We start from the raw sequence: 111,350 nt of genomic DNA on the forward strand, positions 1-111,350 counted from the left end.
CGCCTCCGGGCTCTGGCTGTGCGTCTGCCCGCCGTAGATGCCGCCGCCGCAGGGCATGCGCACCACCATGGGCACGACGAAGTCGCCCACCGAGCGGTAGCGGATGCGCGCGGCCTCGGACACCAACTGGTCGGTGGCCGGGTAGACGTAGTCGGCGAACTGGATTTCCACCACCGGGCGCAGGCCATAGGCGCACATGCCCACGGCGGCGCCGATGATACCGCTCTCGGAGATCGGCGCGTCGAACACCCGCGAGGTGCCGTACTTCTTCTGCAGGCCTTCGGTGCAGCGGAACACGCCGCCGAAGTAGCCCACGTCCTGGCCGAACACCACGACGTTGTCGTCGCGTTCGAGCATCACGTCCATCGCCGAGCGCAGCGCCTGGATCATGGTCATGCTGGTGACCGCCTGGGCGTTCCCGTGTTGCGGATTCATGGCGTTCATACCCCGAGCTCCTGGCGCTGCCGGCGCAGGTGTTCCGGCAGGTCCTTGTAGACGTCGTCGAACAGGTTGGCGGCGCTGAACACGTGGCCATCCACCAGCGAACCATGGCGTTCGGCTTCCTTCTGCGCGGCTATCACTTCGGCTTCCAGCTCCTTGTGCAGCGCCTCGTGCTGCTCGTCGGACCAGATGCCCAGGGCCAGCAGGTGCTGCTTCAGGCGGCCGATGGGGTCGCCGAGGGGGAAGTTGGTCCAGTCGTCGGCCGGGCGGTACTTGGACGGGTCGTCCGAGGTGGAGTGCGGGCCGGCGCGGTAGGTGACCCACTCGATCAGGCTCGGCCCATGGCCGCGGCGGGCGCGCTCGGCGGCCCACTGCGAGGCGGCGTAGACGGCCAGGAAGTCGTTGCCGTCGACCCGCAGCGAGGCGATGCCGCAACCCACGCCGCGGTTGGCGAAGGTGGTGCCTTCGCCGCCGGCGATGGCCTGGAAGGTGGAGATCGCCCACTGGTTGTTGACCACGTTGAGGATCACCGGGGCGCGGTAGACGTGGGCGAAGGTCAGCGCGGTGTGGAAGTCCGACTCGGCGGTGGCGCCGTCGCCGATCCAGGCCGAGGCGATCTTGGTATCGCCCTTGATCGCCGAGGCCATGCCCCAGCCGACCGCCTGGATGAATTGGGTGGCAAGGTTGCCGGAGATGGAGAAGAAGCCCTTCTCGCGGCTGGAGTACATGATCGGCAGCTGGCGGCCCTTGAGCGGGTCCTGCTCGTTGGAGAGCAGCTGGCAGATCATGTCCTTGAGCGGGTAGTCGCGGGTGATCAGGATGCCCTGCTGGCGATAGGTGGGGAAGCACATGTCGCCATCGCGCAGGGCCATGGTGTGGGCGGTGGCGATGGCTTCCTCGCCCAGGCACTGCATGTAGAAGGACATCTTCTTCTGGCGCTGCGCGGTGAGCATGCGGGCGTCGAAGATGCGCGTCTTGAGCATCAGCCGCAGGCCGCGCAGCAGCTGTTCGTGGCTGAGCTGCGGGTCCCAGGGGCCGAGGGCGTTGCCCTGGTCGTCGAGCACGCGCACCAGGCTGTAGGCCAGGTCGGCGGTCTGCGCCGGTTCGACGTCGACGGCGGGCTTGCGCACTTCCCCGGCGGGGGACAGGTGCAGGTAGGAGAAATCGGTCTTGCAGCCCGGGCGCCCGGTGGGCTCGGGGACGTGCAGGCGGAGGGGGGCGTAGTCGGTCATGGTGGGTCTCCAGTTGTGATCGGGGGTGGGGATCAGCAGACGGAAGACGCCGTGCCCGGCGGGTGCGGCTGGCCTGGTTGGGCGACGGTGCGGGTGCCGCGCGCGGTAGCGCGGCGGGTGCTGACATCACTCATGGTGAGGTCCTCGTTCGTTGTTCTTGTGATTTCAGTATAGGTGTGACCGGCTGGTTTTTTGCTCCAATTTGACTAGCTTGAGACAGAAGATTTAGTGTCTTTGAACTACAAAAACCCTTCTCCGTAGAAGTGAGCGCCATGGCCGACATCGACCGCACCGACCTCAAGATCCTCCGCGCCCTGGCCGACGACGGCCGCCTGAGCTGGCGCGACCTGGCGCAGAAGATCGGCCTGTCGCTGACGCCGACGCTGCGCCGGGTGCGGCGCCTGGAGGAGGAGCAGTACATCCAGGGCTACTTCGCGCGGCTGGACGAGGAGCGCCTGTCCGGGGCCATGAGCGTGTTCGTTTCGGTGACCCTGGAAAAACAGACCGGCGACTACCTGGCGCGGTTCGAGGAAAACATCGTCCAGGCCCCGCAGGTGATGAGCTGCTTCCAGATGACCGGCGACGCCGACTACATGCTGCGCGTGGTGGTCAAGGACCTGGCGGCCTACCAGGCCTTCCTCACCACCACCCTGACGCAGATACCCGGGGTGGCCGGGATCAAGTCGGCGTTCGCGCTGAAGTCGGTGCTCAAGCGGGCGGCGCCGCCGATTTGAGGGGGTAGGAGCGGATTTATCCGCGATTGCGCCGGCAGGGCCGGCGCCCATGCCATCGCGAGCGTTACGAGCCAACCTGTAGGAGCGGGCCCTGCCCGCGATTCGCGCAGGGGAATGGCGTGGGTGGGGCAGCGTAGGAGCGGATCTCATCCGCGAAGCGCGCCGGTGGTTCCGGTTATCGCGGACAAGGTCCGCTCCTACGGGATCGGTATGGCGCGCGCCAGCGGCGGATAACCGCGAACGGTTATGCGCCCTACGGTTTCGGGGGGGCGCACGGCTGTGGGGAATGGCCTTACTGCTCGTCGAGGGCGAAGGCGGTGAGGCTGTAGGTGGGGATGCCGGCATCGGCCAGCTTGGCCGAGCCGCCGAGTTCCGGCAGGTCGATGATGGAGGCGGCCTCGAGGACCTTAGCGCCCATGCGCCGTACCAGTTGGGCCGCGGCCAGCAGGGTGCCGCCGGTGGCGATCAGGTCGTCGAAGATCAGCACGCTGTCGCCTTCGCACAGGCTGTCGGCATGCACTTCCAGCAGGGCTTCGCCGTACTCGGTCTGGTAGGCCTGGGCCAGCACGTCGGTCGGCAGCTTGCCCTGCTTGCGGAACAGCACCAGCGGCTTGTTCAGTTCGTAGGCGATGATCGAGCCGATCAGGAAGCCGCGCGCGTCCATGGCGCCGATGTGGCTGAAATCCGCTTCGACGTAGCGCTGGATAAAGCTGTCGGCGACGAAGCGCAGCGCGCGCGGCGACTGGAACAGCGGGGTGATGTCGCGGAACACCACGCCCGCCTTGGGGAAGTCGGGGACCGCGCGGATCACGGATTTCAGGTCGAGCTGGTTGAGGATCATGCTGGCAGGGCACCTGGTGACTGCTTTCGAAGCCCCAAAGTATAACGGGCCCGCCACAAGGCGAGCCCGTTTTACGCGATGACCGGAGGGTCGTGCCTTCAGCTTTCCATCTGGCCGCCGGCGAGGGCGCACAGCTCGATGGAGTCGATGATGCGCACTTCCTTGCCTTCGGCGGCGATCAGGCCGTTCTGCTGGAAGCGGGTGAACACCCGCGACACGGTTTCCACCGCCAGGCCCAGGTAGTTGCCGATCTCGTTGCGCGACATCGCCAGGCGGAACTGCTGGGCGGAGAAGCCGCGGGCGCGGAAGCGCGCCGAGAGGTTGACCAGGAAGGTGGCGATGCGCTCGTCTGCGGTCTTCTTCGACAGCAGCATCATCATCTGCTGGTCGTCGCGGATTTCCCGGCTCATCACCCGCATCAGCTGGCGGCGCAGCTGCGGCAGTTGCTCGGACAGCTCGTCCAGGCGCTCGAAGGGGATCTCGCACACCGAGGTGGTTTCCAGGGCCTGGGCCGACACCGGGTAGGCCTCGGTGTCCATGCCGGACAGGCCGACCAGCTCGCTGGGCAGGTGGAAGCCGGTGATCTGCTCCTCGCCGCCGTCGGTGATGCTGAAGGTCTTCAGCGCACCGGAGCGCACCGCGAACACCGAACCGAAGGCGTCGCCCTGGCGGAACAGGAACTCGCCCTTCTTCAGTGGCCGGCCGCGCTTGACGATTTCGTCGAGGGCGTCCATGTCGTCGTTGTTCAGCGACAGGGGCAGACACAGGGGCGCCAGGCTGCAGTCCTTGCAATGCGCTTGGGGCAGGGCGCGCACCTTGATGGTTTCGGCCATGGGGAATCCTTGGGTGGAAAGGCACAAGAACCGCAAGGGTAACGCACCCGAGGGGGCGGCTGCCAGCATACCGGGGGGATTTCGGAATTTTCCGGTGTTTATTCCGAAACCTTATGTAAAAAAGGCCAGATTCGTACTTATTCGCTAGGTTGTTTCCTTCAGATAACCCGCGAGAACCGCTGCAGGTTCTGGTGCGGCAGGTAGTGGTCGAAGAGCATGCACAGGCTGCGCACCAGCAGCCGGCCGGCGGCGGTGACGTCGATGCCGCGGGGGTTCAGTTCGATGAGGCCGTCACGGGCGAAGCGCTCCAGCTCGTTCCAGATGTCGGCGAAGTAGCCGTGGAATTCGATGTTGAAGCGTTCCTCGATGTCCTCGAAGTCCAGCTGGAAGTGGCAGATCAGCTGCTGGATCACTGCGCGCCGCACGCGGTCGTCGGCGCTGCAGTAGAGGCCGCGGCGGGTGGCCAACTGGCCGTTGTCCAGGCAGTTCTGGTAGGTGTTGATGTCGGTGCTGTTCTGGCAGTAGAGGTCGCCGATCTGGCTGATCGCCGACACGCCCAGGCCCACCAGGTCGCAATGGCCGTGGGTGGTGTAGCCCTGGAAGTTGCGCTGCAGGGTGCCGTCCTCCTGGGCGCTGGCCAGTTCGTCGTCGGGCAGGGCGAAGTGGTCCATGCCGATGTAGCGGTAGCCGGCGGCGCTGAGCTGTTCGATGGTGCGCTGGAGCATGTCCAGTTTCTGCGCGGGGGAGGGCAGGTCCTGGGCGTTGATGCGCCGCTGCGGCATGAAGCGCTCGGGCAGGTGCGCGTAGTTGAACACCGAGAGGCGGTTGGGCTGCAGGCCGATGACCTGCTCGACGGTGCGGGCGAAGCTGTCGGGGTTCTGCTTGGGCAGGCCGTAGATCAGGTCGATGTTGATCGAGCGGTACTGCAGGGTGCGCGCCGCGTCCATGATGGCGCGGGTCTCGTCGAAGCTCTGCAGGCGGTTCACCGCCTGCTGCACTTCCAGGTCGAAGTCCTGCACGCCGACGCTGACGCGATTGAAGCCCAGCTCGCGGAGCAGGCCCATGGTGGACCAGTCGGCCTCGCGCGGGTCGATCTCGATGCCGTAGTCGCCGGAGTCGTCTTCCACCAGGTTCAGGTGCTCGCGCAGCTGGCCCATGAGTTCGCGCAACTGGCCGGGGCTGAGGAAGGTGGGGGTGCCGCCGCCGAAGTGCAGCTGTTCCACGCACTGGTCCTTGCCCAGGTGGCGGCTGACGATCTCGATCTCGTGGATCAGCCGCGCGAGATAGGGCGCGCTGCGCCCACGGTCCTTGGTGATGACCTTGTTGCAGGCGCAGTAGTAGCAGATGTTGGCGCAGAACGGGATGTGCACGTACAGCGACAGCGGCCGGTCGGCCTTCTGGCTGTTGCGCAGGGCATGCAGCATGTCGAAGGGGCCCACGCCTTCGTGGAACTGCACGGCGGTGGGATAGGAGGTATAGCGCGGGCCGGACAGATCGTAGCGACGGATCAGATCTGTGTCCCAGCGGATATCGTCGAGCATGCCGCAGTCCCCGAATCAGGCGAGCTTTTCGGCGCAGTCTAGGGAGACTGTGGGAAAAGCCTCTTGACCTGCATCAAGCGGTCGCAGGGGGTACCTCGTTGGAGGGGGGGCTTGCAGTGGTGTTGGGGTTGGCTCTGGAGTTGGGGTGGAGTCCGTTGCCCTCTCCCCAGCCCTCGGCTGCGCGCCCCGCCCTGAAGGGAGAGGGGGCTTGTCCGTGCCGAGAACAGGCAGGCCTCAGCCGGAAACCACTGTGCCTGCCGGCTGACTCGGGAATACCCACGCGCTCCGAACGGTCCCCTCTCCCTTCAGGGAGAGGGTTAGGGAGAGGGAGCTCTTCGGGCCAGGCACCAGGCTGAAGCCTGTTCGCGAGCAAGCTCGCTCCTACGAAAAGCGGGGGCTTCAGTGCATCGCATGGCCCATCAGCCAGGCCTGGTGCGGGCCGGGCAGCGTCCACAGGCCGAAGAGGATCACCAGCAGGCCGCCGGCCATGCGCACGCTGCGTTTGCGCAGCAGCGCCGTGATCCGCTCGGCGGCGAGCCCGGTGGCCAGCAGCACCGGCCAGGTGCCCAGGCCGAAGGCGAGCATCAGCAGCGCGCTCTCCAGCGCCGAGCCCTGGCTGCTGGTCCATAGCAGGGTGCTGTAGACCAGGCCGCAGGGCAGCCAGCCCCAGAGCGCGCCGAGCAGCAGCGCGCGCGGCACGCTGGCCACCGGCAGCAGGCGGCTGGCGAAGGGCTGGATGTACTTCCACAGGCCGCGGCCCAGGGCTTCGATGCGTGTCAGGCCGCTCCACCAGCCGGCCAGGTACAGGCCCATGGCGATGAGCAGCAGGCCGGCGACCACGCGCAGCGCCGAGGCGAAGGGCGTGCTGGCGATCGCCCAGCCGGCCAGGCCCAGCAGCAGGCCGGCGGCGGCGTAGCTGAGGATGCGCCCGAGGTTGTAGGCCAGCAGCAGCTGCAGGCGGCGCCCGCGCTGCTCGGGGGAATGGCCAGGGTCAGCGCGCCCATCAGGCCGCCGCACATGCCCAGGCAGTGGCCGCCGCCGAGCAGGCCGAGGATCAGCGCGGACGCCAGCATGGGCGCCAGGTCAAGCATCGCGCGAATCCTTGTCCCGGGCTTCGCCCTGCGCGTCCCTGGTGCCTTCGGCCTCGTCGATGCCGGCCTGGTGCCTGGGGTCCTCGTCGTCGAACAGGATGCTGTGGGCCGGACCGTCCATGTCGTCGTACTGGCCGCTGTTCACCGCCCAGAAAAAGATCCAGACGGCGATGGCGACGATGATCAGCGCCACCGGGATCATCACGTAGAGAGCGGGCATATCGACTCCGTTGAAAAGGCCTGCGCCGCCTCAGTGGGCGGCGAGCGGGGCGGCCAGGGGCTGTGCCTCGGCGGCCGCCGGCAGGCCGCGCACGCGGGTCAGGCGCAGGGCGTTGAGCACCACGGTCAGCGAGCTGACCGACATGCCGATGGCCGCCCAGGCCGGGGTGATCCAGCCGAGGGCGGCGAAGGGCAGCATCAGCCCATTGTACAACCCCGCCCAGGCCAGGTTCTCGATGATCACCCGGCGCGTGCGGCGGGCCAGGGAGAAGGCCTGCACCAGGCTGTCCAGGCGGTTGGACAGCAGCACCGCGTCGGCGCTGGTCTTGGCCAGGTCGGTGGCGCTGCCCATGGCCACGCTGATGTCGGCGGCGGCCAGCACCGGCACGTCGTTGACGCCATCGCCCAGCATCAGCACGTGGCGGCCTTCGCCGTGCAACTGCTTGAGGATCGCCAGCTTGTCGTCCGGGCGCAGGCCGCCGTGGACTTCGTCGATGCCCAGTTCGGCGGCCACGCTCTGCACCATCGGCGAGCTGTCGCCGGACAGCAGCAGGGTGCGCCAGCCGCGCTCGCGGCAGGCCTGCAGCAGGGCCGGGGCGTCGTCGCGCAGGCGGTCGTCGAGCACCAGCCAGGCCAGCGGGCCATGTTCGTCGCCCAGCAGCAGCCACTGGCCGTGCTCGCGGGGCATGGCCGGTTCCGGCAGGCCGCTCAGGGCGCAGACGAAGGCCGCCTGGCCGATGCGCAGGCGCTGGCCGTCGACCACGCCTTCCAGGCCCAGGCCGGGGTGGCTCTCCACCGCCTCGGCGGGCTGCGGGGCGCGGCCGAAGGCGCGGGCGATGGGGTGTTCGGAGCGGTTTTCCAGGGCCGCGGCCAGGGCCAGGCAGCGCTCGCCGTCCAGCGCCCCCAGGGGCTGGATGGCGCGCAGGGTCAGGCGGCCTTCGGTGAGGGTGCCGGTCTTGTCGAAGATCACCGTGTCGATGCGTTTCAGGCCTTCCAGCACATGGCCGCGGGTGAGCAGCAGGCCGAGCTTGTGCAGGCTGCCGGTGGCCGCGGTGAGGGCGGTGGGCGTGGCCAGGGAGAGGGCGCAGGGGCAGGTGGCGACCAGCATGGCCAGCACCACCCAGAAGGCCCGCGAGGCGTCGTGCTGCCACCAGAACAGGCCGACCACCACGGCCAGCACCAGCAGTACCAGCAGGAACCATTGCGCGGCGCTGTCGGCGACCTGCGCCAGGCGCGGCTTGTCGGCCTGGGCGCGTTCCAGCAGGCGGACGATGGCCGACAGCCGGCTGTCGTCGCCCAGGGCCTGTACCTGCAGGGTCAGCGGGCCCTCGACGTTGAGGGTGCCGCCGGTGACGCTGTCACCGGCCTGGCGCGGCTGCGGCAGGTATTCGCCGGTGAGCAGGGATTCGTCGACGCTGGACTGCCCGGCGAGGATCAGGCCGTCGGCCGGCAGCACCGCGCCCGGCGGCACCAGCACCCGGTCGCCGACGCGCAGCTCGCTGAGCAGGATGCGCTGGCCGTTGCCGGCCTCGTCCAGGCGCAGGCAGGAGGCCGGCAGCAGGTTCACCAACTGCGCGGTGGCTGCCGCCGTGCGCTCGCGGGCGCGGCGTTCGAGGTAGCGGCCGGCGAGCAGGAACAGGGCGAACATGCCCACCGCGTCGAAGTACAGGTCGCCCTTGCCGGTGATGGCTGTCCAGATGCCGGCCAGGTAGGCGCCGCCGATGGCCAGGGACACCGAGACGTCCATGGTCAGGTGGCGCGTGCGCAGGTCGCGCAGGGCGCCGCGGAAGAACGGCTGGCAGGAGTAGAAGACGATGGGCGTGGTGAGGAACATCGCCACCCAGCGCAGGATTTCATGCATCTCGGCGCTGAGGTCGATGTTGAATTCCGGCCAGGTGGCCATGGTCGCCATCATCGCCTGGAACCACAGCAGGCCGGCCACGCCGAGCTGGCGCAGGGCGCGGCGGTTCTCTTCGGCGAGCTGTTCGGCGGCCTTGTCCGGGTGGTAGGGGTGGGCGGCGTAACCGATCTTGCGCAGCTCGGCGAGCAGGGCGCTGAGCGGCAGCTGGCTGTCGGCCCAGCGTACGTGCAGGCGGTGGTTGGACAGGTTGAGCCCGGCCTCGGCCACCGCCGGCAGGCGCCGCAGGTGCTTCTCGATCAGCCAGCCGCAGGCGGCGCAGCTGATGCCTTCGAGGATCAGGGTGGTCTCGGCCAGCTCGCCCTGGTGCTGGACGAAGGGCTGCTGCACGTCCGGGCGGTCGAGCAGGGCCAGTTCGTCGTTCAGCTGGGCCGGCAGCGCCTCGGGGTTGGTGGCCGTCTCGGTGCGGTGCCGGTAGTAGCCTTCCAGGCCGCCGGCGACGATGGCCTCGGCCACCGCCTGGCAGCCGGGGCAGCAGAATTCGCGGGTCTCGCCGAGGACCCGGGCGGTGAAGCGGCTGCCGGGCGGAACCGGCAGCGCGCAGTGGTAGCAGGGCAGGGGGGCGCTCATGGGCGCTGGACTTCATCCCCCTTGAGGGGTTCGTCGCCGAGGAGGATCTCGCCGTCGGCAACCAGCTTCTCTTCCTCGAACAGGCGCCAGGCGTGGCCGTCCTGTTCGCCGAGCAGCTCGACGAAGCGGCGCCCTTCGACGGCGCTGTCCAGGCGGCCGGTGTAGCGGCCCGGCTCGTTGGCCGGCAGCAGGTTGACGTGGCGGTCCTGGGATTCCAGGGTGGGGGAGATCAGGTTGAGGGTCAGCTGCGCCGGCTGGCTATTGCCTTTCAGGCGCACCTCGACCTCGCCGGTGAGCTTGTCCAGGCGTACCTGGGCCTGCATGTGCAGTTGCTGGGCCAGGTGTTCGCGGTCCAGCGAGCGGTTGATGCCCTTGCCGGCCTCGTAGTAGTTGTCGTTGACCAGGGTGTCCTGGTTCTCCACGGCGATGCGCACCATCGTCAGGCTGAGGAACACCGAGGTGGCGAGCATGCCGATGATGATCCAGGGCCAGAGGTGCTTGTACCAGGGTTGTACGGGCGCCGACTGCATGGGTTTTTCTCTCTCGTGGTCCGCGGGGCGGAAGCGGCCTGCCCGAGGGGTGGGCGGCTCGCCGGGGTGGGGCGGATTCTACGTGCTCCGGGCGCCGCTGGCATCCCGCCGCGGGGGCGGGATGCGTTGCGGTTCAGCCGGGGTTCAGCGTACGACCGGGCCGATGAAGCGGCTGTCGGCTTCCTTGCTGATGGACGGATCGTCCACCGACTGGATGGTGAAGGTGATCTTGTTGGTGCTGGACGGCAGCTTGTCCGGGTCCACCGCCAGTTCCACCGGCATGGCGAGGATGTCGCCGGCGGCCACCTGGACTTCCTTGCGGCCTTCCAGGGTCAGACCGTCCAGGCCCTTGGCGCCGAGCACGTAGGTGTGGTCGCGCTGGTCCTTGTTCATGATCTTCAGGCTGTAGACGTTCTCGATCCGGCCTTCGGCGTTCTCGCGGTAGAGCACGCGGTCCTTGCTGACGTCGAAGCCCACCAGCGGGCGGATCACCACGGCGGTCGCCAGCAGGCTCATCATCACGCACAGGGCGATGGCGTAGCCGATCAGGCGCGGGCGCACCAGGTGCGTCTTCTGCCCGGACAGGTTGTGCTCGGTGGTGTAGCTGATCAGCCCGCGCGGGTAGTTCATCTTGTCCATGATGCTGTCGCAGGCGTCGATGCAGGCGGCGCAGCCGATGCATTCGATCTGCAGGCCGTCGCGGATGTCGATGCCGGTGGGGCAGACCTGCACGCACATGGTGCAGTCGATGCAGTCGCCCAGGCCCTGGGCCTTGTAGTCCAGGGTCTTCTTGCGCGGGCCGCGCTTCTCGCCGCGGCGCGGGTCGTAGGAGACGATCAGGGTGTCCTTGTCGAACATCACGCTCTGGAAGCGCGCGTAGGGGCACATGTAGATGCACACCTGCTCGCGCAGCCAGCCGGCGTTGCCGTAGGTGGCCAGGGTGAAGAAGCCCACCCAGAAGTAGGCCCAGCCGTCGGCCTCGCCGGTGACCAGGTCGGCCAGCAGCTCGCGCATGGGGGCGAAGTAGCCGACGAAGGTCAGGCCGGTGACCAGGCCGATCAGCAGCCACAACGAGTGCTTGGCGGCCTTGCGCAGCAGCTTGTTGGCGCTCATCGGCGCCTTGTCCAGCTTCATGCGCTGGTTGCGGTCGCCTTCGGTGACCTTCTCGCACCACATGAAGATCCAGGTCCACACGCTCTGCGGGCAGGTGTAGCCGCACCACACGCGGCCGGCGAACACCGTGATGAAGAACAGCCCGAAGGCGCAGATGATCAGCAGGCCGGAGAGGAGGATGAAGTCCTGCGGCCAGAAGGTGGCGCCGAAGATGTAGAACTTGCGCTCGGGCAAGTCCCACCACACCGCCTGCCGACCGTTCCAGGTCAGCCACACGGTGCCGAAGTAGAGAAGGAACAGGAAAGCGCCGCCGACACGGCGCAGGTTGCGGAAGAACCCGGTGAAGGCCCGGGTGTAGATCTTCTCGCGGGAGGCATAGAGGTCGACGTTCTCTCCACCCTTCTTCGCGGGCGGTGTGACGTCTTGCACGGGAATCTGTTTGCTCATCAGTGCGTACCACGGCAGTGGGAGGGTGCCCCGTCGATACATGCCGAAAGGGTCAGGATATGGCTGCACGCCTAAACATGATACGACTTGGCTCTGCGTGCAACGGTGCGACCGTTGGTCGCGTCGGAAACGTCCTAAATTTTTTCGTCCCCCCGAAATAGAGCGGCGCCGGTGGTAGCCGGCGCCGCTGGGTGTTGCGAGGGGAGGGCGGAAGCGCTTATTCGCTCTTCTGCGCATCACCCTGGGACAGGCTGTACACGTAGGCGGCCAGCAGGTGCACCTGGTCGCCGCCGAGGCGCTCCTGCTGGGCCGGCATCTGGCCCTGGCGGCCGTAGCGGATGGTCTGCTGCAGCTGGGAGAAGCTCGAGCCGTAGATGAACGCGGCCGGGTGGGTCAGGTTGGGCGCGCCCATGGCGGCGGTGCCCTTGCCTTCGGGGCCGTGGCAGGCGACGCAGGTGGTGGCGAAGATCTTCTGGCCGTTGGCGACCTGTTCGTCGGTCACGCCTTCGGGCAGCTTGCGGCCGTCCAGCTTGCTGGTGACGAAGGCGGCCACGTCATGCACGCCCTGGTCGCCCAGTACCTCGCCCCAGGCCGGCATGGCGGCGTGGCGGCCACCCTTGATGGTGGTCTCGATGTCCGCGGTGCTGCCGCCCCAGCGCCAGTCCTGGTCGGTCAGGTTGGGGAAGCCGTAGGCGCCCTTGGCGTCGGAGCCGTGGCAGACCGAGCAGTTGGAGGCGAACAGGCGGCCGCCCATCTTCAGCGCCAGCGGGTCCTTGGCCACCTCTTCGATGGGCATGGCGGCGAATTTGGCGAAGATCGGCCCATATTTCTCGTCGGCCTTGGCCATTTCCTTCTCCCACTGGTGCACGCCGGTCCAACCCGGCTGGCCATTGGCGAAGGGCTTGCCGTCGCTGACTTCCTGGTAGCCCGGCAGCAGGCCTTTCCAGTTGCCCAGGCCCGGGTACAGGACCAGGTAGCCGAGGGCGAAGATGAAGGTGGCGACGAACAGCATGAACCACCACTTCGGCAGCGGGTTGTCGTACTCCTCGATGCCGTCGAAGGAGTGGCCGACGGTCTCGTCGGTGGCTTCGCTGCGCTGGCCGCGGCGGGTGGCGAACAGCAGCCAGGCCAGGGCGAAGATGGTGCCCAGGGTAAGTACGGTGACGTACAGACTCCAGAAGGTTGTCATTCTTTGTTGCTCCTAGAAGCTTGCTCTTGCTCGACGTGCTTCATGGCTGCCGGGTCGTCCGCGAAGGGCAGCAGGGCGTCCTGGTCGAAGCGCTGCTTGCGCTTGCCGCTATAGGCCCAGAGCAGTACGCCGACGAAGGCCACCATCACCACGACGGTGCCGAGGCCGCGAATCGTCCCGATATCCATCTGCTGTCACCGTTTGCTCTTGATGATGGTACCCAGGCCCTGCAGGTAGGCCACCAGGGCGTCCATCTCGGTCTTGCCCTTGACGGCATCGCGAGCACCGGCGACGTCTTCGTCGGTGTAGGGCACGCCGAGGGTGCGCATGGCCTGCATCTTGGTCTCGATGTCCTTGCCGTCGAGCTTGTTCTCGACCAGCCAGGGGTAGGCGGGCATCTTCGATTCCGGCACTACGTTGCGCGGGTTGTACAGGTGCGCGCGGTGCCAGTCGTCGGAGTAGCGGCCGCCGACGCGGGCCAGGTCCGGGCCGGTACGCTTGGAGCCCCACAGGAAGGGGTGGTCCCAGACGCTCTCGCCGGCCACGGAGTAGTGGCCGTAGCGCTCGGTCTCGGCGCGGAACGGGCGGATCATCTGCGAGTGGCAGCCGACGCAGCCTTCGCGGATATAGATGTCACGGCCTTCGAGCTCCAGCGCGGTGCGCGGCTTCATGCCTTCCACCGGCTTGTTGGTCACGTCCTGGAAGAACAGCGGGACGATCTGCGTCAGGCCGCCGATGCTGACGGCGATGACCATGAAGAAGGCCAGCAGGCCGATGTTCTTCTCGACTGCTTCGTGCTTCATCAATGAGCTCCTACAGCGGGAATACGGGCCGCGGCGTCGACTTCAGCCGCGTTGTAGCCGCGCACGGTACGGAAGGTGTTGTAGGCCATCAGCAGCATGCCGAAGGCGAAGAAGAAGCCGCCCAGCGCACGGACCATGAAGCCCGGGTGGCTGGCCTGCAGCGCTTCCACGAAGGAGTAGGTGAGGGTGCCGTCGGTGTTCACCGCGCGCCACATCAGGCCCTGGGTGATGCCGTTGACCCACATCGAGGCGATGTAGAGCACGGTGCCGATGGTGGCGAGCCAGAAGTGCGCGTTGATCAGGCCGGTGCTGTGCATCTGCTCGCGGCCGAAGACCTTCGGGATCATGTGGTACAGCGAGCCGATGGAGATCATCGCTACCCAGCCCAGGGCGCCGGCGTGCACGTGGCCGATGGTCCAGTCGGTGTAGTGGGACAGCGAGTTGACGGTCTTGATGGCCATCATCGGGCCTTCGAAGGTGGACATGCCGTAGAAGGCCAGGGACACCACCAGGAAGCGCAGGATGGGGTCGGTGCGCAGCTTATGCCAGGCGCCGGAGAGGGTCATCATGCCGTTGATCATGCCGCCCCAGGAGGGCGCCAGGAGGATCAGCGACATCACCATGCCCAGGGACTGCGCCCAGTCCGGCAGGGCGGTGTAGTGCAAGTGGTGCGGGCCGGCCCAGATGTACAGGGTGATCAGCGCCCAGAAGTGGACGATGGACAGGCGGTAGGAGTAGACCGGGCGCTCGGCCTGCTTGGGCACGAAGTAGTACATCATGCCGAGGAAGCCGGTGGTCAGGAAGAAGCCCACGGCGTTGTGGCCGTACCACCACTGGACCATGGCGTCGGTGGCGCCGGCATAGATGGAGTAGGACTTGAACCAGCCGACCGGGATCTCCAGGTTGTTGACGATGTGCAGCATCGCGGTAACCAGGATGAAGCCGCCGTAGAACCAGTTGCCCACGTAGATGTGCTTGGTCTGGCGCTTGACGATGGTGCCGAAGAACACCACGGCGTAGGTGACCCAGACGATGGCGATCAGGATGTCGATCGGCCATTCCAGCTCGGCGTACTCCTTGGAGGAGGTGTAGCCCAGCGGCAGGGTGATGCCGGCCAGCACGATCACCAGTTGCCAGCCCCAGAAGGTGAAGGCGGCCAGGCTATCGGAAATCAGGCGGGTCTGACAGGTGCGTTGCACCACGTAGTAGGAGGTTGCGAACAGAGCACAGCCGCCGAAGGCGAAGATCACCAGGTTGGTGTGCAGCGGGCGAAGTCGCCCGAAACTGGTCCACGGCAGCCCGAAGTTCAGCTCGGGCCATACCAACTGTGAGGCGATGAAAACACCCATCCCCATTCCTAGTATCCCCAGACCACCGTCATGATGGCGAACTGGCGGATTACCTTATAGTTATAAGCAGTCGGACTGATTGCTGTGCTCATTCTAAGGTTCCACGGTTTTTTTGCTATTTAGGGACAAAAAACGGCGGCAAGTATGTAGAAAGCCAGTAGGCAATGCAACGCGCCGGAATAGGCTCCGGAGCCGCTGCGCATGCCGCTTTGAGGGCATTTCTGCCAATGTTTTTCAGGCTCTCTGCCGGCGTTGAAACCCTGATAAGCGTAGGGTTTCCCCGAATTACCGGCGACTCACGGATGGAATGAGCTTAGTCTTGATCTAGAGCAGTGTGAAGGAATGGCGCGCGCCAGGTGCGACACTTGGTCGCGTAACTGCGCGGAAGTTGCTCGCGCCCGGGCGGGCGCGAGCGGCAGGGGGTCAGTTGGCGTTCTCCGGGCGGGAAATGTTGTAGATGTACGCGGCCAGGACGTGGACCTTGTCCTTGCCCAGGTAGGCTTCCTGGGCCGGCATCTGGCCCTGGCGGCCATGGCGGATGGTCTGCTGCAGCTGGGCGAAGCCCGAGCCGTAGATGAACGCACCCGGGTGGGTCAGGTCCGGCGCGCCCAGGGCGGCGGTGCCCTTGCCTTCGGGGCCGTGGCAGGCGATGCAGGTGGTGGCGAAGAGTTTCTCGCCATTGGCCACCTGGGCATCGGTCACGCCTTCGGGCAGCTTGCGGCCGTCCAGCTTGGTGGTGACGAATGCAGCCACGTCATGCACGCCCTGGTCGCCCAGCACCTCGCCCCAGGCCGGCATCACCGCGTGGCGGCCGCCCAGGATGGTGGTCTGGATGGTCTGCGCGTCGCCACCCCAGCGCCAGTCCTGGTCGGTCAGGTTGGGGAAGCCCATGGCGCCCTTGGCGTCGGAGCCGTGGCAGATCGAGCAGTAGGTGGCGAACAGGCGCTCGCCGGTCTTCAGCGCCGCCGGGTCCTTGGCCACTTCCTCGATGGACATGGCCGAGTACTTGGCGAAGATCGGCGCATATTTCTCGTCGGCCATGGCCTGCTCGCGTTCCAGCTGCTTCACCTGGGTCCAGCCGTCGGTGTAGCCCGGCAGGATGCCCTTCCAGTTGCCCAGGCCCGGGTACAGGGCCAGGTAGCCGACGGCGAAGACGATGGTGCCCACGAACAGCAGGAACCACCAGCGCGGCAGCGGGTTGTCGTATTCCTCGATACCGTCGAAGGAGTGCCCCATGGTCTGGTCGGTGGCGCCCTTGGTCTCGCCGCTGCGGGTGGCGAAGACCAGCCATAGCAGGGCGATCAGCGATCCGACGGTCAGTACGGTGATGTACAGACTCCAGAAGGTAGTCATGCTTTGTTGCTCCCAGAAGCTTGTTCATGCTCGGCGTGGCGCAGAGCCTGCGGGTCGTCGGCGAAGGGCAGCAGGGCGTCGGCGTCGAAGCGCTGCTTGCGCTTGCCGCTGTAGGCCCAGAGGGTGACGCCGATGAAGGCGAGCATCACCACGACGGTGCCGAGGCCGCGGATGGTTCCGATGTCCATGGCCATCACCGCTTGTTCTTGATCGCTGTGCCCAGGCCCTGCAGGTAGGCCACCAGGGCGTCCATCTCGCTCTTGCCCTGGACGCTGTCGCGGGCGCCGGCGATGTCCTCGTCGGTGTAGGGCACGCCGAGGGTGCGCATGGCCTTCAGCTTGCCCTCGATGTCCTTGCCGTCGAGCTTGTTCTCGACCAGCCAGGGGTAGGCGGGCATCTTCGATTCCGGCACCACGTTGCGCGGGTTGTACAGGTGCGCGCGGTGCCAGTCGTCGGAGTAGCGGCCGCCGACGCGGGCCAGGTCCGGGCCGGTACGCTTGGAGCCCCACAGGAAGGGGTGGTCCCAGACGCTCTCGCCAGCCACGGAGTAGTGGCCGTAGCGCTCGGTCTCGGCGCGGAACGGGCGGATCATCTGCGAGTGGCAGCCGACGCAGCCTTCGCGGATGTAGATGTCGCGCCCTTCCAGTTGCAGGGCGGTGTAGGGCTTCATGCCTTCCACCGGGGTGTTGGTGACGTCCTGGAAGAACAGCGGGACGATCTGCGTCAGGCCGCCGATGCTCACGGCCACGGCCATGCACAGGGCCAGCAGGCCGACGTTTTTCTCGAGTACTTCGTGTTTCATCAGTGGGCTCCTACGACGGCGGGAATCCGGGCGGCCGCTTCAGCGTCCTCCGCCTTGGAGGAGGCAATGGTGCGCCAGGTGTTGTAGGCCATGATCAGCATGCCGCTGAGGAACACGGCGCCACCGATCATGCGCACCACGAAGCCGGGGTGGCCGGCGGCGAGCGCTTCGACGAAGGAGTAGGTGAGGGTGCCGTCGGCGTTGACCGCACGCCACATCAGGCCCTGGGTGATGCCGTTGACCCACATCGAGGCGATGTAGAGCACGGTGCCGATGGTGGCCAGCCAGAAGTGCGCGTTGATCAGGCCCACGCTGTGCATCTGCTCGCGGCCGAAGACCTTCGGGATCATGTGGTACAGCGAGCCGATGGAGACCATGGCGACCCAGCCCAGGGCGCCGGCGTGCACGTGGCCGATGGTCCAGTCGGTGTAGTGGGAGAGGGCGTTGACGGTCTTGATGGCCATCATCGGGCCTTCGAAGGTGGACATGCCGTAGAAGGCCAGGGATACCACCAGGAAGCGCAGGATGGGGTCGCTGCGCAGCTTATGCCAGGCGCCCGAGAGGGTCATCATGCCGTTGATCATGCCGCCCCAGGACGGCGCCAGGAGGATCAGCGACATCACCATGCCCAGGGACTGCGCCCAGTCCGGCAGGGCGGTGTAGTGCAGGTGGTGCGGGCCGGCCCAGATGTACACGGCGATCAGTGCCCAGAAGTGCACGATCGACAGGCGATAGGAGTAGACCGGGCGTTCGGCCTGCTTGGGCACGAAGTAGTACATCATCCCCAGGAAGCCGGCGGTCAGGAAGAAGCCCACGGCGTTGTGGCCGTACCACCACTGGACCATGGCGTCGGTGGCGCCGGAGTAGATGGAGTACGACTTCATGAAGCCGACCGGCAGCTCCAGGTTGTTGACCACGTGCAGCAGCGCCACGGTCAGGATGAAGCCGCCGAAGAACCAGTTGCCCACGTAGATGTGCTTGGTCTTGCGCTTCACCAGGGTGCCGAAGAACACCACGGCGTAGGCGACCCAGACGATGGTGATGAGGATGTCGATCGGCCATTCCAGCTCGGCGTACTCCTTGGAGGAGGTGTAGCCCAGCGGCAGGCTGATGGCGGCCAGCAGGATCACCAGCTGCCAGCCCCAGAAGGTGAAGGAGGCCAGGGTGTCGGAGAACAGGCGGGTCTGGCAGGTACGCTGCACCGCATAGTAGCTGGTGGCGAACAGGGCGCAGCCACCGAAGGCGAAGATCACGGCATTGGTGTGCAGCGGGCGCAGGCGTCCGAAGCTCGTCCACGGCAAGCCGAGGTTGAGTTCCGGCCACACCAGCTGGGCGGCGATGACGACGCCGACCAGCATGCCGACGATTCCCCAGATCACCGTCATCACGGCGAACTGGCGGACCACCTTGTAGTTATAAGCGGTCTGATTGGTTGTGCTCATGGTATATGGGCTTCCATCCACGGTTATGGGCTAGCCCATCCCGGCGGGTTCCTTACGGCGAACGCCGCCCCTCCCCAGGGACAGGTACTAATTACGCAACTAGCGGAGCGAAGAATGGATAAACCCCGGAAACGGAATATTGATTCCGATCAATCGGCCTCCGAGGCGGTGCCAATACGTGACTGTGGCGCTTTGTCGCTGCTGTGGAACCGACCCGTCGGCGCGCTGTCGGCGACCCTCGTCCTGGCCCATGGCGCCGGCGCGCCCATGGACAGCCCGTTCATGGACGAGATCGCCCGGCGCCTGGCCGCCCGCGGCGTGGCGGTGGCGCGTTTCGAGTTCCCCTACATGGCCGCCCGCCGCGAGGACGGCCGCCGGCGCCCGCCGAACCCGCAGAAGCAGCTGCTGGAGTGCTGGCGCCAGGTATTCGCCGAAGTACGCGGGCAGGTGCAGGGGCCGCTGGCCATCGGCGGCAAGTCCATGGGCGGGCGCATGGCCAGCCTGCTGGCCGACGAACTCGGCGCCGACGTCCTGGTGTGCCTGGGCTACCCCTTCTACGCCGCGGGCAAGCCGGAGAAGCCGCGGGTGGCGCACCTGGCCGAGCTGCGCACGCCGACGCTGATCGTCCAGGGCGAACGCGACGCCCTGGGCGACCGCGCGCACGTGGCGCAGTACCTGCTGTCGCCGGCGATCCGCGTCCAGTGGCTGGCGGCGGCGGACCATGACCTGAAGCCGCTGAAGGCCTCGGGTTTGAGCCATGAGCAGCATCTGGACAGCACCGCCGACGCGGTGGCCGCCTTCCTCGCCCGTTGAACCGGCCTAGCGGCGTGCGGCCAGCAGGTCGAGCACGCCGCCGCCTTCCTTGATGGTCTGCAGGATGATTTCCGAGCGGATGTCGGTCACGCCGTTGGCGCGGTTCAGGCGATTGACGATGAAGTCGGAGAACTGCTTCAGGCTGCGCGCCTGCACCCGCAGCACGTAGTTGCTGTGCCCGGTGACGATATAGGCGCCGACCACCTCGGGCCAGCCTTGCACCCGCTCGACGAAGCGCTCGTGCCAGTCCGCCTCGTCCTGGCGCATGGACACATGCACCAGCGCCTCCAGCTCGATGCCCAGCCGCTCGGCGTCCAGCACCGGGCGATAGCCGCAGACGATGCCTTCCTCCTCCAGATTGCGCAGGCGCCGCAGGCAGGCCGACGGCGACAGCGCGACCTTCTCCGCCAGCTCCTGGTTGCTGATGCGGCCGTTGTGCTGCAGGCAGAGCAGGATGCGCAAGTCGGTGCTGTCGAGAGTCATCTGCAGGATCTTCTATGAAAGGCTTTGTTGGAGAAATTATCTGCGAATGAGCGGCGCATTCGCGACGAAGATAGCACGAAACTGCACGGGGCGTTGCAGCATCATCCTCCCACCTGCCGAGGAGACCGAGCATGCCCGACGACCGCACCCTGTGGGACATCAGCCCGCCGCTGGACACCAGCACCCCGACCTGGCCGGGCGACACGCCCTTCCAGGAGGAGCGCTGCTGGCGGATCGATGAGCAGTGCCCGGTCAACGTCGGGCGCATCACCCTGTCGCCGCACACCGGGGCGCACGCCGACGCCCCCTTGCACTACGACGCCGACGGCGCCGCCATAGGCGCGGTGGACCTGGCGCCCTACCTCGGCCCCTGCCGGGTGATCCACTGCCTGGATGCGCTGCCTTGCGTGCTCCCCGGGCACCTGCTCGGCCACCTGGCCGGGGTGCCGCCGCGGGTGCTGATCCGCACCTGGCGCAAGGCGCCGCTGGACGCCTGGCCGGAGCGCTTCGCCGCCGTCGATCCGGCCTGCATCGAGCTGCTCGCCGCCCATGGCGTGCGCCTGGTGGGGACCGACACCCCGTCGCTCGACCCGCAGGACAGCAAGCGCCTCGACGCGCACCGCGCCGTCGCCCGCCAGCGCATGGCCATCCTCGAAGGCCTGTTGCTCGACGAGGTGCCGCCCGGCGACTACGAGCTGATCGCCCTCCCGCTCAAGTTCACCCATCTCGATGCCAGCCCGGTGCGCGCCGTGCTGCGTCGTCTTTCGCACTAGGAACCGACATGACAACAAGAGAAGACTGCCTGGCCCTCGATGCCCGCGACCCCCTGGCCGCGCTGCGTGACGACTTCGCGCTGCCCGAAGGGGTGATCTACCTGGACGGCAACTCCCTCGGCGCCCGTCCCAGGGCGGCGCTGGAGCGCGCCCGCCAGGTGCTGGCGCAAGAGTGGGGCGAAGGCCTCATCGGTAGCTGGAACGGCGCCGGCTGGCGCGCCCTGCCGGAGCGCCTGGGCAACCAGCTGGCGCGCCTGATCGGTGCCGGCGAAGACGAGGTGGTGGTCACCGACACCACCTCGATCAACCTGTTCAAGGTGCTGGTGGCGGCCCTGCGCGTGCAGGCGGGCCGCGATCCCGCGCGCAAGGTGATCGTCACCGAGCGCAGCAACTTCCCCACCGACATCTACATGGTCGAGGGCCTGGCCGACATGCTCCGCCAGGGTTACCAGCTGCGCCTGGTGGATCGTCCGGAGGACGTGCCGGCTGCCGTCGGCGCCGATACCGCGGTGCTGCTGCTCACCCAGGTGAACTACAAGACCGGCCACCTGCACGACATGGCCGCGCTCACCGCGCTGGCCCATGAATGCGGCGCGCTGACCATCTGGGACCTGTGCCATTCGGTCGGCGCCGTGCCGGTCGACCTCACGGCGGCCGGTGCCGACTACGCCATCGGCTGCACCTACAAGTACCTCAACGGCGGCCCCGGTTCCCCGGCATTCGTCTGGGTGTCGCCGGCGCTGCGCGAGCAGGTCTGGCAACCGCTGTCCGGCTGGTGGGGCCATGCCCGCCAGTTCGGCATGGAACCGGCCTACGCGCCGGCGCCGGGCATCGGCCGCTACCTCTGCGGGACCCAGCCGATCACCTCCATGGCCCTGGTCGAATGCGGCCTGGACAGCTTCGCCAAGACCGACATGCAGGCCCTGCGCGCGAAGTCGCTGGCCCTGACCGACCTCTTCATCGAACGCGTCCAGGCCCGCTGCGCGGCCCACCCGCTGACCCTGGTGACGCCACTGGAGCACGCCCGCCGCGGCAGCCACGTCAGCTTCGAGCATCCCGAGGGCTACGCGGTGGTGCAGGCGCTGATCGACCGCGGGGTCATCGGCGACTACCGCGAGCCGCGGATCATGCGCTTCGGCTTCACCCCGCTGTACACCCGCTACAGCGATGTTTGGGACGCCGCGGAAATCCTCGGCGACGTGCTCGACAGCGGCGCCTGGCGCGCAGAGCGCTTCATGACCCGCAAGCAGGTGACCTGATCCGGCCCGCCAGGGCCTTCCCCGGGCGCCGGCTGGCGCCCGCCTTGACTGACAAGTACAACAAAAAGGTCGATCCCCTCCATGAAGCTGCATCCCTTGCCGATGTGTCCCTTGCTCGCGCTCGTCGCGCTGAGCGCGCCGGTGCTGGCGGACGAAGCCGACGGCGGATTCCTCGCCGGCAGCCAGCTGCTGCTGACCCAGCGCAACTTCTTCTTCCATCGCAACCTGCTGAACAACCCGGGCGGGCAGAACTATCGCCAGGAATGGGCCCACGGGATGATGCTGGACTACCGCTCCGGCTATACCCCGGGCACCGTCGGCGTCGGCGTGGACGCCTATGCCAACCTGGGCCTCAAGCTCGATAGCAGCCGCGCCCGCACGGGCACCGACCTGCTGCCGGTGGACTCCCGGGGCGAGCCGGAAGACGAGTATTCCGAAGCCGGCGCCGCGGTGAAGCTGCGGGTCTCCCGCAGCGAGCTGAAATATGGCAGCCAGGCACCGATGAACCCGGTGTTCGGCACCGGCAACGCGCGCCTGTTCACCCCGATGGCCATCGGCGTTTCGCTCAGCAGCCGCGAGCTGGACGGCCTGCTGTTCGACGCCGGGCACTTCACCGCCGGCAACGACGGCAACTCCAGCAACGCCGACGGCGCGCTCAAGGCGCTCTACGCCCAGGTGGAAACCCGCGCGGTCGACTATGCGGGCCTGGCCTGGACGCCGCGTGAAGGCACCCGCCTGTCCGCCTACAGCTCGCGCTTCGACGACATCTGGCGGCAGTACTACGCCAGCGCCGGCCAGCGCCTGGAGCTGGGCGACGGCCGAGCGCTGAACCTCGACTTCAACCTCTACCGCACCCTCGACGACGGCCGCCGGCTGGCCGGCGACATCGACAACACCACCTGGTCCGCCGCCGTGCGCTACAGCCAGGGCGCCCAGGCGCTGACCCTGGCCCACCAGCGCGTGCACGGCGACGAACCCTTCGACTACCTGGGCTTCGACCGCCAGAGCGGCACCTCGATCTACCTCGCCAACTCGGTGCAGGTGCTGGACTTCAACGGCCCCAACGAACGCTCCTGGCAACTGCGCTACGACCTCGACCTGGCCGGCTTCGGCGTACCCGGGCTGACCTTCATGAGCCGCTACGTCAGCGGCGACCACATCGACGACAGCCATTACCAGGGCGGCCCCAACGGCGCCTACGGACGCTATGGCGACGACGGCAGGCGCTGGGAGCGCGATATCGAGCTGGGCTACGTGGTGCAGTCCGGCGCGGCGAAGGACCTGTCGATCCGCGTGCGCCAGGCCAGCGTGCGCTCCAGCGCTCAGGTGGCCCGCGCCGACACCGCCGACAACGACGAAGTGCGGGTGATCGTCGAATACCCGCTGCAACTGCTCTGACGCCCGCCATAACGACAAGACCCCAGAGGCACAAGATGAACGACAAGACTGGATTCGCCGCCATCGCGGCACGCGAGCAGGGGCTCAAGCGCCAGCTCACCTCGGCGCAGATGAGCATGATCGCCATTGGCGGCGCCATCGGCACCGGGCTCTTCATGGGCAGCAGCTTCGCCATCGGCTTCGCCGGCCCCGGCGTGCTGCTCAGCTACGCCATAGGCGCGCTGATCGCGCTGTTGCTGATGGGCTGCCTGGCGGAGATGACCGTGGCCCATCCCACCTCCGGCTCCTTCGGCGCCTACGCCGAGTTCTACGTCGGCCCGCTGGCCGGCTTCCTGGTGCGTTACGCCTACTGGGCGGCCATCGTCCTGGCGGTGGGCACCGAGGTCACCGCCATCGCCCTGTACATGAAGTACTGGTTCCCCGGCGTGGCCAGCTGGGTGTGGATCCTGCTGTTCTCCTCGGCGCTGATCCTGACCAACGCCATCAGCGTCAAGGCCTTCGGCCACTTCGAGTACGCCTTCTCGGCGATCAAGATCAGCGCCATCCTCGCCTTCATCCTGCTCGGCGCCTGGCTGGTGTTCGGCGGCACGCACCCGGAGTACGGCTTCCATCACTACGTCGCGCACGGCGGCTTCCTGCCCCACGGGCTGTCCGGCATGTGGGTCGCGGTGATCATCGCCATCTTCAGCTACCTGAGCATCGAGATGATCGCGGTGGCCGCCGGCGAGGCCGAACAGCCCGAGCGCGCGGTGAAGCAGGCCTTCCGCGTGACCATGGTGCGCCTGCTGGTGTTCTACATCCTGACCCTGGCGCTGATCCTCGCCATGCTGCCCTGGGACCGGTCGGGGCAGGGCGCCGAGAGCCCCTTCGTCAGCGTCATGCAGCAGGTCGGGATTCCCGGCGCCACCGGGCTGATCAACTTCGTCATCCTGGTGGCGGCGCTGTCGGCGATGAACAGCCAGCTCTACACCACCACGCGGATGATGTTCAGCCTCTCGCGCGCCGGCTACGCGCCCCGCGCCATGGGCCGGCTGAGCGGCGCCGGGGTGCCGCTGAACGCGCTGGCGCTGTCCTGCACCGGCATCGCCCTGGCGACCCTGGTCAACGTGGCGTTTCCCGAGCAGTCGTTCATGCTGATGATGGCCATCTCGATCTTCGGCGCGCTCTTCGCCTGGATGATGATCTTCTTCACCCACTACCGCTTCCGCCGCTACCACCAGGCGCGCGGCGCCCTGCAGCTGTCCTTCCGCATGTGGGGGTTCCCCTGGGCGACGCTGCTGGGGCTGGGGCTCATGCTGGCGATCCTGCTGACCACCGCCTTCGTCGATGCCTTCCGCATGACCCTGGTCTTCGGCATCCCGTTCCTGGCGCTGCTGACGGCCGCCTACTGCCTGTTCGTACGCAAGGCCGCGGCGGTGGCGGCGGACCCGGCGCAGTCGCTGTAACGCAAGGCACCTCGGCTAGGTTCGGCTTCGGAGCTGCGTTGGCGTCCGTAACCCTCTCCCCAGCCCTCTCCCGCAAGCGGGAGAGGGAGCTTGTCCGTGCCGAGAGAAGGAATGCTTTCACCGGAAACCGTCGAGGCTGTCGGCTAACTGCATAACCTCCTGTTCTGCCCAACGGTCCCCTCTCCCTTCAGGGAGAGGGTTAGGGAGAGGGAGCGGAGTCAAGCCATGCACCGAAACCGCCGGGAGCGTAGGGCGAATAACCGTTCGCGGTTATCCGCCGCCTGACCTTGGTCACCAGGCACTGCGGCCCCGAGCCCGAAGCCCCGTTCAAGGGCGCTCCGAACCGACCACGAAGCGGGCAACGGACGAAGGAACGGCGTACAACCGCGAACGCTTGTACGCCCGACGCCCGGACGAGCCCCGGTGCTCAGCGGTTGAACCGCTCCACCAGCGAATACTGGCTCTGCGCCGTGCCGGTCAGCTCCTCGCTCAACTGCGCGGTGCGCTGGGCCTCGTCGGAGGTCTGGTCGGCGAGCTGGGCGATGGTGGCGATGTTGCGGTTGATCTCCTCGGCCACCGCGCTCTGTTCCTCGGCCGCCGCGGCGATCTGGTTGGCCATGTCGGCGATGTTGGCCACCGAGTCGCTGATGCCGGACAGCGCCTGGTCGGCCTCCAGCACCCGCTCGACGCCTTCGTCGGCCTGGCGGCGGCCGACCTCCATGGCGCTCACCGCGCCTTCGGCGGTGGTCTGCAGCTTGGCGATCAGGCCGTGGATCTGCTCGGTGGACTCGGCTGTGCGCTGGGCCAGCGAGCGCACCTCGTCGGCCACCACGGCGAAGCCGCGGCCCATCTCGCCGGCGCGGGCGGCCTCGATGGCGGCGTTGAGCGCCAGCAGGTTGGTCTGGTCGGCGATGCCCTTGATCACGTCGACCACGCCGCCGATCTCGTTGCTGTCCTGGGCCAGCTGGCTCACCGCAAGGCCGGTCTCGCCCACCGAGGCGGACAGGCGCTGGATGGCTGCGCGGGTCTCGCTGGCCACGCTGCGCCCGCGGCGCGTCAGCTCGTTGGCCTGGCGGGTGGCGTCGGCGGTGCGCTGCACGTTGTTCGCCACTTCCTGGGTGGTGGCGGCCATCTGGTTGACCGCCGTGGCCACCTGCTCGGTCTCCACGCGCTGGCGTTCCAGGCCGGAGGAGCTGTGGTGGGCCAGGGTATCGGCCTGGCGGGCCTGGGCGGTGAGCTGCTCGGCGGTGTCCTGCAGGCGCGTCAGGCAGGTCTTCAGCCGCGCTTCCTGGCTGAGGATGGACATCTCCAGGCGCGCCTGGGCGCCGCGGCTGTCGGTGTACATCTGTGCGATCAGCGGGTCCGAGGTGGTCTGCTCGGCCAGGCGCAGCAGGCGCTTGAGGCCGCGCTGCTGCCAGCCCAGGCCGGCCAGGCCGAGGGGGATGGCGAGCAGGGCGGCGAGGGCGAAGCCCCAGTGCGAATCGAGCCAGACGCCGATGAGGAAGGCCACCTGGCTGATCAGGATGAACGGCAGCCAGTCCAGCAGCACCGGCAGCCACAGGTCGCGGCGCGGGATCGCCGGCTTGCCGGCGTTGATCCGCTGGTACAGGGCCTGGGCGCGCTCGACCTGCTCGGCGCTGGGGCGCACGCGCACCGACTCGTAGCCGACGATCTCGTTGCGCTCGAAGATGGGCGTGACGTAGGCGCTGACCCAGTAGTGGTCGCCGTTCTTGCAGCGGTTCTTGACGATGCCCATCCACGGCTTGCCGTTCTTCAGCGTGGCCCACATGTGGGCGAACACCGCGGGCGGCACGTCCGGATGGCGCACCAGGTTGTGCGGCGAGCCCACCAGCTCGTCCCGGGCGAAGCCGCTGATGTCGACGAAGGCGTCGTTGGCATAGGTGATCACGCCACGGCTGTTGGTGGTGGAGATCAGGCGTTGTTCCGCTGGGTAGGTGCGTTCACGCTGGGTGACGGGCTGGTTGTTGCGCATTCAGGGCGAGGTCCACGAAAAAGGCATGTGACGGTTTTGTTATCGGCCGGGATCAACGAAAGTTGAAGCCTTGTTCGATATTTGACGTAGGAATATTGACGTGGACGATGGCAAAACGCTACCTGTCACATGGTCGTAGGTAATTTTCCTATGAATTTATAGGTTTTGTCTGTCGGGCAGGGCCTGCTCCCGCAAGGGCGCGGGCACAGGGGAAGCCGTAGGAGCGGATCTTATCCGCGATTTCGCCGGCAAGGCCGGCGCCATCCCCACACCTACGGCAGACTCCGCATGGGGCGTAGGGCGTATGACCGTTCGCGGTCATACGCCGTTTCACCTATCTCCCCACCGGCTCCGACCTCGAACCGGGCGACTGCTCAGATCAGGCTGCGCAGCACGTAGTGCAGGATGCCGCCGGCCTTGAAGTACTCCACCTCGTTGAGGGTGTCGATGCGGCACAGGACCTCGAAGCTGTCCTGCTTGCCGTCCTCGCGGGTGACTTCCACCTTCAGCGTCATGTGCGGCTTCAGCTCGCCGTCCAGGCCGCGGATGTTCAGCACTTCCTTGCCGGTCAGGTTCAGCGCCCTGCGGTCCTGGCCGCCGGTGAACTGCAGCGGCAGCACGCCCATGCCCACCAGGTTGGAGCGGTGGATGCGCTCGAAACTCTCGGCGATCACCGCCTTGACCCCCAGCAGGTTGGTGCCCTTGGCCGCCCAGTCGCGGGACGAGCCGGTGCCGTACTCCTTGCCGGCGACTATCACCAGCGGCGTGCCCTCGGCCTGGTAGCGCATGGCCGCGTCGTAGATCGCCAGCTTCTCGCCGCTGGGTACGTGGAGCGTGTTGCCGCCTTCCTCGCCGCCGAGCATCTCGTTCTTGATGCGGATGTTGGCGAAGGTGCCGCGCATCATCACCTCGTGGTTGCCGCGCCGCGAGCCGTAGGAGTTGAAGTCGGCGTAGGCCACGCCGTGCTCGCTGAGGTAGCGCCCGGCCGGGCTGTCCTTCTTGATGTTGCCGGCGGGGGAGATGTGGTCGGTGGTCACCGAGTCGCCCAGCACCGCCAGCACCCTGGCCTTCTCGATGTCGGCCACCTTCGGCGGGGCCTCGGCGATGTGCTCGAAGAACGGTGGATGCTGGATGTAGGTGGAGTCGGCCTGCCAGGTGTAGGTCTGCGCCTGGGGCACTTCGATGGCGCGCCACTTCTCGTCGCCCTGGAAGACCTCGGCGTATTCCTTGTGGAACATCGCGGTGTCCACCTTCTGGATCGCCTCGGCGATCTCCTGCTGGCTCGGCCAGATGTCCTTCAGGTACACCGGCTGGCCGTCCTTGCCGGTGCCCAGCGGGTCCTTCGACAGGTCCAGGCGCACGCTGCCGGCCAGGGCGTAGGCTACCACCAGGGGCGGGGAGGCCAGCCAGTTGGTCTTCACCAGCGGGTGCACGCGGCCCTCGAAGTTGCGGTTGCCGGACAGCACCGAGGCCACCGTCAGGTCGGCCTGCTGGATGGCCTTCTCGATGGGTTCCAGCAACGGCCCGGAGTTGCCGATGCAGGTGGTGCAGCCGTAGCCCACCAGGTCGAAGCCCAGCTCGTCCAGGTAGCGCGTCAGGCCGGCGGCCTTGAAGTAGTCGGTGACCACCTTGGAGCCGGGGGCCAGCGAGCTCTTCACCCAGGGCTTGCGCTGCAGGCCCTTCTCCAGCGCCTTCCTGGCCAGCAGGCCGGCGGCCATCATCACGCTGGGGTTGGAGGTGTTGGTGCAGGAGGTGATGGCGGCGATGACCACCGCGCCATCCTGCAGGTGGTAGCTCTTGCCCTCGTGCTGGTACTCGATGCCCTGGCTCTCGGCGCTGCCCACCGCGGCGCCACCGCCGCCTTCATTGAGCAGGCGCGAGACTTCCGGGCTGCGCGCGGCCTTGGGCTGCAGCGCGAGGAAGTCGGCGAAGGCCTTGCCCACCTGGCCCAGGGGCACGCGGTCCTGCGGGCGCTTGGGCCCGGCCAGGCTGGCCTCGACGTCGCCCAGGTCCAGCTGCAGGGCGTCGGTGAACACAGGCTCGTGGCCCTTTTCGCGCCACAGGCCCTGGGCCTTGCAGTAGGCCTCCACCAGCTTGACGGTCTGTTCCGGGCGGCCGGACAGGCGCAGATAGCCCAGGGTGATCTCGTCCACCGGGAAGAAGCCGCAGGTGGCGCCGTATTCCGGGGCCATGTTGGCGATGGTGGCGCGGTCGGCCAGGGGCAGGTCGGCCAGGCCGTCGCCGTAGAACTCGACGAATTTCCCCACCACGCCCTTCTGCCGCAGCATCTGGGTGACGGTGAGCACCAGGTCGGTGGCGGTGATGCCTTCCTTCAGCTTGCCGGTAAGCTTGAAGCCGATCACCTCGGGGATCAGCATGGACACCGGCTGGCCGAGCATGGCCGCCTCTGCCTCGATGCCGCCGACGCCCCAGCCGAGCACACCCAGGCCGTTGATCATGGTGGTGTGCGAGTCGGTGCCGACCAGGGTGTCGGGGAAGGCGTAGGTGCGCCCGTCCTCGTCCTTGGTCCACACCGTGCGGCCCAGGTACTCCAGGTTGACCTGGTGGCAGATGCCGGTGCCCGGCGGCACCACGCGGAAGTTGTCGAAGGCGTTCTGGCCCCAGCGCAGGAAGGCGTAGCGTTCGCCGTTGCGCTGCATCTCGATCTCGACGTTCTCGGCGAAGGCGGCGTGGCTGGCGTAGCGGTCGACCATCACCGAGTGGTCGATGACCAGGTCGACAGGGGACAGCGGGTTGATCTTCTGCGCATCGCCCCCGGCCTTGGCCATGGCGTCGCGCATGGCGGCCAGGTCGACCACCGCCGGCACCCCGGTGAAGTCCTGCATCAGCACCCGCGCCGGGCGGTACTGGATCTCGCGGTCGGAGCGGCGCTCCTTCAGCCAGCCGGCCAGGGCGCGCAGGTCGTCGGCGTTGACCGTGTGGTTGTCCTCCCAGCGCAGGAGGTTCTCCAGGAGCACCTTGAGCGACTTCGGCAGCCTGTCCAGGTCGCCGAGCTGCTTCGCGGCTTCCGGGAGGCTGTAATAGTGGTAGGTCTTGCCGCCCACCTCTAGGGTGCGCAGGCTGTTCAGGCTGTCCACTGCGGGCATGACGTTCTCCTCAGGCTAGGTTCTGCCGGATCGACGGCACCGCTCCGATACTGACGGAGGCGCCGGGCGAAGAGCCCAGCATGGCGCAAAAGCAACGCGGATTGGCGGTAACTTCTGCATATCTGGCGGCATCCTGACGGTTTCCGGCATGCGTGCCCCGGGGCTGCCAGGCCCTGGAACGCGACTTCGGAACTCTCAAGCTAGACCGCTCCGGGCGGTCCTGCCATGGAGTCTGGACCCTTTGCCGCAGCCGCGGGTTCCCTCGGCCCGGCCTTCGCAGCGGGCGAATCCGGGTGAAAGCCGGCCGCTCAGCGACTATAGTGCGCGGCCAAGGAGACACCCCGATGAACACCCTGCTACTGCATTGCCGCCCGGGCTTCGAAAACGAGGTCTGCGCGGAGATTTCCGACCTGGCCGCCGGCCTGGACGTGGCTGGCTACGCCCGCGCCAAGCCGGCCACCGCCTACGCCGAGTTCGTCTGCCAGGAAGCCGACGGCGCCGACCGGCTGATGCGCCACCTGCGCTTTTCCGAGCTGATCTTCCCGCGCCAGTGGGCCCGCGGCACCGGTTTCGTCCAGTTGCCCGAGCAGGACCGCATCGGCGCGCTGCTGGAGGAGCTGGGCCCGTACCCGCTGTGCGGCAGCCTGTGGCTGGAAGTCTTCGACAGCAACGAAGGCAAGGAACTGTCGACCTTCTGCCGCAAGTTCGAGAAGCCCCTGCGCGCCGCGCTGGTCAAGGCCGGCAAGCTGCGCGAGGACCCGAGCCTGCCGCGCCTGCTGCTGACCTTCCGCTCCGGCCGCGAAGTCTTCGTCGGCCTCGCCGAGCCGCGCAACAGCGCCATGTGGCCGATGGGCATCCCGCGCCTGCGGTTCCCCCGCGAGGCGCCCAGCCGCTCGACCCTCAAGCTGGAGGAGGCCTGGCACCACTTCATCCCGCGCGCCGACTGGGACAAACGCCTGGCGCCGGGCATGCTCGCCGTGGACCTGGGCGCCGCGCCCGGCGGCTGGACCTGGCAACTGGTCAACCGCGAGATGCGGGTGATCGCCGTGGACAACGGGCCCATGGCCGAGAACCTGGTCTATTCCGGCCTGGTGGACCACCAGCGCGCCGACGGCTATGTGTTCCGGCCGCGGCAGACGGTGGACTGGATGGTCTGCGACATCGTCGAGAAGCCGGCGCGCACCGGCTCGCTGATCGAGACCTGGATCGGCGAGGGGCTGTGCCGCGAGGCGGTGGTCAACCTCAAGCTGCCGATGAAGCAGCGCTACGCCGAGGTGCGCAAGATCCTCGAACGCCTGCGCGAGAGCTTCCGCGAGCGCGGCCTGCGCGTGGCCATCGGCTGCAAGCAGCTGTACCACGACCGCGAGGAAGTCACGGTGCACCTGCGCCGCCTGTAGGGCCGCGGGCGATCCGCGACCTTCGGCGACTTGCCGTGGCGCCGCGCAGCGACCATGCTGTGCGGCGCACCCCCTCCCGGAGCCGCTCGTGAAGCGAAAGTTGCCCTCGCTGCTGGGCAGTTACAGCCGCATGTTGTTGCCGCGCCGTGGCCTGGGCCGTGGCGAGCGCCTGCCGAACCTGGCCATGGACAGCCGCAGCCTGCGCTTCGACGCCCGCCACCTGCGCGCCTACCGCCAGCACTTCGGCCTGGACCCAGGCCTGGGCGTGCCCCTGCTGTACCCGCAGGTGATCAGCCTGCCGCTGCACCTGCGCCTGCTCAGCCGTTCGCGCATGCCGCTGTCGATCCTCGGGCTGATCCACCTGCGCAGCCACATCCAGCGCTACCGGCTGCTGGAGGAGGGCGACCAGCTGCAGCTGGACTGCCGCATCCTCACCAGTCGGCGCAGCCCGCTGGGGCTGGAGGTGGACGTGGTGACCGAGGTCTGGCACCACGACATGCTCTACTGGCAGTCGATCACCACCTACCTGCGCCGCGGCGACTTCCTCGACGACCACGCCGAGCCCGACCCGCTGCCCGAGCGCGCCCAGTGGCATACCCTGGAAGTGCCCGCGCACCCCGGCGTGCAATGGCGCGTGCCGAAGATCGCCGGCTGGCGCTATGCGGGCCTGAGCGGCGACTTCAACCCGCTGCACCTGTCGCGCCTGATGGCCTCGCGCTACGGCTTCGGCAAGCCCTTCGCCCACGGCATGTGGAGCCTGGCGCGCAGCCTCACCGGCCGCCGCCTGGCCGAACAGGTGCGCCTGGACGTGCACTTCAAGGCGCCGCTGCCGCTGGGCAGCCAGGTGCGCCAGAGCCACCGCCGGCTGGGCCACAAGGAGCAGTGGGCGCTGCTGCCGGTGGACGGCGACGGCGAGCCGATGCTGCTGGCCCAGCTGGACGAGGCGCCCGCCGGGCCGCTGCGCTGAGTCAGCGGCCGGCCGCCAGGCGCGGCTGCAGCGGCAGCAGGGCGGGCAGTTGCACCTCGCCCTGCAGGTCTACCGCGCCGAACTGCCAGGAGCCGTTGAACAGGTACTGGCCGCTGAAGCCGCTGACCAGCAGGCCGATCTCGTCCCCCGCTGCCAGGCGGGCGCTGACCGCGTTGAGCCGCGTGGTGCCGCGGTTGAGCAACGGCTTGACCTGCTCGTCCAGCACCCGGGTGCGGCCGTCCGCGCCGCGAATCGCCAGCGAGGCGAACAGCAGCGCCTGCTCGCCCGCGCCCAGCGGCCGGGAGAGGCGCACCTCGGGGCTGCCGAGCAGGGCGCCGGGCTCGGCGACCTGGTGCAGCGGGATGAAGGTGCGGGGCTGCAGCAGCCCGCTGCTGGCCGGGCGTACCGGTGTCGGCGGCAGGGCCACGGTGGGGCCGGGGGCGGGCAGTTCGTCCAGCGCCAGGCCCTGGTCCAGGTCGAGGCTGACGCACAGCGAGGGCACGCTGTCGGCGGCGCCGGGGCGCCGGCGCAGCTTCTCCTCGTACCAGGCGAGGATGCCCTGGTAGAGGTTGATGGCACGCTCGCCGCAATGGATCACCGGCTCGTTGTTGAACGGCGGCAGGCCGCTCCAGGCCTGCAACGGCGGGGGCAGGATGTGCCCGCCCTGCATCCCCAGCAGGCGCACGTCGGCGCTGCCCTGGCGCAGGCACTGGCGGATCTGCAGGCCCTGGTCGAGGGGAACAGGGTGTCGCGCAGGCCCTGGATCAGCAGGGCGTCGGCGTGCGGGCGGCGGCCCTCGGCGCAGTAGCGCGCCAGGCTGTGGGCGGCCAGCTCGGCCCGCACCGGTGCGGCCATGCGCCCGCTGGCGCTGTGCAGGTAGTCGGCCTGGACGAACTTGCCCAGGTCGTAGCCGGTGGCCAGGCCCAGGCTGACCAGCACGCCGCCCCAGCCCATCTTCAACTGGCCATCGGGGCCAGGGCGTCGCTCAGGTCGTACCAGGTGGCGATGGGCACGATGGCGTCGATGCGCGGGTCTTGCGCCGCGGCCAGCAACTGCACGGCGCCGCCGTAGCTCTCGCCGAGCATGCCCAGCCGCGGGTCGCCGGGGCCGTCCATGCTCAGCCGCGGCAGGTGCGCGGCGGCCCAGTCGATCACCGCGCTGGCGTCGCTCACCTCGAAGCGCGGGTCCATCATCTCGATGCGCCCGTCGCTGCCGCCCCAGCCGCGCTGGTCGTAGCTGACCACCCAGTAGCCGGCCTTCCAGGCCTTGAGCGCGGCGCGCCCGGACATCATGTTCTGGCCATAGAAACCGTCCGGCCCGGTCACCCGCCAGCCGCCCCAGCCGTGGGTGTGCACGACCAGCGGCGCCGTCTCGCCGGCCTTGAGCGCCGGCTGGAACACGGTGGCGGACAGCCGCGTGCCGTCGCGGGCGGTGATCACCGCCTCGTACCAGCTGGCCGGCAGGTCCTGCCCGGCGCTGGCGGCGTAGTCGGGCAACTGGTCGCGGGCGGCGCAGGCGGTGAGCAGCAGGGCGAGGCAGAGCAGGGCGGGCAGGCGCATGGGCGGGGGACATCCGCTGTCGGGGAAGGCGCCGAGCTTAGCCCAGCGCGGCGCAGCGGGGGCCCGACGAAAGGTTGGGCCATTGCCGTTCGCCCGCGACGCGTGACCCTGCGCCCCGCTTTGGGCGACAATGCGCCATTCGTTTTGCGGAGCCTCTCCATGTCCCAGCCTGTCGACGCCATCCTCGACGCCACCGGCCTGAACTGCCCCGAACCGGTCATGATGCTGCACAACAAGGTGCGCGACCTGCCGGCTGGCGGCCTGCTCAAGGTCATCGCCACCGACCCCTCCACCCGCCGCGACATCCCCAAGTTCTGCATCTTCCTCGGCCACGAACTGGTGGAGCAGCAGGAAGAGGCGGGCACCTACCTGTACTGGATCCGCAAGAAGCTCGACTGAGCCGCCACCGCCGACGATGTTTCCTGGGCGTAGGGCGAATAACCGTTCGCGGTTATCCGCCGCTACACCTCGGCTCAACCCGAGTTCACGGCCAACCCTGGTGATCTGATCGGCGGATAACGCCGGAGGCGTTATGCGCCCTACGTCGGCCACAGGGAAAACGCCTCGCCCGCTTGACCCTCCCATGGCAAAGTCGAATGCTGTCCGCTCTCGGTCATTGAAAGTGGACATCATGAAAGCCCTGGACATCGAGGCCGTGCAGGCCTTCGTGCTGGTCGCCGAGCTGAAGAGCTTCACCCGCGCCGCCGAGGCCCTGGCCAGCACCCAGTCGGCGGTGAGCCTGAAGATCAAGCGCCTGGAGGACGGCCTCGGCCGCCGCCTATTGGAGCGCACGCCGCGCCTGGTGCGGTTGTCCGCCGACGGCGGGGTGTTCCTGGAAGCGGCCCGCGCCCTGGTGGCGGCGCACCGCCAGGCGCTGGGCGCGTTCGCCGGCGGCCAGCCCAGGCGGCTGGTGGTGGGCATCAGCCACCATATCGTCGGCGCCGAACTGCCCGGGTTGCTGCGCCAGCTCACCCGCACCGAGCCGGGGCTGCTGCTGGAACTGCGGGTGGACAGTTCGCGGGAAACCCTGGAGCGCTTCGACCGCGGCGAACTGGACGTGGCCCTGGTGCTGCAGCAGGGCCCACCACGCCAGGACGGCGAGGTGGTGCTGCAGGAACCCTTCGCCTGGATGGGCGCTGCCGACTTCCAGCCATTGCCCGGCCAACCGCTGCCCCTGGCCACCCAGGCCGAGCCCTGCAGCGTGCGGCGCATGGCGGTGGACGCCCTGGACCAGGCCGGTGTGGCCTGGCGCGAGGTGTTCGTCGGTGGTGGGCTGATGACCATTGGCGCGGCGGTGAGTGCGGGCATAGCCGTGGCAGCCCTGGGCCGCCGGGTGGCGCCAGCGGGGTGCGAGGACGTGGGGGCGCGGCTGGGGCTGCCGGCGTTGCCGGGGCGCGATGTGCTGCTGTTCTCCCATCCCCGGGATGCGCAGGCGCAGGGGATGTTGCGGACGTTGGTGGCGGCGGTGCGGAGTACGGTGGGGTAAAGGATGGTTACCTGGGGGCTTTTCGTAGGAGCGAGCTTGCTCGCGAACGAGGTTTCCCGGGACTTCGGCGCCAAGATTGGAGCACCCTCTCCCCAGCCCTCGGCTGCGCGCCCCGCCCTGAAGGGAGAGGGGGCTAGTCCGTGCCGAGAAAGGATTTGGTGTCAGCCGGCCACTCGGTGCAAGCCGGCTAACGCGGAAATACCAGCGCACGCCGAACGGTCCCCTCTCCCTTCAGGGAGAGGGTTAGGGAGAGGGGGCGGAGTCAAGCCGAAACACTGCAATTGCCGGGAAACTCCATTCGCGAGCAAGCACGCTCCTACGAAAAGCCCCATCCTTACCCCACCAGCACCCGAGCCACCCGCACCACACCCCAGGCCATCCCCAGCACCATGAAGGCGCCGAAGGCCAGCCCCGCCAGTTGTGCCGCCAGTTCCCGTTTCTGCCTGTCGTTCATGGCAGTCGCTCCAGCCCTGGCCGTGCCAGGTACAGGACTTCGTAGCCGAGGCTGCCCGCGCGTGCCTCCAGTGCCTCGGCACTGAGGCTGAAGCGCAACAGCGTCCAGCGCTGCAGGTCGGCCACGACCCAGGCCGCCAGCACATCCTCCCGGCCCAGCAGCGCCTCGCCGGCGGCCAGCGCGCCGTCGCGCAGGGCGGCGGCGCCTCTATCGGACAAGGGTAGTTCCTCGCGGTACAGCGAGCGGGCCGGGCGATCGAAGGCGGGGCCGCGGCGGGCGTCCAGCGGCAGCCAGGTTTCCACCGCGGGCCGGCCGAAGCTGTCGATCACCCCCTGGAAGGCCTCGCTGGCCAGGAAGGCCGCGGCGGCGGCCGGTTCCTGCCAGAGGTAGACCGAGGCGTAGAGGTTGCCTTCGGCGCCGTGGCGGCCCTTTTCCTGGAGGACGAAGGCCTTGCACGCCAGGCCCGGCCAGGCGTCCCAGTGCGGGCCCTTGCTGGCGGCGCGCTGGCGGATGGCGCCCATGTCGTGTTCCGCCGGCAGGCGGTGGCTGTATTGCATGGCGAACATGGCGGACTCCTTTATCCGTGGGCCTGGAAGGAGTCTGAGCGGCCGTAGTCATGCGAAACAGATATGAACGATTGTTTCAGTGATTCGATCTAGAAATCATTGAAGCCCAGTTCGCCCTGGGCCTGCTCCGGCTTCGGCCGTGCCGGGCGCTGGCGGGTGGGCGGCGGTGCCGGTTTGCGCGGCGCGCTGTTTTCCGCCTCCGGCTCCGGCGGCGGCAGGGCCAGGCGGCAGCTGCGCACGGTCCACCAGCGCGGCAGCAGTTGGCGCACTTCGCTGCGGCCGAAGCGGTCGTCGATCAGCCAGACCACGCCTTCGTCCTGCTGGGTGCGGATCACCCGGCCGGCCGCCTGCACCACCTTCTGCAGGCCGGGGTAGAGGTAGGTGTAGTCGTAGCCGTCGCCGCCGCCATTTCCAAAGAGGGCATGCATGCGCTGGCGGATTTCCTCGTTCACCGTGTTCACCTGGGGCAGCCCCAGGGTGGCGACGAAGGCGCCGATCAGGCGGTCGCCGGGCAGGTCGATGCCCTCGCCGAAGGCGCCGCCGAGCACCGCGAAGCCGATGCCGCGGCCGCCGTTGCGGAACTGTTCGAGGAAGCCTTCGCGCTCGGTCTCGTCCATGTTGCGCGCCTGCACCCAGACCGGCACCCCGGGCTCGTCGCGGACGAAGCGTTCGCGCACCTGCTCCAGGTAGGCGTAGCTGCTGAAGAAGGCCAGGTAGTTGCCCGGCCGCTCGCGGTACTGCCGGGCCATCAGTTCGCAGATCGGCCGCACCGACTGGGCGCGGTGCCGGTAGCGGGTGGACAGGTTGCGCACCACCTGCACCTCCAGCTGTTCGGCGTGGAACGGCGATTCCACGTCGATCCAGGCGGTGTCCTGCGGCAGGCCCAGCAGGTCGCGGTAGTAGTGCGCCGGTGTCAGGGTGGCGGAGAACAGCGTGCAACTGTGGGCCTCCTCGAAGCGCGGGGCGAGGAAGGGCGCGGGGATGACGTTGCGCAGGCACAGGGTGGAGTAGACCCGGCCGCTTTCGGTCTGGCAGCGGGTGATGTCGAACAGCGAGTGCTCGCCGAAGGCCTCGGCCAGGCGGCAGAAGGCCATGGCGTCGAGGTAGAAGCCCAGCAGCTCAAGGCTGTTGCCGTCGGGCTGCTCGCTGAGGTGGTCGGTGATGGCGGTCACCGCCTTCTGCAGCGCGAGGATGAACAGCTCCGGCGCCAGCGGGTAGACCTGGTATTCCACTTCCTGGTCGCGGTGCAACTGGTTCCAGTGGCGGCCGACGCGCTCCAGCGCGCCCTTCAGCTTGGCCGGGGCGACGCGGCGCAGGTCCTGGAAATCGGCCTGGTCGAGTTCGCCGGTGTACATCTTGCGCCCGCGCTCCACCAGGTTGTGGGCCTCGTCCACCAGCAGAGTCACCTTCCACTCGTTGAGCACGGTGAGCGCGTAGAGCAGGGCGCTCATGTCGAAGTAGTAGTTGTAGTCGCACACCACCACGTCGGCCCAGCGGCTCAGCTCCTGGCTCAGGTAGTAGGGGCAGATGCCGTGCTCGCGGGCCACCTCGCGGACCCGCGCCTGGTCCAGCCAGGCGCCGTCCAGGGCGGCCAGGCGGGCGGCCGGCAGGCGGTCGTAGAAGCCCTTGGCCAGCGGGCAGGAGTCGCCGTGGCAGGCCTTGTCCGGGTGTTCGCAGGCCTTGTCGCGGGCTACGTGTTCCAGCACCCGCAGCGGCAGCTCGGGTTCGTCCTGGCGCAGGCTGGCCAGGGCCTCCAGGGCCAGGCGCCGGCCGGGGGTCTTGGCGCTGAGGAAGAACAGCCGGTCCAGGCCCTGGCCGGGCATGGCCTTGAGCTGTGGAAACAGGGTGCCGAGGGTCTTGCCGATGCCGGTGGTGGCCTGGGCCATCAGGTGGCGGCCGTCGCGGGCGGCGCGGTACACCGCCTCGGCGAGCTGGCGCTGGCCGTGGCGGAACTGCGGCCAGGGGAAGCGTAGGCTTTCCAGGGCTGTATCGCGCGCCGCGCGGTGGGCCATCTCGCGTTCGGCCCAGGTCATGAAGCGCTGGCAGTGCTCCTCGAAGAAGGCGTGCAGTTCGTCGGCCGTGAAGCGCTCCTGGAATACCGTCTCCTTCTGCGTCATGACGTTGAAGTAGACCACCGCCAGGTCGATTTCCTCCAGATCCTGCAGGGCGCAGAGCAGCCAGCCGTAGACCTTGGCCTGGGCCCAGTGCAGCTGGCGGTGGTTGTCGGGGATGCGGGCGATGTCGCCGCGGTGCGTCTTGATCTCTTCCAGGCAGTTGCGCGCCGGGTCGTAGCCGTCGGCACGGCCGCGCACCAGCAGGTTGCGGTAGGCGCCGGCCAGCGGCAGTTCGGCGAGGTAGCCGGGGCCGCGGCGGCCGACCACGGTGGCGTGGCCGGCCATGCCTTCCTGGGCGGTGGGCGAGGGGGTGAAGCGCAGGTCGAGGTCGCCGACCTTGGCGGTGAACTCGCAGAGTGCGCGCACCGCGACCTGGTAGTTCATGCGGCCGGCTCCCCGGCCCAGGTCACGTAGCAGACCTCCACCGGCATGCCGTGCGCGGCGCAGAAGGCCAGCCAGCGCTTCTGGTTGTCCTGCAGGCGGTCGCCGGGGCCCTTCACCTCGATCATCCGGTAGCGGCCCTCGGCGGGCCAGAACTGGATCAGGTCGGGCATGCCGGCGCGGTTGGCCTGCAGGTCTTCCAGCAGGCGGCCGAACCAGGCCTTCAGGTGCGCCGCCGGCAGGCAGGCCAGGGCCTGTTCCAGCAGGTTCCCGTCCAGCAGCTCCCAGAACACGAAGGGCGATTGCAGGCCCTGTTTCTCGCAGTGGATGCGGCGCATCTCGTCGGCGTAGGCGCCGCTGTCGAGCAGTGCCAGGCGCGCTTCGAACAGCCCGGCGCGACGGGCGCGGAACTGGCTGTCGTAGAGGTCCGCGGGGCCTGCGTGGAAGGGGTGGAAGAAGGCGCCCGGCAGCGGGGTGAAGATCACTTCCCAGCAGAGCAGGCCGAACAGGCCGAGGACCAGGGTGTTCTCTACGTAGTGCACCGGCGCTTCGGGGCGGGCCAGGTGCAGTTGCACGCACTGCTCGACGCTCAGGCCGGGCTGCGGCTCCAGCTCCAGGTCGATGCGTGGCGGCGGCTCGGCCCTGGCCTTCGCCGGCTGGGCGTGGCCGAGCTGGCGGCGCAGGCGCACCAGGGCGCGCTCGATCAGCTGCGCCTCGGCGGCGTCCTGGGGCTGGGCCGCGGCCTGCAGGGCCAGGTCGTAGGCATCGGCATGGCGTTCCAGGCGCTCCAGCACGCGCACCTGGCGTTGGCGGGCGCTGGCGTGTTCGCTGGCGGCATAGACCTGCAGGGCGCCTTCCCAGTCGGCTTCGCGCTCCAGTTGCTGGCCGATGTGGAACAGCACGCGTCCGCGACGGCGCTGCAGCTGGGCGGTGCCGCAGTCGACGCTGGCGATCAGCGGCAGCAGTTCCTGGGCAGCGGCGCCCAGGTCGAAGGCTTCGCGGCAGCGCTGCAGGAACAGGTGCGCGTCGACCTCGTCGCGGCTGGCGAAGCCGCGGGATTCGCGGGTCAGCGGGACGGTTTCATAGCGCAGGATGCCCAGGTCGGTGAGGACGAATTCGGTCCAGTCCTGGTACAGGTTGCCGAAGAACATCAGGCGCAGGCGCTCCACCTGGGGCGCGATGGCCAGGCTGTAGACCGCCTCGTCCAGCTGTGGGCACCAGGCGGCGAAGGGCCGCGGCTCGGCGTCGACCGCGGCCAGTTCGGCCTGCAGCTCCGGCTTGCGCAACTGGCGGCTGGACAGCTGGGCGCCGAAGCAGTCGAGGATTTCGTCCTTGCGCAGCAGGCCGAAGAGTTCTTCCAGGCCCAGCGCGGCGGCGCCATCCAGCCAGCCGGCCTCCAGCAGCGGCGCGGCGGCCCGGCGCGGGCAGCCGATCTCGGCGTAGTCCAGCTTGCTGGCGCGAAAATGCGGGCCCTTGCGCATGATCAGCCGCACCAGCAACGCCCGGGCCTCCAGCGGCATGGCCTGGAAGTCGCGGAGGAAGGCGCGCTCGGCGGCGTCGAAGAGGTCGTCGTAGCGTTCTTCCAGCCAGGCGAGGGCGCGGTGGAAGTTGGCCAGGTAGTAGAAGCGCGGGTCGGTCTGGAAGGGCATGGGCGAGGGCTGGGGCTGTATTTTTATACAGATATCAGTTGGGGTGGGGATTGGCAATCGGTGGGGGATGGGTGGGGGATTTGTTGGTTGGGGGGCTTTTGGGCTTTTCGTAGGAGCGAGCTTGCTCGCGAATGGCGTCTCCCTGTCGCTACATGGCCTGGGGTTGACGCCGTTCCCTCTCCCTAACCCTCTCCCTGAAGGGAGAGGGGACTGGGTCGGCGTGCTCGACAAGGTCGAAGTCAGCCGGAGGTTCCGGCTGGATCCATATCCCACCATCGGTACGGACTGCCCCCTCTCCCTTCAGGGAGAGGGCTGGGGAGAGGGTTACGGACTTCGGCCCTGCTCCGGAGCCAGGCTTGGCACCGCTGTTCGCGAGCAAGCTCGCTCCTACAGTTTCGAAGCACACCTTAAGGTTTCCCGCCTCCCGGTCGCTTTGGGTTTCAAATCCCCGCACGACGAGGTCGGGCATGCGCCAGCACAACCGTATCGTATTCCGCTCCATGTTCCGCATCCGCGTGCTCGACGCCGGCGGCAAGCTGCTCGGCTATGTCGCCGACCTCTCCGAAAGCGGCCTGAAGATTCGCTGCGACCTGCTGCTGGCGCCGGACAGCCTGCATGACCTGCGCCTGCGCATGCGTGACCGCGAGGACCGCCTGCGCGAGGCCGAGGTGAAGGTGCGTTGCGTGTGGTCTGGGGAGAATGCCCAGACCGGCCAGTACGAGGCCGGCCTGGCGCTGGAGCAGCCGTCGGTTTCCTTCCACGCGCTGATGGCCGAGCTGCGCGCCGGGCGCCGCAGCGCGACGCCCGGCTGATCAGCCGAGGGTGCCCAGGACGTTCACCGCCACCCGCTCGGGTATCTCGTTCTGCGACAGTACGTGCAGCCCCGGGCTGAAGACTCTTGCATAACGCGCGAGCAGCGGGCGCAGCTGCGGCATCACGGTGAGGATCGGCGGGTGGCCTTCCTTGCGCAGCTTTTCCTTCACCACCGGCATGGTGTTCTGCAGCTGGTTGAGCAGGTTGGGCTCCACCGGGATGTTGTCCAGGCTCACCGGGCCGGCTTGCTGGGCGATGGCCAGGGCGCTGAGCAGGGTGTTCTCCAGGTTGTTGTCGAGGATGAACACCGACAGCTCGCCACGCTCCCCGGCGATGCCCGAGACGATGCTGCGGCGCAGCGCGTAGCGCACGTCCGAGGCCAGCAGCAGCGGGTCCTTGGTGGTCTCGGCGGCTTCCACCAGGGTAGTGGCGATGCTCACCATGTCGCGCAGCGGCACCTGTTCCTGCAGCAGCTGGCGGTAGACGCGGTGCTGCAGGCTGAAGCTCAGCTGCGCGCGCAGGTGCTCGGCGAGCTTGGGCGCCTGGGCCGCCAGGCGTTGCATCAGGTGCTCGACGTCGTCGTGCTTGAAGATGTCCGGCAGGTGCTCGCGGATCACCTTGTTCAGGTGGGTGGCGATGACGCTGGCGCAGTCGATCACCTGGTAGCCGAGGTTGAGCGCGCGCGGCTTGTCCTCCGGGCGGATCCACACCACCGGCATCTGGTAGGCCGGGTCGTGGCCGAGGATGCCGTCGACCTCGCCGTAGGTTTCCGCCGAGGGAATGGCCATCAGGCGGTCGGCGTGCAGCTCGGCGCCGTCGATGCGCTCGCCGCTGATGTGGATGGCGTACTGCGAGGCCTTCAGCCGCAGGCTGTCGCGGATGTGGATTTCCGGCAGCAGGAAGCCCAGGCTCTCCGACAGCGTCTGGCGCACCCCGCGCACCCGCTGCACCAGGGGCGCGCCGCCGGCCTCGTTGACCAGCCCGACCAGCTTGTAGCCCAGGGAGATGGACAGCCGCTCCACCAGCGGGATGTCTTCCCAGCCCAGCTGCTGGGCGCGCTCCTGGTCCATGGCCTTGCCGATGGCCTCGGCCTGCTCCAGGCCCTGCGCCTCGCCTGGCGGCTCGGCCAGGGACACGCGCCAGGCGACGAAGGCGATCAGCGCGGCGAAGCCGAAGAAGGCCAGGTGCGGCATGCCGGGGACGATCGCCAGTACCGTGACGATGCCCGCCACCGTGTACAGCAGCGAGGGCGAGGCGAGCATCTGCCGGCGCACCAGCGCGGTGATCTCCGCCGACTCGTTGACCCGCGTGATGATGATGGCCGCGGCGGTGGACAGCAGCAGCGCCGGGATCTGCGCCGCCAGGCCGTCGCCGATGGTCAGCAGGGCGTACTGGCGGAAGGCGTCGGCGCCGGCCATGGCGTAGACGAACACGCCGATGGCCACGCCGCCGAACAGGTTGATCAGCAGGATCAGGATGCCGGCGATGGCGTCGCCGCGGACGAACTTGCTGGCGCCGTCCATGGCCCCGTAGAAGTCGGCCTCCTTGGACACCTCGGCGCGGCGCTTCTTGGCCTCGGCCTGGTCGATCAGGCCGGCGTTGAGGTCGGCGTCGATGGACATCTGCTTGCCCGGCAGGGCGTCCAGGGTGAAGCGCGCGGTGACCTCGGAGATGCGCTCGCCGCCCTTGGTGATGACCATGAAGTTGATGATGGTGAGGATCACGAAGACGATCAGGCCGACGATGAAGTTGCCGCCGATGACCACGTGGCCAAAGGCCTCGATCACCTTGCCGGCCGCCGCCGAGCCGGTGTGGCCGTCGAGCAGCACCACCCGCGAGGAGGCGACGTTCAGCGACAGCCGCAGCAGGGTAGTGACCAGCACCACCGTGGGCAGCAGCGAGAAGTCCAGCGGGCTGCGCGAGGACACGCTGACCATCAGCACCAGCAGGGCGATGCCGATGTTGAAGGTGAAGAGCACGTCCAGCAGCAGCGGCGGCAGCGGCAGGATGATCATCGCGAGGATGGAGAGGATGACCAGCGGGATGCCGATCCGCCCGCTGCGCAGTGTCGGCAGGAGCTGCTCGAGGAAGTTCATGGTTGGCCTCTGCTTGCCAGGCTGTCGGGGATGGGGAGGTTCTTGGCCAGTTCCGGCTTGCGCAGCCGGCGCCCCTGGCGGTAGGCGCGCAGCTGCAGGATGTAGGTGAGGACGTGGGCCACGGCGGTGTAGAGCCCGGCCGGGATCTGCTGGTTGACCTGGGTGCTGAAGTAGATGGCGCGGGTCAGCGGCGGCACCTCCAGCACTTCCAGGTCGTGTTTGGCGGCCATCTGGCGGATGTACAGGGCCATCTCGTCCATGCCGCGGGCCAGCACGTAGGGGGCCTGGGCCTTCTTCGGGTCGTACTTGAGGGCCACGGCGAAGTGCGTCGGGTTGGTCAGCACCACGTCGGCCCTGGGCAGCACGCGGTTGATCTGGCGCTGCAGCATCTGCCGCTGCACCTGGCGGATGCGTGCCTTCACTTCCGGGCGGCCTTCCTGGTTCTTGTGCTCCTCGCGGCGCTCCTGCTTGGTCATGCGCATGCGCTTGCGGAACAGGAAACGCTGCAGCGGGATGTCCAGCAGCGAGAAGAACACGAATACCGCCAGCAGGCCGATCAGGGTGTCGAACAGCAGGCCCAGGGCGCCGCCGATGGCGCTGCGGATGTCGCTGCGCTGCAGCGCGATCAGCTGCGGCAGGGCGTCCAGCAGCAGGTACCAGGCCACGATCAGCAGCACCGCCATCTTCAGCAGCGACTTGAGCAGCTCGGTGAGGTTCTGCATCGAGAACATCCGCGCAAGGCCGGTGATGGGGTTGAGCTTGCCGGCCTTGAAGGCCAGGTTGGCCGAGGCGAAGATCCAGCCGCCGGGCACCATGCCGAAGGCCACCACCAGCAGCGGGGTGAGCAGCAGCGGCAGCAGCAGCTGGACCATCAGCCAGATGTGCTGGCCGAGGATCAGCGCCAGGTCGTCCAGGCCCACTTCGCTGCGGTTCAGGTCCAGGTAGGCGAAGCGGAAGCTCTCGGCCAGGCCGTCGAAGAAGCGCCCGACGCAGGCCTTGAGCACCAGCAGGGTGCACAGCAGCGCCACGGTGCCGGCCAGGTCCCTGGAGCGTGGCACCTGGCCCTTCTGCCGGCTCTGGCGCAGCTTGTGCTCGCTGGCCTCTTCGGTCTTTTCCTGGGAGCCGCCCTGTTCAGCCATGGCTGGCGCCTCGCAGCAGCTGGCCGAGGTTGTCCAGCAGCGCGCGGGTGAGCTGCAGGTAGGTGTCGGGCAGGTCCGGCAGGGTCAGGCGGATGCACGCGAGGCCGGCGAGGATGGCCATGGGGAAGCCCAGGGAGAACAGGTTCATCGCCGCCGAGATGCGGTTGAGCAGGCCGAAGCAGAACTGCACGAGGAACATGCAGAAGGCCAGCGGCAGGCTGATCAGGGTGGCGGCGGAGAACACCCAGGCCAGGGCGTAGGCCAGGGTGGCGAAGCCGGCGTAGGCCAGGCCGCCGCCCACCGGCCAGTAGTGGAAGCTCTGGTAGAGCACGCTGATCACCAGCAGGTGGCCGTCGCTGGCGAGGAACAGCAGGGCCAGCAGCAGGAAGTACAGCTGGCCGACCACCGAGGACGAGGACACGCCGTTCACCGGGTCGTTGTAGCGCGCCATGGCCATGCCCATCTGGGTGGACACCACTTCGCCCACCAGGCTGAAGATCACGAATACCAGCTGCAGCGCAAGACCCAGCACGGCGCCCACGGCGATCTGCTCCAGCGCCGCCAGCAGGCCCTCGGCGGATAGCGCCTGGATGGCCGGCGGGCGGGGCAGGGCGCCGGCCAGCGCGAGGGTCAGGCCCATGGCCAGGAGGATGCGTACCTGGCGCGGCAGCGAACGGTGGTTGAGCAGCGGCGCCATGGCGAGCATGGCCATGATCCGGCAGAACGGCCACCAGTAGCGCTGCAGTTCCTGCAGGTACTGGCTGGCCTGCAGCAGGGACTCGTTGGCGTGCATCGCTGCGGGCCTAGCCGACCAGGTGCCCGGCCTGGCGGAAGGTCTCGATGAACAGGTCGCTGAGCGTGCGCAGTATCCAGTGCCCGGCGAACACCAGCATGCCCAGGGTGATGAGCAGCCGCGGCAGGAAGCTGAGCATCTGTTCGTTGATCTGCGTGGCGGCCTGGAAGATGCTCACCAGCAGGCCGCCGAGCAGGCTCGGCACGACCAGCACGCAGACCACGATGGCGGTGATGTGCACGGCGTTGGCGATGATCTCGACGGCGTATTCCGGGGTGAGCATGGCGGCCTCAGAACGGCTGGATGCTGGAGGTGAGGGTGCCCATCAGCAGCGCCCAGCCATCGACCAGGACGAACACCATGAGCTTGAACGGCAGCGAGATCATCATCGGCGAGAGCATCATCATGCCCATGGCCATGAGCACGCTGGCCACCACCAGGTCGATGACCAGGAAGGGCACGAAGATCATGAAGCCGAGCTGGAAGGCGGTCTTCAGCTCGCTGAGCACGTAGGCCGGCAGCAGCAGGGAGAAGTCCAGCTCGGCCTTGTCCGCCGGCATCTTCTCGCCGGCCAGGGCCAGCAGGGTGTCCAGGGAGGTCTTGCCGGTCTGCGCGAGCATGAAGCGGCTCAAGGTGCCCTTGGCCCGGCCCAGGCCTTCCTCCAGGGTGATGGCGTCGCTCTGGAAGGGTTCGTAGGCCTCGGTGTAGACCTCCTTCCACACCGGGCGCATGACCAGCAGCGTCATGCACAGGGCGATGCCCACCAGCACGTTGTTCGGCGGGCTCTGCTGCAGGCCCATGGCCTGGCGCAGGATGGCCAGCACGATGATGAAGCGGGTGAAGCTGGTCATCATCAGCAGCATGGCCGGCAACAGCCCGAGCAGGGTCATCACCACCAGGATCTGCAGCTTCACGCTCAGTTCCTGGCCGTGGCCGGTGTCGTTCAGGCTCAGCAGCGAAATCTCGCCGCCGGCGGCCAGCACCACGCCGGGCAGCATGCCGGCCAGCGCCAGGCCCAGGGCCAGCCAGTGCCGCGCGCGTTTCATCGGGCCAGGTCGTCCAGCCCGGCGCCGCACAGTTCCAGCACGCGCAGGCCGTAGTTGCCGTTCATCACCACCACCTCGGCCTTGGCGAACAGGGCGCCGTTGACCTTCAGGTCCAGCGGCTCGCCGGCCAGCTTGTCGAGGACGATGACGCTGGAGGTATCGACTTCCATCAGCTCCTTCAGGGAAATCTCGGTGGAGGCCACCTCCAGGGTGAGGTTCACCGGGATCTTGCCGAAGAAGCTCAGGTCCTGGCGCGGCGCCGGGCTGTCCTGGGCGGCGGCCGGGGCGGCCTCGTCGAGGGCCAGGCCGGCGTCGTTGAGGAGGTTGTCCAGTTCGCTGTCGGTGACTTGGCTCATGGGCTTTTCACGCTCTCGAGGGAGGTCAGGAAGAGGCCGCCGTCTTCTTCGAAGAGGGTGCCGCGGAAGAGTTTCTGCTGGTTCACCTGCACCTCGCAGCGCTCCAGCAGGCGCACCGGCAGGATGTCGCCGGGGCGCAGCTCCAGCACCTGGGCCAGTGGCAGCTGCAGGGCGGCGATGACGCAGTCCAGGCGCACCGGCAGGTGCACCAGGTGCTGCGCCGGGCTGCCGTTCAGGCGCGCCGGCGGCGGGCCGGCCAGGCGGGTGGTGAGGGCGTCGGCCAGTTCGGCGTCCAGGTAGATGAACAGCGAGGCCTGGCTGCCGGTGATGTGGCTGAGGAAGTGGAACTCGGCCACGTACTCCCAGCTCACCAGCTCGTAGTCGTTGTCGTGGGGGATCAGCTCGCCGAAGGTATCGCCCAGCAGCAGCGAGCGGGCGAACAGCTGGGTCACGTCCACCCCCAGGCGCTTGCGCATGCGCTGCTCGGAGGTGCTGATCGGCGGGGTGTCGTGGCTGGGCAGCGAGGTGCCGCCGTAGTAGCACTCCAGGGCCTCGGTCAGCAGCGGGCGGTCGATGGCGAAACCGACCTTGCCGAAGGGGCAGCGGAAGATGCATTCGGCCGGCCGCGGCGCACTTTCCTGGACCTCGACTTTCTGCAGTTCCAGGTTGATGCGGTAACTGCGCAGGAAATAATCGCTGATGATGCGCGGATGCTTGTGGGCGATCTCGCGAATATATTGCGGAACCCTGTGGTAATGCCGGCCCAACTTGTGTGGCTGCAGGCGCACGAGTCTTTCCGAGGGCACGCCGTGGTGGACTTTGGATTGGCCAGTCATGGGTTGGGTCGACTTCCGGAAGTTGGGCTGCGAAGGCGTTCGCCGGGGCGCGGCCGAGGCGGCGCGGGGCGAACCTGGGGCGCTCGCCGCTGGCGCGGGTTTTACGCGCAGCAGAGCCTGCAGATGGGGCGGGAGTCTAGGGAGGCGGGGGCTTGCGGTTAAATCAATAGATATCAAATGACGTTTTTGATCGTCATTTTCGGGCGCCTGAGCGGATTTGACGAAAACTGACTCGGCAGTCTCCCTGTGATCTGGTTAACGTTGCGCCTGTGACGGGGTTCTGCTGAAAAAGTTCCCCGGCAAGATTGAAGGGCGACAGGAAAAAGCCATTCCTTAAGGCCCTCTTCGGATAAAGGGGAAGGTATTCGGTCATTCCTTCCTATAGAGGCTGGAAGTTCGTTCGGCCACTGCCTGCCGGCAAATGAAAGTTCATCGCCGCCGTGGCTTGGATGGAATAACCGAGTGCTGTCCCGTGGGCGGCCCAGACGCAGGAAAGTTGCATTGAAACAGTTCAGTCAATTGGCCAGTTGCAGTGAAGAAGCAAGCCTGGCGGATCAGCAGGTGGTGATCGTCGGCGGCGCCGGCGAGATCGGCCTGGACCTGCTCAATGACGGCCTGGCGCGCCTGGGCCGGCGCGTGCTGCGGGTGAAGAACGCGGCCGAGCTGGACGGCGTCGACCTAGCGGCCTGCGGCCCGGTCTTCGTCTTCGCCGAGCGCCGCCCGCAGCGCAGCTTCCCGCAGATCGGCGAACTGCTGCAGCGCGTGCCGCAGCTGAGCCTGGTGCCGGTGGTGGAATACGCCGACCAGGAAATGGCCGCCCAGCTGCTGGAAATGGGCTGCATCGACTACCTGCTGGCGCCCTTCAGCGAGAGCCAGCTGACTGCGCTGCTGCACCGCCAGGAGCAGGCGGCGGTGGCCGGCGAGGGCTTCGTCTCGCAGTCGCGCGCCGGGCGCCGCCTGCTGGCCCTGGCCCAGCGCGTGGCGCAGACCCGCGCGCCCATCCTCATCAGCGGCGAGACCGGCACCGGCAAGGAGCTGATGGCGCGCTACATCCACCGCTTCTCCGCCGAGCCGCAGGCGCCCTTCGTGGCGGTGAACTGCGCCGCCATCCCCGAGCAGATGCTCGAGTCCATCCTCTTCGGCCACGAGCGCGGCGCCTTCACCGGCGCGGTCAGCGCCCAGCCGGGCAAGTTCGAGCAGGCCAACGGCGGCACCCTGCTGCTGGACGAGATCGGCGAACTGCCCCTGGGCCTGCAGGCCAAGCTGCTGCGCGTGCTGCAGGAACAGCGCGTGGAGCGCCTGGGCGGGCAACGCGAGATCCGCCTTAACGTGCGCATCATCGCCGCCACCAACCGCGACCTGCAGGAGGAAGTCAGCGCCGGCCGCTTCCGCGCCGACCTGATGTTCCGCCTCGACGTGCTGCCGCTGCACATCAGCCCGCTGCGCGAGCGCAAGGACGACATCCTGCCCCTGGCGCAGCGCTTCATCGGCCAGTACGCGCCCCAGGAGCGCCATGCCGAGCTGCTCACCGAGGCGGCCCGGCAGGCCCTGCTGGCCCACGACTGGCCGGGCAACGTGCGCGAGCTGGAGAACGTCATCCAGCGCGCCCTGGTGCTGCGCGCCGGGCTGTTCATCCAGCCGCGCGACCTGGGCCTGGCGCCGCCGGCCGAGCAGGCGGCGAGCGTGCCGGTGGCCCCGCCGCTGCCGGGCGAGGGCGGCAAGGCGGCCCTGCGCGCCAGCGGCAAGTGGGCCGAGTACCAGCACGTGATCGACACCATCCGCCGCTTCGGCGGGCACAAGACCAAGGCCGCGGAAAGCCTCGGCATGACCCCCCGCGCCCTGCGCTACCGCCTCAACGCCATGCGCGAGCAGGGCGTGAACCTGTCCTTCTGACCCGAGAGTCGCCATGAACCCCATCGAGCAGGCCCGCAGCGAGATGCTCGGGCAGATGCAGCAGTTGCGCGAGCTGTCGGCCGCGCCCATCCGCCCGGCCAGCCCAGCCCCCGGCGGCGCCGCCGAGCCCGGCTTCGGCAACGCCTTCGAGGACGCCCTGCGCGCCGTCGACGCCCAGCAGCACCAGGCCAGCCAGGCCATGGCCGCGGTGGACAGCGGGCGCAGCGACGACCTGGCCGGCGCCATGGTCCAGAGCCAGCAGGCCAGCGTGTCCTTCAGCGCGCTGCTGCAGGTGCGCAACAAGCTCACCACCGCCTTCGACCAAGTCATGAACATGCCGCTGTGACGGCGCACAAGGGCTGAACCGTGCTGCACAAGATCAAGAACCGCCTGCCCCTGGACAAGCTGCGCCTGGACCCGCGCCTGAGCCTGCTGGGCCTGGCCGGCGCCGCCGCGCTGCTGGCCCTGGGCAGCACCTGGTACCTGTGGCGCGACCAGGGCGCCTTCCACCCGCTGTACGGCGCCGGCGAGGCCTACCCGGCGGCCGAGGTGATGCAGGTGCTGGACGCCGACAGCATCGCCTACCGCCTGCACCCGCAGAGCGGCCAGGTGCTGGTGCGCGACGACCAGCTGGCGCGGGCGCGCATGCTGCTGGCGGCCAAGGGCGTGAAGGTCGCGGTGCCGGCCGGCTACGAGCTGTTCGACAAGGACGAGCCGCTGGGCACCAGCCAGTTCGTCCAGGACGTGCGCCTGAAGCGCAGCCTGGAAGGCGAGCTGGCGCGCACCGTGATGGCCATGGAAGGGGTGCAGCAGGCCCGCGTGCACCTGGCCATCGACCAGCAGAGCTCCTTCGTGGTCAGCCAGCGCGAGCCGGCCAAGGCCTCGGTGATGCTGCAACTGGCCCCGGGCAGCCGGCTCAAGCCCGAGCAGGTGGCGGCGGTGGTCAACCTGGTGGCCAACAGCGTGCCGCAGCTGCAGCCGGAGAACGTCAGCGTGGTCGACCAGCACGGCGTGCTGCTCTCCCGAGGGCTCGCCGCCTGGGGCGGGGCGCAGCAGAACGGCCAGCTGGTGGACGACTTCCAGCAGAAGGCGGTGGCCAACGTCGAGCAGGTGCTGGCGCCCATCGTCGGGCCGGGCAACTACCGCGTCAGCGTGGCCGCCGACATCGACTTCAGCCAGAAGGAAGAGACCCTGCAGCGCTACGGCGATACGCCGCGCCTGCGCCGCGAGACCCTGCGCGACGACAACACCGTGGACGAACTGGCCCTGGGCGTGCCCGGCTCGCTGAGCAACCGCGCCCCGGCCAAGCCGCCGGAGCCGCAGCCGGGCGCGAACAACGCCCAGGCCCAGCAGGCCCAGGGCAGCCAGGACAAGGCGGCCACCTCGCAGCGCAAGGAATCCAGCCGCCAGCTCGACTACGACCAGGACATCACCCACGTCAGGCACGCGCCCTTCAACCTGCGCCAGCAGAGCGTGGCGGTGATGATCAACGCCGCCGCCGCCCCGAGGGTGGCTGGAGCGAGGAAACCCGCAAGCAGCTGGAGCAGGCGGTGAAGAACGCCGTGGGCTTCAACGCCGCGCGCGGCGACAGCCTGTCGCTCAGCGTGCTGCCCTTCGTCGCCTCCGCGCCGCTGGACGAGCCGGTGCGCTGGTGGGACGACGCCCAACTGCAGGGCTGGGTGCGCCTGGGCGTGTTCACCCTGGTCAGCCTGCTGTTGCTGCTGCTGGTGGTGCGCCCCGCGGTGCGCAGCCTGACCCAGCGCAAGCCGGCGCCGGCCGCGGGCGAGGAGGGTGCGGGCACCCTGCTGGCCAACGAGCACGGCGAACGCCTGCTGGCGCGGGTCGGCGATGCGCCGCGCGCCCTGGGCCTGTTCAGCGAACTCAACCCGCTCTCGGAAATCCGCCTGCCGGCGCCGGGCTCGGGCCTGGAGCACCAGATCGAGCACCTGCAGATGCTGGCCAAGAACGATCCCGAGCGGGTCTCCGAAGTGATCAAGCAATGGATAGGGCGCAATGAGCGAGACCTCAACCCCGTCGGCTGACGAAGCGCGCGTGCCGGTGCGCCGGCGCGCCATGAGCTCCATGGAGCAGGCGGCGATCCTCATGCTGAGCATGGGCGACGAGACCTCGGCCGGGGTGCTGCGGCACTTCTCCCGCGAGGAGATCATCAGCATCAGCCAGGCCATGGCGCGGCTGAACAACGTCAAGCTGCCCATGGTCTCGGACGTGATCGGCCGCTTCTTCGAAGACTACAAGGAGCAGAGCAGCATCAAGGGCGCCTCCCGCGGCTACCTCGCCGGCATGCTCGGCAAGGCCCTGGGCAGCGACATCACCCGCAGCCTGCTGGACAGCATCTACGGCGAGGAAATCCGCGCCAAGATGGCCCGCCTGGAATGGCTGGACCCCAAGCAGTTCGCCGCGCTCATCGCCAACGAGCACGCGCAGATGCAGGCGGTGTTCCTCGCCTTCCTGCCGCCGTCCATGGCCAGCCAGGTGCTGGAGTGCCTGCCGGCCGAGCGCCAGGACGAGCTGCTGTACCGCATCGCCAACCTCAGCGAGGTCAGCAGCGAGGTCATCGCCGAGCTGGAACAGCTGATCGACCGCAGCCTGGCGGTGCTCTCCACCCAGGGCTCGCAGGTGCGCGGCATCAAGCAGGCGGCGGACATCATGAACCGCTTCAAGGGCGACCGGAACCAGATGTTCGAGCTGCTGCGCGGCCACGACTCCGGCCTGGTGGAGCGCATCGAGGAAGAGATGTACGACTTCTTCATCCTCTCCCGGCAGAGCCAGGACACCCTGCAGGCGCTGCTCGAGGCCATCCCCCTGGAAGAGTGGGTGGTGGCGCTCAAGGGCGCGGAACCGGCGCTGGTCAAGGCCATCCAGGGCGCCATGCCCAAGCGCCAGGCGCAGCAGATGGACGCCATCAAGCGCCGCCAGGGCCCGGTGCCGCTGAGCCGCGTCGAGCAGGTGCGCCGCGACATCATGGCGATGGTCCGCGAGCTGGCCGCCGAAGGCGAGATCCAGCTGCAGCTGTTCCGCGAACAGACGGTGGAGTGAGGCAGCCATGACGGTCAAGGTGATCCGCGGCGGCGCCCGCGACTGGCGGCCGTACCGCTTCCCGCCGCGCTGCAGCGGGGCGTTGCAGGAGCAATGGCACGGCGGCGATCCCGCCGAGCTGCAGAAGGCCGTGGCCGAGGGCTACCAGCAGGGCAGCGACAAGGGCTACCGCGAGGGCCTGGAGCAGGGCCGCGAGGCTGGCCACGACGAGGGCCTGCGCCAGGGCCGCCAGGAAGGCCTGCGCCTGGGGCGCGAGGAAGGCCGCGAGGAGGGGCGCCGCCTCTTCGAGACCGCCGCCCAGCCGCTGGACCGGCTGTGCGGGGAGCTTTGCCGCTTCGCCGAAACCTTCGAGGCGCAGCGCCGCGAGCAATTGCTGGAACTGGTGCAGAAGGTGGCCCGGCAGGTCATCCGCTGCGAGCTGACGCTGCACCCCACGCAGCTGCTGAGCCTGGCCGACGAGGCCTTGGCGGCCATGCCGGAACAGCCGGACAGCGTGCAATTGCAGCTCAACCCCGAGGAGTGCGCGCGCATCCGCGAACTGGCCCCCGAGCGCGCCGCCGCCTGGCGCCTGGTGCCCGACGAGCGCCTGGCCCTGGGCGAATGCCGCCTGCTCACCGCCGAGGAAGAAACCGACATCGGCTGCCAGCAGCGCCTGGACAGCTGCATGCAGGTGCTCGGCGAGCACCTGCTGGGCGACGACTGACGATGGCCCTGGGCGAAAGCTTCAGCCTGGACTTCGACCAGGCCCTGCGCTCGCTGGACTCGGTCCAGCTGGCCAAGGTCAGCGGGCGCCTGGTGCGGGTTTCCGGAATGCTCCTGGAAAGCCTCGGCTGCCGCCGCGCCACCGGCCAGCGCTGCCTGGTCGAACAGGCCGACGGCAGCCTGCTGGATGCCCAGGTGGTCGGCTTCAACCGCGACACCACCTACCTGATGCCGTTCAAGAAACCGGTGGGCCTGGCCGCCGGCTCGCGGGTGTTCCCGGCCGAGGAACAGGCCGCGCTGCGCATCGACGAATCCTGGCTGGGGCGGGTGGTCAACGGCCTCGGCGAGCCGCTGGACGAGCGCGGCCGCCTGGGCGGGCGCGATGCGCTCTCGGCGCAGCTGCCCAGCGTCAACCCGCTCAAGCGCCGCCCGGTGACCGAGGCGCTGGACGTCGGCGTGCGCGCCATCAACGCCCTGCTGACCCTCGGCAAGGGCCAGCGCGTCGGCCTGTTCGCCGGCAGCGGGGTGGGCAAGAGCGTGCTGCTGGGCATGATCACCCGGCAGACCAAGGCCGAGGTGGTGGTGGTCGGGCTGATCGGCGAGCGCGGCCGCGAGGTGCAGGAATTCATCCAGCACTCCCTCGGCGAGGAAGGCCGGCGCAAGGCCGTGGTGGTGGTGGCGCCGGCCAACGAGTCGCCGCTGATGCGCCTGAAGGCCACCGAGCTGTGCCACAGCATCGCCGCCTACTTCCGCGACCAGGGCCGCAACGTGCTGCTGCTGGTGGACTCGCTGACGCGCTACGCCATGGCCCAGCGCGAGATCGCCCTGGCCCTGGGCGAGCCGCCGGCGACCAAGGGCTACCCGCCATCGGTGTTCGGCATGCTCCCGGAGCTGGTGGAAAGCGCCGGCAACGGCGTGGCCGGCAGCGGCAGCCTGAGCGCGCTGTACACGGTGCTGGCCGAAGGCGACGACCAGCAGGACCCGATCGCCGACAGCGCGCGGGCCATCCTCGACGGGCACATCGTGCTGTCGCGTCGGTTGGCCGACGTCGGCCACTACCCGGCCATCGACATCGGTGCCTCGGTCAGCCGCTGCATGGCCCAGGTGGGCGAGCCGGCGCACCTGCGCGCGGCGCGGCAGTTCAAGGAACTGCACGGCAGCTACGAGAAGATCCGCGAACTCATCCCCCTGGGCGGCTACACCGCCGGCCTGGACGCCCGCACCGACCGCGCGGTGCAATTGGCCCCGGCGCTGGAGCGCTTCCTGCGCCAGGAAGTCAACGAAGGCGCGGACCTGGCGGCCAGCCTGGAAACCCTGCAACAGGTGCTGCGGCAATGAAGGAACAGATCGACACCCTGCGCCGCCTGGCCGGCGTGCGGCAGAACCGCGTGCGCGAGATGCTCGGCCGGGTGAACTACCAGCGCGGCCTGTGCCAGCGCTACCGCAACAACATCACCGGCCTGACGCGCCTGTGCGGCTTCGTGGTGCCCACCAGCACGTCGCTGCAGCGCGGCAACCAGCAGCAGTACAAGGCCACGCTGTTCAGGATGCTGGCGCTGCAGAAGCGCGAGCTGGAGGTGGCCGAGCAGGCGCTGGAGCGCATCCAGGGCGAGCTGCTGCAGGCCATGCGCGGCGAGAAGGTGCTGGAGCACGTCATCGAATCGCGCCTGGAACAATGGCAGGCGCAACTGGCGCGCCAGGAGCAGAAGATCCAGGACGGCCTGGCGGCGCAGACCTGGTGGCGGAGCCAGGGCACATGAGGCAGGATTTAAGTTCTTCGCCGAGCCGGTCGCCTGAGGCTCGATAGACACCTTTTTCTGGACGCGAACATGGAAATCACCCGGCAACTCAAGCCCGTCATCGGCGCCCCCGTGCAGAGCGCCGCGCCCCAGCGCAGCCAGCGCGAGGAAGCGGCCCGCCCCGCCGCCCAGGCGCCGGCCGCCAGCGGCGCGCTGCCGCTGGAGCAGGTCCAGGAAGCCCTGGGCGCGCTGCCGGAAGTGGACCTGGACAAGGTCGCCGCGATCCGCGACGCCCTGGCCCGCGGCGAGGTCTCCCTCGACCCCGAGGCGCTGTCGCGCAGCATGCTCGACTTCCACGGCGGCGGTGCATGAGCGAAAGACGCGCCCGCCTGCTGCAACTGATCGAGGTCGACATCCGCCTCGACCGCGCGGACTACCTGTACCTGCGCACCGCGCTGCTGGACCTGCACGACCAACTGATGGCCCGCGACAGCGAGGCCATCGCCCGCTGCAACACCCGCATCGGCGAACTGGTGGAATCCGTCCGCCAACGCGCCGAACGCCGCGCCAGGGTGCTCCAGGCCTTCGGCCTGGACATCGGCCGCGCCGACATGCAGCGCCTGCTCGAACACTTCCCCGGCGCCGGCCGCCAGATCCTGCAGCGCGACTGGCAGGCACTGGCCGAACAGGTCGAGGAATGCCGCCTGCTCAACGAGCGCAACGGCCGCCTGCTGGCCATGCACAACGAGATCATCGGCCAGCTGCTGGCGGGGCAGGGCGAGCACGGGGTGTATTCGCCGGAGTATTGAAGTTTGCCTTTCACGGCGCCTTCGGGCGCCGTTTTTGTCTGGGCGCAGGGCGGTGATGGTGTGCCGGATCGGCTCCGCTCCCTACAGCCAACCCGCCAACCCGCCGTGCGCTCCTGCGGTCGTGCTTTCCTGGCCCGTAGGGCGGGCGCATAGCCGTTCGCGATTATCCGCTAAGGACGGTTTCGGCGGATAACACCGTAGGCGTCATGCGCCCTACGAAGAAACGTCCGCGCGCCGAACGCCCCTTCAGCGGGCCGAGGGAACCCCTTGCTCAGGAGGCCGGGCCGAAAGGGATGTCGCGAAGGTCCCGGTCAACATAGGGACGCGTTGTCGGAATGTGCTTCCACTGCGGGGGATTCGTGAGGAAAACCCGGTTCCGCCGGGCCCGTATGCTGGTGCGGAGACCTTTGGTTACTTTGGGCAGGGGACGCCTGCCACCATCTGCCAAAGTGGCACATCCCAGGGGGAGGAACAAACATCTACGCCCTCGGAGCGGAGCACTACACCTAGGCGAGAAGCCGCCGGGTTTCCGCGCTCGCGGGGATGGCGAGAAGGGAATTGGCTGGGACGATGCGATGTCGCCGCGGCAGGGCCTTGTAGTCGTATATGCAGTATTGGCTGCCACGATCCGAGTGCAGCAGCACTTCTTCTCGTGGCTTTCGCCGTGGTACAGCCATCTCCAGCGCGGCATGTACCAAAGCCTGATGCATGCGGCGGTGCATCGCTAAATCGATCACCTCGTGGTGAATGGTGTAGGTCTCCCTTGCCCTTCCATGGGTGGCAGCGTCTGAGGGAGCGATCGACTTGAAGGGGCGGCGTATCGTCGCTCTGGATCTACCGACCTCGCAATGGCAATCAAGGCATCAGCCAGCGACGAATTCGCCAGCCGATGCAGGGGGTGATCAACTCGATGATGATCGAGATGGCGGCGGCCATTGCTCGGAAGGACTACGAGCAACTGCATGAACGCCAGGCCTAGGGCGTCATGAAAGCGAAGAGCGAGAGGAAGTACCGCGGGTATCCCGTCAACGATGATCTTCACAGTAACTCGTTGCCGAACTGTTGCATTTGCTCTGTCCTTGATGTTTGGAAGCGTAGAATGGTAGACGCGGTGGGTATCTGTTTTCAGGGGCGCGCATGTGTCATTCCGTGCCTATGACAGCGCTGATCCTCCCGCTGCGATAAGCCTCGAAGATCTGTCCCAGGCTTGAGCGGGCATCACCCTTGGCAGTGAAAATACCACCACAACCATGGTTGGCTTCGGCATACTTAGGATCATCCATCAGGATCAGGTGCGCTTTTCTCAGGTTCCAGTAGGGTATACCGGCATACAGATGATGTGTTAGATGGTAATTGTCGCCGTGCATACCGATAAACAGGCGTTCAATGAGGCTAGGGAAGCGGTTACGGGTGAGCTTTACCTCATCTTGGTACACCCCGAACATGCCGAAGTGCTCGGAAATCTCGGAAAACCAGCCGATCACTTGGAAGGATGTGAAGTACGGCACGAGCCAGAATAGTAAATACCCCAGGGGGCCCACCGAGAACCAGAACACCGCTAGGATCGCCAGGTGCACGAGCAGTAGTTTGAAGCCTTGCCAAGGCTTGGTAATGATGTCTCCCGCCCGATTTTTTACCAAGTAGATGAAGTAGTGCGAGGTATTGGCTAGCGTGATGCTCTTGAGCAAATGGCGCAAGAGAAAATCAAGCCGATCGCTAGCCGCATATAACCCCGACTCGATATAATAACGGTGATCGGGATCGGTAAGCTGGTCGCCGAGATGATGGTGATGCATCTTCACATGGGAATGCCGGTAGGCCTCGTAGTTCTGGAAGATCGGATAGGCAAGCAAGTACTCACCAATCACTCGGCAGAGCACCTTGTTGCTCATTAAGGTCATGTGCGCGGCCTCGTGCAGCAACGAGGCTATTGCCCGCTGTCGCGAGCCGACCAGTAGCACCGTCAACAGATAAAGGTACGGGCTTTGCAGGCTCAGGATAACCGCTAGCGTAATGACTCCCAGATCGAGCGAGAGTCCGACTACCCAATGCCAGTTGTCCTTTTCATACAAAGGGCGCAGACGGTTCTTTATCTCGACTGTCGGTTTGAATTTGTTCACGTCGTTCATCGAGAGTCCCTATTCGTTAAGTCGAGGTGATAGAGGCTCTGGCGCTGGCGCAGCTATAACGATCAGCCAAAAAGCCGCTTTAACACGACGAGTATGTCGAGCGCCGGTATACAGGCCACTGCATTCAACGACTCATGCTTTGAAGTAAACGCAGAAACTGCTCAGCCTGCGCAATGGTATTGGTGCACCCCAACGAGACACGTACGAAGCGCGCTGGGACCCGGCCAGTCATGTAGCCAGGCGTATGGGAGGCATACCCTGGCCAACAGTTGATTCCTCGGCTGCGGAAGAAACCGACGGTTTCTGGTGCCGATATGCTTTCGTGGAAAAATGAAATTATCCCGCGTTGGTATGCGCCCGGTATGATGAGCTGCAGGTTTTCATATCCCTTGAGCGATTCCACGAGAAAGCGATAAGCCTCGCAATCATCAACATATCCGCCCTGCAGCCGCTCCAGAACCGCAACGTTCAGCCCCATCAGCGTGGCGCCGTTTCGCTCCGCGTATTCAAAGTAACGGGCGTCCTGCACATCCAGGGTCACCCCGCTATCGAGACTGAAGGTTGCCCTGTGCAGGTCGGTAAAACGTGGCCTAGCACGGGCACGAAATGCTGCGGACAAACAGGCGAAACCGGTGCCCCTGGGGCCGCAGAGAAACTTGCGCCCGGCGGCCGTCAGGACATCGCAACCGATCTCCTGGACATTGATCGGCAACATGCCCACCGACTGACAGGCGTCGACGAAGTAGGTGCAGGGATAGCCACGCAGTAGTCTGCCGATAGCCGCCACGTTATTGACGATCCCGCAGCACGATGGCACGTGCACCACCGAGACCAGTTTTACGTTATCGCGCATGTATCTTGCGAGCCAAGCCAGGTCAAGATCGCCGTTATCCAGTAAGGGGATAGTCTCGATCATCAATCCATGACGTTGGCGCAGGTTATCCAGTGCGATCAGGTTGCCTGCATACTCGTAGGGCGTTATCAGAATGCGGTCACCGCAATGCCAGTCCAGTGCATCCAGCGCAGTTACCCAGGCTTTCGTTGCACTGTCGAACAGAGCAATGTCAGCTGGCTGCGCCCCAAGGAGGCGGGCAATGTTCTGATAGACCGCGTGATCCAGCACCTCGGCGCTGGCCAGTTCGGTCTCGTAGGCTCCCTGCTCGCTCTCGGCCTGCAGGAAGGTTTGCATCGCTTGCAAAGCCTGCGCTGACAGCAGGCCCGCTCCAGCCGTATTAAAGTGAATCATGCGCGCCTTCCTTGGACTTGTAGCCCATGTAATAGAAACCTAGCGCCAGTAGTACGCACAGGCACAGCAGATAGAACATGACCTGCGGCTGGTATAGCGAAAGCGCCACCCCGCAAAGCATCGGCCCGAGGGCCCCGCCCAAATTCGACAGGTTCTGGGTGCCGTAATAAGCGCCACGCAGGTTTTCAGGGGCGATGAAGTCGATGAACAGGTATTCGGTAGGAATGATGATGATCTCGCCGATCGTGAACACGGCCATGGCGATAACCCACACGAGCACTCCGTCTGCCTGACTGAAGCCGATCAGGCCTAGTAGGAAGAACAGCATCCCGAGACACAGCATAAGGAACAAATTGGCCTGGTTAATACGCGAGCCCACCAGGTATTGCAGGCCGATCACCACGCAGGCATTGGTGGTGACCAAGTAGTTGATGATCTGGTAAGTCTGTTCCGGGCTACTGGTCACCAGCAGGTATTGCGACAGGTATGCCGAGAACTGGCCAAAGATGATCGCACTGAGTAATCCACCCAAGGTGAAACACACTAGCCGATAGTCCCTGCCCAGGTAATTCAACACATTGAGAAAGCCGTTGTGTTGCGAAGGGGGGCAACGGTCGCGGAGCTCTTCTCGCCCAGCAACCCGTAGATCGCAACGAACAGCGTCCCCACCAATCCTGCTACCGCGAAAGGCAAGCCAGGGCTCAATTGAGCCAGTAGCACACCCAGAAAGGGCCCCACGGCAAAACCGATATTGGTGAGCGTGTACTTTACCGAGAACACTGCCCCGCGTTTTTGCGCGACCACTAGGGCGGCGATGCCGGATTTTATGGCGATGTCGATGACCGCGTAGGCAAGGTTCACCATCACAATCGCCGCGAAGAACGCGACCAGCGAATCGGTACAATAGGCAGTGCCAAACGCCAAGGCGAACAGCCCTCCCGCAGTCAGCAGGATTTGGTAGTTGGAGAACCGGTCGACCAGAAATCCACCATACAGGCTGAAGAGGGAACTCGCCATGAGAGCCGCCCCCAGCGCTAATCCGACGTCGGCGACGCCCAGACCGAATCGTTCTGCACAATAGACCACGACATAGGGCAGCGTCATTGCGCGTGCCAGGGTAAGGATGAAGGTCGCAGACAGGAACAGATTCACTGGTGCTGTGTATACCCCGCCCTCGGCCAGCCCTAGTTCGGAGCTACTGTTCTTCATTTCAGCATGCCCTGATAGATGGCCGGCTCGGCCTCGCGTAAAAGTCGAATGCTGTCATGAATAACTAAGCGGTCCTTGTCCAGGATGAACACATGGCCTGGCGAGTTTTCCAGGGAGTTGGTCTCGTTGAGCACACCTTCATGCTGAATCTTGATGCTGTGCAGCCCGTGGATGTGTTGCCACACCGTGATATCGGGAAGCTGCCTGATTTCGCCGCTTGTGCGGGCAATTAGAAAAACGCAGCTGGAATGGAAGAGCAGCTTCTTCCTAGGTTTGGCTCGGTATTCCAGGAAACCCTGCGGATTGAGCAGCGACTCCACCCAAAGGTTGAGCTGGTTATGCCCTAGCGCCTGTGTATAAGCCGACAGATCGATCCCCCTGGCAAGCGCGCGGCTGTCTCAAGTAGCACGGGCTGATCGTTGACGATCATCAGTTCGCTGTGCCCGACCCCCTGCCTGATACCCAAGGCATCCAGCACGGAGAAGATGTACTCGGAGAGCCGGCTGTAGATGTCGTGGTTGTCGATCGGGCACATAAGTTGGTTATAGTCGTGAACCGGTGCCGAGCCGATACGGGTGCGATACACACGTATGATCGTCACTGACGAAGTGTTGGCTGTCCACGCTGACCGTATTGACGCAATATTCGATATCGATATTGGGACTTTTTTCCGGCTTCAGTTCTGATAGGAAATCGGAATTTTCCAGATACTGCTGAACGAGCACTTCTTCGTTCTGTGTCAGGAAAATGGTACGGCTAGCCTTGATGGTCTCGAACGCCTGGGTGACCTCGTCTGCTCGAGTGCAGATGTGAATATTGTCGGAACCCGCGCTATTGAGAGGTTTTAGCACGACTGGGAAGAGATCGTGCTGATCGATCCACTCCTGGATCTGCTGTAGGTCTGTCGATTTAAAATGCTGGATGGAGCGAACGCCGGCATTCTTCAGTGCTTCATGCATTTCATACTTATTTCTCCAGCGAATCGCGTGCGCCGGGTCGTTGCGGCGTGCCACCTTAAAACAATCTGCTAGATGCGCGGCTAATTCGACGCCAAACTCGCAACCCGCCAGAACGAACTGCACGTTGTATTGAGTCAGAGCCTCTTTCAGCGCAGTATCGGACTGATAGAGGAAATCGCTGATGAAGTCATTTTCGCGAAACCAGGACTCATAGAATGCGTTGACGTTATCCGTCGAGCGTACATGGATGCACTCATAGCCACGGGACATGAACGCTGGGGCAATCAGGCTGCCGATCGAATAGGCATCTACGACTAACACCACATTCTTCTTGAAGATCATTTCACGCCCTCCACCGCATGGGCGAGTTCGCTCACCTGTGTCTTGATCAGCTCAGCGGCCTTGAGGATGCGCGCGCGGTCGATATTGATATGAGGGACCAGACGGATTTCCCTGTCATTGTAGGGAAGAACTCCCACGCACTTTTCTCTAAGCAGTTCGGCAAAACGCAGCGGCGTCACTCCCAAGGCAGAGATGTCTAAGGTGACCATATTGGTGCCCTTGTAGCCCGAGCGTGCCTCCTCCACGCTGCTGAGTTCTTTGTGCAGTAGTGCCGCATGTTCATGGTCCTCGGCGAGCCGTTCGATGTGGTTGCGCATGGCATACAAGCCCGCGGCGGCCATCATTCCGCTCTGGTGCTGATCACCACCGAACCACTTTCGGTACTTTCTGGCCTGCTGGATAAGCTCGTGCGGGCCCATCATGATTGAGCCGACTGGCGCTCCTAGCCCTTTGGAAAGGCACATGGACATCAGATCGGCATTGTCGGTAAAGGAGGTGACATCCATACCGGTGGCGATTGAGGCGTGGAGAATCCGTGCACCATCCAGGTAACGGTATGCGCCGATGTTCTTGGCATAGGTAAAAACTTGGTTCATCTGTTCCAGAGGGAACACACCGCCGCCTTTACAACCCAGTGTATTTTCTACGACGACCACCCGTGGCACCGCGTAGTTCTGGTTCCAGCGACACTTCGACGCGTACAATTTTTGTAAATCCGCGACATCGAATAAACCATCGTCATGGCAGGTCAGGGAAAAGTTCACCCCAGAAAAGGCAGAAGTCGATGCTGCCTCGTAGAAGTTAATGTGGTAGGAGGCGTCCATGAATATCTCATCGCCGGGGCGCGTCATGGTCTTAATTGCCAGCTGATTGCTCAGGGTTCCTCCGGTCGTAAATAAGGCCGCTTCCTTTTTGAAATAATTTGCGCAATATTCTTCCAGATTCTTGACGCTAGGATCCTCGCCGAAACAGTCATCACCAACCTCGGCTAGGTAAATTGCCTTGCGCATGCCATTGGTGGGTTTAGTCACCGTATCACTTCTAAGGTCAATGAACATGTGTACATCCTTTCTGTAATGTGAGCGGCATACTTTTTTTGTGCGGTAGCACGCGCGATGTGTTCACGTTATGGTCGGCTCATCCCCATCTGCCGACGCACGCAGTAATTCTGGAGGGATAGATGCCATCCGTTCTATTTAAAATAACAAGGAATGCAAACATCAGATCGGGCTCTGTTTACAGTCCGTGGGCAAACACAGCAGGTTCAGTAACCGGCCGCGAATACCACGCGGGAGGGATCGCTGAAGTCAGCCAGCGCACCTAGAATCTCTTCCGGGGACTCGGCCAAGCGATGCAGAAAGTGTAGGTACCAGCTTTCGCCATAGACTCCATAGATACGGCAGGGCAACCCTGCCTCCCTGGCTTGGCGCAGCAAGGTGGGTTGCACGCCGTGGAGCATCTCCAGTTCAATATTTGCTGAATGACGCGACTTGGCCAGGATATGGGGGATCAGGGCGGGATCCTGGGTCGCGCAGCTGACGGGCACACCTGCCCCCAAGGCCATATCCAGCAACCCCAAGTAGCGTTGATCCAGGGCTTCGCCGCGAGGCAGCGCGACCGCCTCAGGCTCGTTGTAGACTCCCTTGACCAACCTGACTTTGCGTCCGTAGTGAAGGATTTTCGGCAGATCGTCGAGGGTGCGGTGTAGATATGCTTGGATGGTCACGCCAACGTTTGCGTGGACAGGCGCCAATTCGCCATACACTTCCAGAATCCGGTCTACTGAGGCGGCACGTTCCATGCTGATCATGACAGGCATATCGTGCGCCGCAGCTGCTGAGATGATGGCTGCCGCATTTTTGTAGGCGGTGTTCTGGGATAGGGCGAGGCCAACGGCGCTAAGGTCGAAGCTCAACTGAGGTTTAAGCCCTGCATCGGCGAATGGCTGGATCGACGTCAGGTACTCATTGATGAAGCGTTGTACTACTGCCGAGTCGGCATTCTCTTCGCCGACGTACTCGACACTCAATGCATAGCCCTTCTCAGCCAGTACGTTCAGTTTTGGCAGCAGCGCGTCCCGGTTTGCGGCAAGAAGATAGCGTTGCGCAGCAGATGCGAACAACTTGAAGAACAAAGAGTCTTTAGAGAACGCCTCCCTGCAGGCTTGGTTCATGGCCAGCTTTTTCAGGGCCGCAGCGGCAAGGATACAAGTTTCGCGGGGAGTCATCGGTCTCTCTCCTTGAGTAAGGCGATAGTGCACTTCTCAGTACGCTTAGACGAATTCTCAACAATCGATAAAGCATCCAACAGCAACGGTCATGAGTCAGCTCAATGGTGCAATGGAATAAAAGCAGGAGTTAATTTAGCTGTCTAGTCTCTTCGGTGGTTCGAGAAATGAAGTCGTACAAGAAGGGGGATGTAGGTGTGCTGCCTTTTTATTTTGATTTTCCTGTGTGTTTCAATGGGTTGCTGTGATCGAAATCGTTATTGGCTGGGCATCTGTGCGGGGGCGAAAAGCAGAAAAAATGGAATCTTATAGATGCTCTTGGTGAAAAATCTTTATATTGAATATGAATTTTCTGTACGGCATTTCTATGTCTTGCCGCGTGCCTGCTGTTGAAGAACTTCTCACGAGTGAGATTGCCTTGGCCCAGGGTGTGAGCCAACCTCGGATGCCCATTTGTTGAACAGTAGCCATTCGATCATCAGTTGCGGGGGTGGCGATATTGCAGGGTGCACGGTTCCTATATGGCGTAGGTTACCCAGCGATTCCATAGTCAACGTCCGTTTACGGTGTTGAAGATTCGTGTCCAGTGCGAGGCGCGCTGGCAGGGTAGTGAATCCGGCTAGATTGCAGCTGCAGAAACGAGTCTGTAAAACTTGGCACTCTGCCTTCGGCATGACTGCCAAGAGTTCTAGTGTGAGCCATTCCGATCTAGGTCAGAGTACGGAGCGTACTGCTCTTCATTTCAGGTCGGTGAGGAGTCAGATGGTTTGGTTTTGATAACTTTTGCGTAGCAGTACTCACATCCTCCAAGGCGGTGGCTTCTTTAGGTTCCGGCCACCTAGCGTTCACTCCCGCACAATGACTCCGGGTTCCGGTTGCATACTTTGGTGCCCTGTGGCGAGACATGTCCCGACTCTGAGTTCTAGCAGACCTACTCTTGTCATTTCTCCTGCACTTTCTGTAGTGCTGCAGTGATGTCGTCAGATGGCAGTCAAAGAAAGGAGGCGAGCTTTTGCGAGGGACTATCAGTATTGGAAGTGTCCTATGGGGCGTATACGTTCTGTGAATAGAGTGGCGGTCCTAACGCCAGAGAAGGCGAAGGGCGGGCCACCGTGCTGCGTCTCGGGCCCTGACGGAGGACCTGTCAGGGGGGCACCCTTTCGGGCCGTCCCTCTCATGCCTTTGGCCGACTGGCTGAGGCTTCAGAAGGTCGGGGTTTCGGTGGTTGCCAGCGCTTGAACTTGGTCCTGCATTTCCCTTTCTCGAAACGCGTCGAGGAAGGTTGTGGTCGAAGAGACCAGTTGGAGTGGAGTATTAATCAATGGTCTGAATCCTAGCCATTCGTAGCACGTGGCGGCGCGGTCGTTTTTGGCGTCCACGGTCAGAAAGGCGATGCCGACGTGTTTGGACATTTCGAAGACGCGCCAAAAGGTGTCGTTGAGCTTTCCGAGCCGCCGGCCTTGGCAGGTGAAACTCACCGCCAAACGAGGGGGCCGGAACTCGCATTCAACCCAGCCCCAAATCTCCGCTTAACTCCAACCCCCACCCGGTCGCCTTGACTGGGAAGCAGCTCCCGCGCCGGCAGGCGGAAAGGCCCTTTCCGGCTCGCCTTCCGGTTCCACGAGGCGGAAGCATCCTTTCACTTCGCTGCCGGCTGGAGTCCCCGGAATACGGGTCTTCCGGGCGTTGGCACCGAACTTGCTCCCAGGCTCGCAAAGGGGTACCCGACCATGGCAACCATAGATTCCGATTACGTCCAGCAGATGGCGACCCAGCTGGCCCAGTACGACATCCAGGCGTCGCAGACGCGGCTGAACCGCAACAAGACCAGCTACAACAGCGAGCTGTCCGCGGTCACCCAGCTGAAGTCGGCGCTGAGCAGCTTCGCCTCGGCGGTGACCGGGCTGCGCAGCAGCTCCAGCAGCGCCAGCAACATGCTGGTCAACAGCGCCACCTTCAGCGCCGAGGGCTATGCTACCGCCAGCGTCGGTTCCACCGCCGTTTCCGGCAGCTACCAGTTCTTCGTCAAGCAGCTGGCCTCCAAGGACCAGGTGGCCCTGCAGGGCCTGAGCGACGGCGACCTGGGCAGCGGCGAGCTGACCATCGGCCAGGGCAGCGACAGCTTCAAGGTCGACATGAGCGGCATCACCAGCCTCAGCGCCCTGGCCTCGGCCATCAACGGCGCCGCCGACAACACCGGCGTCAAGGCCACCCTGGTGCGCAGCGACGGCACGGTGAACCTGGTGCTGACCAGCGACAAGAGCGGCGCCGACCAGGCCATCAGCCTGTCCAGCAGCAATGCCGTGGTGCAGGGTTCCATCGACGCCCGCAAGCAGCTTTCCAGCGCCCAGGACGCCATCGTCTACCTGGGCGGGCAAGGCGGCATCGAGCTGCGCAACGCCAGCAACACCTTCGACAAGGCCATCGACGGCGTGAGCCTGACCTTCACCAAGGTCAGCGACCCGGCCGAGGCGCCGCTGAGCCTCGACATCGGCCGCGACAAGGACGCCACCACCAAGAAGTTGCAGGGCTTCCTGGATGCCTACAACACCCTGATGGGCACCATCGGCACGCTGACCGCCAGCGGCAGCGGCACCACCAGCCGCGGCGCGCTGGCCGGCGACTCGGCGGTGCAGGCGATCAGGTCGGCGGTCAACGGCCTGATCCGCACCAGCTTCGGCGGCGTCAACCTGATCGGCTACGGCGTCAGCGCCGACAGCAGCGGCAAGCTGACACTCGACAGCAGCAAGCTGGAGAAGGCCCTGGCGCAGAACGCCGACGGCTTCGAGCAACTGTTCAGCGGCAAGGGCAACCTGATCGACAGCCTGGACAGCGCGCTCAAGGCCTACACCAGCTCCACCAGCGGCCTGCTGACCTCGCGGGTGAACAGCCTGAACGACAAGCTGGCCGACATCGACGACCAGTTCGATGCCCTGCAGACGCGCTACAACAACGCCTACTCGCGCTACCTCAAGCAGTACACCAACCTCATGCAAGTCATGAATTCCATGGACCAGACCTCCAGCATGTTCACATGACCTATTCGATGAACGAAGGCTACGACAGCTACCGCACCACGGACCTGGAGGCGCGCGCCGCCGCGGCGTCGCCCTACGAGCTGGTGCTGGTGCTGTTCGACGGCCTGCTCGACGAACTGGCCCGCGCCCGCGGGCATATCGAGGCCAGGCGCTTCCAGCAGAAGGGCCGTTCCCTGGACAAGTGCATGAACATCCTCAACGGCCTGTCCAGCGCCCTCGACTACGAAGCCGGCGGGGCGGTGGTGCAGGACCTGGCGCGGCTCTACGACTACTGCATCTACCGCCTCTCGGACGTCAGCGTGAACCTGTCGCTGGAGGGCCTGGACGAGGTCGCCGGCCTGCTCGGCACCCTGCGCGAAGGCTGGGCCGGTGTCCATGCCGCCCGTGGCTGATCCGCGCGTGCACGAGCTGCGCAGCCTCCACGCGCGCCTGGGCGAGGTGCTGGCGCGCGGCGAGTGGGCGCGCCTGGGCGAGGTCGACGGCGCCATCCGCGCGCTGCTCGAACGCCTGGCCGCCGGCCCCGCGCTGGACGCCGCCGGCATGGAGGCCAAGCGCCGTTTGCAGCAGTTGCACGAGCAGGCGCGGCGCGCCTGCGCGCAGGAGGTGGAGCGCCTGCGCCAGTTGCTGGCGAGCCACCTGGAGTACGCCGAAGGGCGCTCCGCCTACATGCAGATAGACCGCTTGCTGGCCGGGAGATGACAGTGTTGCAGGTGAATACCCGCCTGGCCGCGGACGCCGCGCCGGGCAAGGACACGCCGCTGCCGGCCGTACCGGCCATGGGCGCCGGGCAGCAGGCCGCGGGCACGGCCGCCAGGGGTGGCTCCGAGGCGGCGGGCGAGGTGCTGCCGGCCTTCGCCGCGCAACTGGCCAAGGGCGCGGAAGCGACCGAGGACGTGCCGGAGGCTCCCTCCACGCCCGCCGACCCGGCTGCGCCACAGGACCTCCCGCCGCAGCCCGACCCGAGCCTGGGCGCCCTGCCGGGCGCCGAGCAGTGGCTGGCCAGCATGCTCGGCCAGCGCGAAGTGACCTTGCAGGCCCGCGACGCCGGCCAGGCCGGGGATGCCGCGAGCGCGCCGGTATCCCGCGCCCTGCCCGGCAACCTGCCGCTGCCGCAGTTGCCCCAGGGCATGGCCGAGGCCCCGCCGCCGCCGGCCCAGGGCCAGCCCCTGCCGAGCCTGGCCCTGCCGGCCAAGACCGAGGAAGCGCCACCGGCGAAGGCCGCAACGGCTGCCGACGAATTGCTGCACAGCCAGCTCGACAAGCTCGCCGGCCAGGTGCCGTCGCCCGCCGCGCCGGCGCCGCCCAACGCCCCGGCCGTGGTGAACGACGCCCAGCCGCTGGCGGCCAGCCACATGCCCGAGCGCCAGCTGAGCCTGCAGGCGCCGGCCGAACGCTGGGGCGAGCAACTGCTCAACGCCCTGCGCGACAACGTCGAGCTGCAGCTGCGGCACAACCAGCAGAGCGCCGCCATCCGCCTGGACCCGCCGGAGCTGGGGCGCCTGGAAATCTACCTGAGCCGGGACAATGCAGGCCTGACGGTGCAGATCCACGCGGCCCAGGGCGACGTCGCCCGCCTGCTGCAGCAGGGCGCCGAGCGACTGCGCCAGGACATCGCCGGAGCCAGCCAGCAGCCGGTGGAGGTGCAGGTCTCCGACGGCCGCGCCGGCCAGCAGCAGGCGCAGCAGCAACAGGCCCGGCAGGGGCGCCCGGCCAGTTGGCTGGACGACGCGCCGACCGGTGCGGCGGCGGAGCAGGGGACGGCGGCGGACGCCGGCCTGCGCCCGCGCGACGTGCTGGTCACCGTCTAGCGCCGGGCAACCCATGGAAACCGAGGATCGGAAAACCGTCATGACGATGCGCCGCATCATGTTGTTGTTCACTGTTCTGAATCTGCTGATCGCCGCCGGCGGCGTGGCCGGCACCTGGTACCTGGCGCGCCCGCTGCTGGCCGCCCAGGCCAGGGCCGGCGAGGCCGCCGGCGCTGAGCAGGGCGCCGCGGCGGAAGAGGAAGCGCCCGGCGAATACGAGTTCTTCCCGGTCAACAAGATCATCGTCAGCCTGCCGGGCGGCGACGGCCGCGAGCACTACTTCGTGCTCGACCTGGTGCTGCAGGCCGAGCTGGGCACCCAGCAGAAGAAGCTGCAGCAGATCGACCCCATGGTGCGCAACTCGGCGGTGGCGCACCTCTCCGCGCTGACCTACGAGCAGCTGCGGGCCAAGGCCATCCCGGCGCTGCAGGGCGAGCTGGAGCAGGTGCTGCTGGCCGACTTCGCCACGCGCAAGGTGGCCGCGCCCTTCCAGCACGTGCTGGTCAGCAAGCTGATCGTGCAATAGGGGGCCCGCCCATGAACGCCCACTGCGCCCTCGACTACCGCAACCCCGCCGAGGCGGGCCACCCGGCCTTCGCCCCGGGCGCCGAGCAGCAATGGCTGATGCGCTACCTGCCGCTGGTGCGGCGGGTGGTCAGCCAGCTGTCGCTGCAGGCCAACCAGGTGCTGGACCGCGAGGACATGGAGCAGATCGGCCTGATGGGCCTGCTGGAGAGCCTGCGCCGCTACGGCACGCCCGACGAGCAGTTCGCCGGCTTCGCCGTGCTGCGCATCCGCGGCGCCATCCTCGACGAACTGCGCCGCCAGGACTGGCGCCCGCGCCAGGTGCGGCTGCAGGCGCACAAGGTGCGCGACAGCATCCGCGAGCTGGCCCGGCGCCTGGGCCGCACGCCCGGCGACAAGGAAATCCTCGCCCACACCGGGCTCGACGAGCGCGGCTACCAGGACTACCTGCAGGCCGAATCCTGCGAGGCCATCGAGAGCCTCGACGCGCTGCTGGGCGAGGGCCTGGAGAACCTGGTGGACGGCGAGTCGGCGCTGGAGGCGCGGGTGCTGCGCGAACGCATGCTGGCCCAGGCCCTGGCGCAGCTCAGCGAGCGCGAGCGCCTGGTGCTGACGCTGTACTACCAGCACGAGCTGAGCCTGAAGGAAATCGCCCTGGTGCTCGAGGTGAGCGACGCCCGGGTCTGTCAACTGAGCAAGCAGGCGCTGAACAAGGCCTGCCGCTACCTGAGCGAGAGAAGCTGAATCATGCAGAAGATCATAGGCGCGCTGATCATCGTCGCCTGCGTCCTGGGCGGCTACGCCATGGCCCATGGCGAGATGAGCGTGCTCTGGCAGCCGGCGGAGGTGGTCATCATCCTCGGCGCCGGCCTGGGCAGCCTGGTGGTGGCCAACCCGCGCGAGGTCCTGCTGGAAATGCTCGTGCAGATCAAGGGCGTGTTCGTCTACAAGCGCCGCGGCGAGGAGTTCCAGCGCCAGTTGCTGATGCTGCTCTACCAGCTGCTGGAGATGGTCGAGGTGGGCGGCCTGAAGGTGCTCGACGAGCACATCGAGGAGCCGGAGCAGAGCGAGCTGTTCGCCCGCTACCCGCTGATCCTCCAGGAAAGGAACCTGATGGCCTTCATCGCCGACAACTTCCGCCTGATGGCCATGGGCAAGATCAGCGCCCACGAGCTGGAAGGCTTCCTGGAGCAGGAGCTGGACGCCATGGAGCAGGCCCTGCTGCAGCCGTCGAAGTCGCTGCACAAGGTCGGCGAGGCCATGCCCGGCTTCGGCATCCTGGCGGCGATCATGGGCATCATCATCACCATGGGCAGCATCGGCGGCACCATCGGTGAAGTAGGCGCCCACGTGGCCGCGGCGCTGGTCGGCACCTTCCTCGGCATCTTCTTCTGCTACTGCGTGCTCGACCCGCTGTCCAACGCCATGGCCCAGCGGGTGAAGACCGAGCTGTCGGCCCTGGAATGCGTGCGCACCACCCTGGTTGCCCATGTCGCCGGCAAGCCCACGCTGCTGGCGGTGGACGCCGGGCGCAAGCTGATCGAGCAGGACGTCAAGCCGGCCTTCCGCCAGCTCGAGACCTGGGTCAACCAGTACGAGGATGAAAGGGAAGCGGCATGAGGCGGCGCGGCGAGCAGAACCACGAGGTCATCATCAAGCGGCGTGGCAAGAAGGGCCACGCCGAGGAGCACAGCTCCGCCTGGAAGGTGGCCTTCGCCGACTTCACCCTGGCGATGATGGCGCTGTTCATGGTGCTCTGGATCGTGCAGCCGCGCAGCGTGATGCAGAACCCGGCGGTGGGTGACCTGCAGAGCAACCCGCTGGTGGACGGCGGCGCCGGGGTGTTCGATGGCTCCAGCCGCACGCCGGTGGAGCTGGATGGCCTGCCCATGCCGGTGCAGCCGCAGAACCCGCCGCGCACCCCCGAGGGCAGCCGCGCCAGCGTCGACGGCAAGCAGCCGGGCGAGGGCAGCGAGCCGCGCCACTATGACTCCAGCGTCGACCTGCAGGAACTGGCGGCGCTGATCCGCGCGGTCTCCGCGCAGACCGACGCGCTGGCCAACATCGAGGTCAAGGTGGTGCCCCAGGGCCTGCGCGTGCTGATCAAGGACGACCCGCAGCGCTTCATGTTCCCCCGCGGCAGCGCCACCCTCGACGCGCATTTCCGCACCCTGCTGGCGGCCCTGGGCGGCGTGCTGGCGAAGGTCGACAACCGCCTTATCCTCAGCGGCCACACCGACGCGGTGCCCTACCGCGGGGCCAACGGCTACAACAACTGGAACCTCTCCGGCGACCGCGCCCTGCAGGCGCGCAACGTGCTGGTGGACGCGGGCCTGCCGGCGCGCAACGTGCTCCAGGTGACCGCCCAGGCCGACGGCATGCCGCTGCTGCCGGAGGACCCGCAGAACGGCGCCAACCGCCGCATCGAGCTGCTGCTGCTGACCGATAGCGCCGAGCAGCTGTACCGCCAGCTGTTCAGCGATGACCAGGCGCGGGTGCAGGTCGGTTCCGACGGGGCGAAGTTCAGCGCAGGGCAGGGCGCTGCGGCCAAGCCTTGAGCGGTTATCAGGCTCTCAGGGCTCGCCGGCGAAGCGCTCGGCACAATACAGCTGGCGGGTTTCCTCGGCGAGCAGGCAGTCGCCGTGGGGCTGCAGGTTGAGCAGGCTGTCGTTCTCGCTGCCGTAGAGCAGGTTGAACAGCAGCTCGTTGTCCAGCTGCGCGGCCTGCTGCAGTTCGGCCAGCTCGCTCTTTTCCACCCGCAGGCGCAGGTGGCCGAGGAAGCCCGACTCGACGCTGCCGGAGGTCTTCTGCACGGTGTCGCCCTGGCGTGTCACGGCATAGAAATGGCCGTCGCGCAGCAGCAGGCTGTGCTCCAGGCGCAGGCTGCGGCCGTCGGCGAGGACCAGTTGGCCGCTGCTGTGGTAGCGGCCATCGAACTCGCTGGCGGAGCGGTAGTTGAGCCAGGTGGCGGCCATGCCGGCGAGCAGGCCCAGGCTCAGCAGGGCGCTGCCGGCGAACAGGTGGCTGCGCTTCATGGCAGGCAGCTCCGCAACTGGTCGTCGGCCAGGCGCGCGAGCTGGTCCTGGTGGATCAGCAGCAGGCGGGTGGACGCGTCCTCGGTACTGCAGGCCAATTCGTAGAAGCCGGCATGGCGCGACAGGGTGAAATGCGCGGGCCGTTCGCTCAGCGCGGCCAGGCGCGCGCTCAGGGCGCCGGTGCGCTCGCGCAGCTGGGCCAGGCCCTGGGGGTGCGCGTCGAGGTAGGTGAAATGCTTGTTGCCGATGTCCAGGTCCGCGCGCAGGTCCTGGGTTCGCTGCAGGCCGTAGTGGAGCGTGGCGGCCAGGGCCACGCCGGCCAGCAGCACGGGTGCCGCCACGGCCAGCAGTTCGGGCCTGCACCAGCGGCGCTGCGGGCTGGCGGGCATGGGGGGCGTGGCCGGCACTTGCCCGGGGGTGGCCGTTTCTTCGGCCTCTACCGGTGCGCACACGGCGAAGCGCGGGTTGAGCATGTAGCCGCGGCGCGGCAGGGTCTGGATGATCTCGCGGCGCTTCTCGTCGCCGAGGATCTGGCGCAGGGTGTAGATCTGCTGGTTGAGGCTGCCCTGGCCGACCACCCGGTCGCTCCAGGCGTGGGCCAGCAACTCGTCGCGCGCCACCACCTCGCCGGGCTGGCGCAGCAGGCGCTCGAGCAGGCGGCTGCCGGAGAACCCCAGTTCGACCTTTTCCTCGAAGCCCTCGCGCTGCAGCACCAGCTGGTACAGCTCGGGCTGGAAGTGGGCGAGGCAGCCATCGGCCAGGCCGGTACGGATGATACGGACGGGAAGGGGGCGGGCGTCGGCGACGGGCGTGATCTGAATCATGTCCATGTAGGGGCCGGCTGTCCGTCCTTGTACGAATTCGTAAGGGGTTCGTTGCAGAGGGGCGACATTCTGGCGTCAATAAAATATAGAGACAAGTCCCATTCCTGTACCTTTCTTGCTTGACAGATTGCCCGCACCGTCTGCGCCACGGGATTTCCCGGCCCAACGACAAACGCCCCGAACGGGTCGGGGCGTTTGTCGGCGGTCAGCTGCGAGGGGCGGATCAGCCCAGCAGGGACATGACCATGCCCGGCATCTGGCCGGCCTGCTTGAGCATGGAGATGCCGGACTGCATCAGCATGCTGTTCTTGGTCATGGCGGCCGATTCGGAGGCGAAGTCGGCGTCCATGATGGTGCCCTTGGCCACGTCGGTGTTGTCCTTCATGTTGGCCAGGTTGTTGGCGGTGTGGTTCAGGCGGTTGATGTTGGCGCCGAACTGGGCGCGCAGGGTGCCGATGCTGTCCAGGGCGGTGCTCAGCTTGTCGATCATGCCGTTGGCGCTGGCGGCGCTGAGTTCGCTGCCGCTGGCGGCGGTGGCTGCGCCGCTGGCGGCGTAGACCGAGGAGATGTCGCTGAGCTTGGTGGCGACGTCGGTCAGGTTGGTGGAGGCGTCCACCGCCAGGGTCTCGGCGCTGCTGGCGCCGATCTGGAAGCTGATGGAGGCGGAGAACTTGCCATTGCTGCCGTCGACTTCGGTGCCGTCGCTGAACAGCTTGTCGCCGGCGTAGCTGGTGTTCTTCATGATGTTGGCCAGCTCTTTGCCCAGCTCGTCGTACTCGGCCTGCATGGAGTCCTGGTCCTTGGAGCTGTTGGTGCCGTTGGAGGACTGGGTGGCCAGGTCCTTCATGCGCTGGACGATGTCGGTCATCTCGCTGAAGGCGCCTTCGGCGGTCTGCAGCAGGGACACGGAGTCGTTGACGTTGCGGGTGGCCACGGCCATGCCGCGGGACTGGGCGTCCAGGCGGGTGGCGATCTGCAGGCCGGCGGCGTCGTCGGCGGCGCTGTTCACGCGGTAACCGGTGCCCAGGCGCTGCTGGTTGGTGGCCAGCTTGGCGTTGGTCTTGTTCAGGTTGGTCTGGGTGGTCAGGGCGGAATAGTTGGTATGGATCGACAGAGCCATGGAATGAATCCTCGGATTGGGCTTGTGTAAAGCCGGCTTTGATCGCCTGCTGAAGGGGTAGGGCGACCGGGCCGGAAAATCGCTTAAGGGCCGGTTCGAGAAATTCTTTCGGGGTAGGTGGTGTCTGGCTCTTGATCGCTAACCTTGGGCTTGCGCACCTCTCTACCAATCGTCATTCCCGCGAACGCGGGAAACCAGTGGATTGGGGCTTGGTGTAGCGCGCCGCTCCGAGTCTGCGGAGATTTTTTGTTTCGCCCCCTCGGGCGAGTCACTTTTGTCAAACGCCACAAAAGTAACCAAAAAGGCTTGCCCCGACATACGGGCCCGATAAAGCCGGGCTACCCTCGCGAACTCCCCCGCCACGGAGGCCCGCCCCGAGGGTACGTCCCTGTAGCCCATCGGGGCTCTCGCGACATCCATGTCGCATGACCTCCTGAGCGCCGGTTTCGCTCGGCCTTCTGAAGGGGCGTTCCGGTGCGCTTGGATGTTCCTCTGGAAAACCGTAGGGCGCATAACGCCTACGGCGTTATCCGCCATCGTCGTCGGGCATCGGTGTTTGGGCTAACGGCGGATAACCGCGAACGGTTATTCGCCCTACGAGTTTGCCGGCTGACGCTGTGTTATCCGCCTGCTCGGACGGCCCCCTCTCCCTTCAGGGAGAGGGTTGGGGAGAGGGGCGGACTTCGCTCACGCACCTCTGCCAACCCTGGCTCCGCTCCCCCTCCCTAACCCTCCCCCGCAAGCGGGAGAGGGAACCGTCCGGCGCGATGCGAAACCGCGAAGCTCCCGGAGGCGCATAACGCCTGCGGCGTTATCCGCCAAATCGCGGACAGAGTCCGCTCCTACGGTTCCGGGACACACCGTCGTAGGAGCGGACTCCGTCCGCGATTGGGTTCACCGGCCGCGCCGGACGCTCCGGTAACACGGCCAACGGCGGATAACCGCGAACGATCATCCGCCCTGCGCGCGCTTTCATTCGAAGGTGCTGCTGACCACCCCCGCCTCGATCACCCGCGCCTGGATCACCTTCTCGCTGCTCAGGTTGCGCACCTTGATCACTTCCCCCTGCTGCCCGTTGGCCAGGGCCTCGCCCGGGGTGCTGGCCTGGATGCCGTCGCGGCTGGCGCTGATGCGCACCTGCTGGCCGCGCCTGACCAGTTGGGCGCTGGCGAGTACCTGGGGGGTGAGCAGCTGTCCGGCGCGCAGGCGGCGGCGGGCGCCCTGGCCGATGACCTGTTCGGGGCGGGTGAAGAAGCCGTGGTGGGCGCGGGCTATGTTCTGCGCTTGCAGCTTCAGGTCGGCGGCGGCCAGGACCTGGCCGCGGTCGACCATGCCGGCGGTCACCAGCACCGGCAGGAAGGCGTCGGCCTGGCTGCTGACCGTCACTGCCCAGCCGGCGCCGTCGGTGCAGCGGACTTCGTAGCGCTGGCGGGCCAGGGGCGAGGGCTCGTCGCTGCGCCGCTGCACTTGCAGCGGCTGGCTGCAGGGCGCGGGCGGCAGGCTGCCGAGCAGTTCGTGGCTGAACTGGCTGCGCAGGCCCTGCCAGCCGTTGCGCCGGGCTTCTTCGCGCAGCTGGGCGTCCAGTTGCGCGCTCACCGCCCGCTCGATCTGCGCGCGGACCTCGCCGGCCGCCTCGGTGGCGGGGCTGGCCAGGCTGCCGGCGAGGACCAGGAAGAGGGCGGAAAGGCTTTTTCCGCCCCGGCCCGCCAGGCGACGCGAAAGCGGAAGCCGGGGGGCGGGCGGGGATTGCCGATGCTGGCTGCAAGTCAATGAAATCAAGGCTTTGCTCGCTGTTCTCAAGTTAGGCACGGTTCCTGCTGAAGGGGACGCCAGCAAGAGTCAGGCCGGAGACAGCCACCGATGAGCATACGGGTAGAAGAATCCCTCGCCGTGCACGTGCGCGCGCTGCAGGTCCGCACCCAGCGCAGCGAAATCCTCGCCGCCAACCTGGCGAACCAGGACACCCCGGGCTTCCTCGCCCGCGACATCGACTTCGCCGGCGAGATGCGCCGCCTCGACCCGCAGGCCGAGGACGCCGGGCTGGCTTTCGCCGACGACAGCGCGCAACTGAAGTACCGCATCCCCAACCAGCCGTCGGAAGACGGCAACACCGTCGAGCAGGGCGTGGAGCAGTCGGAGTTCGCCCGCAACGCCATGGGCTTCCAGACCAGCCTGACCTTCCTCGGCATGAAGTTCCGCGGCCTCAGGCAGGCCATCGAAGGACGTTGAGCATGGCACTGGACTCCATCTACCGCATCGCCGGTTCCGCGATGACCGCGCAGACCGTGCGCCTGAACACCGTGGCCAGCAACCTGGCCAACGCCGATTCCGCCGCCTCCAGCGCCGACGCCGCGTACAAGGCGCGCAAGCCGATGTTCGCCGCCGTGTACGGCAACGACGAGCTGAGCCGCGACGCCGGCATGGGCGGCGCCCGCGTGCAGGTGCTCGACGTGGTGACTTCCGGCACGCAGGCGCAGCGCCGCTACGAACCGAACAACCCGCTGGCCAACCGCGACGGCTACGTCTACTACCCGGACGTCAACGAGATCGAGGAAATGACCGACATGATGTCGGCCACCCGCAGCTTCGAGACCAGCGTCGACGTCCTCAACCGCGTACGCAGCATGCAGCAGGGCCTGCTGAAGCTGGGAGAACAGTCATGACCAGCAGCGTCAACGGCACCGGCTCCACCAATGGCGGCAGCACCGGCGGCGACAGCGTCGGCGTCAACCTGACCGACGTGTCGCAACTGCAGAACAACTTCATCACCCTGATGGTCGCGCAGATCCAGTACCAGGACCCGACCGACCCGGTGGACAGCACCCAGTTCGTCAACCAGTACTCGCAGCTGTCCCAGGTGCAGAGCCTGGAGAACCTCAACACCATCCAGAAGAACAGCCTGGTGCTCGCCGACAACCTGCAGAACCTTACCGCCGCCGGGCTGGTGGGGCAGAAGGTGATGGTCTCGGTGGACAGCCTGCAGCTGGACGGCGCCGCGGTCGATGGCCAGGTGCAGCTGGAGCACGCCTCCACCAGCACCACCCTGAAGCTGACCAGCGCCGCCACCGGCGAGGTCACCAGGCTCGCCCTCGGCCCGCAGGAGGCCGGCAGCGTCGGCTTCAGCGTCGACCCGCAGAAGCTCGGCCTGGCGCCGGGCAAGTACAGCGTCGAGGTCGAGACCAGCAGCGGCGAGAAGCCCAAGGTCGAGGTCGGCGGCAAGGTCAGCCACGTGCGCGTCAGCGACAGCGGCCCGGTACTGGAAGTGGAGGGCGCCGGTTCCGTGCCCTTCTACAACATCGTCGAATTCGGCAGCGCGGCTGCCTGATCCCGCCCAGGAGCGAACCCGATGAGCTTCAACATTTCCCTGACCGGGCTGAACGCCGTCAGCGAGCAGCTGGATACCGTCAGCAACAACATCGCCAACGTCGGCACCGTCGGCTTCAAGTCCTCGCGCACCGAGTTCGGCAGCGTCTACGCCGACAGCCAGGCGATGGGCGTGGAGGTGCTGGGCAACACCCAGAGCATCAGCCTCGGCGGCAGCCTCACCAACACCAGCCGCAACCTCGACCTGGCCATTTCCGGCGCCGGCTTCTTCATGGTAAAGAGCGCCACCGGCGAGACCCAGTACACCCGCGCCGGGGTGTTCAACACCGACAACGCCAACTACATGGTCAACGCCTCCGGCCAGCGCCTGCAGGGCTACTCGGTGGACGCCGCCGGCAACCTGCAGGCCGGCGTGCTCGGCGACCTGCAGGTGAAGACCGCCAGCCTGCCGGCCAAGCCCACCGACAGCCTGGCCTTCGTCGCCAACCTCGACGCCGACGAGGCCGTGCCGGCGCTGGCCTTCGACCCGGCCAACGCCTCCACCTACAACTCCACCTACACCACCAAGGTCTACGACTCCCAGGGCAAGGAACACACCCTGACGCAGTACTTCGTGAAGACCGCCGACAACGCCTGGACCAGTCACTACTACGCCGACGGCAACGCCGTGGGCACCCAGGCGCTGAGCTTCGACAGCGCCGGCATGCTGACCTCGCCGAATGCGCCCTTCACCCTCAACGTCGGCGGCCTGGCCGGCGGCGTGAACGCCCTGGCGGTCAGCGTCGACTACACCGGCACCACCCAGTACGGCTCCGACTTCGCCGTCACCACCAACAAGGCCTCCGGTTATGCCTCTGGCGACAAGACCGGCCTGACCGTCGACGACGACGGCATGGTCTACGTCAACTACAGCAACGGCCAGCGCCTGCTGCAGGGCCAGGTGGTGCTGGCCAGCTTCGTCAACCCCGAGGGCCTGCGCGCGGTCAGCGGCACCGCCTGGACCGAGACCTCGGCCTCCGGCGGCCCGCTGGTGGGCGCCCCCGGCGGCGGCCAGTTCGGCGACCTGGTGGCCGGCGCGCTGGAAGGCTCCAACGTCGACCTCACCGCGCAACTGGTGAACCTGATGGAAGGCCAGCGCAACTACCAGGCCAACACCAAGGTGCTGACCACCGACAAGGAACTCACCCAAGCGCTGTTCAGCGCCATCTGAGGCTGACCCATGGACCGCCTGGCCTACACCGCGATGAGCGCCGCCAGCCGCACCCTGCAGTCGCTGCAGGTGCGCGCCAACAACCTGGCCAATGCCAACACCCCGGGCTTCCGCGCCGACATGGAGCGCGTCAGCGCCGTGGACGTGACCGGCTACGGCTACGACAGCCGGCACCTGGCGCGCCTGGAGAACAACGGCGTCGACATGGCCCCGGCACCCTCACGGTGACCGGCCGCGACCTCGACTTCGCCATCCGCGGCCAGGGCCTGATCGCCCTGCAGGACGGCGAGGGCGAGGCCTACACCCGCCACGGCAGCATGCTGGTGGACAGCGAAGGGCGGCTGACCATCAACGGCCGCCAGGTGCTGGGGGAGGGCGGCCCGATCGTCCTGCCCGAGTACGACAGCGTGAACATCGGCGAGGACGGCACCGTCTCGGTGATGCCCCGCGGCGACTACCTGATGACCGAGGTGGACCGCATCAAGCTGGTCGACGCCCCGGCCGCCGAGCTGCAGAAGAACGCCGCCGGCCTGCTGGTGCGCAAGGACGGCCAGCCGGCGGAGGCCGCCGAGAACGTGCGCCTGGTCAGCGGCTACCTGGAGGCGAGCAACGTGTCGTCCATCGACCAGCTCACCGCCACCATGAGCCTGAACCGCATGTTCGAGACCCAGGTGAAGATGATGAAGGCGGCCGAGGACATGGCGTCCGCCGGCGACCGCCTGCTGCGCGACTGACGCGCCCCGTACAACCCGGCCGCGCCGCGCGCGGCCCGCTAAGGAGATACCGCATGAGTTCGGCACTGTGGGTGAGCAAGACCGGCCTGGCCGCGCAGGACACCGCGCTGTCGGCGGTGGCCAACAACCTGGCCAACGTCAACACCACCGGCTTCAAGAGCGACCGGGTGGTCTTCGAGGACCTGTTCTATTCCATCGACCGCCAGCCCGGCGCCCAGGCCGACCAGGTCAACACCGTGCCCTCGGGCATCCAGCTGGGCAGCGGCGTGCGCGTGGCCGGCACGCAGAAGGTGTTCACCGAAGGCAGCATGCAGACCACCGGCCAGCCGATGGACCTGGCGGTGGTCGGCCGCGGCTTCTTCCAGGTGGAAGCGCCCAACGGCGACACCCTGTACACCGAGAACGGCCAGCTGCAGCTCAATGCCGACGGCGTGGTGGTCAACGCCCAGGGCCTGCCGCTGATCCCCAACATCGAGGTGCCGGCCGGCAGCAGCAGCTTCACCGTCGGCAGCGACGGCACCGTCAGCGCGATCATGGCCGGCGAGACGCAGCCGACCCAGCTGGGCCAGATCACCCTGGTCAACTTCACCAACCCGGCCGGCCTGGAGGCCCTGGGCGGCAACCTCTACCGCGAGACCGTGGCCAGCGGCCAGCCGGTGGAGGGCGTGCCCGGCGAGGATGGCCTGGGCACCCTCAAGCAGGGCGTGCTGGAAGGCTCCAACGTGCAGGTGGTGGAGGCGATGGTGAACATGATCGCCATACAGCGCGCCTACGAGGCCAACGCCAAGGTGCTGGACGCCGCCTCCGGCATGCAGCAGTTCCTCAACCAGACCGTATGACCGCCATGAGCCGCCTGCCGACGCTGCTCGCCCTGCTGCTATTGGGCGGCTGCGCGAGCTTCAACGAGATGCTCCCGGACGAGGACTCCAGCGCCTACCAGCCGCCGACCCTCGACTACAGCCTGCCGCCCACCAGCGGCGGCGGCCTGTACCGCCCCGGCTACTACGGCGGCCTGGTGCAGGACCAGCGCGCCCTGCGGGTGGGCGACGTGCTCACCGTGGTGCTGGAAGAGCAGACGCAGTCGAGCAAGAGCGCCGGCACCAGCTTCGACAAGAGCTCCAGCCTGGGCATCGGCATCCCCACCATCCTCGGCCACAGCTACGACCGCCTGGAAAGCTCGGCGGACAGCTCGCGGGACTTCAAGGGCGACGCCAAGAGCGAGCAGCAGAACTCCCTGCGCGGCGCCATCGCGGTGACCGTGCACCAGGTGCTGCCCAACGGCACCCTGGTGGTCCGCGGCGAGAAGAACCTGCGCCTGAACCAGGGCTCGGAGTTCATCCGCCTCACCGGCCTGGTGCGGGTGGAGGACATCAACCGCAACAACCAGGTGTCCTCGCAGAACGTCGCCAACGCCAACATCTCCTACGCCGGGCGCGGCGTGCTCAACGACAGCAACTCGGCCGGCTGGCTGACGCGCTTCTTCACCCACCCCCTGTTCCCGCTGTGAGGCGCTGCCGGCCATGCGAGCCATCCTGAAGTACCTGCTGCCGCTGGCGCTGTCCTGCTGGCCCCTGGCGAGCCGCGCCGTGCCGCTGCTGGAACTGGTGGACGTGGAGGGCATCCGCGGCAACCAGCTGATCGGCTACGGCCTGGTGGTCGGCCTCGACGGCACCGGCGACAAGACCCAGGTGAAGTTCACCAGCCAGTCGGTGGTGAACATGATCAAGCAGTTCGGCGTGAACCTGCCGGCCAACATCGACCCCAAGCTGAAGAACGTCGCCGCGGTGAGCATCACCGCCGAAGTGCCGCCCTCGTTCAGCCCGGGGCAGACGGTGGACGTCACCGTCTCCTCGCTGGGCGACGCCAAGAGCCTGCGCGGCGGCCAGCTGCTGCTCACGCCGCTGCGCGGCATCGACGGCGAGACCTACGCACTGGCCCAGGGCGCGGTGGCCGTGGGCGGCCTCAACGCCAGCGGCCAGAGCGGCTCCAGCGTCACCATCAACACCGCCAACGGCGGGCGCATCCCCAATGGCGCGACCATCGAGCGGATGATCCCCAGCGACTTCGCCAGCCGCCCGGACATCATGCTCAACCTGCGCCAGCCCAGCTTCCAGACCGCCGCGCACATCGTCACCGCCCTGGACAACCTGCTCGGCGCCGGCAGCGCCCAGGCCCTGGACGGCACCAAGGTCAGCGTGCGCGCGCCGGTCTCGGCCAACCAGCGCACCAGCTTCATGGCCCTGCTCGAAGGGGTGGAGGTGCAGGAAGGCCGCGAACGGCCGAAGGTGGTGTTCAACAGCCGCACCGGCACCGTGGTCATCGGCCAGGGCGTGCGGGTGAAGGCCGCCGCGGTGTCCCACGGCAGCCTCACCGTGACCATCAGCGAGAACCCCCAGGTCAGCCAGCCGGCGCCGTTCTCCGGCGGCCGCACCACGGTCACGCCGCAGTCCGACGTCAACGTCGCCCAGGACAAGAAGCCGATGTTCCGCTGGCCCGAGGGCGCCAGCCTGCAGGGCATCATCGACACCGTGAACAGCCTCGGCGCCACCCCGGACGACGTCATGAGCATTCTCCAGGCGCTGGAGAAGGCCGGCGCGCTGAACGCCGAACTCATCATCATCTAGGGCGCGCGCATGAGCATCGTTTCACTCCCCACCGCGCTGAACGCCGTACGCGACCAGGACGGCAACCCCCAGGCGCGCCTGGAGGCGGCCGCCGAGCAGTTCGAGGCGCTGTTCCTGCAGCAGATCCTCAAGCAGATGCGCAAGGCCGGCGACGTGCTCTCGGCCGGCGGCATCACCCGCAGCCGCGACCTGGACACCATGCGCGACTTCTACGATGGCGTGCTCGCCGACAACCTGGCCGAGCGCAAGCAGACCGGCATCGCCGCGCTGCTGGTACGCCAGCTTTCCGGGCACGACGCCGACGGCCGCGGCGAGATGCTCGCCGGCGGCGACCGCATGGGCATGCCGCGCAGCCTGCAGCAGGCCGTGGTGGCCGACTGGCAACGCGGCGTGCAGAGCGTCGGGCGGCTCTGGCAGCGTGGCAGCGCGGCCTTCGGCGAGCTGGTGGACAGCCTGATCGACCACGAGTCCGCCGGCGACATCGCCGCCGTCTCGGCCAAGGGCGCCCGCGGCCTGATGCAGCTGATGCCCGACACCGCGCGGGAAATGGCCGCCAAGCTGGGCCTGGACTTCGACGAACAGCGCCTGACCCGCGACGGCGCCTACAACCGCCAGCTCGGCAGCGCCTACCTCGACCAGATGCTGCAGCGCTACGACGGCCACCGCGCCCTGGCCCTGGCCGCCTACAACGCCGGCCCCGGCCGCGTCGACGAATGGCTGAAGAGCAACGGCGACCCGCGCCGCGGCGAGATCAGCGGCGAGGCCTGGATCGAGCGCATCCCCTTCGAGGAAACCCGCCGCTACACCCGCGGCATCCTCGACGACCTGGCCCGCCGCGGCCAGGCCACGGCACCGGCGCCGCTTAAGCCGGCGGCCGAACCGGTCGCCTATCAGCAGCAGGGCACGCAACACCAGGCCATGTCCGCCGCCTTCGCCCAACCGATCCGCCTTCAGCCCAAAGGGAAGCAGTCGTGAGCAATTTGACGCAGATCGCCTACAGCGGCGTGCGCGCCTCGGAGATCGGCCTGTCGATCACCGGGCAGAACACCTCCAACGTCAACACCCCGGGTTCAGCCGCCTGTCGGTGCTCACCAGCTCCCTTGGCGGGCAAGGCTCGCTGAGCCCCGGCGGCGGGGTGAAGGTGACCGGCATCCGGCGCATGTCCGACGACTTCCTCAACCAGCAGCTGTGGCGCGCCACCACCGCGCAGAACTACTACAGCAACGCCCAGCAGTACCTGGGCGCGCTGGAGGACCTGATGTCCAGCGACGGCGCCAGCATCAGCGTCGGCCTGGACAACTTCTTCGCCGCCCTGAGCGAGGCCAGCGCCACCCCGGATTCCACCGCCCTGCGCCAGCAGATCATCGCCGAGGCCGGCAACCTGGCGCAGCGCTTCAACACGCTCTCCGGCAACATCGACACCCAGCTCAAGTCCCTGCAGGAACAGCGCGGCACCATGGTCGGCGAGATCAACGGCCTGACCTCCAACATCGCCCTGCTGAACAAGAAGATCGTCGCCGCGCAGTCCGCCGCCGCCGACCCCTCGGCCCTGCAGGACCAGCGCGACGCCCTGATCACCCAGCTCAGCCAGTACAGCAGCATCCGCACCTCGGCCGCCGCCGACGGCTCCATCTCGGTGTCCCTGGCCAACGGCCAGCCGCTGGTGGCCGGCGCCTCCGCCGCGCAGCTGAAGGTCAGCCTGACCAGCAGTGGCGAGCAGGACGTCAGCCTGGCCTTCGCCGGCACCCAGTTCGCCATCGACCAGCAGGACCTGGGCGGCGCCATGGGCGCGCTGCATGACACCGAGTACCAGACCCTGCGGCCGAACCTCGACAGCCTGGCGCAGATGGCCACCCAGGTGGCCGACCTGGTCAACTCCACCCTGGCCGGCGGCTACGACCTGAACGGCAACCCCGGCCAGGCATTGCTGCAGGCCAACGCCGGCAGCACCGGCAAGCTGCTCAGCCTTACCGGCCTGCAGCCTTCCGAACTGGCGCTGTCCGACAGCTCCGGAGAGAAGGGCAACAACGGCAACCTGCTGAAACTGATCGACCTGAAGAGCCAGGTCATCACCGTCGATGGCAACGCCGTGACGCTCAACGACGCCTACGCCGGGCTGATCGGCCGGGTGGCCAGCGACAGCCGGCAGAACCAGGCCGACCTGGACACCGCCAAGGCCGTGACGCAGCAGGCGCAGAACCAGCGCGACAGCGTCAGCGCGGTGAACCTGGACGAGGAGGCGGTCAACCTGATGACCTACCAGCAGGCCTACCAGGCCAACATGAAGGTCATCAGCACCGCCAAGGACCTGTTCGACAGCATGCTCGCGGCCTTCTGAACGCCGTAGCCCGCCACCCGACGAGACGCCCCATGCGCATCACCAATTCGCAGAGCACCGCCATCCTCCTGGACTCGATGAACCGCAACACCGAGAAGATGTCGCAGCTGATGCAGCAGATGTCCAGCAGCAACCGCATCCAGCATCCCTCGGACGACCCCATCGCCGCGGTGCGCATCCTGCGCATCCAGCGTTCGGAGGCCAGCCTGGCCCAGTACGGCAGCAACATCGCCGGGGTGTCGAGCAACCTGTCGATCCAGGAAACCAACCTGCAGTCCACCTCCGACACCCTGCTGGACATCCGCGACCTGCTGCTCTGGGCGGCCAACGGCTCCAACGCCAAGGAGCAGCTCGGCGCCATGGCCGGCGAGCTGTCGAACCTGGAGAAGACCCTGGTCAGCTACCTGAACGTCAAGGACGAGGAGGGCCGCTACCTGTTCTCCGGCACCCTCACCGACCAGCCGGCGGTGACCTACGACGCGGCCAGCGGCACCTACAGCGCCAGCGGCAACGACAAGACGCGCCAGGCGGTGGTGGCCAACGGCGTGATGGTCGACGAGAACGTCGCCATCCGCCCGCTGTTCGGCAACGGCATGGACCTGCTCAACGGCCTCCACGCCCTGGTGGCCAGGCTGCAGGACCCGGCCCTGGACAGCAGCGACCCGGCTATCCAGCAGAGCATCGCCGCCACCATCGACCAACTGGACGACAGCCACGGCAAGCTGCTGGCGGCCATCACCGACCTGGGCGGGCGGCAGAACACCCTGACCCTGCTGGACAACAGCAACCAGGACATCTCCCTGGTCAACCAGAAGGTCGAGGGCGACCTCTCGGCGCTGGACTACGGCAAGGCCAGCATCGACCTGGGCAACTACAAGCTGGCCCTGCAGGCGACGCAGAAGACCTACCTGACGGTCAACGGCCTGTCGCTGTTCAGCCTGCTCTGAGGACCCTGGCGCGATGAAGGTCGAGAACTCCTTCCCGGCGGTCGCCGCCATCGATGGCCAGCCGCGCCAGGCGCCGCCGGCGGTGGGCGAGCGCAACCTGCGCCAGCGCAAGCGCAGCGCCACGGCCCCGGCTGGCGAGCGCGGGGTGGGCAAGGCCGCCGGCTTCAGCATCCAGCTCAACCAGCAGCTCAGCGCCATGCAGAGCGCCGAGGGCTACCTGGGCGAGCTGGCCGAGCGCCTCAACCAGCTCAAGCTCAGCCTGGGCCGCGAGCTGGGCAGCGGCCAGGGCGGCAACCGCAAGCAACTGGAGCAACCGCTCAGGCAGGCCACCGAGCTGCTGGCGCAACGCCGCGAGCGCAGCGCCGGCGGGCTGGACGCCAACCTCGACCTGTACCTGCACGAACCGGCGCGCACCCGCTTCGCCATCGACGGCCTGGCCACCCTGGACGAAGCCCGCAGCGGCGGCCGCGAGACGTTGCTGTTCAGCGCCGGCCGCGCCCAGGGCGAACCCGGCGTGGTGGTGCTGGACGACGCCATGAGCGACCAGCAGCTGCTGCGCAGCTTCAACATCGGCCTGGCGTCCAGCGGCATCCGCGCGGAACTCGACGCCGACGGCAAGCTGACCTTCTCCATGGCCGAGGCCGACTGGCGCAAACAGGGCGGCCAGCTCAGCGTGCAGGGGAGGGCAAGCGCTTCGCCAGGGACCGCGCCAGCCGCGCCCAGACCCGCGAGCAGCGCCTGCTGGACCTGCCGCAGAGCCTGGCCGGCAGCGACCAGCGCGAGCTGCGCCACCTGCTCGACCAGGTGATAGACGCGCTGGACCGCATCGGCACCCTGCGCGACCAGTTGCGCCAGCGCCAGGGCGAGATCCGCGAGTTCCTCGCCCGCCAGGCCGACCGCGACGAACAGCAATGGGCGCAGGACTACGCGGCGTCGGTGTTCAACCTGGTGCGCGACAGCGGCTCCAGCTACGCGGCGGTGACCCGCACCGTGGTGGCCCAGGCCAACCTGAGCCGTTTCGCGGTGGTCAGCCTGCTTTCTTGAGCCGACCTTGTTAAGCTGCGCCGAACCCCGGGGCCGATCGACGGTCCCAGGTAGCTGACGACGGACGGGAGCGGTCCGTCCGCACCCTTGACAATGACGGTTAGGTTGATCCGCATGGTTTACGTACAACGCGATGGGCAGGGAAGGCTGTTGAGAGTGGAGACCCAGCCCTTCGAGGGCATGAACGACACGCTGGCCTACCAGAGCGAGGAGCTCGGCCAGTGGCTGGACGCGCGCACCGAGGTGCGCAGCCGGCTGGACCTGCTGCGCCATTCCGACCTGGAAGTGATCCGCGTGCTGGAAGACGTGGTCAACGTGCTGGTCGAGCGCGGCGTGATCCGCTACACCGACCTGCCCGAGGCGGCCCGCCGCAAGCTCGACGAGCGCGCAGTGGCACGGGCCGAGCTGGAAGGCCTGGCGGACCATCCCGGCGACGACTGAACCGAGCGTCGCACCGAGGCGCTTTTCGTAGGGCATTCCTCCTGCGACTGTAGGCGCGAGCTTGCTCGCGAACCCCGGGTTTGAAAGCCGGCATCGGGGCGCACGCCGGCGCGCCGCTTGCCTAGACTGGCGGCATCGCCCCTCGGAGCCCGCCCATGTCCTCACTCGCCGAGCGCATCGCCGCCCTGGACTGGCCGGCCCTGGCCGCGCAGCTGGATAGCGACGGCCACGCCCAGGTCCCCGGCCTGCTCGACCGGCGCCAATGCCAGTGGTTGCGGGCCCTCTATGCCCGTGACCAGCCCTTCCGCAGCCGGGTGGTCATGGCCCGCCACGGCTTCGGCCTGGGTGAATACCGTTACTTCGCCTATCCCTTGCCGGCGCCGCTGCAGACCCTGCGCGAAGCCTTCTATCCGCCCCTGGCGGGCATCGCCAACGCCTGGCAACAGCGCCTGGGCCTGGCCCCGGCCTACCCGGCGCGGCACGCCGAATTCCTCGAACGCTGCCACGCCGCCGGCCAGCTGCGGCCCACGCCCCTGCTGCTGCGTTATGGCGCGGGCGACTACAACTGCCTGCACCAGGACCTGTACGGCGAACTGGCCTTCCCGCTGCAGGTCGCCATCCTGCTGTCGCAACCGGACGAGGAATTCACCGGCGGCGAATTCGTCCTCGCCGAACAGCGCCCGCGCATGCAATCGCGGGTGGAAGTGGTGCCGCTGCGCCAGGGCGATGCGCTGCTGTTCGCCGTCTCGCAGCGGCCGGTGCGGGGTGCCCGCGGGGATTACCGGGTGAACATGCGGCATGGGGTCAGCCGGTTGCTTTGGGGGGAGCGGTTTACATTGGGTGTCATCTTTCACGATGCGCTTTGAGGGGGAGTCCGCAACCCTCACCCCAGCCCTCTCCCAGAGGGAGAGGGGGCTAGTCCGTGCCGAGAGAGGATTTGGTGTCAGCCGGCAACTCGGTACAAGCCGGCTAACACGGAAATATCAGCGCACTCCAACGCGCCGAGGCTGCCGGCTAACGCCATAACATCAAACCCTGCCCAACGGCCCCCTCTCCCTCTGGGAGAGGGCTGGGGTGAGGGCTGCCGGGCTTGCAGCAAACACCCAAGGCCCTGCTTGGGCACCGATGCACACAAAAAAAGCCCCAGCCTGGCGCCGGGGCCGGGCCGTCGCCTGCGGCCCAAGGTCGGAGGTCAGGCCGCCCGTGGCGTCACTATGATCTTCACGTTGTGCTCCTTGTTGTTCACCAGTTCCTCGAAGCCCTTCTCGACGATCTGCTCCAGCTCGATGCGCCCGGTCACCAGGGGCGCGATGTCCAGGCGGCCGTCGGCGATGAAGGCGATCACGTCGGCGAACTCGCCGTTGTAGGCCAGGGAGCCGAACACCTGCTTCTCGGTGGCCACCAGTTCGAAGAAGTTGAACGCGCTGGGCTCCTCGAAGATGCCCACCAGCACGCAGGTGCCGGCCTTGCGGATGGCGTCGATGGCCAGCTTGGCGGTGTGCTTGTTGCCGATGCACTCGAAGCTGACGTCGGCGCCCAGGCCATGGGTGAGCTTGCGCACCTCTGCCAGCACGTCGCACTCGTTGGGGTCGAGCACGTGGCTGGCGCCGACCTCACGGGCCTTGGCCTTGCGCGCCGAGGACATCTCCAGGGCGATCACCTGGGCTGCGCCGGCGGCTTTCGCGCACATGATGGTGCACAGGCCGATGGTGCCGGCGCCGACCACCACCACGTTGCGCCCCAGCAGGCTGCCGGCCTTCTTCACCGCGTGCATGCCCACCGCCAGCGGCTCGATCAGCGCGCCGGCCTCGGCCGGGAAGCCGTCGGGCAGCTTGTACAGCAGGTTGGCCGGCACGTTCACCCATTCGGCGAAGGCGCCGTTGTTCATCAGCCCGGTGAAGGCCAGGTTCTCGCAGATGTTGTACAGGCCGTGGCGGCAGTAGTAGCAGGTGCCGCAGTGCTGGCAGGCGTCGGCGGCCACCACCTCGCCGGCGGCGAAGCCCTCGACGCCCTCGCCGAGCTTGACGATCTCGCCGCAGAACTCGTGGCCGAGGATGCACTGGCCCTTGATGCCGGTGAGCGGGTGCGGCGCCTCCACCGGGATGAACACGGGGCCTGCGACGTACTCGTGCAGGTCCGAGCCGCAGATGCCGCACCAGTGCACGCGGATCTGCACCCAGCCGGGCGGCGGCTCGCCGGGCAGCGGCACGCTTTCCACGCGGATGTCGTTGCGCCCGTGCCAGACCGCCGCGCGCATGCTGTTGGGGGTGATTGTCATGGTTGTCTCCCGGGGCCCGGCCGCGCGGCCGGGCCCTCGTCGGTCAATGGCGTTCGAGGAAGTCCAGCAGCAGGGCGTTGACCGCCTCGGCTGCCTCCATCTGCAGCATGTGCGCCTGCGCCGGCAGCACGTGGACCTCGGCGCTCAGGCCCTGGGCGTGGCTGGCCGGGATGATGGCGTCGGCCTCGCCCCAGATCACCAGCGCCGGGTGCCCGCCGGCCTCCAGCACGCCGCGCAGGTCCACCTGCTGGCGGCCGTCGGCGAACAGCTTGCCGGTGAGCTGGCGCAGCGCCGCGTCCACGCCTTCCAGGCGCTTGAACCTGAGCATGTCTTCCAGCATCTGCCGGGTGACCAGCGCCGCGTCGGAGAACAACTGCACCAACTGCGGCTTGAGGGCGTTGCGGTTGCCGGCCTCGACGAAGCCCTGCAGGTAGCCGCCGTTGATCTCGGCACCCAGGCCGGCGCTGGCCAGCAGGCCCAGCGAGCGCACCCGCCGGGGCGCCAGGCGCGCGGTGTTCAGCGCCACGGCGCCGCCCATGGAATGCCCGGCCAGGTGCGCCTGCTCGATGTCCAGGTGGTCGAGCAGGGCCAGCACCGCGCCGCTCAGCTCGTCCAGGTCGCCGCGCTGCAGCGCCTTGGCCGACTCGCCGTGGCCCGGCAGGTCGAGGGCGATGACGCGGCGCCCGGCGGCCAGCGCCTCGTGGTTGAACAGCCAGTTGTTGAGGTCGCCGCCGAAGCCGTGGATCAGCAGCAGCGGCACGCCGCCTTCGCCGCGCTCGAAGTAGCGCAGCACGCGGCCGTCCAGCTCGACCTTCTGCGGCGCCGGGCCGCTGTCGGCCTCGCCGTCGCCGCCGGGGACGAATTCGGCCTGGAAGCGCTCCACCACCGCGTCTATCTCTTCCTCGCTGGCCTCGCCCTCGACCACCACGCCGAGCAGCGCGCCCACCGGCAGGGTCTCGTCCTCGCGCGCCACCTGGCGCCGCAGCACGCCGGAGAAGGGCGCCTCGACGCTGCTGCTGATCTTGTCGGTCTCCACGTCGAGCACCGCGTCGCCTTTCTCGATGGCCTCACCATCCTGCTTGAGCCAGGCGTCGATGCGGCCTTCGGTCATCGACAGGCCCCACTTGGGCATGGTCAGGGTATGGATCCGGCTCATGCCACCTTCCTCCCTTGCACCAGCTCCAGCACCGTGGCCTCGATCTTCGCCGCGCTGGGGATGTACAGGTCCTCCAGGGCGTCGGAGAAGGGCACCGGGGTGTGCGGCGCGGTGACCTGGCGGATCGGCCCCTTGAGCGCGTCGAAGGCCTGTTCGGCGACCAATGCGGAAATATCGGTGGCCAGCGAACAGCGCGGGTTGGCTTCGTCGATCACCACCAGGCGCCCGGTCTTCTCCACGCTTTCGAGGATGCTGTCGGCATCCAGCGGGCTGGTGGTGCGCAGGTCCAGCACCTCGCAGGACACGCCCTGGCGCGCCAGGCTGGCGGCGGCGTCCATGGCCAGGTGGACCATGCGCCCGTAGGTCACCAGGGTCACGTCGTCGCCGTCACGGAGGAAGTTGGCTTCGCCGAAGGGCACGCTGTACAGCTCTTCCGGCACCTCGCCCTGCATCGAGTAGAGCAGCTTGTGCTCGCAGAAGATCACCGGGTCGTTGTCGCGGATGGCCTGGATCAGCAGGCCCTTGGCGTCGTACGGCGAGGACGGGCAGACCACCTTCAGCCCGGGGATGTGCGTCCACAGCGCGGTGAGCATCTGCGAGTGCTGGGCGGCGGCGCGCAGGCCGGCGCCGACCATGGTGCGGATCACCAGCGGGGTCACCGCCTTGCCGCCGAACATGTAGCGGAACTTGGCGGCCTGGTTGAGGATCTGGTCCAGGCAGCAGCCGGCGAAGTCGACGAACATCAGCTCGCACACCGGGCGCAGGCCGCGGGTGGCGGCACCCACGGCGGCGCCGACGTAGCCGATCTCCGACAGCGGGGTGTCCAGCACGCGGCCGGGGAACTGGTGGTAGAGGCCCTTGGTGACGCCGAGCACGCCGCCCCAGGCGTCGTCCTCGCCGGGTGCGCCGGCGCCGCCGGCATTGTCCTCGCCCATGATGAACACCGTCTGGTCGCGGCGCATTTCCTGGGCCAGGGCTTCGTTGATGGCCTGCTGGTAGCTGATCTTTCTGGCCATGATGGCTCTCCTCTCATTGTTCTTCTGGGCCGAGTCGCTGGGCCCCCGCGTTCGCGGGGGTGACGGGGAAGCGCTCGGCGCGGGAATGTCAGGGATAGGCGACGTACACGTCGCTCAGCAGGTCGGCGGGCGAGGGCTTGGGATCGGCCTTGGCGCGCGCCACGGCTTCCTCGATGCTCGCTTCCACCTCGGCGTCGATGGCGTCCAGGGCCGCGGCCTGGAGCAGGCCGGCGCGGGTGGTGCGCTCGCGGAACTGCATCAGGCAGTCGCGCGTCTCGCGGTAGTGCTTGACCTCGTCGGGCGCGCGGTAGGTCTGGGCGTCGCCTTCGAAGTGGCCGTAGTAGCGGGTCAGCTTCACCTCGATCAGCGACGGCCCTTCGCCGGCGCGGGCGCGTTCCACGGCGGCGCCGGCGGCTTCGTGCACGGCGAAGAAGTCGAAGCCGTCCACCGTCACCCCGGGCATGCCGAAGCCGGCGGCGCGGTCGGCGATGTGGTCGCAGGCCACCGACCAGTTCGATGCCGTGGCCTCGGCGTAGCCGTTGTTCTCGGCGACGAAGATGCACGGCAGGTTCCACACCGAGGCCAGGTTCATGGCCTCGAACACCGCGCCCTCGTTGGAGCCGCCATCGCCGAAGAAGGCCACCGCCACCGCGCGGTTGCCCTTGAGCTTGGCAGCCAGCGCCGCGCCCGCCGCCAGGGGCGCGCCGGCGCCGACGATGCCGTTGGCGCCGAGCATGCCCTTGGACAGGTCGGCGATGTGCATGGAGCCGCCCTTGCCCTGGCAGACGCCGGTCTTCTTGCCGTAGATCTCGGCCATCATCCCGTACACGTCCACGCCCTTGGCGATGCAGTGGCCGTGGCCGCGGTGGGTGGAGGCGATGCAGTCCTCGTCGTCGAGGTGCGCCATGACCCCGGCGGCGGAGGCTTCCTCGCCGGCGTACAGGTGCACGAAGCCGGGGATCTCGCCGGTGGCGAATTCCACGTGCAGGCGTTCCTCGAAGGCGCGGATGGTGCGCATCACACGGTAGGCGTGGAGCAATTGCTCAGTCGATAGCGTGGACATCTTGTTGTTCTCCAGGGTGGTTCACGGGCTTGCCAGGAACGGCCAGCAGGCGATGGCAGGCGGCGAAGGCCAGGGCGGCCTCGACGTCGATGCTCAGCGGGCCGTCGAGTTCGAGGGTGATGCTGGGGCGGTCGCTGGCGGCGAACTCGATCTCGCGTTCGCCGTCCAGGGCCAGGGTGCCGGCGCTCAGCAGCGGCAGGCGCGGCACGCCGGGCTCCAGGCTGCCGCTGGCGATGATGCCGCAGGCCTGCAGCAGGCCCGGGGCCAGGGGCGCCAGCAGCGCCTCGCCGGCCTGCGGGCCCAGGCGCAGCCAGCTGCCGCGCGGGCAGCGCCGCGACGCCGGGTTCCACAGCCCGCACAGCGACGACAGGCCGATGGCGTGGGGCTCGGCGAAGGCGGCGTAGATTTCCGCCAGGTCCTCGGCGCGGCTGATGGCGCGGGCGCCGGTGAAGGTCAGCGGGGAGACCGCGACTTCCACCAGGGCGATCTCGTCGATGCCCCGCGCCGGCAGTCGCACCCGCAGGCGCTTGTTGCGCCGCAGGGCGATCTCCGCCGGGATGCGCCCGCCGGCGTAGAGCCCGCCGGCCAGGCCGGCGCCGGTGGCCTCGCGCAGTTCCGGGAAGGCGTTGTTGGTGCCGGTGGACAGGCACAGCAGGGGAATGTCGCCGACCTCGGCGGCCACCGCCTTGTGCGTGCCGTCGCCGCCGAGCACGGCGACCAGGGCCACGCCGCGCTCGGCCAGCATCCGCGCGGCCCGGCGGGTGTCCTCCACGCTCTGGCGCAGCGGCATGTCGAGGAACTCCAGGCGCGGCCAGTGGCTGTCGTGGGCGTGGCGGCCGGCGCTGGCCTTGAGCACGGCGGCGGCGATGCCGGTCATGTCCGGCGGCAGCAGCACCTCGTCCACCCCGGTGGCGCCGAAGGCGCCGAGCAGGCGCTGCACCACCGCGGCCTTGTCGGTGCTGGAGTAGAGCCCGGCGTTGGCGGTCAGCCGGCGCAGGTCGCGGCCCGAGGCCGGGTTGGCGATGATGCCGATGCGCAGGGGCATGGCCGCGCTCACAGCGAGAAGCCGCCGTCGACGGCGATGGCCTGGCCGGTGACGTGGGGCGCGCAGGCCAGGTACACGGCGAGCTGGCCCATGTCTTCCACGGTCTGCGCCTCGCCCTGGGGCAGCAGGCTGGCCTGGTGGCGTTCCCAGGATTGCGCCTCGCTCTCGCCCGGCTGCGCCCAGCGCCCGGAAAGGCCCTGCTCGCCGCGCCACATGCCGGTGCCGACGATGCCCGGGCACAGCGCGTTGACGGTGATGCCCTCGCGCGCCACCTCCTTGGCCAGGGCATTGCTGAAGCCGACCACGGCGAACTTCGAGGCGCTGTAGTGGGCCAGGTCCGGGAAGCCGACCTTGCCGGCGATGGAGGCGACGTTGATGATCCGCCCGAAGCGCTGCGCGCGCATCAGCGCCAGTTCCGCCTGGCAGCAGAGGAACACGCCGCGGGCGTTGACGTTCATCACCCGGTCCCAGTCCTCGACGCTCAGCTCGGTGACCTTGTGGATGCTGATGATCCCGGCGTTGTTCACCGCCACGTCGAGGCGGCCGCGCTGGCGTTCGATCTCGCCGAGCAGGGCCTGCACGCTCTGCGGGCTGCCGACGTCCACCGTCAGCGCCAGGGCCTGGCCGCCGAGGGCGCGGACCTGGGCGGCGCCTTCCTCGGCCAGGGCCTGGTCGAGGTCGGCGATCACCAGCTCGGCGCCGGCCATGGCCAGGCTGCGGGCGATGCCCAGGCCGATGCCGCGGCCGGCGCCGGTGACCAGGGCGAGCCGGCCGGCCAGGGAGAATTGCGAAGGGGCAGTAACGGACATGACGCACCTCTGGTTGTTGTTGTGGGGTGCGGGACGGCGTCCCGGTGTCGCCAGGGCTGGAGCAAGGGCGGTGCCAGGGAACGGCCTGCAGGGCGGAATGGCGCGTGCCAGAGCGGCCCGCTCGAACTTGCGGGGCCGCTTCGCGGGGCGCGGGGTGAGACGCGCCATGTCAACCTGCACGGTGCCCCGGCGAGACGCCGAGACGCTGCGTCTCACCCGGGGGCCGGCCGTCCGCGGCGCTTGTGGTGCCGGCGGTGCGGGGCTTAAATGACCGGCACAAGAACAAGGAACGAGCCGTGGAGGCCCCATGCTGCCTGCCTACTCGAAAGCCCACGTGGACTGCGTCAGCCGCGTGTTGCGCCACGCCGGGCGCCAGCCCGAAGCCCCGGTGCCGAACCTGATCCTCGACTCCTGGCGGCGGTCGATGGAACAGCACCACCTCGACCCGGGTTCGCTGCAGGGCCCGCGCATCCTCAGCCAGACGCTGCTCAAGGAATGCCGCGAGCGCGCCGACAGCTTCCTGCGCATCGCCGGCGAGGAGGTCTCGCGCCTGCACGGCCAGGTGCGCGACGCCGACTACTGCGTACTGCTCACCGACGCCCAGGGCCGCACCATCGACTACCGCGTGGAATCCGCCATCCGCGGCGACTGCCGGCGCGCCGGGCTGTACCTGGGCACCTGCTGGTCGGAAGGCGAGGAGGGCACCTGCGGGGTGGCCGCGGTGCTGACCAACGGCGTGCCGGTGACAGTGCACAAGCGCGACCACTTCCGCGCCGCCTTCATCGGCCTGACCTGCTCGGCGGCGCCGGTGTTCGACCCCTGGGGCGAACTGCTCGGGGTGCTCGACGTGTCCGCCGTGGAATCCCCCGACGACCGCCGCAGCCAGCACCTGATCCGCCAGATGACGGTGCAGAGCGCGCGGCAGATCGAGAACGCCTTCTTCATGCACAGCACCCGCGGCCAGTGGGTGCTGCGCGCGCACGCGGCGCCGGGCTACGTCGACAGCCAGCCGGACTACCTGTTCGCCTGGGACGCCGACGGCCGCCTGCAGGCGCTGAACCCGGAGGCGCGGCGCTACCTGCAGGCGCGCTACGGGCAACTGCCGCAGCACATCGGCGAAGTCTTCGACCTCGACCTGTTGCGCGCCGCCGCCGACGAAAGCCCGCGCCACGTTGCCGAGCACGGCCTGCACGTGCGCCTGAGCGCGCCCAGGCGCGCGGTCAGCGTGGCCATGCCGGCCACGGACGCCACCCGGCTCGACCCGCGCGTGGCCGAGAGCCTGCGCCTGGCGGTACGGGTGAAGGACCGCAACCTGCCGGTGCTGGTCCACGGCGAGACCGGCGCCGGCAAGGAAGTCTTCGCCCGCCAGCTGCACGAGGCCAGCGCGCGGCGCGACAAGCCCTTCGTCGCACTGAACTGCGCGGCCATCCCCGAGAGCCTGATCGAGAGCGAGCTGTTCGGCTACGTCGCCGGCGCCTTCACCGGCGCCGAGCGCAAGGGCATGCGCGGGCTGCTGCAGCAGGCCGACGGCGGCACCCTGTTCCTCGACGAGATCGGCGACATGCCCCTGGCCCTGCAGACGCGCCTGCTGCGGGTGCTGGCCGAAGGCGAGGTGGCGCCGCTGGGCGCGGCCCGGCGGCAGGCGGTGGACATCCAGGTGATCTGCGCCAGCCACCGCGACCTGGCGGCCCTGGTGGCCGCCGGCGAATTCCGCGAGGACCTGTACTTCCGCCTCAGCGGCGCGCGCTTCGAACTGCCGCCGCTGCGCGAGCGCAGCGACAAGCTGGCGCTGATCAACCGCATCCTCGACGAGGAAGCGTCACGCTGCGGCCTGCGCCTGGGCCTGGGCGAGGCCGCGCTGGAATGCCTGCTGGGCTACCGCTGGCCGGGTAACGTACGCCAACTGCGCCACGTGCTGCGCTACGCCTGCGCCATCTGCTCCGGCGAGAGCATCCGCCTGGAAGACCTGCCCGAGGAACTGCGCGGTGCCGCCGCCCAGCCGGCCCACGAAACCCCCGCCAGCCCCGAGCGCCAGGCCCTGCTCGACGCCCTGGTGCGCCACCGCTGGCAGCCGGGCCCCGCGGCCCAGGCCCTGGGCATCTCGCGGGCGACGCTGTACCGGCGGGTGAAGCAGCACGGCATCGAGATGCCGCGGGTGAAGCGCGAGCCCGGCTGCTCTTCGTAGGATGGGTTGAGCCTTTGCGAAACCCATGCGGCCATGGCGATGGGTATCGCTTCGCTCAACGCCATCCTACGGCACCACAACCTTTCCCCGTTCCTGCAGGTCGACGCCGGATTGCCCGCCCATGCCGGACAGCCCCTCTCCCGCTTGCGGGAGAGGATCCGAAGCACAGGAGGCACGGTCGTAGGAGCGGACTCCGTCCGCGATGGCCGGATCCACCGGCGCGATTCGCGGATAAGATCCGCTCCTACGCCACCCCACCCACGCCATTCCCATGCAGGAGCGCGCCCTGCGCGCGAATCGCGGGCAGGGCCCGCTCCTACAGGTCGACGCCGGATTCCCCGCCCATGCCGGACAGCCCCCTCTCCCGCTTGCGGGAGAGGATCCGATGCACAGGAGGCACGGTCGTAGGAGCGGACTCCGTCCGCGATGGCCGGATCCACCGGCGCGATTCGCGGATAAGATCCGCCCGCCACACCACCCACGCCATTCCCATGTAGGAGCGCGCCCTGCGCGCGAATCGCGGGCAGGGCCCGCTCCTACAGGTCAACGCCGGATTTCCCGCCCATGCCGGACAGCCCCCTCTCCCGGTTGCGGGAGAGGATCCGAAGCACAGGAGGCACGGTCGTAGGAGTGGACTCCGTCCGCGATGGCCGGATCCACCGGCGCGATTCGCGGATAAGATCCGCCCGCCACCCCACCCACGCCATTCCCCTGTAGGAGCGCGCCCTGCGCGCGAATCGCGGGCAGGGCCCGCTCCTACAGGTCGACGCCGGATTCCCCGCCCATGCCGGACAGCCCCCTCTCCCGCTTGCGGGAGAGGGTTGGGGAGAGGGGGCGGCGCCGATCCGAAGCACAGCCGCCGCCGGGTAGCGCCATTCGCGCGGCACGAATCACGGACAAGATCCGCGCCTACGAATGGCGGCGCAGCCCCGCCAGCCACTGCAGCAGGCCGCGGCGCGGTGCATGCACCGGTGTTTCCACCAGCAGCGCCGCGCTGGCCTGCTGGCGGTAGTCGAGCAGCCGGGCCATGGCTTCGGCGATCTCCTGGCGCGCTTCCAGGCAGGGCTGCAGGGCCTGGCCGTCGATGCGGTACAGGCGGCCGTCGCTCAGGGCGGCGAAGCGTGCCTGCCAGCCGCTGTGGCTGAGCACCCCGGCCTCGCCTATGACCTCGCCCGGGCCCATGCGCCCGGCCTCGACGCTGCCGGCGTCGCGCGGCAGGGTCACGCTGACCACGCCGGATTCGAGGATCAGCAGGTCGTCGCTGACCTCGCCGACCTCCAGCAGCACCTCGCCGGCCTTGAACGCTCGCGGGCGCATGTGCTCGGCCAGGGCGTCCTTCTCTTCGTCGTTCAGCGCGGCGAACAGCGGCGATTCGCCGAGCAGGCGCCGCGCCCCCGACAGCAGGGCGTGCGCCGCCTGCACCTCGGGCACGCTGAGCAGGCTGATGCCGGCGGCCTGCAGGTGGCGGAAGGCCAGGTCGTGGAGCTGGTTGCGCACTTCGCGCTTCTCGCCCATGGCGGCCACGTAGCCGCTCATCTCGTACTCCACGCCGTTGCCGCCGGCCTTGCGGATGCTCACGCTCGGCGCTGGATTGGGCAACAGGGTGCGGCAGCCGCGCAGGGCGCGCTCCAGGGCCTCGATGACCGGGCGCGGGCGCACCAGCGGGCTGATCTCCAGCACCACGCTGACGCCATAGAGGTTGGCCGGGCGGCTCAGGTTGAGCAGCTTGGCCTTGGCCGCCAGGGAGTTGGGAACCACCGCCAGGCTGCCCTGGGCGGTCTGCAGGTAGGTGGAGCGCCAGTCGATCTCCACCACCTTGCCCTCGGTGCCGTCGATGGAAATCCAGTCATCCAGCTGGTAGGGCTTGGTGGTGTTGAGGATGATCCCGGAGAACACGTCGCTGAGGGTGCTCTGTAGCGCCAGGCCGAGCACGATGGCGACCACCCCGGAGGTAGCCAGCAGGCCCTTCACCGGCAGGTCCAGGGCATAGCCGGCGGCGGCGATGATGGCGGCGAGGAAGATCAGCGCACCTATCACTTCCTGCAACAGCCGCCCGGCATGGCCCACCCGCTGCAGCAGCAGGGCGCCGATCAGCACCGTCAGGCAGCGCGCGCCGAACAGCCACCAGAGGATCTGCAGCGCGGTGGCCACCAGGTGGCTGGGCAGGTCCTCCGGCCAGGGCGCCTTCTGCAGCGGGCTGATGCCGGCGTTGAACAGCAGCAGGCTGAACAGCAGGAAGAACCCCAGGCGCATCGCCACCCGCCAGCCGTGTGGCTGCTCGGCCAGCAGCCGCCAGAGCGCCAGGTCGAGCAGTAGCAGGGCAGGGGCGACGAACAGCGGGTGGGCGGTGAGAAGGGCGGGCATGCGGGCGGGCTCCGGGGGCCTGGGCCTTATGAAGATGGCACAGGATCGGGGAGGTTTCGCCAAAGGATGGCGATTCAGGGGGCGACCAGTGGCTCCTGTCCGTAGACATGGTGTAGTAACTCCATGAAGGCCGGGGCTCGCGGAATGAGTGTCGAGCCTATGCGGTGCACGGCTACGCCCGGTGTCCAGGAGTTCATCAGTGCGGCGCCAGCGAATCCCGGCAAATCGGCTGGAGTGATTTCCTGTTCTCGCTGTGGGATGCCGATCCGTGCGAGTTGGCGTCGGACGATGCCCATGGTTGTACCGGCCAGCTTGTCCGCCTGTGGCCAGACCATCGTACTGCCGTCCCAGAAGGCGATATTCCAGATGCTGCCCTCGCTGATGCGCCCATGGCGATCTACGAAGAGCGCATCGTCGAACCCTTGGGCGACTGCCTGGCGCAGCAGGTGGGTCTTGGCGCCTTCGCCCACGTGCTTGATGGTGGGCAGGTAGCGTTCGTGCTCGAACAGCGCCAGCGAGAGAGGTCCCTGCGGGCCGGATGACGCCGGCCCGGTGCGGGTCAGGACGTCGGGCGCGGCAACATCCTCGGCGACGAACTCTCCTGCCGGTGAGTGGAGCGTTACGGTCAGGGAAAGGTCTGCCGGGCCGTTTTCCAGGGTGGCGCGCAGGTAGGAGCGAAGCCGTTCTTCTTCCGGCGGAACTCCGAACAGTGCCAGTGATGCCATCCGCAGGCGCTCCAGATGCAAGTCGAGCCCGCGGATGCGGCGATCGCGCACCTGCATGGCCGTGAAATGGGCAAAGCCGGAGAAGGCCAGCAGCGCCAGGGTTTCCCGGGTGGCGGGTTGGCCGTTGTGCTGGACGAGGGGGACGAAGGATTGGGCGCTCACGGGCTGGCTCCTTGGGATGATGGATATCAAGCCAGGCTATTCTCGATGCGTTGCCGTGCCTTGGGGAAACGAGTAGTTTCCGATGGATCATCAAGGAAATTTTGAAGATCGATGAGCAGATCTCTACCGGGTACACGCCTGCTGAGGACATTCGAGGCGGCCGCACGCCACCTGAATTTCACCCGTGCCGCCCATGAGGTGGGGTTGACCCCCGCGGCGGTCAGCTACCGGATCAAGGAGATGGAGGCGCAACTCGGGCTGACGCTCTTCGTCCGCAGCAGCCGCAGCATCGAGCTGACGCCTGCCGGCCGTGTGCTCTTCGAAGCGGCTGCCGATGCTCTCGACAATCTGCAGCGGGCTACCGCGAGAGCACGGCGCATGCAGCGTGGTGAAGGACACTTGCGGGTGTCTCTGGGCGCCCGCTTCGCCACTCACTGGCTATTACCGCGCCTGGAAGGCTTCAGGACCGCACATCCTGACCTTGAGCTCACGTTTGATATCTCCGACCAGGTTCGCGACTTCGCGGTCGACGATGTGGACGTTGCGATTCGCTTTGGCGCAGGTCACTACGAAAACACCTGCGCCGAGCGTCTTTTCGACAGCGTAGTGGTGCCGGTCTGCAGCCCACGCCTGCTGGCGACGGAGCGGCGCTTGAGTGAGCCTCGCGATCTGCTCGGGGAGATGCTCTGCCACGTCGATTGCGAGGTGAACGGTCTGGTCTGGCCGAACTGGTCGATGTGGATGGTGGCCGCTGGTGTCGATGATTTCGACGCCAGTCGTTCGGTCGCATTCGGCGATTCGAGTCATGTAGTGCAGGCGGTCGTCGACGGCAACGCCATCGGTCTGGTCGAGTTGTCGATGGTCGCCCGAGACTTGGCCGAGGGGCGTCTGGTGCGCCTGTTCGATATCGGTATCAGTCTTACGCCGGAATACGCCTATTACCTGGTCTATCCGCAAGGCATGGGGGCGGATCCGCGTATTTGTGCTCTGCTTGAGTGGATGTTCGAGGAGATTGCTGGGGGAGGTGGTGCTCGTTTTTCCTGAAGGGCCTTGGAGTCTGTGTCGCGGGGTGCAGCCGAGGGTTAGGGAGAGGGAGAGTCAGCCCGATGCACCGGCACAACCGGGAAGCGCTCTTGCCGGTGGGGGAGGGGCTCAAGGGGGGATATCCATGATGTTTCTGGTGTTGGCGGACAGTCTTGCCCTCTCCCTAACCCTCTCCCTGAAGGGAGAGGGGACTGTCCTCTGCGCACTGAAATCCCCGAGCACTCCTGTGGCTTCTGGCTGAAACCAGGCTATCCGCGCACGCCGAACGGCTCCCTCTCCCTTCAGGGAGAGGGCTGGGGAGAGGGGCGGAGTCAGCCCGATGCTCCGGCACCACCGGGAAACTCCGTTCGCGAGCAAGCTCGCTCCTATAGGTGCAGGAGACATGCTTCGTCGTAGGATGGGTTGAGCGAAGCGATACCCATCACCACGGCCACATGGGTTTCGTAAACTCAACCCATCCTACGAAAAGCGCCTATGGCGCAGCGGACATAAAAAAGCCCCGCGGTCAGCAGCGTGCTCCGCGGGGCCAAGTGGCCGGAGAGTGGCCAGGGAGGAACCTTCAGGCCTGGGGCTGTGGCTGCCAGCCGCCCCCAGTGCCTTGTAGATGGCGACTATGCCGCGGTACACGTCGACCTCGGCCAGCGCCTGGGCGTCTTCGGCGGCCAGTTGCTCGCGCTCGGCGTCCAGCAGGTTGAGGAAGTCCAGGGTGCCTTCGCGGTACTGCACGCCGGCCAGTTCGGCGGCCTTGCGGCTGGCCTCGGACTGGCGCACCAGCACCAGCATGCGCTGCTGGCGCTTGCCGTAGTCGCTGAAGGCGTTGGAGGATTCTTCCAGGGCCAGCAGCACCTGCTGCTCGTAGGTGGCGAGCGCTGCGTCGGCGTCGGCCTTGGAGGCGCGCAGGCGGGCGCGCACGCTGCCCAGGTCGAAGGCCGCCCAGCTGATGGTCGGCGACACGCCCCAGGCGCGGGCGGCGCCGGAGCCTATCTGCGAACCGCGCCCGGCGGTGTAGCCGAGGAAGCCGCCAAGGCTCACGCGGGGGAACAGGTCCGCGGTGGCCACGCCGACATCGGCGGTGGCCGCGGCCAGGCGCCGTTCGGCGGCGGCGACGTCGGCGCGGCGGCGCAGCAGGTCGCCCGGGTCGCCGATCGGCAGGGCCTTGGCGATGGCCGGCAGCTGCTTGGGCGCCAGGTCCACGCTCAGCTGGTCCGGACGCTGGCCGAGGAGGGTGGCGATGCGGTTGCGCTGGCGCACTTCCTCGGCCTGCAGTTGCGGCAGGGTGGCTTCGGTGGCGGCCAGGCGCGCTTCGGCGCGCTGCACGTCGAGTTCGTTGCCCACGCCGTTGTCGCGCAGCTGGATGGTCAGGTCGCGGGATTCGCGCTGGTTCTTCAGGTTGTCGCGGGCGATGCCTTCGCGCAGCTGGGCGCCGCGCAACTGCCCGTAGGCGTCGGCCAGTTCGGCGATCAGGCTGACCTGCAGCTGCTGCAGGTCGGCCTGGGCGGCCTGGCTCTGGGCGTCGGCCGATTCCAGTTCGCGGCGCACGCGGCCGAACAGGTCGACTTCCCAGATCATGTCCAGGCCCAGGTCGTAGCGCTCCTGGTTGACGCGGTCCTCGGTCTGCCCCGGCACCTGGCCCTTGCCGACCTCGGAGGACACCCGGCTGGTCACGGTGGGGAAGCGGTCGTTGGAGACGTCGTCGCGGATCGCCCGCGAGGCCAGCACGCGGTCGTAGGCCACGCGCAGCTCACGGTTTTCCTTCAGGGCCTGGTCGACCAGCTGGGTCAGCACCGGGTCGTCGAACTGTTTCCACCAGGCGTCTTCGTAGCGGCTGCGGTCGAAGGACGTGGCGCTGGTGTCGAGCTTGGCCGGCGCGGTGTCCGGCTGTTTGTAGTCAGGGCCGACCATGCAGGCGCTGAGGCTCAGGGCCAGCAGCGCCGGGGCGAAGAGTTGCAGTTTCATGCGTGGTGAGCCTCGTGGGTCAGGCGCGCTTGTTTCTTCGCTTCACGGGCTTCCATGAAGCGGCGGATGAGGACGTAGAACACCGGCGTCAGCAGCAGGCCGAAGAAGGTCACCCCGAGCATCCCGGAGAACACCGCGACGCCCATGGCGTGGCGCATTTCGGCGCCGGCGCCGGTGGACAGCACCAGCGGCACCACGCCCATGATGAAGGCGATGGAGGTCATCAGGATCGGCCGCAGCCGCAGGCGGCAGGCTTCCAGCACCGCGCTGACGCGGTCCATGCCTTCTTCCTGCTTGTCCTTGGCGAACTCGACGATGAGGATGGCGTTCTTGCACGCCAGGCCCACCAGTACGATCAGGCCGATCTGGGTGAAGATGTTGTTGTCGCCGCCGGCGACTATCACCCCGCCGATGGCCGACAGCAGGGTCATCGGCACGATCAGGATCACCGCCAGCGGCAGGCCCCAGCTTTCGTACAGCGCGGCCAGCACCAGGAAGGCCAGGAGCACGCAGAGCGGGAACACGAAGGCCGCGGTGTTGCCGGCGAGGATCTGCTGGTAGGTCAGGTCGGTCCACTCGTAGGTCATGCCGTTGGGCAGTTCCTGCTTGAGCAGTTTCTCCATCGCCGCCTCGGCCTGGCCGGAGCTGTAGCCGGGGGCCGCGGCGCCGTTGATCTCGGCGGTGATGAAGCCGTTGTAGTGCATCACCCGGTCGGGGCCGGAGGTGTCGCTGATCTTGATGAAGGTGGCCAGCGGGACCATTTCGCCCTGGTTGTTGCGCACCTTCAGCTGGCCGATCTGTTCCGGGTCCAGGCGGAAGTTCTGGTCGGCCTGGACGTTGACCTGGTAGGTGCGGCCGAAGCGGTTGAAGTCGTTGGCGTACAGCGAGCCCAGGTACACCTGCAGGGTGTCGAAGATGTCGCTGATGGCCACGCCGTGGGTCTTGGCCTTCTCGCGGTCGATGGCGGCGTCCACCTGCGGCACGTTCACCTGGTAGCTGGTGAACACCGACATGGGGTTCAGCTCGGGCAGCGCGCGGGCCTTGGCCAGGACGTTCTGGGTCTGGTTGTAGAGTTCCTCGTAGCCCAGGCTGCCACGGTCCTCGACCTGCACCCGGAAGCCGCCGATGGTTCCCAGGCCCTGTACCGGCGGCGGCGGGAAGATGGCGATGTAGGCGTCCTGGATGCCGGCGAATTCCTGGTTCAGCTCGGCGGCGATCTCGCCGGCGGACATGCCCGGGCCCTTGCGCTGGTCGAAGTCCTTCAGCGGGGTGAAGACGATGCCGCTGTTGGGGCTGTTGGTGAAGCCGTTGATCGACAGGCCGGGGAAGGACACGGTGTGCTCGATGCCCGGGTGCTTGCCGGCGATTTCCGACATGCGCTTGATCACCGCCTCGGTGCGGTCCAGGGTGGCCGCGTCGGGCAGCTGGGCGAAGGCCACCAGGTACTGCTTGTCCTGCTGCGGCACGAAGCCGGTGGGGGTGCTGGAGAAGCCCAGGTAGGTCAGGCCGATCAGCCCGGCGTAGAGGATCAGCGCGATGGAGCTGCCGCGCAGCACGCGGGTCACGGTGCCGACGTAGCCATGGCTGGCGCGGTCGAAGAAGCGGTTGAACGGGCGGAACAGCCAGCTGCCCAGCAGCGCGTCGAGGATCCGCGAGAAGCGGTCCTTGGGCTCGTCGTGGCCCTTGAGCAGCACCGCGGCCAGCGCTGGCGACAGGGTCAGCGAGTTGAACGCGGAGATCACCGTGGAAATCGCGATGGTCAGCGCGAACTGCCGGTAGAACTGCCCGGTGAGGCCGGAGATGAACGCGGTCGGCACGAACACGGCGCACAGCACCAGGGCGGTGGCGATGATCGGTCCGGTCACTTCCTTCATGGCGCGCTTGGTCGCCTCGATGGGCGTGAGCCCCAGGCCGATGTTGCGTTCGACGTTCTCCACCACCACGATGGCGTCGTCCACCACGATGCCGATGGCCAGCACCAGGCCGAACAGCGACAGCGCGTTGAGCGAGAAGCCGAAGAAGTGCATCACCGCGAAGGTGCCGATCAGCGACACCGGCACGGCGGCCAGCGGGATGATCGAGGCGCGCCAGGTCTGCAGGAACAGCACCACCACCAGCACCACCAGGATCAGCGCTTCGAACAGGGTGTGCACCACCGCCTCGATGGAGCCGCGGACGAAGATGGTCGGGTCATAGACGATGGAGTAGTCCACGCCCTGGGGAATTCCTTCTTCAGCTCGGCCATCTTCGCCCGCACCTCGTTGGAGATGGCGATGGCGTTGGAGCCGGGGCGCTGGAAGATCGGGATGGCCACCGCCGGCTGGTTGTCCAGCAGCGAGCGCAGGGCGTACTGGCTGGAACCCAGCTCGATGCGGGCGATGTCCTTCAGCCGGGTGATCTCGCCGTCCGGACCGCTGCGGATGATGATGTTCTCGAACTCTTCCTCGCTGACCAGGCGGCCCTGGGTGTTGATCGACAGCTGGAAGCTGGTGGCGTTGGGCGCGGGCGGCGCGCCCAGGGCGCCGGCGGCGACCTGGCGGTTCTGCTCGCGGATGGCCGCGACCACGTCGCTGGCGGTGAGGTTGCGCGAGGCCACCTTGTTCGGGTCCAGCCACACGCGCAGCGAGTAGTCGCCCATGCCGAACAGCTGTACGTCGCCCACGCCGTCCAGGCGCGCCAGCTCGTCCTTGATGTTGAGGATGGCGTAGTTGGACAGGTAGAGCATGTCGTAGCGCTGGTCCGGCGAGGTCAGGTGCACGACCATGGTCAGGTCGGGCGAGGCCTTGTCGACGGTGATGCCGATGTGGGTGACCTCTTCGGGCAGCTTCGGCTCGGTCCGCGTCACGCGGTTCTGCACCTGCACCTGGGCGTTGTCCAGGTCGGTGCCCAGGGCGAAGGTGATGGTCAGGGTCATCTTGCCGTCGGCGGTGGACTGCGAGGACATGTAGAGCATGTTCTCGACGCCGGTGATGGCCTGCTCCAGGGGCGCGGCGACGGTCTCGCCGATCACCTTGGGGTTGGCGCCGGGGAAGTTGGCGCGCACCACCACGGTGGGCGGCACCACTTCGGGGTATTCGCTGATCGGTAGCTGGAACAGCGAGATGGCCCCGCCGATCAGGATGATCAGCGAGAGCACGGCGGCGAAGATCGGCCGCTGCACGAAGAATTGCGAGAAGTTCATGGTTCGTTCCTGGAGCGCGACGCGCTAAACCCTGGACAAAGGTCACCCGCGGCCCTGGGTGGGGCCAGGGCCGGGTACTGCGTTCTCTTTCTTGGCCCCGCTCAGGGGCGGGTTGCGGTCAGCCGCGGTTGGGCTTTCCCGGCGACTGCTCGGCCACCTTCGGCGGCTCGCTGTCTTCCACCGCCTGGCGCGAGCGGGCGAGGGCGGCGAGGGTGGCCGGGCTGGCCATGGGCACGCCCTCGGCATCCACCTCGGCGCCGGGGCGCACGCGCTGCAGGCCGTTGACCACGATGCGATCGCCCTTGGCCAGGCCGCTGCGGACGATGCGCAGGCCTTCCAGCTTCGGCCCCAGCTCGATGCTGCGGTAGGCCACCTTCTTGTCGGCGCCCAGCACCAGCACGAACTTCTTGCCCAGGTCGGTGCCGACCGCCTCGTCCTTGATCAGCGCCGCCGGGTAGGTGCCGGAGCCGACCAGCTTGATGCGGGCATAGAGGCCGGGGGTGTAGAAGCCGTCCTTGTTGTCGAACACCGCGCGGCCGCGGATGGTGCCGGTCTTCGGGTTGACCTGGTTGTCGAGGAAGTCCAGGCGGCCCAGGTGCGGGAAGCCGTCCTCGCCGGTCAGGCCCAGGTACACCGGGGTGCTGCCGCGGGCGTCCGGGCCGCCGGCGCGGGCCATGGCCACGTACTTCAGGTACACGCGCTCGTCGGCGTCGAAGTAGGCGTAGACCTTGTCGGTGGAAACCACGCTGGTGAGCAGGGTCTGGCCGGAGTTGACCAGGTTGCCGGCGGTGATTTCGGCGCGTGACACGCGGCCGTCGATGGGCGCGGTGATCTGGGTGAACGACAGGTTCAGCTTGGCATTGTCCAGCTCGGCCTGGGTCGCGGCGACCTGGGCGCGGGCTTCGGTGGCGGCGGCGCTGCGGGCGTCGGCCAGCTCGGCGGAGATGGCGTTGGTGGCGCGCAGGCGGTCACCGCGGGCGGCTTCGTTGACGGTGCGGGTCTGGTTGGCGCGGGCCTGTTGCAGCTGGGCTTCCAGGCGGTGCACCTCGGCCAGGAACGGCCGCGGGTCGATCTGGAACAGCAGGTCGCCTTTCTTCACCAGGGCGCCTTCGCGGAAGGTCACCTTGTCGATGTAGCCGGAGACGCGCGGGCGCAGCTCGACGGATTCCGGCGCCTCCAGGCGGCCGGTGAACTCGTCCCACTCGTTGACCGGTTGTTCGATGACTTCGGCGACGCTGACCTTGGGCGCGGGCATGTTCTGCGCGGCGTCCTGGGTCTTGCCGCAGGCGCTGAGCACCAGGATGGCGGCCAGTGCCAGGGGAATACGCAAGGGGTGGGGTGAACGCTCCATGGGGAAGACTCCGGCATTTTTGATCTAATGCAGCGGAGTCTGCGTTCGAAGCCTCTAAGTCGCTAATCGAACGGGAGCATTCTTATTATCACGGCCAGTGATAAACCCTGTTGCATTATCCGTATCAATCGATGGGGGATTTTCTGCTATCGGCTGCGCCGAAACCCTGTAGGAGCGAGCTTGCTCGCGAACGCTCTTCCCCTGGTAGGCAAGGTGCCAAGCGGGTTCGCGAGCAAGCTCGCTCCTACGAAGAACGGGTCGGGTTTCAGGCCGTAGGGGAGCCGCCGTAGGATGGGTTGAGCGAAGCGATACCCATCGCCACGACCGCATGGGTATCGCTCAACCCATCCTACGAAGAGCAATAGTGGCGCGGGGTCAGGCCTTGGCCAGGCGGGCGCGGGCCACGCGCGAACCGTTTTCCTTGCCGAGCACCGCGCAGATGCGCTGGCCGGCGGCGATCAGGGCGTCGAGGTCGATGCCGGTATGGATGCCCAGGCCGTTCAGCAGGTAGAGCACGTCCTCGGTGGCCACGTTGCCGGTGGCGCCCTTGGCGTAGGGGCAGCCGCCCAGGCCTGCGACCGAGCTGTCGAACACCGCGATGCCTTCCAGCAGGCTTGCGTAGATGTTCGCCAGGGCCTGGCCGTAGGTGTCGTGGAAGTGCCCGGCCAGGCGCTCGCGGGGCACGCGGGCGCCGACTACTTCGAACATGGCGCGGGTGGCGCCGGCGGTGCCGACGCCGATGGTGTCGCCCAGGGAGACCTCATAGCAGCCCATGGCGTCCAGCTCGGCGGCCACGGCGGCCACCTGCTGCATGTCCACCTCGCCCTGGTACGGGCAGCCGAGCACGCAGGAGACGTAGCCGCGCACGCGGATGCCGTGCTCGCGGGCGGCGTCCATCACCGGCACGAAGCGCTCCAGGCTCTCCTTGATCGAGCAGTTGATGTTCTTCTGCGAGAAGGCCTCGGAAGCGGCGGCGAACACCGCGACTTCCTTCACCCCGGCCTCCAGCGCGGCCTCGAAACCCTTGAGGTTGGGCGCCAGGGCGGCGTAGGTCACTCCGGGCTTCTGCTGGATGCCGGCGAACACCTCGGCGGAGCCGGCCATCTGCGGCACCCATTTGGGCGAGACGAAGCTGCCGACCTCGACGTAGGCCAGGCCGGCGGTGCTCAGGTCGTCCACCAGGCGCACCTTGTCGGCGACGCTGATCGGCTGTTTCTCGTTCTGCAGGCCGTCGCGCGGGCCGACTTCGACCAGGCGGACGTGTTGGGGCAGGGGCATGGGGTTGTCCTCTTGAGGTTCAGGCGAAGGGCAGTTGCTCTTGTAGGAGCGAGCTTGCTCGCGAACCCGCTTCGCACCGGACGTTCATGGTGCAATGCGTTCGCGAGCAAGCTCGCTCCTACGAAGAGCCGGGCGGGGGCTTTATGCCGGGGTTTCTTCCAACTCCACCAGCGCCGTACCCTCGGCCACCAGTTCGCCTTCGCTGCAATACAGCGATTTCACCACGCCGGCGTGCGGCGCGCGAATGCTGTGTTCCATCTTCATCGCTTCCAGCACCACCAGGGCGGCGCCGGCTTCCACCATTTGCCCGGGTTCGACCAGGATGCGCACGATGCTGCCGTTCATCGGCGCGCCCAGGCCGCCGTGGTGGGCGTGGGCCGCCTCGGCCTCGGCGATGGCGTCGTAGCGGCGCACCGGCACCAGTTCGCCCTGCCATTCCAGGTACAGGCTGTCGCCCTGGCGCAGGGCCAGGTGGCGGCGGCGAACGCCTTCGATGTCCACTTCCAGCCATTCGCCCTTCAGCGTTGCGCCGCGCACGCCATTGGCGTGGCGCAGGCGCACCACCTGGGCTTCGCCCTTGGCCAGCAGGTGCAGGTCGGTTTCCCCCGGCAGGCCGCTGCGCCAGCCGTCGCGGGCGCTCCACGGCGAGTGGGCGTCGTCGCCGCGCACGCGCTCGGCCTCGCTCTGCGCCCAGGCCTCGGCGGCCAGTTGCCAGAACTGCGGCGGCAGCTCGCTCGTGGCCGGCAGCAGTTGCTCCTGGTGGCGGCCGATGAAGCCGGTGTCCAGCTCGGCGGCGGCGAAGGCCGGGTGGGCCAGCACGCGGCGGAGGAACGCCAGGTTGGTCTTGAAGCCGCCCACGGCGGTTTCGGCGAGCATCGACAGCAGGCGCTGGCGGGCTTCCTCGCGGTTCTCGCCCCAGGCGATCAGCTTGGCCAGCATGGGGTCGTAGAACGGCGAGATGTCGTCGCCCTCGCGGATGCCGCTGTCCACCCGGCGGCCGGGGCCGGCCGGCGGTTCGCGGTACAGCGCCAGGTGGCCGCTGGCGGGCAGGAAACCACCCTCCGGGTCCTCGGCGTAGAGCCGCACTTCGATGGCGTGGCCGTTCAGCGGCACTTGCTCCTGGGTGATCGGCAGCGTTTCGCCACGGGCCACGCGGATCTGCCAGGCCACCAGGTCGAGGCCGGTGATGGCTTCGGTGACCGGGTGCTCCACCTGCAGGCGGGTGTTCATTTCCATGAAGAAGAACTGGCCGCTGCCTTCGTCGTAGAGGAACTCCACGGTGCCGGCGCCGACGTAGCCGATGGCCTGGGCGGCGCGCACGGCGGCCTCGCCCATGCCGCGGCGCAGCTCGGCGGAAAGGCCGGGGGCGGGGGCTTCCTCGACCACCTTCTGGTGGCGGCGCTGGATCGAGCAGTCGCGCTCGTTGAGGTACAGGCAGTTGCCGTGCTTGTCGGCGAACACCTGGATTTCCACGTGGCGCGGCTTGGTCAGGTATTTCTCCACCAGCATGCGCGCGTCGCCGAAGCCGGACTGCGCTTCGCGCTGGGCGGACTCCAGGGCCTCGGCCAGCTCGCTTTCGCGTTCCACCACCTTCATGCCCTTGCCGCCACCGCCGGCGGCGGCCTTGAGCAGCACCGGGTAGCCGATGCGCGCGGCCTCGCGCTGGAAGGTGGCGTAGTCCTGGGCCTCGCCGTGGTAGCCGGGCACCAGCGGCACGCCGGCGTCTTCCATCAGCGCCTTGGCCGCGGACTTGCTGCCCATGGCGTCGATGGCGCTGGCCGGCGGGCCGAGGAACACCAGCCCGGCCTCTTCGCAGGCGCGGGCGAAGCCGGCGTTCTCCGAGAGGAAGCCGTAGCCGGGGTGGATGGCCTGGGCCCCGGCGGCCTTGGCCGCGGCCAGCACGGCGTCGGCGCGCAGGTAGGATTCGGCCGGCTTGGCGCCGCCCAGGTCGATGGCGATGTCCGCCTCCTCGACGTGGCGGGCGTGGCGGTCGGTGGCGCTGTGCACGGCCACGGTGGTCAGGCCCAGGGCCTTGGCGGTGCGCATCACCCGGCAGGCGATCTCGCCGCGGTTGGCAATCAGTAGCGTTGTAATCATTGTTCTGCTCCGTTGGAGGGCCGCAAACCGCTCGGGGCTTGCGGCTTAAAGCTTCTAGCTGCTCTTCTGCCAGGCCGGCTTGCGCTTCTCGAGGAAGGCGTGCAGGCCTTCCTGGCCCTCGGGGCTGATGCGGATGCGGGCGATGGCGGCTTCGGTGTAGCGGCGCAGGGTGGGGCTCAGCTCGCCGCTGCCGATTTCCTGGAACAGCGCCTTGCAGGCCACCAGCGCGGCCGGGCTGTTGTTCAGCAGGTTGGCGATCCAGGCCTCGACCTTCTCGTCCAGTTCCTCGGCGCCGTAGCACTCGTCCAGCAGGCCCAGTTCGCGGGCGCGCTTGCCGTCGAAGCGCTCGGCGGTGAGCGCGTAGCGGGTGGCCGCGCGCTGGCCGATGGCCTTGGTGACGAAGGGCCCGATGGTCGCCGGGATCAGCCCGATGCGCACTTCGGACAGGCAGAACTGCGCCTGCTCGCTGCCCAGGGCCATGTCGCAGCAGGCCACCAGGCCCACGCCGCCGCCGAAGGCCGCGCCCTGGACCACGGCCAGGGTCGGTTTCTTCAGCAGGTGCAGGTTGTTCAGCAGCTCGGCCAGTTGCTGGGCGTCGGCCAGGTTGCCCTGGTAGTCGAGCTTCACCGCCTCCTGCATCCAGGCCAGGTCGGCGCCGCCGCAGAAGTGCTTGCCGCGCCCGCGCAGCACCAGCAGGCGCACGTCGGCATCGTCGGCCACTTGATCCAACGCCTGGATCAGCTCGGCGATGGTCTGGGCGTTGAAGGCGTTGTTCTTGTCCGGACGGTTCAGCCAGAGGCTGGCCACGCCACGGTCGTCGATGTCGAGCTGGATGTTTTCAAAAGTAGTCATAAGGGCCTCTTGGGCTGCAGGCCGCAGGCTACAGGCTGCAGGCAAGAGCGCTCTCGCCTGCGGCCTGCAGCCTGTAGCCTGCCGCCGCTTACA

At 67.6% G+C, this 111,350-nt stretch carries 101 protein-coding genes and 7 pseudogenes (2 of these 108 only partly in view); 45 read left to right on the plus strand and 63 right to left on the minus strand.

Annotated elements, in window-relative coordinates; genetic code table 11:
• Both PKO50_RS12520 and PKO50_RS12525 read right to left on the minus strand, forming a co-directional pair.
• A protein-coding gene (locus PKO50_RS12520; protein WP_109931963.1) for an alpha-ketoacid dehydrogenase subunit beta crosses the window boundary here: on the minus strand, positions 1 to 444 show its 5' end (the start). The gene continues 609 nt to the left of window position 1, outside the view; the window shows 444 of its 1,053 coding nt (coding positions 1-444); its start codon is at positions 442 to 444; the stop codon falls past the left edge of the window.
• On the minus strand, positions 441 to 1,673 hold the full coding sequence (locus PKO50_RS12525) for a 3-methyl-2-oxobutanoate dehydrogenase (2-methylpropanoyl-transferring) subunit alpha (protein WP_109931965.1): 1,233 nt from the start codon (positions 1,671 to 1,673) through the stop codon (positions 441 to 443). The genes PKO50_RS12520 and PKO50_RS12525 overlap by 4 nt, the downstream gene beginning before the upstream one ends.
• A 272-nt stretch (positions 1,674 to 1,945) precedes the next feature.
• Between PKO50_RS12525 and PKO50_RS12530 the strand changes: the two genes are divergently transcribed.
• Positions 1,946 to 2,407 (plus strand): Lrp/AsnC family transcriptional regulator, encoded by a 462-nt coding sequence (locus PKO50_RS12530; protein ID WP_109931967.1) that lies wholly within the window; start codon positions 1,946 to 1,948, stop codon positions 2,405 to 2,407.
• A gap of 292 nt (positions 2,408 to 2,699) precedes the next feature.
• On the opposite strand, the gene PKO50_RS12535 is transcribed toward PKO50_RS12530, so the two are convergent.
• The 16 genes and pseudogenes from PKO50_RS12535 to ccoN (PKO50_RS12610) form a co-directional block, all read right to left on the minus strand.
• Positions 2,700 to 3,248 carry an adenine phosphoribosyltransferase gene (locus tag PKO50_RS12535; RefSeq protein WP_275629889.1) on the minus strand — a complete coding sequence of 183 codons (549 nt, stop codon included), beginning with the start codon at positions 3,246 to 3,248 and terminating at the stop codon, positions 2,700 to 2,702.
• Positions 3,249 to 3,346: 98 nt separating this feature from the next.
• The gene (gene anr, locus PKO50_RS12540; RefSeq protein ID WP_109931971.1) at positions 3,347 to 4,081 is read right to left on the minus strand and encodes a transcriptional regulator Anr; all 735 of its coding nucleotides are present in this window, start codon (positions 4,079 to 4,081) and stop codon (positions 3,347 to 3,349) included.
• 158 nt (positions 4,082 to 4,239) lie between these two features.
• The gene (gene hemN / locus PKO50_RS12545) at positions 4,240 to 5,622 is read right to left on the minus strand and encodes an oxygen-independent coproporphyrinogen III oxidase (RefSeq protein ID WP_275629890.1); all 1,383 of its coding nucleotides are present in this window, start codon (positions 5,620 to 5,622) and stop codon (positions 4,240 to 4,242) included.
• A gap of 399 nt (positions 5,623 to 6,021) precedes the next feature.
• Positions 6,022 to 6,713: pseudogene (locus PKO50_RS12550) on the minus strand (sulfite exporter TauE/SafE family protein).
• Positions 6,706 to 6,933 (minus strand): cbb3-type cytochrome oxidase assembly protein CcoS, encoded by a 228-nt coding sequence (ccoS, locus tag PKO50_RS12555; RefSeq protein ID WP_109931977.1) that lies wholly within the window; start codon positions 6,931 to 6,933, stop codon positions 6,706 to 6,708. Before ccoS ends, PKO50_RS12550 begins: the two are co-directional and overlap by 8 nt.
• Positions 6,934 to 6,963: 30 nt before the next feature.
• Positions 6,964 to 9,420: a heavy metal translocating P-type ATPase gene (locus PKO50_RS12560; protein ID WP_275629891.1), complete on the minus strand. Its 2,457-nt coding sequence runs from the start codon at positions 9,418 to 9,420 to the stop codon at positions 6,964 to 6,966.
• The gene (locus PKO50_RS12565) at positions 9,417 to 9,950 is read right to left on the minus strand and encodes a FixH family protein (RefSeq protein ID WP_275629892.1); all 534 of its coding nucleotides are present in this window, start codon (positions 9,948 to 9,950) and stop codon (positions 9,417 to 9,419) included. The genes PKO50_RS12560 and PKO50_RS12565 overlap by 4 nt, the downstream gene beginning before the upstream one ends.
• Before the next feature lie 144 nt (positions 9,951 to 10,094).
• The gene (gene ccoG, locus PKO50_RS12570) at positions 10,095 to 11,510 is read right to left on the minus strand and encodes a cytochrome c oxidase accessory protein CcoG (protein ID WP_275629893.1); all 1,416 of its coding nucleotides are present in this window, start codon (positions 11,508 to 11,510) and stop codon (positions 10,095 to 10,097) included.
• Positions 11,511 to 11,727: 217 nt separating this feature from the next.
• The gene (ccoP, locus tag PKO50_RS12575; RefSeq protein ID WP_109935750.1) at positions 11,728 to 12,699 is read right to left on the minus strand and encodes a cytochrome-c oxidase, cbb3-type subunit III; all 972 of its coding nucleotides are present in this window, start codon (positions 12,697 to 12,699) and stop codon (positions 11,728 to 11,730) included.
• Entirely contained in the window at positions 12,696 to 12,887 is a 192-nt protein-coding gene (locus PKO50_RS12580; protein ID WP_109935751.1) for a CcoQ/FixQ family Cbb3-type cytochrome c oxidase assembly chaperone, read from the minus strand. Before PKO50_RS12580 ends, ccoP (PKO50_RS12575) begins: the two co-directional genes overlap by 4 nt.
• Before the next feature lie 6 nt (positions 12,888 to 12,893).
• Positions 12,894 to 13,502, minus strand: a complete 609-nt coding sequence (gene ccoO / locus PKO50_RS12585) for a cytochrome-c oxidase, cbb3-type subunit II (RefSeq protein WP_275629894.1) — start codon at positions 13,500 to 13,502, stop codon at positions 12,894 to 12,896.
• A pseudogene (gene ccoN, locus PKO50_RS12590) lies at positions 13,502 to 14,943 on the minus strand (cytochrome-c oxidase, cbb3-type subunit I). Before ccoN (PKO50_RS12590) ends, ccoO (PKO50_RS12585) begins: the two are co-directional and overlap by 1 nt.
• Positions 14,944 to 15,274: 331 nt before the next feature.
• The gene (ccoP, locus tag PKO50_RS12595; protein WP_275629895.1) at positions 15,275 to 16,204 is read right to left on the minus strand and encodes a cytochrome-c oxidase, cbb3-type subunit III; all 930 of its coding nucleotides are present in this window, start codon (positions 16,202 to 16,204) and stop codon (positions 15,275 to 15,277) included.
• A complete protein-coding gene (locus PKO50_RS12600) occupies positions 16,201 to 16,392 on the minus strand; it encodes a CcoQ/FixQ family Cbb3-type cytochrome c oxidase assembly chaperone (protein WP_024128706.1) in 192 nt (63 codons plus the stop codon). Before PKO50_RS12600 ends, ccoP (PKO50_RS12595) begins: the two co-directional genes overlap by 4 nt.
• A 5-nt stretch (positions 16,393 to 16,397) precedes the next feature.
• The gene (ccoO, locus tag PKO50_RS12605; protein ID WP_275629896.1) at positions 16,398 to 17,006 is read right to left on the minus strand and encodes a cytochrome-c oxidase, cbb3-type subunit II; all 609 of its coding nucleotides are present in this window, start codon (positions 17,004 to 17,006) and stop codon (positions 16,398 to 16,400) included.
• Positions 17,006 to 18,448, minus strand: coding sequence for a cytochrome-c oxidase, cbb3-type subunit I (gene ccoN / locus PKO50_RS12610; protein ID WP_109935753.1), 1,443 nt, complete (start codon positions 18,446 to 18,448; stop codon positions 17,006 to 17,008). The genes ccoO (PKO50_RS12605) and ccoN (PKO50_RS12610) overlap by 1 nt, the downstream gene beginning before the upstream one ends.
• A 114-nt stretch (positions 18,449 to 18,562) precedes the next feature.
• Between ccoN (PKO50_RS12610) and PKO50_RS12615 the strand changes: the two genes are divergently transcribed.
• The gene (locus PKO50_RS12615; RefSeq protein ID WP_346770501.1) at positions 18,563 to 19,261 is read left to right on the plus strand and encodes an alpha/beta family hydrolase; all 699 of its coding nucleotides are present in this window, start codon (positions 18,563 to 18,565) and stop codon (positions 19,259 to 19,261) included.
• 6 nt (positions 19,262 to 19,267) lie between these two features.
• Here PKO50_RS12615 and PKO50_RS12620 read toward each other — a convergent pair whose 3' ends face one another.
• On the minus strand, positions 19,268 to 19,744 hold the full coding sequence (locus PKO50_RS12620; RefSeq protein ID WP_109935755.1) for an Lrp/AsnC family transcriptional regulator: 477 nt from the start codon (positions 19,742 to 19,744) through the stop codon (positions 19,268 to 19,270).
• Between the two features lie 131 nt (positions 19,745 to 19,875).
• Between PKO50_RS12620 and kynB the strand changes: the two genes are divergently transcribed.
• The 4 genes from kynB (at position 19,876) to PKO50_RS12640 (ending at position 24,619) form a co-directional block, all read left to right on the plus strand.
• Complete coding sequence (gene kynB / locus PKO50_RS12625; RefSeq protein WP_109935756.1) at positions 19,876 to 20,517, plus strand: arylformamidase; 642 nt, start codon at positions 19,876 to 19,878, stop codon at positions 20,515 to 20,517.
• 8 nt (positions 20,518 to 20,525) lie between these two features.
• Positions 20,526 to 21,776, plus strand: coding sequence for a kynureninase (gene kynU / locus PKO50_RS12630; RefSeq protein WP_275629898.1), 1,251 nt, complete (start codon positions 20,526 to 20,528; stop codon positions 21,774 to 21,776).
• Positions 21,777 to 21,878: 102 nt separating this feature from the next.
• A complete protein-coding gene (locus tag PKO50_RS12635; protein ID WP_256595948.1) occupies positions 21,879 to 23,174 on the plus strand; it encodes an OprD family porin in 1,296 nt (431 codons plus the stop codon).
• Between the two features lie 35 nt (positions 23,175 to 23,209).
• Complete coding sequence (locus PKO50_RS12640; RefSeq protein WP_275629899.1) at positions 23,210 to 24,619, plus strand: amino acid permease; 1,410 nt, start codon at positions 23,210 to 23,212, stop codon at positions 24,617 to 24,619.
• A 427-nt stretch (positions 24,620 to 25,046) separates the two neighbouring features.
• Here PKO50_RS12640 and PKO50_RS12645 read toward each other — a convergent pair whose 3' ends face one another.
• Positions 25,047 to 26,612: a PAS domain-containing methyl-accepting chemotaxis protein gene (locus PKO50_RS12645; protein ID WP_275629900.1), complete on the minus strand. Its 1,566-nt coding sequence runs from the start codon at positions 26,610 to 26,612 to the stop codon at positions 25,047 to 25,049.
• A 374-nt stretch (positions 26,613 to 26,986) separates the two neighbouring features.
• A complete protein-coding gene (gene acnA / locus PKO50_RS12650; protein WP_275629901.1) occupies positions 26,987 to 29,719 on the minus strand; it encodes an aconitate hydratase AcnA in 2,733 nt (910 codons plus the stop codon).
• A gap of 344 nt (positions 29,720 to 30,063) precedes the next feature.
• Between acnA and rlmM the strand changes: the two genes are divergently transcribed.
• Together rlmM and PKO50_RS12660 are read left to right on the plus strand one after the other, a co-directional pair.
• Positions 30,064 to 31,116 (plus strand): 23S rRNA (cytidine(2498)-2'-O)-methyltransferase RlmM, encoded by a 1,053-nt coding sequence (rlmM, locus tag PKO50_RS12655; protein WP_275629902.1) that lies wholly within the window; start codon positions 30,064 to 30,066, stop codon positions 31,114 to 31,116.
• An 88-nt stretch (positions 31,117 to 31,204) separates the two neighbouring features.
• The gene (locus PKO50_RS12660; RefSeq protein ID WP_109935762.1) at positions 31,205 to 32,083 is read left to right on the plus strand and encodes a MaoC family dehydratase; all 879 of its coding nucleotides are present in this window, start codon (positions 31,205 to 31,207) and stop codon (positions 32,081 to 32,083) included.
• A 1-nt stretch (position 32,084) separates the two neighbouring features.
• Here the strand turns inward: PKO50_RS12660 and PKO50_RS12665 are convergent, their stop codons facing one another.
• The 3 genes from PKO50_RS12665 to PKO50_RS12675 are packed head-to-tail and all read right to left on the minus strand — an operon-like array spanning position 32,085 to position 33,642.
• On the minus strand, positions 32,085 to 32,768 hold the full coding sequence (locus PKO50_RS12665; protein WP_275629903.1) for a hypothetical protein: 684 nt from the start codon (positions 32,766 to 32,768) through the stop codon (positions 32,085 to 32,087).
• On the minus strand, positions 32,678 to 33,043 hold the full coding sequence (locus PKO50_RS12670) for a hypothetical protein (protein WP_275629904.1): 366 nt from the start codon (positions 33,041 to 33,043) through the stop codon (positions 32,678 to 32,680). The genes PKO50_RS12665 and PKO50_RS12670 overlap by 91 nt, the downstream gene beginning before the upstream one ends.
• Entirely contained in the window at positions 33,040 to 33,642 is a 603-nt protein-coding gene (locus tag PKO50_RS12675; RefSeq protein ID WP_275629905.1) for an alpha/beta fold hydrolase, read from the minus strand. The genes PKO50_RS12670 and PKO50_RS12675 overlap by 4 nt, the downstream gene beginning before the upstream one ends.
• Positions 33,643 to 33,801: 159 nt before the next feature.
• Between PKO50_RS12675 and tusA the strand changes: the two genes are divergently transcribed.
• Positions 33,802 to 34,041, plus strand: coding sequence for a sulfurtransferase TusA (gene tusA, locus PKO50_RS12680; protein WP_009622807.1), 240 nt, complete (start codon positions 33,802 to 33,804; stop codon positions 34,039 to 34,041).
• A 232-nt stretch (positions 34,042 to 34,273) separates the two neighbouring features.
• Positions 34,274 to 35,128, plus strand: a complete 855-nt coding sequence (locus PKO50_RS12685; RefSeq protein ID WP_275629906.1) for a LysR substrate-binding domain-containing protein — start codon at positions 34,274 to 34,276, stop codon at positions 35,126 to 35,128.
• A gap of 450 nt (positions 35,129 to 35,578) precedes the next feature.
• On the opposite strand, the gene PKO50_RS12690 is transcribed toward PKO50_RS12685, so the two are convergent.
• The 4 genes from PKO50_RS12690 to PKO50_RS12705 form a co-directional block, all read right to left on the minus strand.
• A complete protein-coding gene (locus PKO50_RS12690; protein ID WP_275629907.1) occupies positions 35,579 to 36,148 on the minus strand; it encodes a DUF4865 family protein in 570 nt (189 codons plus the stop codon).
• An 89-nt stretch (positions 36,149 to 36,237) separates the two neighbouring features.
• The gene (locus tag PKO50_RS12695; RefSeq protein ID WP_275629908.1) at positions 36,238 to 38,646 is read right to left on the minus strand and encodes an ATP-dependent DNA helicase; all 2,409 of its coding nucleotides are present in this window, start codon (positions 38,644 to 38,646) and stop codon (positions 36,238 to 36,240) included.
• Entirely contained in the window at positions 38,643 to 40,292 is a 1,650-nt protein-coding gene (locus PKO50_RS12700; protein WP_275629909.1) for a VRR-NUC domain-containing protein, read from the minus strand. Before PKO50_RS12700 ends, PKO50_RS12695 begins: the two co-directional genes overlap by 4 nt.
• Positions 40,293 to 40,440: 148 nt before the next feature.
• Complete coding sequence (locus PKO50_RS12705; protein WP_275629910.1) at positions 40,441 to 40,761, minus strand: hypothetical protein; 321 nt, start codon at positions 40,759 to 40,761, stop codon at positions 40,441 to 40,443.
• Here PKO50_RS12705 and PKO50_RS12710 point away from each other — a divergent pair.
• On the plus strand, positions 40,760 to 41,104 hold the full coding sequence (locus tag PKO50_RS12710) for a PilZ domain-containing protein (RefSeq protein WP_089393506.1): 345 nt from the start codon (positions 40,760 to 40,762) through the stop codon (positions 41,102 to 41,104). The genes PKO50_RS12705 and PKO50_RS12710 overlap by 2 nt on opposite strands.
• Here the strand turns inward: PKO50_RS12710 and PKO50_RS12715 are convergent, their stop codons facing one another.
• The 7 genes from PKO50_RS12715 to PKO50_RS12745 are packed head-to-tail and all read right to left on the minus strand — an operon-like array spanning position 41,105 to position 47,371.
• Complete coding sequence (locus PKO50_RS12715) at positions 41,105 to 43,201, minus strand: flagellar biosynthesis protein FlhA (protein ID WP_109935532.1); 2,097 nt, start codon at positions 43,199 to 43,201, stop codon at positions 41,105 to 41,107.
• Positions 43,198 to 44,340, minus strand: coding sequence for a flagellar type III secretion system protein FlhB (locus tag PKO50_RS12720; protein WP_109935531.1), 1,143 nt, complete (start codon positions 44,338 to 44,340; stop codon positions 43,198 to 43,200). Before PKO50_RS12720 ends, PKO50_RS12715 begins: the two co-directional genes overlap by 4 nt.
• Positions 44,333 to 45,133: a flagellar biosynthetic protein FliR gene (gene fliR, locus PKO50_RS12725; protein ID WP_109935530.1), complete on the minus strand. Its 801-nt coding sequence runs from the start codon at positions 45,131 to 45,133 to the stop codon at positions 44,333 to 44,335. Before fliR ends, PKO50_RS12720 begins: the two co-directional genes overlap by 8 nt.
• Before the next feature lie 10 nt (positions 45,134 to 45,143).
• Entirely contained in the window at positions 45,144 to 45,416 is a 273-nt protein-coding gene (locus tag PKO50_RS12730) for a flagellar biosynthetic protein FliQ (protein WP_109935529.1), read from the minus strand.
• A gap of 7 nt (positions 45,417 to 45,423) precedes the next feature.
• Entirely contained in the window at positions 45,424 to 46,179 is a 756-nt protein-coding gene (gene fliP, locus PKO50_RS12735) for a flagellar type III secretion system pore protein FliP (protein ID WP_109935528.1), read from the minus strand.
• Positions 46,176 to 46,535, minus strand: a complete 360-nt coding sequence (locus PKO50_RS12740) for a flagellar motor switch protein FliN (protein WP_275629911.1) — start codon at positions 46,533 to 46,535, stop codon at positions 46,176 to 46,178. Before PKO50_RS12740 ends, fliP begins: the two co-directional genes overlap by 4 nt.
• Positions 46,532 to 47,371 carry a FliM/FliN family flagellar motor switch protein gene (locus PKO50_RS12745; protein WP_275629912.1) on the minus strand — a complete coding sequence of 280 codons (840 nt, stop codon included), beginning with the start codon at positions 47,369 to 47,371 and terminating at the stop codon, positions 46,532 to 46,534. Before PKO50_RS12745 ends, PKO50_RS12740 begins: the two co-directional genes overlap by 4 nt.
• Before the next feature lie 501 nt (positions 47,372 to 47,872).
• Here PKO50_RS12745 and PKO50_RS12750 point away from each other — a divergent pair.
• The 9 genes and pseudogenes from PKO50_RS12750 to flgN all read left to right on the plus strand — a co-directional run bounded on the left by PKO50_RS12750 (position 47,873) and on the right by flgN (position 55,571).
• Positions 47,873 to 49,264: a sigma-54 dependent transcriptional regulator gene (locus PKO50_RS12750; RefSeq protein ID WP_275629913.1), complete on the plus strand. Its 1,392-nt coding sequence runs from the start codon at positions 47,873 to 47,875 to the stop codon at positions 49,262 to 49,264.
• 13 nt (positions 49,265 to 49,277) lie between these two features.
• Positions 49,278 to 49,610: a flagellar hook-basal body complex protein FliE gene (locus PKO50_RS12755; RefSeq protein ID WP_275629914.1), complete on the plus strand. Its 333-nt coding sequence runs from the start codon at positions 49,278 to 49,280 to the stop codon at positions 49,608 to 49,610.
• Between the two features lie 20 nt (positions 49,611 to 49,630).
• Positions 49,631 to 51,306 (plus strand): annotated as a pseudogene (gene fliF / locus PKO50_RS12760) (flagellar basal-body MS-ring/collar protein FliF).
• Positions 51,278 to 52,321, plus strand: coding sequence for a FliG C-terminal domain-containing protein (locus PKO50_RS12765; protein ID WP_109935522.1), 1,044 nt, complete (start codon positions 51,278 to 51,280; stop codon positions 52,319 to 52,321). The pseudogene fliF and the gene PKO50_RS12765 overlap by 29 nt, the downstream one beginning before the upstream one ends.
• A gap of 7 nt (positions 52,322 to 52,328) precedes the next feature.
• Positions 52,329 to 53,024, plus strand: coding sequence for a flagellar assembly protein FliH (gene fliH / locus PKO50_RS12770; RefSeq protein ID WP_275629915.1), 696 nt, complete (start codon positions 52,329 to 52,331; stop codon positions 53,022 to 53,024).
• Between the two features lie 2 nt (positions 53,025 to 53,026).
• Positions 53,027 to 54,361: a flagellar protein export ATPase FliI gene (fliI, locus tag PKO50_RS12775; RefSeq protein ID WP_275629916.1), complete on the plus strand. Its 1,335-nt coding sequence runs from the start codon at positions 53,027 to 53,029 to the stop codon at positions 54,359 to 54,361.
• The gene (locus PKO50_RS12780) at positions 54,358 to 54,783 is read left to right on the plus strand and encodes a flagellar FliJ family protein (protein WP_275629917.1); all 426 of its coding nucleotides are present in this window, start codon (positions 54,358 to 54,360) and stop codon (positions 54,781 to 54,783) included. Before fliI ends, PKO50_RS12780 begins: the two co-directional genes overlap by 4 nt.
• 69 nt (positions 54,784 to 54,852) lie before the next feature.
• Positions 54,853 to 55,134 carry a flagellar biosynthesis anti-sigma factor FlgM gene (gene flgM / locus PKO50_RS12785; RefSeq protein ID WP_089393491.1) on the plus strand — a complete coding sequence of 94 codons (282 nt, stop codon included), beginning with the start codon at positions 54,853 to 54,855 and terminating at the stop codon, positions 55,132 to 55,134.
• A complete protein-coding gene (flgN, locus tag PKO50_RS12790; RefSeq protein ID WP_109935518.1) occupies positions 55,131 to 55,571 on the plus strand; it encodes a flagellar export chaperone FlgN in 441 nt (146 codons plus the stop codon). The genes flgM and flgN overlap by 4 nt, the downstream gene beginning before the upstream one ends.
• Before the next feature lie 1,142 nt (positions 55,572 to 56,713).
• Here flgN and gntB read toward each other — a convergent pair.
• The 9 genes from gntB to PKO50_RS12835 all read right to left on the minus strand — a co-directional run bounded on the left by gntB (position 56,714) and on the right by PKO50_RS12835 (position 65,161).
• A complete protein-coding gene (gene gntB / locus PKO50_RS12800; protein ID WP_109935517.1) occupies positions 56,714 to 57,700 on the minus strand; it encodes a guanitoxin biosynthesis L-arginine gamma (S) hydroxylase in 987 nt (328 codons plus the stop codon).
• Between the two features lie 124 nt (positions 57,701 to 57,824).
• Positions 57,825 to 58,946, minus strand: coding sequence for an aminotransferase class V-fold PLP-dependent enzyme (locus PKO50_RS12805; RefSeq protein ID WP_109935516.1), 1,122 nt, complete (start codon positions 58,944 to 58,946; stop codon positions 57,825 to 57,827).
• Positions 58,933 to 59,523 (minus strand): MFS transporter, encoded by a 591-nt coding sequence (locus PKO50_RS34095; RefSeq protein ID WP_346770502.1) that lies wholly within the window; start codon positions 59,521 to 59,523, stop codon positions 58,933 to 58,935. The genes PKO50_RS12805 and PKO50_RS34095 overlap by 14 nt, the downstream gene beginning before the upstream one ends.
• Positions 59,517 to 60,155, minus strand: a complete 639-nt coding sequence (locus PKO50_RS34100; protein ID WP_346770503.1) for an MFS transporter — start codon at positions 60,153 to 60,155, stop codon at positions 59,517 to 59,519. Before PKO50_RS34100 ends, PKO50_RS34095 begins: the two co-directional genes overlap by 7 nt.
• On the minus strand, positions 60,152 to 60,475 hold the full coding sequence (locus PKO50_RS12815) for a hypothetical protein (protein WP_275629918.1): 324 nt from the start codon (positions 60,473 to 60,475) through the stop codon (positions 60,152 to 60,154). Before PKO50_RS12815 ends, PKO50_RS34100 begins: the two co-directional genes overlap by 4 nt.
• A gap of 222 nt (positions 60,476 to 60,697) precedes the next feature.
• Positions 60,698 to 61,456 carry a hypothetical protein gene (locus PKO50_RS12820; protein ID WP_275629919.1) on the minus strand — a complete coding sequence of 253 codons (759 nt, stop codon included), beginning with the start codon at positions 61,454 to 61,456 and terminating at the stop codon, positions 60,698 to 60,700.
• On the minus strand, positions 61,453 to 62,514 hold the full coding sequence (locus tag PKO50_RS12825; protein WP_109935513.1) for a GntG family PLP-dependent aldolase: 1,062 nt from the start codon (positions 62,512 to 62,514) through the stop codon (positions 61,453 to 61,455). Before PKO50_RS12825 ends, PKO50_RS12820 begins: the two co-directional genes overlap by 4 nt.
• Before the next feature lie 206 nt (positions 62,515 to 62,720).
• A complete protein-coding gene (locus PKO50_RS12830) occupies positions 62,721 to 63,683 on the minus strand; it encodes a proline dehydrogenase family protein (RefSeq protein WP_109935512.1) in 963 nt (320 codons plus the stop codon).
• A gap of 1,202 nt (positions 63,684 to 64,885) precedes the next feature.
• Complete coding sequence (locus tag PKO50_RS12835) at positions 64,886 to 65,161, minus strand: hypothetical protein (RefSeq protein ID WP_146219626.1); 276 nt, start codon at positions 65,159 to 65,161, stop codon at positions 64,886 to 64,888.
• Positions 65,162 to 65,413: 252 nt separating this feature from the next.
• On the opposite strand from PKO50_RS12835, the gene fliD reads away from it, so the two are divergent.
• The 8 genes from fliD to PKO50_RS12875 are packed head-to-tail and all read left to right on the plus strand — an operon-like array spanning position 65,414 to position 71,612.
• On the plus strand, positions 65,414 to 66,721 hold the full coding sequence (fliD, locus tag PKO50_RS12840; RefSeq protein WP_109935510.1) for a flagellar filament capping protein FliD: 1,308 nt from the start codon (positions 65,414 to 65,416) through the stop codon (positions 66,719 to 66,721).
• Positions 66,718 to 67,113, plus strand: coding sequence for a flagellar export chaperone FliS (gene fliS / locus PKO50_RS12845; protein ID WP_089393485.1), 396 nt, complete (start codon positions 66,718 to 66,720; stop codon positions 67,111 to 67,113). The genes fliD and fliS overlap by 4 nt, the downstream gene beginning before the upstream one ends.
• Positions 67,097 to 67,420: a hypothetical protein gene (locus tag PKO50_RS12850; protein ID WP_275630471.1), complete on the plus strand. Its 324-nt coding sequence runs from the start codon at positions 67,097 to 67,099 to the stop codon at positions 67,418 to 67,420. The genes fliS and PKO50_RS12850 overlap by 17 nt, the downstream gene beginning before the upstream one ends.
• A 2-nt stretch (positions 67,421 to 67,422) precedes the next feature.
• Positions 67,423 to 68,529 (plus strand): flagellar hook-length control protein FliK, encoded by a 1,107-nt coding sequence (locus tag PKO50_RS12855; protein WP_275629920.1) that lies wholly within the window; start codon positions 67,423 to 67,425, stop codon positions 68,527 to 68,529.
• A gap of 40 nt (positions 68,530 to 68,569) precedes the next feature.
• Positions 68,570 to 69,055 carry a flagellar basal body-associated FliL family protein gene (locus tag PKO50_RS12860; protein ID WP_275629921.1) on the plus strand — a complete coding sequence of 162 codons (486 nt, stop codon included), beginning with the start codon at positions 68,570 to 68,572 and terminating at the stop codon, positions 69,053 to 69,055.
• An 11-nt stretch (positions 69,056 to 69,066) separates the two neighbouring features.
• A complete protein-coding gene (locus PKO50_RS12865; protein ID WP_089393481.1) occupies positions 69,067 to 69,798 on the plus strand; it encodes a FliA/WhiG family RNA polymerase sigma factor in 732 nt (243 codons plus the stop codon).
• 3 nt (positions 69,799 to 69,801) lie between these two features.
• Positions 69,802 to 70,674 carry a flagellar motor stator protein MotA gene (motA, locus tag PKO50_RS12870; protein WP_275629922.1) on the plus strand — a complete coding sequence of 291 codons (873 nt, stop codon included), beginning with the start codon at positions 69,802 to 69,804 and terminating at the stop codon, positions 70,672 to 70,674.
• On the plus strand, positions 70,671 to 71,612 hold the full coding sequence (locus PKO50_RS12875; RefSeq protein ID WP_275629923.1) for an OmpA family protein: 942 nt from the start codon (positions 70,671 to 70,673) through the stop codon (positions 71,610 to 71,612). Before motA ends, PKO50_RS12875 begins: the two co-directional genes overlap by 4 nt.
• Before the next feature lie 15 nt (positions 71,613 to 71,627).
• Here PKO50_RS12875 and PKO50_RS12880 read toward each other — a convergent pair whose 3' ends face one another.
• The 4 genes from PKO50_RS12880 to flgA form a co-directional block, all read right to left on the minus strand.
• On the minus strand, positions 71,628 to 72,089 hold the full coding sequence (locus tag PKO50_RS12880; RefSeq protein ID WP_109935503.1) for a hypothetical protein: 462 nt from the start codon (positions 72,087 to 72,089) through the stop codon (positions 71,628 to 71,630).
• On the minus strand, positions 72,086 to 72,919 hold the full coding sequence (locus PKO50_RS12885; protein WP_275629924.1) for a winged helix-turn-helix domain-containing protein: 834 nt from the start codon (positions 72,917 to 72,919) through the stop codon (positions 72,086 to 72,088). Before PKO50_RS12885 ends, PKO50_RS12880 begins: the two co-directional genes overlap by 4 nt.
• Before the next feature lie 217 nt (positions 72,920 to 73,136).
• Positions 73,137 to 74,033 (minus strand): lateral flagellin LafA, encoded by an 897-nt coding sequence (gene lafA / locus PKO50_RS12890; protein ID WP_109935501.1) that lies wholly within the window; start codon positions 74,031 to 74,033, stop codon positions 73,137 to 73,139.
• A gap of 972 nt (positions 74,034 to 75,005) precedes the next feature.
• On the minus strand, positions 75,006 to 75,629 hold the full coding sequence (flgA, locus tag PKO50_RS12895) for a flagellar basal body P-ring formation chaperone FlgA (protein ID WP_275629925.1): 624 nt from the start codon (positions 75,627 to 75,629) through the stop codon (positions 75,006 to 75,008).
• A 264-nt stretch (positions 75,630 to 75,893) separates the two neighbouring features.
• Between flgA and flgB the strand changes: the two genes are divergently transcribed.
• The 15 genes and pseudogenes from flgB (at position 75,894) to PKO50_RS12965 (ending at position 87,561) form a co-directional block, all read left to right on the plus strand.
• Entirely contained in the window at positions 75,894 to 76,262 is a 369-nt protein-coding gene (gene flgB, locus PKO50_RS12900; RefSeq protein ID WP_089393475.1) for a flagellar basal body rod protein FlgB, read from the plus strand.
• A 2-nt stretch (positions 76,263 to 76,264) separates the two neighbouring features.
• On the plus strand, positions 76,265 to 76,696 hold the full coding sequence (gene flgC, locus PKO50_RS12905) for a flagellar basal body rod protein FlgC (RefSeq protein ID WP_275629926.1): 432 nt from the start codon (positions 76,265 to 76,267) through the stop codon (positions 76,694 to 76,696).
• A complete protein-coding gene (locus PKO50_RS12910) occupies positions 76,693 to 77,358 on the plus strand; it encodes a flagellar hook capping FlgD N-terminal domain-containing protein (RefSeq protein WP_275629927.1) in 666 nt (221 codons plus the stop codon). The genes flgC and PKO50_RS12910 overlap by 4 nt, the downstream gene beginning before the upstream one ends.
• 21 nt (positions 77,359 to 77,379) lie before the next feature.
• Positions 77,380 to 78,567, plus strand: a complete 1,188-nt coding sequence (flgE, locus tag PKO50_RS12915; protein ID WP_089393472.1) for a flagellar hook protein FlgE — start codon at positions 77,380 to 77,382, stop codon at positions 78,565 to 78,567.
• Positions 78,568 to 78,576: 9 nt separating this feature from the next.
• Positions 78,577 to 79,301: pseudogene (locus tag PKO50_RS12920) on the plus strand (flagellar basal body rod protein FlgF).
• A 53-nt stretch (positions 79,302 to 79,354) separates the two neighbouring features.
• Positions 79,355 to 80,140 (plus strand): flagellar basal-body rod protein FlgG, encoded by a 786-nt coding sequence (gene flgG / locus PKO50_RS12925; protein WP_275629928.1) that lies wholly within the window; start codon positions 79,355 to 79,357, stop codon positions 80,138 to 80,140.
• Positions 80,141 to 80,145: 5 nt separating this feature from the next.
• A complete protein-coding gene (flgH, locus tag PKO50_RS12930; RefSeq protein ID WP_275630472.1) occupies positions 80,146 to 80,808 on the plus strand; it encodes a flagellar basal body L-ring protein FlgH in 663 nt (220 codons plus the stop codon).
• A gap of 13 nt (positions 80,809 to 80,821) precedes the next feature.
• Positions 80,822 to 81,925 carry a flagellar basal body P-ring protein FlgI gene (locus PKO50_RS12935; RefSeq protein ID WP_109932746.1) on the plus strand — a complete coding sequence of 368 codons (1,104 nt, stop codon included), beginning with the start codon at positions 80,822 to 80,824 and terminating at the stop codon, positions 81,923 to 81,925.
• Between the two features lie 9 nt (positions 81,926 to 81,934).
• Complete coding sequence (locus PKO50_RS12940; protein ID WP_275629929.1) at positions 81,935 to 82,900, plus strand: transglycosylase SLT domain-containing protein; 966 nt, start codon at positions 81,935 to 81,937, stop codon at positions 82,898 to 82,900.
• Positions 82,897 to 84,263 (plus strand): annotated as a pseudogene (flgK, locus tag PKO50_RS12945) (flagellar hook-associated protein FlgK). The gene PKO50_RS12940 and the pseudogene flgK overlap by 4 nt, the downstream one beginning before the upstream one ends.
• 32 nt (positions 84,264 to 84,295) lie before the next feature.
• Entirely contained in the window at positions 84,296 to 85,210 is a 915-nt protein-coding gene (gene flgL / locus PKO50_RS12950; protein ID WP_275629930.1) for a flagellar hook-associated protein FlgL, read from the plus strand.
• A gap of 13 nt (positions 85,211 to 85,223) precedes the next feature.
• On the plus strand, positions 85,224 to 86,018 hold the full coding sequence (locus tag PKO50_RS12955; protein ID WP_346770504.1) for a hypothetical protein: 795 nt from the start codon (positions 85,224 to 85,226) through the stop codon (positions 86,016 to 86,018).
• Positions 86,015 to 86,254 carry a hypothetical protein gene (locus PKO50_RS34105; protein WP_346770505.1) on the plus strand — a complete coding sequence of 80 codons (240 nt, stop codon included), beginning with the start codon at positions 86,015 to 86,017 and terminating at the stop codon, positions 86,252 to 86,254. Before PKO50_RS12955 ends, PKO50_RS34105 begins: the two co-directional genes overlap by 4 nt.
• 114 nt (positions 86,255 to 86,368) lie before the next feature.
• Entirely contained in the window at positions 86,369 to 86,695 is a 327-nt protein-coding gene (locus PKO50_RS12960; RefSeq protein WP_089393561.1) for a tryptophan synthase subunit beta, read from the plus strand.
• Between the two features lie 155 nt (positions 86,696 to 86,850).
• A complete protein-coding gene (locus tag PKO50_RS12965; RefSeq protein WP_275629931.1) occupies positions 86,851 to 87,561 on the plus strand; it encodes a 2OG-Fe(II) oxygenase in 711 nt (236 codons plus the stop codon).
• A gap of 326 nt (positions 87,562 to 87,887) precedes the next feature.
• Here PKO50_RS12965 and PKO50_RS12970 read toward each other — a convergent pair whose 3' ends face one another.
• The 6 genes from PKO50_RS12970 to PKO50_RS12995 form a co-directional block, all read right to left on the minus strand.
• Positions 87,888 to 88,952 (minus strand): 2,3-butanediol dehydrogenase, encoded by a 1,065-nt coding sequence (locus tag PKO50_RS12970; protein WP_256596017.1) that lies wholly within the window; start codon positions 88,950 to 88,952, stop codon positions 87,888 to 87,890.
• 64 nt (positions 88,953 to 89,016) lie between these two features.
• Positions 89,017 to 90,129, minus strand: a complete 1,113-nt coding sequence (locus tag PKO50_RS12975) for an acetoin dehydrogenase dihydrolipoyllysine-residue acetyltransferase subunit (RefSeq protein ID WP_275629932.1) — start codon at positions 90,127 to 90,129, stop codon at positions 89,017 to 89,019.
• Positions 90,126 to 91,145 (minus strand): alpha-ketoacid dehydrogenase subunit beta, encoded by a 1,020-nt coding sequence (locus tag PKO50_RS12980; protein ID WP_089393460.1) that lies wholly within the window; start codon positions 91,143 to 91,145, stop codon positions 90,126 to 90,128. The genes PKO50_RS12975 and PKO50_RS12980 overlap by 4 nt, the downstream gene beginning before the upstream one ends.
• Positions 91,146 to 91,233: 88 nt before the next feature.
• Complete coding sequence (locus PKO50_RS12985; RefSeq protein ID WP_275629933.1) at positions 91,234 to 92,208, minus strand: thiamine pyrophosphate-dependent dehydrogenase E1 component subunit alpha; 975 nt, start codon at positions 92,206 to 92,208, stop codon at positions 91,234 to 91,236.
• Entirely contained in the window at positions 92,189 to 93,265 is a 1,077-nt protein-coding gene (locus tag PKO50_RS12990) for an NAD(+)/NADH kinase (RefSeq protein WP_275629934.1), read from the minus strand. Before PKO50_RS12990 ends, PKO50_RS12985 begins: the two co-directional genes overlap by 20 nt.
• On the minus strand, positions 93,262 to 94,062 hold the full coding sequence (locus PKO50_RS12995) for an SDR family NAD(P)-dependent oxidoreductase (protein WP_275629935.1): 801 nt from the start codon (positions 94,060 to 94,062) through the stop codon (positions 93,262 to 93,264). Before PKO50_RS12995 ends, PKO50_RS12990 begins: the two co-directional genes overlap by 4 nt.
• Before the next feature lie 307 nt (positions 94,063 to 94,369).
• Between PKO50_RS12995 and PKO50_RS13000 the strand changes: the two genes are divergently transcribed.
• Positions 94,370 to 96,247 (plus strand): sigma-54-dependent Fis family transcriptional regulator, encoded by a 1,878-nt coding sequence (locus tag PKO50_RS13000; RefSeq protein ID WP_275629936.1) that lies wholly within the window; start codon positions 94,370 to 94,372, stop codon positions 96,245 to 96,247.
• 909 nt (positions 96,248 to 97,156) lie between these two features.
• Here PKO50_RS13000 and PKO50_RS13005 read toward each other — a convergent pair.
• A complete protein-coding gene (locus PKO50_RS13005; protein WP_275629937.1) occupies positions 97,157 to 98,611 on the minus strand; it encodes a mechanosensitive ion channel family protein in 1,455 nt (484 codons plus the stop codon).
• A gap of 74 nt (positions 98,612 to 98,685) precedes the next feature.
• Positions 98,686 to 99,498, minus strand: a complete 813-nt coding sequence (locus PKO50_RS13010; protein WP_275629938.1) for an aminotransferase class IV family protein — start codon at positions 99,496 to 99,498, stop codon at positions 98,686 to 98,688.
• A 111-nt stretch (positions 99,499 to 99,609) separates the two neighbouring features.
• On the opposite strand from PKO50_RS13010, the gene gcvA reads away from it, so the two are divergent.
• Complete coding sequence (gene gcvA, locus PKO50_RS13015) at positions 99,610 to 100,542, plus strand: transcriptional regulator GcvA (protein ID WP_275629939.1); 933 nt, start codon at positions 99,610 to 99,612, stop codon at positions 100,540 to 100,542.
• A 559-nt stretch (positions 100,543 to 101,101) separates the two neighbouring features.
• Here gcvA and PKO50_RS13020 read toward each other — a convergent pair.
• The 7 genes and pseudogenes from PKO50_RS13020 to PKO50_RS13050 form a co-directional block, all read right to left on the minus strand.
• A pseudogene (locus tag PKO50_RS13020) lies at positions 101,102 to 102,498 on the minus strand (TolC family protein).
• Positions 102,495 to 105,679, minus strand: a pseudogene (locus PKO50_RS13025) (efflux RND transporter permease subunit). Before PKO50_RS13025 ends, PKO50_RS13020 begins: the two co-directional pseudogenes overlap by 4 nt.
• Positions 105,680 to 105,797: 118 nt before the next feature.
• Entirely contained in the window at positions 105,798 to 107,030 is a 1,233-nt protein-coding gene (mexE, locus tag PKO50_RS13030) for a multidrug efflux RND transporter periplasmic adaptor subunit MexE (RefSeq protein ID WP_109934457.1), read from the minus strand.
• A 375-nt stretch (positions 107,031 to 107,405) separates the two neighbouring features.
• Positions 107,406 to 108,308 carry a hydroxymethylglutaryl-CoA lyase gene (locus PKO50_RS13035; RefSeq protein ID WP_275629940.1) on the minus strand — a complete coding sequence of 301 codons (903 nt, stop codon included), beginning with the start codon at positions 108,306 to 108,308 and terminating at the stop codon, positions 107,406 to 107,408.
• Between the two features lie 141 nt (positions 108,309 to 108,449).
• Positions 108,450 to 110,405, minus strand: a complete 1,956-nt coding sequence (locus PKO50_RS13040) for an acetyl/propionyl/methylcrotonyl-CoA carboxylase subunit alpha (protein WP_275629941.1) — start codon at positions 110,403 to 110,405, stop codon at positions 108,450 to 108,452.
• A 54-nt stretch (positions 110,406 to 110,459) separates the two neighbouring features.
• A complete protein-coding gene (locus PKO50_RS13045; RefSeq protein ID WP_275629942.1) occupies positions 110,460 to 111,257 on the minus strand; it encodes a gamma-carboxygeranoyl-CoA hydratase in 798 nt (265 codons plus the stop codon).
• Positions 111,258 to 111,345: 88 nt separating this feature from the next.
• Positions 111,346 to 111,350, minus strand: the end of a protein-coding gene (locus PKO50_RS13050) for a carboxyl transferase domain-containing protein (RefSeq protein WP_275629943.1). It continues 1,603 nt past the right edge of the window; the window shows 5 of its 1,608 coding nt (coding positions 1,604-1,608); its start codon lies off the right edge, out of view; its stop codon occupies positions 111,346 to 111,348.

The sequence above is a fragment of the Pseudomonas sp. 273 genome (genome assembly GCF_029201425.1).
Classification (GTDB): domain Bacteria; phylum Pseudomonadota; class Gammaproteobacteria; order Pseudomonadales; family Pseudomonadaceae; genus Pseudomonas; species Pseudomonas delhiensis.

Bases quoted from the DNA above. Each gene is read 5' to 3' on its own strand.
- PKO50_RS12525 (WP_109931965.1), bottom strand. From the start codon at position 1,673: ATGACCGACTACGCCCCCCTCCGCCTGCACGTCCCCGAGCCCACCGGG.
- PKO50_RS12530 (WP_109931967.1), top strand. From the start codon at position 1,946: ATGGCCGACATCGACCGCACCGACCTCAAGATCCTCCGCGCCCTGGCC.
- PKO50_RS12535 (WP_275629889.1), bottom strand. From the start codon at position 3,248: ATGATCCTCAACCAGCTCGACCTGAAATCCGTGATCCGCGCGGTCCCC.
- anr (WP_109931971.1), bottom strand. From the start codon at position 4,081: ATGGCCGAAACCATCAAGGTGCGCGCCCTGCCCCAAGCGCATTGCAAG.
- hemN (WP_275629890.1), bottom strand. From the start codon at position 5,622: ATGCTCGACGATATCCGCTGGGACACAGATCTGATCCGTCGCTACGAT.
- ccoS (WP_109931977.1), bottom strand. From the start codon at position 6,933: ATGCCCGCTCTCTACGTGATGATCCCGGTGGCGCTGATCATCGTCGCC.
- PKO50_RS12560 (WP_275629891.1), bottom strand. From the start codon at position 9,420: ATGAGCGCCCCCCTGCCCTGCTACCACTGCGCGCTGCCGGTTCCGCCC.
- PKO50_RS12565 (WP_275629892.1), bottom strand. From the start codon at position 9,950: ATGCAGTCGGCGCCCGTACAACCCTGGTACAAGCACCTCTGGCCCTGG.
- ccoG (WP_275629893.1), bottom strand. From the start codon at position 11,510: ATGAGCAAACAGATTCCCGTGCAAGACGTCACACCGCCCGCGAAGAAG.
- ccoP (WP_109935750.1), bottom strand. From the start codon at position 12,699: ATGACAACCTTCTGGAGTCTGTACGTCACCGTACTTACCCTGGGCACC.
- PKO50_RS12580 (WP_109935751.1), bottom strand. From the start codon at position 12,887: ATGGATATCGGGACGATTCGCGGCCTCGGCACCGTCGTGGTGATGGTG.
- ccoO (WP_275629894.1), bottom strand. From the start codon at position 13,502: ATGAAGCACGAAGCAGTCGAGAAGAACATCGGCCTGCTGGCCTTCTTC.
- ccoP (WP_275629895.1), bottom strand. From the start codon at position 16,204: ATGACTACCTTCTGGAGTCTGTACATCACCGTACTGACCGTCGGATCG.
- PKO50_RS12600 (WP_024128706.1), bottom strand. From the start codon at position 16,392: ATGGACATCGGAACCATCCGCGGCCTCGGCACCGTCGTGGTGATGCTC.
- ccoO (WP_275629896.1), bottom strand. From the start codon at position 17,006: ATGAAACACGAAGTACTCGAGAAAAACGTCGGCCTGCTGGCCCTGTGC.
- ccoN (WP_109935753.1), bottom strand. From the start codon at position 18,448: ATGAGCACAACCAATCAGACCGCTTATAACTACAAGGTGGTCCGCCAG.
- PKO50_RS12615 (WP_346770501.1), top strand. From the start codon at position 18,563: ATGGATAAACCCCGGAAACGGAATATTGATTCCGATCAATCGGCCTCC.
- PKO50_RS12620 (WP_109935755.1), bottom strand. From the start codon at position 19,744: ATGACTCTCGACAGCACCGACTTGCGCATCCTGCTCTGCCTGCAGCAC.
- kynB (WP_109935756.1), top strand. From the start codon at position 19,876: ATGCCCGACGACCGCACCCTGTGGGACATCAGCCCGCCGCTGGACACC.
- kynU (WP_275629898.1), top strand. From the start codon at position 20,526: ATGACAACAAGAGAAGACTGCCTGGCCCTCGATGCCCGCGACCCCCTG.
- PKO50_RS12635 (WP_256595948.1), top strand. From the start codon at position 21,879: ATGTGTCCCTTGCTCGCGCTCGTCGCGCTGAGCGCGCCGGTGCTGGCG.
- PKO50_RS12640 (WP_275629899.1), top strand. From the start codon at position 23,210: ATGAACGACAAGACTGGATTCGCCGCCATCGCGGCACGCGAGCAGGGG.
- PKO50_RS12645 (WP_275629900.1), bottom strand. From the start codon at position 26,612: ATGCGCAACAACCAGCCCGTCACCCAGCGTGAACGCACCTACCCAGCG.
- acnA (WP_275629901.1), bottom strand. From the start codon at position 29,719: ATGCCCGCAGTGGACAGCCTGAACAGCCTGCGCACCCTAGAGGTGGGC.
- rlmM (WP_275629902.1), top strand. From the start codon at position 30,064: ATGAACACCCTGCTACTGCATTGCCGCCCGGGCTTCGAAAACGAGGTC.
- PKO50_RS12675 (WP_275629905.1), bottom strand. From the start codon at position 33,642: ATGCGCCTGCCCGCCCTGCTCTGCCTCGCCCTGCTGCTCACCGCCTGC.
- tusA (WP_009622807.1), top strand. From the start codon at position 33,802: ATGTCCCAGCCTGTCGACGCCATCCTCGACGCCACCGGCCTGAACTGC.
- PKO50_RS12685 (WP_275629906.1), top strand. From the start codon at position 34,274: ATGAAAGCCCTGGACATCGAGGCCGTGCAGGCCTTCGTGCTGGTCGCC.
- PKO50_RS12690 (WP_275629907.1), bottom strand. From the start codon at position 36,148: ATGTTCGCCATGCAATACAGCCACCGCCTGCCGGCGGAACACGACATG.
- PKO50_RS12695 (WP_275629908.1), bottom strand. From the start codon at position 38,646: ATGAACTACCAGGTCGCGGTGCGCGCACTCTGCGAGTTCACCGCCAAG.
- PKO50_RS12700 (WP_275629909.1), bottom strand. From the start codon at position 40,292: ATGCCCTTCCAGACCGACCCGCGCTTCTACTACCTGGCCAACTTCCAC.
- PKO50_RS12710 (WP_089393506.1), top strand. From the start codon at position 40,760: ATGCGCCAGCACAACCGTATCGTATTCCGCTCCATGTTCCGCATCCGC.
- PKO50_RS12705 (WP_275629910.1), bottom strand. From the start codon at position 40,761: ATGCCCGACCTCGTCGTGCGGGGATTTGAAACCCAAAGCGACCGGGAG.
- PKO50_RS12715 (WP_109935532.1), bottom strand. From the start codon at position 43,201: ATGAACTTCCTCGAGCAGCTCCTGCCGACACTGCGCAGCGGGCGGATC.
- PKO50_RS12720 (WP_109935531.1), bottom strand. From the start codon at position 44,340: ATGGCTGAACAGGGCGGCTCCCAGGAAAAGACCGAAGAGGCCAGCGAG.
- fliR (WP_109935530.1), bottom strand. From the start codon at position 45,133: ATGCACGCCAACGAGTCCCTGCTGCAGGCCAGCCAGTACCTGCAGGAA.
- PKO50_RS12730 (WP_109935529.1), bottom strand. From the start codon at position 45,416: ATGCTCACCCCGGAATACGCCGTCGAGATCATCGCCAACGCCGTGCAC.
- fliP (WP_109935528.1), bottom strand. From the start codon at position 46,179: ATGAAACGCGCGCGGCACTGGCTGGCCCTGGGCCTGGCGCTGGCCGGC.
- PKO50_RS12740 (WP_275629911.1), bottom strand. From the start codon at position 46,535: ATGAGCCAAGTCACCGACAGCGAACTGGACAACCTCCTCAACGACGCC.
- PKO50_RS12745 (WP_275629912.1), bottom strand. From the start codon at position 47,371: ATGACTGGCCAATCCAAAGTCCACCACGGCGTGCCCTCGGAAAGACTC.
- PKO50_RS12755 (WP_275629914.1), top strand. From the start codon at position 49,278: ATGAACCCCATCGAGCAGGCCCGCAGCGAGATGCTCGGGCAGATGCAG.
- PKO50_RS12765 (WP_109935522.1), top strand. From the start codon at position 51,278: ATGAGCGAGACCTCAACCCCGTCGGCTGACGAAGCGCGCGTGCCGGTG.
- fliH (WP_275629915.1), top strand. From the start codon at position 52,329: ATGACGGTCAAGGTGATCCGCGGCGGCGCCCGCGACTGGCGGCCGTAC.
- fliI (WP_275629916.1), top strand. From the start codon at position 53,027: ATGGCCCTGGGCGAAAGCTTCAGCCTGGACTTCGACCAGGCCCTGCGC.
- PKO50_RS12780 (WP_275629917.1), top strand. From the start codon at position 54,358: ATGAAGGAACAGATCGACACCCTGCGCCGCCTGGCCGGCGTGCGGCAG.
- flgM (WP_089393491.1), top strand. From the start codon at position 54,853: ATGGAAATCACCCGGCAACTCAAGCCCGTCATCGGCGCCCCCGTGCAG.
- flgN (WP_109935518.1), top strand. From the start codon at position 55,131: ATGAGCGAAAGACGCGCCCGCCTGCTGCAACTGATCGAGGTCGACATC.
- gntB (WP_109935517.1), bottom strand. From the start codon at position 57,700: ATGAACGACGTGAACAAATTCAAACCGACAGTCGAGATAAAGAACCGT.
- PKO50_RS12805 (WP_109935516.1), bottom strand. From the start codon at position 58,946: ATGATTCACTTTAATACGGCTGGAGCGGGCCTGCTGTCAGCGCAGGCT.
- PKO50_RS34100 (WP_346770503.1), bottom strand. From the start codon at position 60,155: ATGAAGAACAGTAGCTCCGAACTAGGGCTGGCCGAGGGCGGGGTATAC.
- PKO50_RS12820 (WP_275629919.1), bottom strand. From the start codon at position 61,456: ATGATCTTCAAGAAGAATGTGGTGTTAGTCGTAGATGCCTATTCGATC.
- PKO50_RS12825 (WP_109935513.1), bottom strand. From the start codon at position 62,514: ATGTTCATTGACCTTAGAAGTGATACGGTGACTAAACCCACCAATGGC.
- PKO50_RS12830 (WP_109935512.1), bottom strand. From the start codon at position 63,683: ATGACTCCCCGCGAAACTTGTATCCTTGCCGCTGCGGCCCTGAAAAAG.
- fliD (WP_109935510.1), top strand. From the start codon at position 65,414: ATGGCAACCATAGATTCCGATTACGTCCAGCAGATGGCGACCCAGCTG.
- fliS (WP_089393485.1), top strand. From the start codon at position 66,718: ATGACCTATTCGATGAACGAAGGCTACGACAGCTACCGCACCACGGAC.
- PKO50_RS12850 (WP_275630471.1), top strand. From the start codon at position 67,097: ATGCCGCCCGTGGCTGATCCGCGCGTGCACGAGCTGCGCAGCCTCCAC.
- PKO50_RS12860 (WP_275629921.1), top strand. From the start codon at position 68,570: ATGACGATGCGCCGCATCATGTTGTTGTTCACTGTTCTGAATCTGCTG.
- PKO50_RS12865 (WP_089393481.1), top strand. From the start codon at position 69,067: ATGAACGCCCACTGCGCCCTCGACTACCGCAACCCCGCCGAGGCGGGC.
- motA (WP_275629922.1), top strand. From the start codon at position 69,802: ATGCAGAAGATCATAGGCGCGCTGATCATCGTCGCCTGCGTCCTGGGC.
- PKO50_RS12875 (WP_275629923.1), top strand. From the start codon at position 70,671: ATGAGGCGGCGCGGCGAGCAGAACCACGAGGTCATCATCAAGCGGCGT.
- PKO50_RS12880 (WP_109935503.1), bottom strand. From the start codon at position 72,089: ATGAAGCGCAGCCACCTGTTCGCCGGCAGCGCCCTGCTGAGCCTGGGC.
- PKO50_RS12885 (WP_275629924.1), bottom strand. From the start codon at position 72,919: ATGGACATGATTCAGATCACGCCCGTCGCCGACGCCCGCCCCCTTCCC.
- lafA (WP_109935501.1), bottom strand. From the start codon at position 74,033: ATGGCTCTGTCGATCCATACCAACTATTCCGCCCTGACCACCCAGACC.
- flgB (WP_089393475.1), top strand. From the start codon at position 75,894: ATGAGCATACGGGTAGAAGAATCCCTCGCCGTGCACGTGCGCGCGCTG.
- flgC (WP_275629926.1), top strand. From the start codon at position 76,265: ATGGCACTGGACTCCATCTACCGCATCGCCGGTTCCGCGATGACCGCG.
- PKO50_RS12910 (WP_275629927.1), top strand. From the start codon at position 76,693: ATGACCAGCAGCGTCAACGGCACCGGCTCCACCAATGGCGGCAGCACC.
- flgE (WP_089393472.1), top strand. From the start codon at position 77,380: ATGAGCTTCAACATTTCCCTGACCGGGCTGAACGCCGTCAGCGAGCAG.
- flgG (WP_275629928.1), top strand. From the start codon at position 79,355: ATGAGTTCGGCACTGTGGGTGAGCAAGACCGGCCTGGCCGCGCAGGAC.
- flgH (WP_275630472.1), top strand. From the start codon at position 80,146: ATGAGCCGCCTGCCGACGCTGCTCGCCCTGCTGCTATTGGGCGGCTGC.
- PKO50_RS12935 (WP_109932746.1), top strand. From the start codon at position 80,822: ATGCGAGCCATCCTGAAGTACCTGCTGCCGCTGGCGCTGTCCTGCTGG.
- PKO50_RS12940 (WP_275629929.1), top strand. From the start codon at position 81,935: ATGAGCATCGTTTCACTCCCCACCGCGCTGAACGCCGTACGCGACCAG.
- flgL (WP_275629930.1), top strand. From the start codon at position 84,296: ATGCGCATCACCAATTCGCAGAGCACCGCCATCCTCCTGGACTCGATG.
- PKO50_RS12955 (WP_346770504.1), top strand. From the start codon at position 85,224: ATGAAGGTCGAGAACTCCTTCCCGGCGGTCGCCGCCATCGATGGCCAG.
- PKO50_RS12960 (WP_089393561.1), top strand. From the start codon at position 86,369: ATGGTTTACGTACAACGCGATGGGCAGGGAAGGCTGTTGAGAGTGGAG.
- PKO50_RS12965 (WP_275629931.1), top strand. From the start codon at position 86,851: ATGTCCTCACTCGCCGAGCGCATCGCCGCCCTGGACTGGCCGGCCCTG.
- PKO50_RS12970 (WP_256596017.1), bottom strand. From the start codon at position 88,952: ATGCGCGCGGCGGTCTGGCACGGGCGCAACGACATCCGCGTGGAAAGC.
- PKO50_RS12975 (WP_275629932.1), bottom strand. From the start codon at position 90,129: ATGAGCCGGATCCATACCCTGACCATGCCCAAGTGGGGCCTGTCGATG.
- PKO50_RS12980 (WP_089393460.1), bottom strand. From the start codon at position 91,145: ATGGCCAGAAAGATCAGCTACCAGCAGGCCATCAACGAAGCCCTGGCC.
- PKO50_RS12985 (WP_275629933.1), bottom strand. From the start codon at position 92,208: ATGTCCACGCTATCGACTGAGCAATTGCTCCACGCCTACCGTGTGATG.
- PKO50_RS12995 (WP_275629935.1), bottom strand. From the start codon at position 94,062: ATGTCCGTTACTGCCCCTTCGCAATTCTCCCTGGCCGGCCGGCTCGCC.
- PKO50_RS13000 (WP_275629936.1), top strand. From the start codon at position 94,370: ATGCTGCCTGCCTACTCGAAAGCCCACGTGGACTGCGTCAGCCGCGTG.
- PKO50_RS13005 (WP_275629937.1), bottom strand. From the start codon at position 98,611: ATGCCCGCCCTTCTCACCGCCCACCCGCTGTTCGTCGCCCCTGCCCTG.
- gcvA (WP_275629939.1), top strand. From the start codon at position 99,610: ATGAGCAGATCTCTACCGGGTACACGCCTGCTGAGGACATTCGAGGCG.
- mexE (WP_109934457.1), bottom strand. From the start codon at position 107,030: ATGGAGCGTTCACCCCACCCCTTGCGTATTCCCCTGGCACTGGCCGCC.
- PKO50_RS13035 (WP_275629940.1), bottom strand. From the start codon at position 108,308: ATGCCCCTGCCCCAACACGTCCGCCTGGTCGAAGTCGGCCCGCGCGAC.
- PKO50_RS13040 (WP_275629941.1), bottom strand. From the start codon at position 110,405: ATGATTACAACGCTACTGATTGCCAACCGCGGCGAGATCGCCTGCCGG.
- PKO50_RS13045 (WP_275629942.1), bottom strand. From the start codon at position 111,257: ATGACTACTTTTGAAAACATCCAGCTCGACATCGACGACCGTGGCGTG.